The 115343-nt window shown below is 36.0% G+C and carries 99 protein-coding genes and 1 tRNA gene (2 of these 100 only partly in view); 51 read left to right on the forward strand and 49 right to left on the reverse strand.

Features of this window, described 5'->3' with window-relative positions; translation table 11 throughout:
• The 4 genes from V7S79_RS04960 to V7S79_RS04975 form a co-directional block, all read left to right on the forward strand.
• Positions 1-734, forward strand: partial view of a hypothetical protein gene (locus V7S79_RS04960; RefSeq protein WP_459489452.1) — the 3' portion only. 325 nt of this gene lie to the left of the window's left edge; 734 of the gene's 1059 nt are visible here — the last part of the coding sequence; its start codon lies off the left edge, out of view; the stop codon is at positions 732-734.
• The gene (locus V7S79_RS04965; protein WP_459489453.1) at positions 731-3952 is read left to right on the forward strand and encodes a DUF1553 domain-containing protein; all 3222 of its coding nucleotides are present in this window, start codon (positions 731-733) and stop codon (positions 3950-3952) included. The genes V7S79_RS04960 and V7S79_RS04965 overlap by 4 nt, the downstream gene beginning before the upstream one ends.
• 2 nt (positions 3953-3954) lie before the next feature.
• Entirely contained in the window at positions 3955-5409 is a 1455-nt protein-coding gene (locus tag V7S79_RS04970; RefSeq protein WP_459489454.1) for a DUF1501 domain-containing protein, read from the forward strand.
• A gap of 278 nt (positions 5410-5687) precedes the next feature.
• Positions 5688-8255, forward strand: a complete 2568-nt coding sequence (locus tag V7S79_RS04975; RefSeq protein WP_459489455.1) for a TonB-dependent receptor — start codon at positions 5688-5690, stop codon at positions 8253-8255.
• Positions 8256-8409: 154 nt separating this feature from the next.
• Here the strand turns inward: V7S79_RS04975 and V7S79_RS04980 are convergent, their stop codons facing one another.
• The 4 genes from V7S79_RS04980 to V7S79_RS04995 form a co-directional block, all read right to left on the reverse strand.
• A complete protein-coding gene (locus V7S79_RS04980; protein WP_459489456.1) occupies positions 8410-8700 on the reverse strand; it encodes a helix-turn-helix domain-containing protein in 291 nt (96 codons plus the stop codon).
• Positions 8690-9043 carry a type II toxin-antitoxin system RelE/ParE family toxin gene (locus V7S79_RS04985; RefSeq protein WP_459489457.1) on the reverse strand — a complete coding sequence of 118 codons (354 nt, stop codon included), beginning with the start codon at positions 9041-9043 and terminating at the stop codon, positions 8690-8692. The genes V7S79_RS04980 and V7S79_RS04985 overlap by 11 nt, the downstream gene beginning before the upstream one ends.
• A gap of 426 nt (positions 9044-9469) precedes the next feature.
• Positions 9470-9835 (reverse strand): hypothetical protein, encoded by a 366-nt coding sequence (locus V7S79_RS04990; protein WP_459489458.1) that lies wholly within the window; start codon positions 9833-9835, stop codon positions 9470-9472.
• Positions 9828-10469, reverse strand: a complete 642-nt coding sequence (locus tag V7S79_RS04995; protein ID WP_459489459.1) for a SatD family protein — start codon at positions 10467-10469, stop codon at positions 9828-9830. Before V7S79_RS04995 ends, V7S79_RS04990 begins: the two co-directional genes overlap by 8 nt.
• Positions 10470-10785: 316 nt before the next feature.
• Here V7S79_RS04995 and V7S79_RS05000 point away from each other — a divergent pair, with 316 nt between their 5' ends.
• A complete protein-coding gene (locus V7S79_RS05000) occupies positions 10786-11604 on the forward strand; it encodes a phytanoyl-CoA dioxygenase family protein (protein ID WP_459489460.1) in 819 nt (272 codons plus the stop codon).
• Positions 11605-11607: 3 nt separating this feature from the next.
• Complete coding sequence (locus V7S79_RS05005; RefSeq protein WP_459489461.1) at positions 11608-12804, forward strand: Gfo/Idh/MocA family protein; 1197 nt, start codon at positions 11608-11610, stop codon at positions 12802-12804.
• 168 nt (positions 12805-12972) lie between these two features.
• On the opposite strand, the gene V7S79_RS05010 is transcribed toward V7S79_RS05005, so the two are convergent.
• Complete coding sequence (locus V7S79_RS05010) at positions 12973-15252, reverse strand: ATP-dependent helicase (RefSeq protein WP_459489462.1); 2280 nt, start codon at positions 15250-15252, stop codon at positions 12973-12975.
• A 352-nt stretch (positions 15253-15604) separates the two neighbouring features.
• Here V7S79_RS05010 and V7S79_RS05015 point away from each other — a divergent pair, with 352 nt between their 5' ends.
• The 7 genes from V7S79_RS05015 (at position 15605) to V7S79_RS05045 (ending at position 24790) form a co-directional block, all read left to right on the forward strand.
• Positions 15605-18256: a DUF7133 domain-containing protein gene (locus V7S79_RS05015; RefSeq protein WP_459489463.1), complete on the forward strand. Its 2652-nt coding sequence runs from the start codon at positions 15605-15607 to the stop codon at positions 18254-18256.
• Between the two features lie 5 nt (positions 18257-18261).
• Entirely contained in the window at positions 18262-19278 is a 1017-nt protein-coding gene (gene yiaK, locus V7S79_RS05020) for a 3-dehydro-L-gulonate 2-dehydrogenase (protein WP_459489464.1), read from the forward strand.
• 76 nt (positions 19279-19354) lie between these two features.
• Entirely contained in the window at positions 19355-20959 is a 1605-nt protein-coding gene (locus V7S79_RS05025; RefSeq protein ID WP_459489465.1) for a beta-N-acetylhexosaminidase, read from the forward strand.
• Positions 20960-21123: 164 nt separating this feature from the next.
• Positions 21124-22758, forward strand: coding sequence for a carboxylesterase/lipase family protein (locus V7S79_RS05030; protein ID WP_459489466.1), 1635 nt, complete (start codon positions 21124-21126; stop codon positions 22756-22758).
• A 40-nt stretch (positions 22759-22798) separates the two neighbouring features.
• Complete coding sequence (locus tag V7S79_RS05035; RefSeq protein ID WP_459489467.1) at positions 22799-23650, forward strand: ThuA domain-containing protein; 852 nt, start codon at positions 22799-22801, stop codon at positions 23648-23650.
• 6 nt (positions 23651-23656) lie between these two features.
• Positions 23657-23962 carry a Dabb family protein gene (locus V7S79_RS05040; RefSeq protein ID WP_459489468.1) on the forward strand — a complete coding sequence of 102 codons (306 nt, stop codon included), beginning with the start codon at positions 23657-23659 and terminating at the stop codon, positions 23960-23962.
• 84 nt (positions 23963-24046) lie between these two features.
• Positions 24047-24790: a dioxygenase family protein gene (locus V7S79_RS05045; protein ID WP_459489469.1), complete on the forward strand. Its 744-nt coding sequence runs from the start codon at positions 24047-24049 to the stop codon at positions 24788-24790.
• Positions 24791-25118: 328 nt separating this feature from the next.
• On the opposite strand, the gene V7S79_RS05050 is transcribed toward V7S79_RS05045, so the two are convergent.
• The 3 genes from V7S79_RS05050 to V7S79_RS05060 all read right to left on the reverse strand — a co-directional run bounded on the left by V7S79_RS05050 (position 25119) and on the right by V7S79_RS05060 (position 27502).
• Positions 25119-25253 (reverse strand): hypothetical protein, encoded by a 135-nt coding sequence (locus V7S79_RS05050; RefSeq protein ID WP_459489470.1) that lies wholly within the window; start codon positions 25251-25253, stop codon positions 25119-25121.
• A gap of 135 nt (positions 25254-25388) precedes the next feature.
• A complete protein-coding gene (locus tag V7S79_RS05055) occupies positions 25389-26651 on the reverse strand; it encodes an alpha/beta hydrolase family protein (RefSeq protein WP_459489471.1) in 1263 nt (420 codons plus the stop codon).
• A 17-nt stretch (positions 26652-26668) separates the two neighbouring features.
• Positions 26669-27502, reverse strand: coding sequence for a VOC family protein (locus V7S79_RS05060; protein WP_459489472.1), 834 nt, complete (start codon positions 27500-27502; stop codon positions 26669-26671).
• Positions 27503-27604: 102 nt separating this feature from the next.
• On the opposite strand from V7S79_RS05060, the gene V7S79_RS05065 reads away from it, so the two are divergent.
• From V7S79_RS05065 to V7S79_RS05080, 4 genes are all read left to right on the forward strand, one after another.
• Complete coding sequence (locus V7S79_RS05065; RefSeq protein WP_459489473.1) at positions 27605-29245, forward strand: sensor histidine kinase; 1641 nt, start codon at positions 27605-27607, stop codon at positions 29243-29245.
• A gap of 5 nt (positions 29246-29250) precedes the next feature.
• Positions 29251-30003 carry a helix-turn-helix domain-containing protein gene (locus V7S79_RS05070; RefSeq protein WP_459489474.1) on the forward strand — a complete coding sequence of 251 codons (753 nt, stop codon included), beginning with the start codon at positions 29251-29253 and terminating at the stop codon, positions 30001-30003.
• Positions 30004-30351: 348 nt separating this feature from the next.
• On the forward strand, positions 30352-32490 hold the full coding sequence (locus V7S79_RS05075; protein WP_459489475.1) for a metallophosphoesterase: 2139 nt from the start codon (positions 30352-30354) through the stop codon (positions 32488-32490).
• A gap of 93 nt (positions 32491-32583) precedes the next feature.
• Complete coding sequence (locus tag V7S79_RS05080; protein WP_459489476.1) at positions 32584-34986, forward strand: TonB-dependent receptor; 2403 nt, start codon at positions 32584-32586, stop codon at positions 34984-34986.
• A gap of 4 nt (positions 34987-34990) precedes the next feature.
• On the opposite strand, the gene V7S79_RS05085 is transcribed toward V7S79_RS05080, so the two are convergent.
• From V7S79_RS05085 to V7S79_RS05095, 3 genes are all read right to left on the reverse strand, one after another.
• Positions 34991-35218 (reverse strand): helix-turn-helix domain-containing protein, encoded by a 228-nt coding sequence (locus V7S79_RS05085; protein ID WP_459489477.1) that lies wholly within the window; start codon positions 35216-35218, stop codon positions 34991-34993.
• Positions 35219-35586: 368 nt separating this feature from the next.
• Complete coding sequence (locus V7S79_RS05090; protein WP_459489478.1) at positions 35587-35865, reverse strand: hypothetical protein; 279 nt, start codon at positions 35863-35865, stop codon at positions 35587-35589.
• Between the two features lie 612 nt (positions 35866-36477).
• A complete protein-coding gene (locus V7S79_RS05095) occupies positions 36478-36885 on the reverse strand; it encodes a GxxExxY protein (RefSeq protein WP_459489479.1) in 408 nt (135 codons plus the stop codon).
• Positions 36886-37102: 217 nt separating this feature from the next.
• On the opposite strand from V7S79_RS05095, the gene V7S79_RS05100 reads away from it, so the two are divergent.
• The 4 genes from V7S79_RS05100 to V7S79_RS05115 all read left to right on the forward strand — a co-directional run bounded on the left by V7S79_RS05100 (position 37103) and on the right by V7S79_RS05115 (position 43044).
• Positions 37103-37564, forward strand: a complete 462-nt coding sequence (locus tag V7S79_RS05100) for a DUF6174 domain-containing protein (protein WP_459489480.1) — start codon at positions 37103-37105, stop codon at positions 37562-37564.
• 248 nt (positions 37565-37812) lie between these two features.
• The gene (locus V7S79_RS05105; RefSeq protein WP_459489481.1) at positions 37813-40653 is read left to right on the forward strand and encodes a TonB-dependent receptor; all 2841 of its coding nucleotides are present in this window, start codon (positions 37813-37815) and stop codon (positions 40651-40653) included.
• Positions 40654-40690: 37 nt separating this feature from the next.
• The gene (locus V7S79_RS05110) at positions 40691-42460 is read left to right on the forward strand and encodes an Ig-like domain repeat protein (protein WP_459489482.1); all 1770 of its coding nucleotides are present in this window, start codon (positions 40691-40693) and stop codon (positions 42458-42460) included.
• 47 nt (positions 42461-42507) lie between these two features.
• Positions 42508-43044, forward strand: coding sequence for a hypothetical protein (locus V7S79_RS05115; RefSeq protein WP_459489483.1), 537 nt, complete (start codon positions 42508-42510; stop codon positions 43042-43044).
• A 379-nt stretch (positions 43045-43423) separates the two neighbouring features.
• Here the strand turns inward: V7S79_RS05115 and V7S79_RS05120 are convergent, their stop codons facing one another.
• The 5 genes from V7S79_RS05120 to V7S79_RS05140 form a co-directional block, all read right to left on the reverse strand.
• Positions 43424-44704 (reverse strand): DUF5690 family protein, encoded by a 1281-nt coding sequence (locus V7S79_RS05120; RefSeq protein WP_459489484.1) that lies wholly within the window; start codon positions 44702-44704, stop codon positions 43424-43426.
• The gene (locus tag V7S79_RS05125; protein ID WP_459489485.1) at positions 44701-45249 is read right to left on the reverse strand and encodes an HD domain-containing protein; all 549 of its coding nucleotides are present in this window, start codon (positions 45247-45249) and stop codon (positions 44701-44703) included. Before V7S79_RS05125 ends, V7S79_RS05120 begins: the two co-directional genes overlap by 4 nt.
• A 241-nt stretch (positions 45250-45490) precedes the next feature.
• The gene (locus V7S79_RS05130) at positions 45491-46540 is read right to left on the reverse strand and encodes an alkaline phosphatase (protein ID WP_459489486.1); all 1050 of its coding nucleotides are present in this window, start codon (positions 46538-46540) and stop codon (positions 45491-45493) included.
• A complete protein-coding gene (locus tag V7S79_RS05135) occupies positions 46537-47697 on the reverse strand; it encodes a TIGR03364 family FAD-dependent oxidoreductase (RefSeq protein WP_459489487.1) in 1161 nt (386 codons plus the stop codon). The genes V7S79_RS05130 and V7S79_RS05135 overlap by 4 nt, the downstream gene beginning before the upstream one ends.
• Positions 47684-48445, reverse strand: coding sequence for an HAD family hydrolase (locus V7S79_RS05140; RefSeq protein WP_459489488.1), 762 nt, complete (start codon positions 48443-48445; stop codon positions 47684-47686). The genes V7S79_RS05135 and V7S79_RS05140 overlap by 14 nt, the downstream gene beginning before the upstream one ends.
• A 216-nt stretch (positions 48446-48661) precedes the next feature.
• On the opposite strand from V7S79_RS05140, the gene V7S79_RS05145 reads away from it, so the two are divergent.
• Positions 48662-51883, forward strand: coding sequence for a SusC/RagA family TonB-linked outer membrane protein (locus tag V7S79_RS05145; RefSeq protein WP_459489489.1), 3222 nt, complete (start codon positions 48662-48664; stop codon positions 51881-51883).
• A gap of 28 nt (positions 51884-51911) precedes the next feature.
• Positions 51912-53498 (forward strand): SusD/RagB family nutrient-binding outer membrane lipoprotein, encoded by a 1587-nt coding sequence (locus V7S79_RS05150; protein ID WP_459489490.1) that lies wholly within the window; start codon positions 51912-51914, stop codon positions 53496-53498.
• Positions 53499-53577: 79 nt separating this feature from the next.
• On the opposite strand, the gene V7S79_RS05155 is transcribed toward V7S79_RS05150, so the two are convergent.
• Positions 53578-53955, reverse strand: a complete 378-nt coding sequence (locus V7S79_RS05155) for a DMT family transporter (RefSeq protein ID WP_459489491.1) — start codon at positions 53953-53955, stop codon at positions 53578-53580.
• A gap of 237 nt (positions 53956-54192) precedes the next feature.
• On the opposite strand from V7S79_RS05155, the gene V7S79_RS05160 reads away from it, so the two are divergent.
• Together V7S79_RS05160 and V7S79_RS05165 are read left to right on the forward strand one after the other, a co-directional pair.
• Complete coding sequence (locus V7S79_RS05160; RefSeq protein WP_459489492.1) at positions 54193-55650, forward strand: inorganic phosphate transporter; 1458 nt, start codon at positions 54193-54195, stop codon at positions 55648-55650.
• Positions 55651-56284: 634 nt separating this feature from the next.
• On the forward strand, positions 56285-59491 hold the full coding sequence (locus V7S79_RS05165) for a TonB-dependent receptor (RefSeq protein WP_459489493.1): 3207 nt from the start codon (positions 56285-56287) through the stop codon (positions 59489-59491).
• A 356-nt stretch (positions 59492-59847) separates the two neighbouring features.
• Here V7S79_RS05165 and V7S79_RS05170 read toward each other — a convergent pair whose 3' ends face one another.
• The 3 genes from V7S79_RS05170 to pdhA form a co-directional block, all read right to left on the reverse strand.
• Entirely contained in the window at positions 59848-61020 is a 1173-nt protein-coding gene (locus V7S79_RS05170; RefSeq protein WP_459489494.1) for a glycosyltransferase family protein, read from the reverse strand.
• A gap of 1 nt (position 61021) precedes the next feature.
• Complete coding sequence (locus V7S79_RS05175; protein ID WP_459489495.1) at positions 61022-61828, reverse strand: UDP-2,3-diacylglucosamine diphosphatase; 807 nt, start codon at positions 61826-61828, stop codon at positions 61022-61024.
• 212 nt (positions 61829-62040) lie between these two features.
• Positions 62041-63051, reverse strand: coding sequence for a pyruvate dehydrogenase (acetyl-transferring) E1 component subunit alpha (gene pdhA / locus V7S79_RS05180; RefSeq protein ID WP_459489496.1), 1011 nt, complete (start codon positions 63049-63051; stop codon positions 62041-62043).
• Positions 63052-63230: 179 nt separating this feature from the next.
• Between pdhA and recF the strand changes: the two genes are divergently transcribed.
• Positions 63231-64334, forward strand: coding sequence for a DNA replication/repair protein RecF (gene recF / locus V7S79_RS05185; protein ID WP_459489497.1), 1104 nt, complete (start codon positions 63231-63233; stop codon positions 64332-64334).
• A gap of 127 nt (positions 64335-64461) precedes the next feature.
• Here recF and V7S79_RS05190 read toward each other — a convergent pair whose 3' ends face one another.
• Positions 64462-65625, reverse strand: a complete 1164-nt coding sequence (locus tag V7S79_RS05190) for a glycosyltransferase family 4 protein (RefSeq protein WP_459489498.1) — start codon at positions 65623-65625, stop codon at positions 64462-64464.
• A gap of 38 nt (positions 65626-65663) precedes the next feature.
• Positions 65664-67046, reverse strand: a complete 1383-nt coding sequence (locus V7S79_RS05195; RefSeq protein ID WP_459489499.1) for a 3-oxoacid CoA-transferase subunit B — start codon at positions 67044-67046, stop codon at positions 65664-65666.
• A 118-nt stretch (positions 67047-67164) separates the two neighbouring features.
• On the opposite strand from V7S79_RS05195, the gene V7S79_RS05200 reads away from it, so the two are divergent.
• Positions 67165-68733 (forward strand): hypothetical protein, encoded by a 1569-nt coding sequence (locus V7S79_RS05200; protein ID WP_459489500.1) that lies wholly within the window; start codon positions 67165-67167, stop codon positions 68731-68733.
• 28 nt (positions 68734-68761) lie between these two features.
• Here the strand turns inward: V7S79_RS05200 and V7S79_RS05205 are convergent, their stop codons facing one another.
• Genes V7S79_RS05205 through V7S79_RS05220 form a run of 4 tightly spaced genes read right to left on the reverse strand, consistent with a single transcriptional unit; the run spans position 68762 to position 72099 of the window.
• Positions 68762-69397, reverse strand: coding sequence for an SCO family protein (locus tag V7S79_RS05205; protein ID WP_459489501.1), 636 nt, complete (start codon positions 69395-69397; stop codon positions 68762-68764).
• On the reverse strand, positions 69390-69809 hold the full coding sequence (locus tag V7S79_RS05210) for a toxin-antitoxin system YwqK family antitoxin (RefSeq protein ID WP_459489502.1): 420 nt from the start codon (positions 69807-69809) through the stop codon (positions 69390-69392). Before V7S79_RS05210 ends, V7S79_RS05205 begins: the two co-directional genes overlap by 8 nt.
• Positions 69806-71122: a YHYH protein gene (locus tag V7S79_RS05215; RefSeq protein ID WP_459489503.1), complete on the reverse strand. Its 1317-nt coding sequence runs from the start codon at positions 71120-71122 to the stop codon at positions 69806-69808. Before V7S79_RS05215 ends, V7S79_RS05210 begins: the two co-directional genes overlap by 4 nt.
• Complete coding sequence (locus V7S79_RS05220) at positions 71122-72099, reverse strand: YHYH protein (protein ID WP_459489504.1); 978 nt, start codon at positions 72097-72099, stop codon at positions 71122-71124. The genes V7S79_RS05215 and V7S79_RS05220 overlap by 1 nt, the downstream gene beginning before the upstream one ends.
• Before the next feature lie 119 nt (positions 72100-72218).
• On the opposite strand from V7S79_RS05220, the gene V7S79_RS05225 reads away from it, so the two are divergent.
• From V7S79_RS05225 to V7S79_RS05235, 3 genes are read left to right on the forward strand one after another with little or no spacing between them, the layout of a single operon-like run.
• Positions 72219-72761 (forward strand): RNA polymerase sigma factor, encoded by a 543-nt coding sequence (locus V7S79_RS05225; RefSeq protein ID WP_459489505.1) that lies wholly within the window; start codon positions 72219-72221, stop codon positions 72759-72761.
• Positions 72758-73036 carry a hypothetical protein gene (locus tag V7S79_RS05230; RefSeq protein ID WP_459489506.1) on the forward strand — a complete coding sequence of 93 codons (279 nt, stop codon included), beginning with the start codon at positions 72758-72760 and terminating at the stop codon, positions 73034-73036. The genes V7S79_RS05225 and V7S79_RS05230 overlap by 4 nt, the downstream gene beginning before the upstream one ends.
• Positions 73037-73039: 3 nt before the next feature.
• Positions 73040-73510, forward strand: coding sequence for a hypothetical protein (locus V7S79_RS05235; protein WP_459489507.1), 471 nt, complete (start codon positions 73040-73042; stop codon positions 73508-73510).
• A 24-nt stretch (positions 73511-73534) separates the two neighbouring features.
• On the opposite strand, the gene V7S79_RS05240 is transcribed toward V7S79_RS05235, so the two are convergent.
• From V7S79_RS05240 to V7S79_RS05250, 3 genes are all read right to left on the reverse strand, one after another.
• Entirely contained in the window at positions 73535-74332 is a 798-nt protein-coding gene (locus V7S79_RS05240; protein WP_459489508.1) for a hypothetical protein, read from the reverse strand.
• Positions 74333-74446: 114 nt separating this feature from the next.
• The gene (locus V7S79_RS05245; RefSeq protein WP_459489509.1) at positions 74447-74947 is read right to left on the reverse strand and encodes a heme-binding domain-containing protein; all 501 of its coding nucleotides are present in this window, start codon (positions 74945-74947) and stop codon (positions 74447-74449) included.
• A gap of 19 nt (positions 74948-74966) precedes the next feature.
• A complete protein-coding gene (locus tag V7S79_RS05250; protein WP_459489510.1) occupies positions 74967-75356 on the reverse strand; it encodes a DUF7793 family protein in 390 nt (129 codons plus the stop codon).
• A gap of 104 nt (positions 75357-75460) precedes the next feature.
• Between V7S79_RS05250 and V7S79_RS05255 the strand changes: the two genes are divergently transcribed.
• From V7S79_RS05255 to V7S79_RS05275, 5 genes are all read left to right on the forward strand, one after another.
• The gene (locus tag V7S79_RS05255; protein WP_459489511.1) at positions 75461-76849 is read left to right on the forward strand and encodes a peroxiredoxin family protein; all 1389 of its coding nucleotides are present in this window, start codon (positions 75461-75463) and stop codon (positions 76847-76849) included.
• 29 nt (positions 76850-76878) lie between these two features.
• Positions 76879-77451 (forward strand): pentapeptide repeat-containing protein, encoded by a 573-nt coding sequence (locus tag V7S79_RS05260; RefSeq protein ID WP_459489512.1) that lies wholly within the window; start codon positions 76879-76881, stop codon positions 77449-77451.
• Between the two features lie 117 nt (positions 77452-77568).
• Complete coding sequence (clpB, locus tag V7S79_RS05265) at positions 77569-80169, forward strand: ATP-dependent chaperone ClpB (protein WP_459489513.1); 2601 nt, start codon at positions 77569-77571, stop codon at positions 80167-80169.
• Between the two features lie 243 nt (positions 80170-80412).
• Positions 80413-80670 (forward strand): type II toxin-antitoxin system Phd/YefM family antitoxin, encoded by a 258-nt coding sequence (locus V7S79_RS05270; RefSeq protein WP_459489514.1) that lies wholly within the window; start codon positions 80413-80415, stop codon positions 80668-80670.
• Positions 80661-80915 (forward strand): Txe/YoeB family addiction module toxin, encoded by a 255-nt coding sequence (locus V7S79_RS05275; protein WP_459489515.1) that lies wholly within the window; start codon positions 80661-80663, stop codon positions 80913-80915. Before V7S79_RS05270 ends, V7S79_RS05275 begins: the two co-directional genes overlap by 10 nt.
• Before the next feature lie 181 nt (positions 80916-81096).
• Here V7S79_RS05275 and V7S79_RS05280 read toward each other — a convergent pair whose 3' ends face one another.
• From V7S79_RS05280 to V7S79_RS05295, 4 genes are all read right to left on the reverse strand, one after another.
• Positions 81097-82572 (reverse strand): aldehyde dehydrogenase (NADP(+)), encoded by a 1476-nt coding sequence (locus V7S79_RS05280; RefSeq protein WP_459489516.1) that lies wholly within the window; start codon positions 82570-82572, stop codon positions 81097-81099.
• A complete protein-coding gene (locus V7S79_RS05285; protein WP_459489518.1) occupies positions 82569-83411 on the reverse strand; it encodes a fumarylacetoacetate hydrolase family protein in 843 nt (280 codons plus the stop codon). The genes V7S79_RS05280 and V7S79_RS05285 overlap by 4 nt, the downstream gene beginning before the upstream one ends.
• A gap of 58 nt (positions 83412-83469) precedes the next feature.
• Positions 83470-84255 carry a Fic family protein gene (locus V7S79_RS05290; protein ID WP_459489519.1) on the reverse strand — a complete coding sequence of 262 codons (786 nt, stop codon included), beginning with the start codon at positions 84253-84255 and terminating at the stop codon, positions 83470-83472.
• Positions 84256-84539: 284 nt separating this feature from the next.
• On the reverse strand, positions 84540-85124 hold the full coding sequence (locus V7S79_RS05295; protein WP_459489520.1) for an IMPACT family protein: 585 nt from the start codon (positions 85122-85124) through the stop codon (positions 84540-84542).
• Positions 85125-85181: 57 nt separating this feature from the next.
• Between V7S79_RS05295 and V7S79_RS05300 the strand changes: the two genes are divergently transcribed.
• A complete protein-coding gene (locus V7S79_RS05300) occupies positions 85182-86741 on the forward strand; it encodes an NFACT RNA binding domain-containing protein (RefSeq protein ID WP_459489521.1) in 1560 nt (519 codons plus the stop codon).
• Positions 86742-86833: 92 nt separating this feature from the next.
• The gene (locus V7S79_RS05305; RefSeq protein WP_459489522.1) at positions 86834-88507 is read left to right on the forward strand and encodes a sodium/sugar symporter; all 1674 of its coding nucleotides are present in this window, start codon (positions 86834-86836) and stop codon (positions 88505-88507) included.
• Positions 88508-88595: 88 nt separating this feature from the next.
• Here the strand turns inward: V7S79_RS05305 and acs are convergent, their stop codons facing one another.
• Genes acs through V7S79_RS05320 form a run of 3 tightly spaced genes read right to left on the reverse strand, consistent with a single transcriptional unit; the run spans position 88596 to position 92294 of the window.
• Positions 88596-90485: an acetate--CoA ligase gene (acs, locus tag V7S79_RS05310; RefSeq protein ID WP_459489523.1), complete on the reverse strand. Its 1890-nt coding sequence runs from the start codon at positions 90483-90485 to the stop codon at positions 88596-88598.
• A 13-nt stretch (positions 90486-90498) separates the two neighbouring features.
• Complete coding sequence (locus V7S79_RS05315) at positions 90499-90717, reverse strand: DUF6814 family protein (RefSeq protein ID WP_459489524.1); 219 nt, start codon at positions 90715-90717, stop codon at positions 90499-90501.
• Between the two features lie 17 nt (positions 90718-90734).
• Positions 90735-92294: an MFS transporter gene (locus V7S79_RS05320; protein ID WP_459489525.1), complete on the reverse strand. Its 1560-nt coding sequence runs from the start codon at positions 92292-92294 to the stop codon at positions 90735-90737.
• A 195-nt stretch (positions 92295-92489) separates the two neighbouring features.
• Here V7S79_RS05320 and V7S79_RS05325 point away from each other — a divergent pair, with 195 nt between their 5' ends.
• Positions 92490-92702 carry a hypothetical protein gene (locus V7S79_RS05325; RefSeq protein ID WP_459489526.1) on the forward strand — a complete coding sequence of 71 codons (213 nt, stop codon included), beginning with the start codon at positions 92490-92492 and terminating at the stop codon, positions 92700-92702.
• Positions 92703-93572, forward strand: coding sequence for a tRNA (adenosine(37)-N6)-dimethylallyltransferase MiaA (miaA, locus tag V7S79_RS05330; RefSeq protein WP_459489527.1), 870 nt, complete (start codon positions 92703-92705; stop codon positions 93570-93572).
• Between the two features lie 29 nt (positions 93573-93601).
• Here the strand turns inward: miaA and V7S79_RS05335 are convergent, their stop codons facing one another.
• Positions 93602-93880 carry a rhodanese-like domain-containing protein gene (locus tag V7S79_RS05335; protein WP_459489528.1) on the reverse strand — a complete coding sequence of 93 codons (279 nt, stop codon included), beginning with the start codon at positions 93878-93880 and terminating at the stop codon, positions 93602-93604.
• Between the two features lie 269 nt (positions 93881-94149).
• Complete coding sequence (locus tag V7S79_RS05340; RefSeq protein ID WP_459489529.1) at positions 94150-95193, reverse strand: acyl transferase; 1044 nt, start codon at positions 95191-95193, stop codon at positions 94150-94152.
• A gap of 75 nt (positions 95194-95268) precedes the next feature.
• On the opposite strand from V7S79_RS05340, the gene V7S79_RS05345 reads away from it, so the two are divergent.
• From V7S79_RS05345 to V7S79_RS05355, 3 genes are all read left to right on the forward strand, one after another.
• Positions 95269-95823 (forward strand): hypothetical protein, encoded by a 555-nt coding sequence (locus V7S79_RS05345; RefSeq protein WP_459489530.1) that lies wholly within the window; start codon positions 95269-95271, stop codon positions 95821-95823.
• A gap of 10 nt (positions 95824-95833) precedes the next feature.
• A complete protein-coding gene (locus V7S79_RS05350; protein WP_459489531.1) occupies positions 95834-98020 on the forward strand; it encodes a S9 family peptidase in 2187 nt (728 codons plus the stop codon).
• A gap of 114 nt (positions 98021-98134) precedes the next feature.
• Positions 98135-98794, forward strand: coding sequence for a phosphatidylserine decarboxylase family protein (locus V7S79_RS05355; protein WP_459489532.1), 660 nt, complete (start codon positions 98135-98137; stop codon positions 98792-98794).
• A gap of 124 nt (positions 98795-98918) precedes the next feature.
• Here the strand turns inward: V7S79_RS05355 and V7S79_RS05360 are convergent, their stop codons facing one another.
• The 6 genes from V7S79_RS05360 to V7S79_RS05385 are packed head-to-tail and all read right to left on the reverse strand — an operon-like array spanning position 98919 to position 103898.
• The gene (locus tag V7S79_RS05360; protein WP_459489533.1) at positions 98919-99413 is read right to left on the reverse strand and encodes a GAF domain-containing protein; all 495 of its coding nucleotides are present in this window, start codon (positions 99411-99413) and stop codon (positions 98919-98921) included.
• Positions 99414-99914 carry a hypothetical protein gene (locus V7S79_RS05365; RefSeq protein ID WP_459489534.1) on the reverse strand — a complete coding sequence of 167 codons (501 nt, stop codon included), beginning with the start codon at positions 99912-99914 and terminating at the stop codon, positions 99414-99416.
• 2 nt (positions 99915-99916) lie between these two features.
• Entirely contained in the window at positions 99917-100696 is a 780-nt protein-coding gene (locus tag V7S79_RS05370) for a (Fe-S)-binding protein (RefSeq protein WP_459489535.1), read from the reverse strand.
• Positions 100696-101577 carry a sterol desaturase family protein gene (locus V7S79_RS05375; protein WP_459489536.1) on the reverse strand — a complete coding sequence of 294 codons (882 nt, stop codon included), beginning with the start codon at positions 101575-101577 and terminating at the stop codon, positions 100696-100698. The genes V7S79_RS05370 and V7S79_RS05375 overlap by 1 nt, the downstream gene beginning before the upstream one ends.
• A gap of 1 nt (position 101578) precedes the next feature.
• On the reverse strand, positions 101579-102571 hold the full coding sequence (locus tag V7S79_RS05380) for an alpha/beta hydrolase (RefSeq protein ID WP_459489537.1): 993 nt from the start codon (positions 102569-102571) through the stop codon (positions 101579-101581).
• Position 102572: 1 nt separating this feature from the next.
• Positions 102573-103898, reverse strand: coding sequence for a 4Fe-4S dicluster domain-containing protein (locus tag V7S79_RS05385; RefSeq protein WP_459489538.1), 1326 nt, complete (start codon positions 103896-103898; stop codon positions 102573-102575).
• 282 nt (positions 103899-104180) lie between these two features.
• On the opposite strand from V7S79_RS05385, the gene V7S79_RS05390 reads away from it, so the two are divergent.
• From V7S79_RS05390 to V7S79_RS05420, 7 genes are all read left to right on the forward strand, one after another.
• Positions 104181-104321 carry a hypothetical protein gene (locus tag V7S79_RS05390; protein WP_459489539.1) on the forward strand — a complete coding sequence of 47 codons (141 nt, stop codon included), beginning with the start codon at positions 104181-104183 and terminating at the stop codon, positions 104319-104321.
• Between the two features lie 331 nt (positions 104322-104652).
• Positions 104653-104859, forward strand: coding sequence for a response regulator transcription factor (locus V7S79_RS05395; protein ID WP_459489540.1), 207 nt, complete (start codon positions 104653-104655; stop codon positions 104857-104859).
• A 147-nt stretch (positions 104860-105006) separates the two neighbouring features.
• Positions 105007-105225 (forward strand): hypothetical protein, encoded by a 219-nt coding sequence (locus tag V7S79_RS05400; protein WP_459489541.1) that lies wholly within the window; start codon positions 105007-105009, stop codon positions 105223-105225.
• A 31-nt stretch (positions 105226-105256) separates the two neighbouring features.
• Entirely contained in the window at positions 105257-105412 is a 156-nt protein-coding gene (locus V7S79_RS05405; protein WP_459489542.1) for a hypothetical protein, read from the forward strand.
• A gap of 54 nt (positions 105413-105466) precedes the next feature.
• A complete protein-coding gene (locus V7S79_RS05410; RefSeq protein ID WP_459489543.1) occupies positions 105467-106138 on the forward strand; it encodes a hypothetical protein in 672 nt (223 codons plus the stop codon).
• Positions 106139-106252: 114 nt separating this feature from the next.
• Positions 106253-107395: an HlyD family secretion protein gene (locus V7S79_RS05415; RefSeq protein ID WP_459489544.1), complete on the forward strand. Its 1143-nt coding sequence runs from the start codon at positions 106253-106255 to the stop codon at positions 107393-107395.
• 1 nt (position 107396) lies between these two features.
• Positions 107397-109544, forward strand: coding sequence for a peptidase domain-containing ABC transporter (locus tag V7S79_RS05420; RefSeq protein ID WP_459489545.1), 2148 nt, complete (start codon positions 107397-107399; stop codon positions 109542-109544).
• Between the two features lie 47 nt (positions 109545-109591).
• Here V7S79_RS05420 and V7S79_RS05425 read toward each other — a convergent pair whose 3' ends face one another.
• From V7S79_RS05425 to era, 3 genes are all read right to left on the reverse strand, one after another.
• The gene (locus tag V7S79_RS05425; RefSeq protein WP_459489546.1) at positions 109592-110956 is read right to left on the reverse strand and encodes a TrpB-like pyridoxal phosphate-dependent enzyme; all 1365 of its coding nucleotides are present in this window, start codon (positions 110954-110956) and stop codon (positions 109592-109594) included.
• Between the two features lie 137 nt (positions 110957-111093).
• Positions 111094-112419 (reverse strand): ribosome biogenesis GTPase Der, encoded by a 1326-nt coding sequence (gene der, locus V7S79_RS05430; protein WP_459489547.1) that lies wholly within the window; start codon positions 112417-112419, stop codon positions 111094-111096.
• Between the two features lie 10 nt (positions 112420-112429).
• Positions 112430-113332 (reverse strand): GTPase Era, encoded by a 903-nt coding sequence (gene era / locus V7S79_RS05435; protein WP_459489548.1) that lies wholly within the window; start codon positions 113330-113332, stop codon positions 112430-112432.
• A 98-nt stretch (positions 113333-113430) separates the two neighbouring features.
• Between era and V7S79_RS05440 the strand changes: the two genes are divergently transcribed.
• Positions 113431-113503 (forward strand) — tRNA-Met (locus V7S79_RS05440).
• Positions 113504-113796: 293 nt separating this feature from the next.
• Positions 113797-114063: a GIY-YIG nuclease family protein gene (locus tag V7S79_RS05445; RefSeq protein ID WP_459489549.1), complete on the forward strand. Its 267-nt coding sequence runs from the start codon at positions 113797-113799 to the stop codon at positions 114061-114063.
• A gap of 185 nt (positions 114064-114248) precedes the next feature.
• On the opposite strand, the gene V7S79_RS05450 is transcribed toward V7S79_RS05445, so the two are convergent.
• On the reverse strand, positions 114249-115274 hold the full coding sequence (locus V7S79_RS05450; protein ID WP_459489550.1) for a hypothetical protein: 1026 nt from the start codon (positions 115272-115274) through the stop codon (positions 114249-114251).
• Positions 115275-115324: 50 nt separating this feature from the next.
• Positions 115325-115343, reverse strand: the final stretch of a protein-coding gene (locus V7S79_RS05455) for a T9SS type A sorting domain-containing protein (protein ID WP_459489551.1). 3197 nt of this gene lie beyond the right edge of the window; 19 of the gene's 3216 nt are visible here — the last part of the coding sequence; its start codon lies beyond the right edge, outside the window — the gene reads right to left on this strand; the stop codon is at positions 115325-115327.

A 115343-nucleotide genomic window follows, 5' to 3' on the forward strand; every position in this document is an offset into this window, starting at 1 on the left:
ATTTTTCATTGCCCATTGCCACTATTTTTCTGCTTATTACTTTCTATCTTGGTACAATCCTTACCCACGGAAGTTTCAAATTATGGAAAGAAAATGTCATTCATTCTGTTCAAACACTTTTGGAAAAACCCAAGCCAAAATCCTTGGAAACCATTTCTGCAGAACCTGAAAAATCAATTCCATTTGAAAAAGAAGATATAATGGAGGAAGAAATTCTACCATTACCCATGAAGGAGGCTAATGTGGAGGCTATAAACGCTCTTAAAACGCAAGGAATTGTGGTGACAAAAATGGAGGAAAATAGTCAGGGACTAGCTTTGAATTTTGTCAACGTGTCCTCATTAGATCCTTCTATTTTGGCTCAAATGATGAGCCTCAAAGATCAAATTGTCTCTTTGCGCTTGAATAATATTCCGCTCACAAAACAAGATTTACAAAAAATTGCCTTGTTCAAAAATCTTCAAAATCTGCAATTGGCCAATACGCATTTAAGCGATGAATCCTTGTTGCAAATTACGCAGTTGCCTTTTTTGGAAGAATTGAATGTATATAATAATCCTTTGACTGATAAAGGAGTTTTAGCTTTGCAAAAATGTAAAGTGCTTAAAAAATTGTTTGTTTGGAAGACCAAAGTAAGTCAATCGGCTTTGGCAGAATTGCAAAAGAATTTGCCTGCCCTTCGCATAGAGGCCGGTTTTCAAGTATTGTCTAAACCTGATTCCATTAAGAAATGATAAAATACCTTTTATTGCTTTTTCCGGGATTACTTTTTGCTCATAAAAGCAAAGAAACGATGCTTAAAATTCCAGAGGAGATTATCTTTGAAATGGGACAATTGCCCAAAGAATTAGATTATAATATTCATGTAAAACCCATTTTGTCTGATAAATGCTTCGCTTGCCATGGTCCAGACAAAGCGAAACAAAAAGCGGGTTTGAGGCTCGATTTGCAAGATGCTGCCTATGCTGAACTACCCGAAAGTCCAGGGAAATTTGCCATTAAACCGGGTAAATTAAAACAAAGTGAATTATATCATCGGATTATTTCCAATGACCCTAAGTATAGGATGCCAACCCCTAAATCGCACCTAAGTTTAAGCACGAAAGAAAAGGCCATTTTGATTAAATGGATTCAAAATGGAGCGATTTACCAAGCACATTGGGCTTTTGTGAAACCACAGAAAAAAAATATTCAAGACAAATCGCTGGTTCAACCTTCTCAGATCATTGATTATTTTGTTCAAAAAAAACAACAAGAATTAGGCTTAAAGTCGAATCCCAAAGCCAGCAAAGAATTATTACTTCGGAGGTTGTACTTAGATGTTACAGGTTTGCCGCCAAGTTTAGCAGAATCAGATGATTTTTTACAAGATAAAAGTCCCAATGCCTTTGAGAAAAAAGTAGATAAACTACTTCATTCGCCCCATTTTGGCGAAAAAATGGCTACTGATTGGTTGGATATCGCACGATTTGCTGATTCGCATGGCTATACGGTAGATAGAATTCGGGATATGTCGCCTTATCGCGATTGGGTGATAAATGCTTTTAATCAAAATATGCCTTATGATAAATTTATCCATTATCAATTGGCCGGCGACCTGATGCCTAATCCAAGCAAGGAAATGTTGATTGCAACAGCCTTTAACCGCAATCATCAGCAAAATACAGAAGGGGGAATTGTTGAAGAAGAGTTCCAAACGGAATATGTGATGGATCGAACAAATACGTTTGGAGATGCTTTTATGGCACTTTCTGTGGGTTGCGCCCGTTGCCATGATCATAAATATGATCCAATTTCCCAGAAAAATTATTATGAGTTGTTTAGCTTTTTCAATAATGTAAGAGAGGCAGGTCAAATTTCCTACAATGACGATATGCCCACACCTACGATGTTACTGCCAAGCAAAGAAAAAGAGGCAATTCTGGCATTCATTCAGCAGAAAATTCACCATAAAGAAACGGAATTGTCTTCAATAAAAAGTCAAAATATACCTGCTTTTGAAACATGGTTAAACCAAGGGAATCATCAAAAATTGGGAGAAAATCGTGTTCCTATGGCTGGGTTGAAAGGATATTATAGGTTTGAAAAAGGTCTCCTCAATGAAATAGATTCTACCCAAAAAGCGGAAATGAAACATGAATCTGGACAAAAAGGGGATTTGCCAAATTTTCAAAATGATACTAAAGGTAATCATTTGAGTTTGGATGGTGACGTTTATTTAGATTTAAATACGGTAGGAGTTTTCCGAAAATCCAATCCTTTTACCGTAGCAATTGCTGCATATATTCCCAAAGAGTTGAATGAGGGAGTGATTTTGCACAAATCCAATGCGGAACGCTTGTACAATTTCAAAGGATTTCATTTGTACTTGCGAAATGGCAAATTTGAAATTACCATGGCGCATACCGCGCCTTCGAATGCCATAACGAAGTTGTCTGTTCAAGAAGCCCCACGAAACAAATGGGTTCATTTGGCTTTAAGCTATGATGGTTCATCTTCTGCCAAAGGCTTTAAATTATTTCTCGATGGGGAAGAATTAGAGATGGAAACGGAAATCGATCAATTGTATAAAGACATTATTTTTCATTCTAAATCCGAACCCGCTATTCAAGTCGGTGCATGGTGGCGTGGACTCGGTTTTAAAGGGGGAAAAGTGGATGATTTAATGGTGTATAACCGGGAATTATTGCCTTTGGAAGTAAAAATCATTGCCCAAAAAGCCGATTGGAATACGATTGTTTCAAAATCAATCAAGGATCTTTCTAGCCAGGAAAAAAATGTTTTGCATGATTATTTTACCCAAGTTTGTGACGAAAACTATCAAAAGGCATATAAAGAATTAACAGATTTGCGCACCGCCTTATCCGATTCTACGGAGCATATTTCTGAATTGATGATCATGCAAGAGCGTCCTAAACCTAAGCAAGCTTATTTGCTTGCTCGGGGTCAATACGATGCCCCCACTATTCCAGTTTATCCTTCCACTCCGAATAGTGTGTTGAATTTTCCAGCTCATTTACCTAAAAATAGATGGGGCTTGGCGCAATGGTTGACCAACGAAAACCATCCACTAACTGCCCGTGTCGCGGTGAATCGTTTGTGGCAAAATTTCTTTGGAACAGGTTTGGTCAAAACCTCGGAAGATTTTGGGAATCAAGGTGAAATGCCTAGTCACCCAGAATTGCTGGATTGGTTGGCGGTTGATTTGATGCAAAATAAATGGGATGTAAAATACCTCATTAAGCAAATATTGCTCTCTGAAACGTATCAGCAAGATTCTAAAACAAGCAAAGAAAACAGAGAGATAGATCCTGAAAATCGCTATTTGTCTAGAGGCCCCTCAACCCGATTAACCGCTGAAATGATGCGTGATAATGCATTGGCTGCCAGCGGTTTACTGAATGTTGAAATTGGAGGAAAGAGTGTGAAGCCCTATCAACCGTCTGGATTATGGGAAATCAATAGCTCCACTTATACCCAAGACACCACGGACGCCATTTATCGGAGAAGTTTGTATGTCATTGTTAAAAGAACCGTTCCTAATCCCACCTTGAGCACCTTTGATGCTTCAGCTCGAACATCTTGTCTGCCAAGACGACAAAAAACAAATACTCCCTTGCAAGCTTTGGTGGCATTAAATGACCCTACTTATGTGGAGGCGTCAAAGTTGATTGCCTCTGAAATGTGTCAAGAAAAAGATGTTAAAACTGCTATAAAAAATGCCTATCGGAAATTGACAGGGGTATCGCCTAATGAATCGCAAATGGGTTTATTGATGCAATTACAAACTAGTCAAGCAGCTAAATTCAAGCAATTTCCGGAAAAAACCTTGGGTTGGATTCAGGCAGGAAGACGAAAGGTTTCTGCAGGATTAGATAAAGCACAGTTAGCCGCCAACGCCGTTGTTGCAAGTACTATTTTAAATTCGGATGCAACCCTAATGAAGCGATAATCATGGATAAAAATAATGACTTGTTCGAATTACATCGTAAGCTAGATCGCCGAGATTTTCTTCAAAAAACGGCGATGGGTTTTGGTGCATTGGCATTGAATTCGGTTTTTGCTGGACAAGCCAAAGGCGAAAGCATGGAAGATCAAATCATGCGTGCTTTACCCAGTATTGCTCCCAAAGCCAAGCGTGTTGTGTATTTATTCATGGCAGGTGGACCTTCTCAATTTGAGACCTTTGACTATAAGCCAAATTTGAAGTCGTTTTATGGCAAAGATTTACCAGATTCGATTCGAAAAGGGCAAAGATTGACGGGCATGAGCGCCAATCAAGCCATTTTGCCGGTGGTTCCGCCCAATTTCAACTTTCAACGACATGGTAAATCAGGCACATGGGTGAGTGAATTGTTGCCATATACGGCCCAAGTAGTAGATGATTTGTGCATCATTAATTCCATGTTTACGGAACAAATTAACCATGATCCGGCTATTACTTTTTTCCAAACGGGACATCAATTGGCGGGCAGACCTTCGATTGGTTCTTGGTTGAGTTATGGTTTAGGTTCTGAAAATCAGAATTTACCAGCTTTTATTGTGTTGGTTTCTAAAGATGCCAGCAAAGATCAACCCTTGTATGCTCGACTTTGGGGAAATGGATTTTTGCCTTCAGAGCATCAGGGTGTACAATTTAGGTCGGGAAAAGACCCTGTTTTGTTTTTGAACAATCCAGAGGGCTATGATGGAGCAGATCGAAAAGAAATGTTGGATTATTTATCCAAATTAAATGCTTTGCAAAATGATACCTGGGGTGACCCTGAAATTGATGCCCGAATCGCTCAATATGAAATGGCCTTTAAAATGCAGACGTCTGTCCCAGAAGTGATGGATTTAAAGGATGAAAGTGAAGAAACCTTTGAACTATATGGGCAAGGAAGTAAGGACAAAGGAACATTTGCTGCCAATTGTTTATTGGCAAGAAAGTTATTAGAAAAAGATGTTCGCTTTGTTCAATTGTATCATCAAGGGTGGGATCATCATGGCGATTTGCCCAAAAATATGGTTAAGCAATGCAAGCAAACAGATCAAGCGACAGCCGCTTTATTAATTGATTTGAAACGCCGGGGCCTATTAGAAGATACGTTGGTTGTATGGGGTGGCGAATTTGGTCGGACGGTATATTCGCAAGGGAAATTATCTGCAACTTCTTATGGGCGCGACCATCATCCTCGTTGCTTTTCTATGTGGATGGCCGGGGCAGGAGTAAAGCCAGGTATCACTTATGGGCAAACCGATGATTTCTCTTATAATATTCTTAAAGACCCTGTTCATGTGCACGATTTTCAAGCTACCTTATTGCACCTAATGGGCATAGACCACGAACAATTAACCTTCAAATTCCAAGGGCGAAGATTCCGTTTAACGGATGTGCACGGAAAGGTGGTAAAGGGGGTCCTTTCTTAAACTCCGTGCCCTTCGTGTTAAAATTTTGTTTACCACAAAGATCACAAAGAGAGTTTAAAAATATCACTTTTTCATTTTTCCAAAAAATAAATTTACTAATTTTATATACTAATAAATGGCTTTATTTTTAATTTAAGGCACATTTTTTTCGTTTTTTCGAATTGCCCTAAAATTTTCTTCCAACATATTTTTGCATTTTAGTTATTTACCTTTTATGTTTGCATTATAATCTACTAAAATTATAGACTTAGTAGTGTAATTATAAATCAAAGATTAATATGAAAAAGGTAAGCAGTTTTATTTTCGGACTTGGAATTTTGTTTTTGTCGTTTGGGCTATCAGCACAGCAAGCAAAAACCGTGATCAATTCAACTTTAAGCGGTCAGGTATTTGATGCCAAAACCAAAGAGCCAATTCCCGGCGCTTCACTTTTCATCAAAGGCACTACCCACGGGGTAACGACGGATGCTGAAGGGCATTTCTATTTTCAAACAGGTCAAAAATTTCCTTATACCTTAATCGTAAGTTTTATAGGTTACCAAAAAACAGAATACATCGCCCAAGGAACGCCTGTCCAAATTTATTTGAATGAAGATATTCAGGAATTGAATGAAATTGTGGTTACTTCTAGACGCAGAAAAGAAGCGGTGCAAGATGTACCCATTCCAATAACTGTGGTAGGAGGGGTGAAAGTGGCGGAAACGGGTGCATTTAACGTTAACCGTTTAAAGGAATTGATTCCTTCTGTCCAACTTTACTCTTCTAATCCACGAAACACAGCTTTAAGTATCAGAGGTTTAGGGACAACTTTTGGACTAACGAATGATGGAATAGACCCAGGTGTTGGGTTTTATGTAGATGGTGTTTATTATGCTCGTCCAGCAGCCACCACCATGGATTTCATTGACGTAGAGCAAGTGGAAGTTTTGCGTGGACCACAAGGAACACTATTTGGTAAAAACACGACTGCCGGAAATTTCAATGTAACAACCAAAAAAGCCAGTTTTACTCCAGGAGCTCAATTTGAATTAGGTTATGGTAATTATGGTTTTATTCAAGCAAAAGCGTCCATCACAGGACCATTGAGTAAAAAATTCGCAGGAAGAATTTCTTTTTCGGGGACACAAAGAGACGGACTTTTATATAACGTAGTTTCACAACAAAAGGTGAATGACATGAATAATATTGGTTTGCGTGGGCAATTATTGTTCGTTCCATCGGAGCATGTAAAATTGACTTTGATTGCGGATGTAACCCAACAAAGACCCAATGGATATGCGCAAGTTTTGGCAGGAGTAGTTCCTACGCTTCGTGCAAATTACCGCCAATTTGAGCAAATTATCAAAGATTTAAATTATACTCCAGCCAGTAGAAATCCCTTTGATCGCTTGATTGATACCGATACTCCTTGGAGATCCAATCAAGATTTAGGAGGAATTTCATTAAATGCAGATATTCAAGTAGGTCCCGGAACTTTAACTGCTACTTCTGCTTGGAGATATTGGAATTGGGATCCGTCTAATGACCGCGATTTTACCGGATTACAAGCCTTGAAATTGTCGCAGGCAACTTCCAAGCATCAGCAATGGTCGCAAGAATTGCGTTGGGCAGGAACATTTTCCTCCAAATTAAGTGCAGTTTTTGGTGTATTTGCTTTTGGTCAAAACTTAAAATCCGATCCCGTTCAATTGGAAGAATCAGGGAAAGATACTTGGCGATTCTCGCAAAGCACTACCAGTGCTTTATGGAAAACTCCAGGATTATTGGACGGTTACGGTATCAAAACGGACCAAAATTTGAATACGCTAAGTGCGGCTGTGTTTGGACAATTGGACATCGCTTTGACCAATAAATTGAGTTTAATGCCAGGATTACGTTATAATTATGATAAAAAATCTATCACTTTCAAAAGAGAAACTTATGGCGGATTAGTTACCACAGACCCCGCTTTGATTGCCTTGAAAAATCTAGTGTATAGCAATCAAGCCTTTGACGCCAATGTAGACGATACCAATTTTTCAGGACAAATCTCTTTGGCCTACAAAGCGAATAAATCATTCAATTCCTTTGTGACCTATTCAACAGGTTATAAACCCGTAGGTATTAATTTAGGTGGATTACCCTCTTCAGGAGGAAAGCCTATGACGGAATTAGCGACCATTAAACCAGAGGCCGTGAAGCACGTAGAGTTGGGTGTAAAAACCAAACCAAGTGTAAACACCACTTTGAATTTGACTTTATACAATACAGACATCAAAGATTATCAGACCTTGGTACAAACCCCTGATTTAGCGGTAAACAGAGGTTATTTGGCGAATGCGGAGCAAGTGCAAGTCAGAGGATTGGAAGTAGATGGAACCTTGAGTTTAACCAAGCACTTTTCGTTTTATGGAAACGTATCTTATACTGAAGGAGTTTACGTGAAATTCACCAACGCACCAACACCTTTGGAAGAAACAGGCGGTGCGAGTTTCAAAGACATTTCTGGTGGCGCACTTCCAGGTATTTCAAAATGGGTAGGGTCCTTTGGCGGGGAATTTACGAGTGTGTCAAAATTATTGGGCCAAACTGGCGAATTTTATGTCGCTGTAGATGCATATACGAGATCCGGATTTTCATCTAGTCCATCGCCATCCAAATATTTGAACGTAGATGGGTATTCGCTATTAAACGCTCGTGTAGGATTTAGAGCAAGCAAAGGATTCAGTGTTGCTTTTTGGTCAAGAAATCTCTTGAACCAAGATTATTTCGAGCAATTACTACCTGGTGCAGGCAACGCTGGCCAATACGCCGCTGTCTTGGGAGATCCAAGAACTTTTGGAATTACATTGAGGAATGCGTTTTAATGAAGAGAGAAGAGAGGAAAGAGGAGAGAGGAAACGGGAAAAGAGGAGAGAGAAAATGGGAGGAGAGAAAACGGGAAAAGAGGAAAACTTTGTGTCCTCCGTGTTAAAAACAAATCAGCATTTTTAACACAGAGGGCACGGAGAAGATTAGCATTTAAACCTCAATGGAAATATGCACTTTCCCTCCAAAGCCTTTTTCAACTATATCATAGAGCGTTTTTAATGTTAAATTACTTCCATTATTTTCAATTCGAGAAATATATTCCCGTTTCTTATCCACAAGTTCTCCCAACTCAGATTGAGTTAATTTTTTTTCCTCACGGGCTTTTTTTAGTAACAAGCCAATTTTGAAGCCTTCTACCTCTCTTTCTAATTCATCACGTCTTTCCGTTCCTTGCGCTCCATAAACTTGATTCTTTATTTCTGTCCAGCTTTTAGTTTTCATTTTCCTTGGTTTTTTCGGTGAAATACATTTCCATTAATTGTAATGCTTTTTCTTTTTCTTTTTTTGGTGTTTTTTGTGTTTTCTTTTGAAATCCGTTATGCAGAATAACCAGTTTTTCTTCGTCCAAAAAGCAAAAAACCCTCCAAATGTTTGAGGCTATCTGAATTCTTGCTTCATAAAGTCCTTTCGTGCCTTCTATATGCTTTAAATAATTGCTTGGTACTCTTTCTAAGGTTTCTATGGCTTCGATTATCTTAAAGATTTTATCTTGTACCTTACCTGATTGGGATAATAAAAAATCCTCAAAATAATTTTTATAAGCTACGACTTCTCGTATTTTCATTTTTCAAAGGTAATTTTTAAGTTACATTTGGCCAAATATTTATTCTTACTTTTACCGTTTTAGATGTCTATTTTGGTCAATTTTTCAAATGTAATAAAATACCCTAACCGCTTGAAATCAGTGAATTATTTTATCAACTTGTTGATTTTTTGGAAGAGAGAAGAGAGAAAACGGGAAAAGAGAAAAACTTGGTGTCCTCTGTGTTAAAAACAAATGAGAATTTTCAACACAGAGGGCACAGAGATTTTTCAACCCATCCATTTGGCGAATTAGATTGTCACATCAAAAATAAAGCCACTGTCTTTTGTTGACTGTTCAATCTCAAAATAAGCCTTGGGAATGTCTTGGTTAATTTCGTGTGTCATTTTTTGGTTAGTGAAAAGGGTTTATTTATTTGTAATCTGAGTAGTTAGTGTTAAACGATTTTTAAGTTATTAACTTAATGAAAATGTAATAATATATGATTGAAATGAAGATCGAACTAAAGTTTCCAATTAAAAAGTAATCATTTTTAATTTTATCATTTTTGTCAAATCGAGTTCCTATTTTAATGGCGCCAAAAACAATTAATATTTGGGTCAAATTTATGGTTAAGGCAAAATATAAGAGGAATCTTTCTAATAATCCTTTGAATAAAGAAATGTCAAGTCCTAAAAACTTGTCGGCTGGTTCATCTTCGGAAATGGTTTTATCGACTTTAAAATATTTCCTCAAATAGGTAAAAAATGTTCGATTAACAATTATTTCTCCAATCAGGAAAATAAGAACGAAGCATAGGTATTTATCATTCATGGTTAGGATTTAAAATAAATAAAATAATATTTTTTATGTGGTTGTATTCGTGAATATTTAGGCTTTTTTTTCTCCTCCAAGCATTTGATGGATCGATGTTTACATTTTTAGCAACGGTTTTATAATCTTCATGTAATAAAAATTCTTTGACAATTTTTAAATCCTTCTCTTTCCAAGAATCAACAAAATTTTGATAGATGGAAAACGCTTTATTCAAATATGTTTCTTTATTAAGTTCATTTTTTGTTAACCGAATCTTAAATCTAACTTCCTTGTTTTTCAAAGAATTCAATTCTTTTCTTGCATTTGTAAGCCCTTCACCTAACATTTCATAGGCTATTTTATTATTTATTTCTGTTTCTATTTGACCAAAATATAAAACATATCTTAATTTCAAATTGTATTGTTTATGTACTATTTTTTCTTCGATATCAAAAATTGTATTGATTCCATTTTCCATCGAGTTTGATAATCCTTGAAATTCATCCCCTAAGGTTATTGTCAAAGGTGAAATTAAGTTTGCACCTTTTTCTTTATTGATTGTTGTTACAACGTCTTTAAGTTGCTGCATAAGTAATGCAGGATTTCTCCCACCACTATTTATTACATCAGCCATTAAAATTGGAAAGTCCATTATTGCGCTTTTTTTACAAATTTATACTTTTTGCGTAAAAAACGCAATTTTTGCATATTTGTAATATTTGCACAATATGTTTTCAATCTTTTCCCTTTTAGATTTTTATTTTGGTCAATTTTTCAAAAGTAACAAAATCCTCTATCTGCTTAAAAGCAGTTAATGATTTTATCAAGAAGTTGATTTTGTGGAAAAGTGAAGAGAGAAGAGAGGAAAATACGTAACCTCTTACCTCTTACCTCTTACCTCTTACCTCTTACCTCCTACATCAATCCTTCAATTTTTTTATTAAATTGCCTCTCTAAACCTATCAACAATGATTACCGAAAAAGAGAAGCAAGCCTATCATCAAGACGGTTTTTTGATTGCTAGAAATATGTTTTCTGCGGAAGAAATCGACTTGTTGTACCAAATCGCAACGGATGATTCCGTGGTGTCCAATGCTTTTGATCTCAATGACCTTTCTGGCAAAAAGACTAAATTAACCCTCTGGTTTACTGCTGGAGATGATTCTTTTGGTCTAATGTCCCGTTCAGAACGCCTGGTGAAAGGGGTCCAAGCACTTTTAGGTGAGGGTGAAGTTTGTCATTTTCATTCCAAAGTGATGCAAAAAGAACCACGTGTTGGGGGCTCTTGGGAGTGGCATCAGGATTATGGCTATTGGTATAAAAATGGTTTTCTATTTCCAGAAGCTATGATTTCAGTTATGGTTGCGCTCACCGACGCTACGATTGAAAATGGATGTTTACAGGTACTAAAAGGTACCCATAAAATGCAACGTTTTGAGCATCTTTTCGCTGGTGAACAACAAGGTGCAGATATGGATTTTGTCAACGAAGCGGCTAAGGTTTCTGAATTGGTCTATTGTGAATTAAAAGCAGGTGACGTCTTATTTTTTCACAGTAATCTTCTCCATCGTTCCGAGGCTAATTTGTCAGATAACGCACGCTGGTCTGTCATTTCAGCCTATAATTTGGCCTTTAATAAACCTTTTAGAGAAAAAAATCTTTCTTGCATAACTCCCATTCAAATGGTTCCTGATACCGCGATTTTGGAATCAGGTAAGAAAAAAGTGGTATCAGAGGATTTTCTCAAAAAAGATGCAGAAATAACTTTACAAGATTTAAAAAAATAAAAGATGGCAAAAGTATGTATTTTGGGCGGAGGCTTTATCGGTCGTTTTTACGCTGATTCCTTGTGTGGTAGAAGAGGTCGTGATTTCGTTACAGTGGTTTACGCTAGAAAAGAAGAAACCGCTATTCGGTTTGCAAAAGATTATGCTGTACCACACCATACCTCAAATATGGAGGAGGCTATCGCTCATCCTGAAACGGAATTCGTGGTGATTGCTTTGCCAAATTATTTGCACGAAGATGCCATTCATTTATGTGTCAAACACAAAAAAGCAGTGCTTTGTACCAAACCTTTGGGAAGAACCGCTGAAGAGGCTTTGCGCATGACTAAGGCTTGTGAAGAAGCAGGCGTTTTTGCAGGATATTTGGAAGACTTATGTTATACGCCTAAGTTTTTAAAATCGCTGAAAAGTGTTGAATCAGGGGCTATTGGCCGTATTTTATGGGCAAAGTCGAGAGAAACTCACCCGGGTCCACATTCCGACTGGTTTTGGGATATTCAAAAAGCGGGTGGTGGCGCTGTCTTGGATTTAGGTTGCCATTGCATTGAAATTGCCAGAAATTTTATCGGGAAAGATGTGAAACCTGTTGAAGTGATGTGCTGGGCAGATACTCAAGTGAAACCCATAGATGCAGAAGATCATGCCATTGGTTTGGTCAAATATGAAAATGGTGCCATTGGCCAATTTGAGGTTTCTTGGACCTTTCGTGGGGGGATGGATTTAAGAGATGAAGTGATGGGAACTGAGGGAACGATTTGGATCAATTCCTTTTTACGTACGGGTTTTGAAATGTTTACCAGCGGCGCTGGCGAAAATTACGTGGCCGAAAAGGCAGAAAGTGCATCCGGCTGGCAGTTCCCAGTAGGAGATGAAGCACACGAATTAGGCTATACGAATATGTTTACTGACATGTTTGATGCCTTTGAGAATGGACAAAATCCGAGAGAAACATTTTACGATGGTTATGTAGTAAACGCTATCATTGACGCTGCCTATAAATCGGCAAAAACCAAATTATGGGAACCTGTTCAATTGCCCGAATGGCGTGGAAAAACAGGATTAACAAAACCTTCAGTATACACGGAATTCGATGCGGATCACTGGTTCATCAAGGATGAAATTTTACCCAATGGCGATAAAAAAGTGATTTTGAAGCATAAATCAAGTGGGGAGATTATCGAAAGGGAGGAGTTTAGGTAGGAGAAGAGAGAAAACTGGGAAAGAGAAGAGAGAAAAGAGGAAAGAGAAAAGAGGAAAGAGAAAAGAAAAGATTTTTTATTGCTAAATATCGGAAGATTCGTGGCTTCGAGAGCCTCAGCCACCTATTCAACATTTTTCTCTCTTCTCTTTCCTCTTTTCTCTCTTCATCTATCTAACAATCATCAATTTCGCAAAATTCAACAAAAGCGTTTTGTCGCCAACACCTTTTTCAAAGGTGATGAAAGCCTTTCTTTCTGCACCATTGATTTCCAATTTATTGACAATCCCAAAGCCAAATTTTTGATGCTCGACCTTTTGTCCTGCTTCAATTTCCATCGCATCTGAAGCTTTGAAATCGCTACTTGATACGTGTTGGTAATTTGCATTGTTGGTGGGTTTTTGAATCAATTGTGCAGCAGATGGCGCTGGACTTGATTTCTGAGCAAAACCTGTTTTATTCACTGGGCGAAAGGCTTGTACTTCTTTTTTGCCTTGCAATTTGGCCATTTTTAAATAGGCAGGATCAATTTCGTCCAAAAAGCGACTCGGTTCGCAACTTTTTAATCTTCCAAATTGATACCTTGATTCAGCATAGGACATCATCAATTTCTTTTCCGCCCTGGTGATGGCCACATAAAACAAGCGACGTTCTTCTTCCAAATCGCTTTGGCTTTGTAACATCATTTGACTTGGAAATAAATCTTCCTCTAATCCAACCAAAAATACCTGTTTGAATTCTAGTCCTTTGGCCGAGTGAATGGTCATCAAAGTCACTTTATCCTTATCGGCTGGATCCTCTTCTGTGTCTGCATTCGTTAACAAAGAAACCGACTGTAAAAAAGTAGCCAGCGATTTATCTTCATTTTCTTCCGAATCCACAAATTGTTTGATCGCATTCAATAATTCTTGTAAGTTTTGATAGCGAGCCAATCCTTCCACGGTCTTGTCTTCATATAATTCCCGAAGAAGTCCTGAAGCTTTTGCCACGTGATTGGCTACATCATAAGCATCTTTTTTCTCTATTTCCACCATGATTTTGAACGATTTAATCAAATCGGCAAAGTTCTCAATGGCGGCCGTTCCTCGGGCTCCTTGGAATTGTTGAATATTAGAAACGACTTCCCAAATAGATACATTATTTTCAACGGCTGTTACGGCAATTTTAGCAATGGTCGTGTCGCCAATACCTCTTTTGGGCAAATTAATGATGCGCTTGAAAGCTTCTTCGTCGCTTTGGTTGACGACAAATCTCAAATAAGATAGAACATCTTTGATTTCTTTTCTTTGATAAAAAGACAATCCACCTACAATTCGATATTTGATGTTCAGCCTACGGAGGGATTCTTCAAACGATCTAGATTGGGCATTTGTTCTGTATAAAATCGCAAAATCTGACCAGTTTAAACCCTCTTTTTGTTTTGTTTCAAAAATGGTGGAAGCAATGATTCTTCCTTCTTCATTGTCGCTACCGGCGCGGATAATTTCTATTTCATCTCCTTTTTCATTGGAGGTGAACACATTTTTTTTCAATTGTTTTTTATTGCGTGCAATGACCGAATTGGCAACTGCCACAATACTCTGCGTAGAGCGATAGTTTTCTTCTAGTTTGATGGTCGTTAAATCGGCATAATCTCGCTCAAAATTTAAGATATTTTGAATATCTGCTCCACGAAAAGCATAAATACTTTGTGCATCATCTCCCACCACACAAATGTTCCGATTCACAGCTGCCAACTTCTTGGTAATTAAATATTGAGAAACGTTGGTATCTTGAAACTCGTCCACCATCACATGTTTAAATTTGTGTTGGTATTTGTTTAAAACATCTAAATGATCCCGAAAAAGAATATTTGTTTGATATAACAAATCATCAAAATCCATGGCATTTGCCTGAAAACAACGAGTTGTATACATCTTGTAAATTTCCGCCATTCTCGGAATTTTGGCATAACGATCTTCTTCGGTTAGCACGGCGCTATTGGAGTATTGCTCCGGACTAATTAATCGGTTTTTGGCATTGGAAATCCGATTTAACAGCAAATTAACCTTATAAATTTTGTCGTCAAGGTTCTGCTCTTTGATGATTGCGCGCAGTAAAGACTTGGAATCATCCGTATCATAAATGGAGAAATTAGAGGTGTATCCTAATTTTTCACCTTCAAAACGTAAGATTTTCGCAAAAACCGAGTGAAAAGTTCCCATCCAAATATTTCTCGCAGCTGTTCCAATCACAGATTCGATACGATGACGCATTTCCCCCGCAGCTTTGTTGGTAAAAGTGAGTAGTAATATTTGAAATGGATCAATACCATTGGCAATCAAATGGGCAGTTCGGTAGGTCAAAACCCTTGTTTTACCAGAGCCAGCACCCGCTATGATCATTAAGGGGCCATCGATGTGTTCAACTGCTTTTCTCTGAGGCTCATTTAGGCCAGCTAGGTAATCCATTTGTGTATTTTTAAGGGTAATTTAGTCGGGGTGTCAAAAGTACAAAAAGAAGAGGGAAGAGTGAAGAGGGAAAATGAAAAATTTAGTTATTGGTGATTAGTTATCAGTTATTAGATAGAGAAGAGAGAAAACGGGAAAAGAGAAAACCTCTTACCTCTTACCTATTACCTCATACCTCATACCTCATACCTCATACCTCATACCTCATACTTCATACTTCATACTTCATACTTCATACTTCATACTTCATACTTCATACTTCATACTTCTCTTTTTTTTATATAAACTAATTCGTAAATTACTGAATTGTTAATAACAATATTTTCTAAACCTATTTAAACGTTACTTACTTATGTTCAAATTAACATATAGCTTAATCTATGCTATAGTTTTATTTTGGGGAGCTTATCTTTTTCGTCAAAATAATCAACACCAGCAATCTACGATTTCTGTATTAGCAGATACACTTTCAAATGCCTCCGCATGGCCGAATGATGCCATCGAAGTGCGTAATTTTACCAGTGCAGATCTTACTCCAAGTCCTGCTTGTTTGGCAGTTGCAGCCACTGGAGAAGTATTTGTGGGAATTGACCAAATTGGTTCTTTGGGCAAAACCCCTCAAAAGGGCTACATTTTAAAGTTGGTTGATTCCAACAATGATGGAAAAGTGGATGTTCATACCAAATTTGCCATGGTGGACAACCCGAGAGGAATTATCTCTTTGGGAGATAAATTATATGTGCTTCATACCGTTTTTTCGAAAGAAACAGGGAAAGCCGATGGTATGGATCTGGTTGTTTTTGAAGATAAAAACAAGGATGGTGTTGCAGATGGACCTTCTTCGCCTTTGATCGAACATATAAGTTCCAAGAAATTTTTGCAGAGCAGAGGTACAGACCATTCAACCAATGGTATAAGAATGGGAATTGACGGTTGGATTTATATTGCTGCAGGCGATTTTGGTTTTCATAATGCGACAGATAGAACGGGTAAAAAAATTACGATGCTAGGTGGTGGTATCGTGCGTGTTCGTCCTGATGGCACTGAAATGGAGGTTTTTACACACGGAACCAGAAATATCTACGATGTAGCCATTGATCCCTACATGAATATTTTTACGCGCGATAATACCAATGATGGTGGTGGTTGGAACATTCGATTTAGCCATCATATTCAGTCGGGAGAATATGGATATCCTTTATTATTTAAGCATTTTACGGAAGAAATTTTACCTGCCTTAGTAGATGTGGGCGGTGGTTCAGGAACAGGTTCTCTGTTCATGGATGAACCTACTTGGCCAGCAAAATACAACCAAGTTCCAATGATGGCAGACTGGGGAAACAGTGTCTTATACATCCATCGAGTGAGTCCTGATGGAGCAAGTTATACACAAAAAGATGAACCATTCATTAAGCTAAAGCAAATCACCGATTTGGATGTTGATGGTTCGGGTCGTTTGTATTTAGCAGCTTGGGATGGTGCTGGATATTCAGGTAGTCCAAGTAAAGGTTTTGTGGTAAAAGCTGTCCCTAAAGGTTGGACTTATAAACCTTTTCCCGATGTAAAAACATTGAATAATAATCAATTGGCTGATTTATTGGCTTCCAATAGTGCAGTAGCTCGTTTAACTGCTCAGCAAGAATTATTGACAAGAAATAAGCAAGAGGTAAGCAACATTGCATGGAAATTGGCAAGTAATCTTCAAGCTCCACTTTATGCGCGTTCTGCTGGAATTTTTACTTTTGCTCAAGTCGCAGATGAAAAAGGAATTTTGAAATTATTGAATTTGGTCAAAGAAAAAGAAGTGAAAGAATTGGCTTTAAAAGCTTTGGCTGACCGTTTGACCAAAAATAAATTAGTGCCTATTCAACCTTTTATTTTGGCGCTAAATGACCCCTCTCCCCGTGTAAGGGTCGCTGCAACGATTGCTTTAGGTCGTTTGGGTAAAAAAGAAGCCATTGCTGCCTTATTGAAAGTGAAGGTTCCTGCCAGTTTTGTAGCACCTCCGAAAGACAAAGAAGGGCCGCATGCGACACCTAATTCTGCCATTATTCCAGCGCACGTAGCTGTTCGGGCTTTGGTTCGATTAAATGCGGTGAAAGAATGTGTTCAGGCCATTGGTGGACCCAATTCTACCATTGCTTTATGGGCTTTGCGTTATATGCACCAACCGGAAGCGGTAGCTGGGTTAATGAAAGCTTATGGTAAAACCACTAACAAATCGCTGAAAAAACAGATAATTGGGAATCTCGCTCGTATCTATAAAAAAGAAACGCCTTATGAGGGAGAATGGTGGTGGAGTACCAAACCCAATGGTCATGGTCCTTATTACAAAACGACCAATTGGGAGGAAAGCGAAGGCATTAAGAATTTCATCCTGAAAGAATTTGCCAAAGCTGGGGAAGAAGAAAAAGGCTTCTATGCTGATTTGAATGAAAAAAATCAAATGGAAATTGCAGAATTAGGAACTGTGGATAATGGAGTAGTCAAAGAAGAGCCTAAAGTAGATTTAGCCAATATACGTAATAAAAAAGGCCAAATTGGGAACTCTTCCATCGAAGATATTATGTTAGCCATGGCGCAAATGAAGGGTAATTCTACTGTGGGAAGATCATTATTTACCAAACAAGGTTGTGTGGTTTGCCATAGTTTAAAAAGTGGTGAAACTTTAAAGGGGCCATTCATGGGTCAAATTGGTGGAATTATGAGTAGAGAGCAAATTGCAGAATCTATTTTGAAACCGAACGCATCCATTTCACAAGGCTTTGCAACCGTTTTAATTACCACAAAAGACAAAAAAGAATACATGGGTTTTGTCACAGCGGAGTCGGCAGATCGAATTGTGATGCGTGATATTACGGGTCAAATCACAAGTATTCGCACGGCTGATATTCGTTCAAGAAAAGAAATGGAAACTTCCATGATGCCCGATGGCCTAACGAATGAATTATCTTACGAGGAATTTGCTTCATTAATCACATTTTTATCTGAACAGAAAAAATAAATTCCATGCGAATTTCTTTTGAAGAAATGGTGCAAACCATTCAAAAAGCCTTTGAATTGACGGGCTTAAGTCCCGAAAAAGCCCGCCAATGTGCTTATATTCATGCTGAATCGAGTCGAGATGGAGTTTATTCTCACGGCTTAAATCGAGTACCTCGATTCATCGATTATATCCAACAAGGCTGGATTCATTTAGACGCTGAACCTAGCTTGGAGATTAATTTGGGTGCCATTGAAGTATATAATGGGAATTTAGCACCGGGTGTTTTGAATGCTACTTTTTCCATGCAAAGGGCTACGGAAATAGCCAAACAATATGGCTTAGGATTAGTGGCTTTGAATAATACCAATCATTGGATGAGAGGGGGGAGTTATGGTTGGCAAGCCGCTGAAAAAGGCTTTATTGGTATTTGTTGGACGAATACGGAGTCTTGTATGCCATCTTGGGGAGCGATGAATAATAACATTGGCAATAACCCATTTGTGATTGCTATTCCAAGAAAAGAAGGTCATGTAGTTTTAGACATGGCTATGTCGCTGTATTCCTACGGAAAATTGGAAGTTACTCGGCAAAAAGGACAAAAATTACCTTTTCCAGGGGGCTTTGATGCCGAAGGAATATTGACAGATGATCCCGCTGCGATTGAATTAACAAGGCGGATTCTGCCTACGGGTTTTTGGAAAGGCTCAAGTTTAGCAATCGTTTTAGATTTATTGGCAGGAATACTTTCGAAAGGGAAAACGACTGCTGAAATTGACCAATTTGGAAAAGGAAACAGTGTGGGATTAAGTCAGGTTTTTTTGGCCATTGACCCTTTGAAAATCGTAGATCAGGATTTTATTGATCAGTCTTTGATGAAAACCATAGAACAATTGCGAACTTCCACTGCAGTCGATGAAAAGGGAGAAATTCTTTATCCAGGTGAGCGGTCTTTACGGACGCGTTTAGAAAACCTTCAAATGGGCATCCCTGTGGACGAGCAAGTGTGGCAAAATGTTCGAAAATTGGCTGGGGATGTATGACGTAAGATGTATGAAACAAGTAATGTCGACCCTTGTGGTCAACCATAAATAATTAAACAAAAATTAAATTATAACAATGATGAAATCTTTATTTACTTGCCTATTGGGCTTGATGTTAAGTTTTTCAGGACTTGCTCAAGATGCCTATCACATTATTCCGAAGCCTGAAAAATTGATTCCCGCCTCCGGAAAATTTGTTTTTCAAAAAAGCACTTCCATCAGTGTTTTGAGTTCAGATGCGGACATAAATTCTGTTGCTCAGATGTTAGCGGACCAATTAGCATCCACTTCTGGATTAAACATTCTTCCAAAAAAAGTAGCTTCTAGCTCTAAGGGAGTCATTTTTGTTCAAAATGCTAGTTTGGGAGAAGAAGCCTATCGTTTAAATGTGAGTGCCAAAAAAATTGAAATTCAATCGAAAACGGGTAAAGGAGCTTTTTATGCCTTGCAAACCTTGTTTCAATTAATGCCTCCTGCGATATTTTCAAAGGATAAATCAACGGTAGAAATGACTGCCTCTGCCTGCCAAATTGAGGATGCGCCCCGTTTTGGATACCGTGGAATGATGTTAGATGTGGGTCGTTATTATTTTCCAGTGAGTTTCATCAAACGCTTTTTAGATTTAATGGCGGTGTATAAATTGAACACTTTTCATTGGCACTTAACGGAGGATCAAGGTTGGAGAATTGAAATCAAAAAATATCCTTTGTTGACTCAAATTAGTTCCATACGTAAGGAAACAATGGTGGGACATTATCGAGATCAAAAATATGATAAAACGCCTTATGGTGGTTTTTATACGCAAGAGGAAATCAAAGAAGTGATTGCCTATGCATCCAAAAAATTCATTAATATCATACCAGAAATTGAAATGCCAGGCCATTCACAAGCGGTTTTGGCGGCATATCCTCAATTGGGCTGCAATCCAGATAAGATTTATCAAGTAGCTACCAAATGGGGTGTTTCAGAAGATGTCCTTTGTCCAAGAGAGGAAACATTTACTTTCATGGAAAATGTGTTAACGGAAGTAATGGACTTATTTCCAGGTCAATATATTCACATTGGAGGAGATGAGTGTCCCAAAAAACAATGGCAAGAAAGTCGCTTCTGCCAAGATTTAATCAAAAAATTAGGATTAAAAGATGAACATGAATTGCAAAGTTATTTCATCCGTCGCATCGATAAATTTGTTACATCAAAAGGTAAAAAATTGTTAGGATGGGATGAAATCTTAGAAGGAGGTTTATCGCCTAATGCGATGGTTATGTCGTGGAGAGGCACCAAAGGAGGGATTGAAGCAGCTAAACAAAGACATGATGTAGTGATGTCGCCCAATAGTTATTTTTATTTAGATTATTATCAAGCAGATCCTAAAACACAACCCTTGGCAATCGGTGGTTTATTGCCTTTATCGAAATGCTATTCATTTGAGCCTGATTTGCCAGAATTAACAGCTGAGGAGGCTAAGCATATTGTAGGTGTTCAGGCAAATATTTGGACTGAATATATCAGCAAACCTGATTATGCAGAATATATGACTTACCCAAGAGGCTTGGCATTAGCCGAGGTCAATTGGTCTAGTAAAGGCAACCGAAATTATGATGATTTCCTCAAACGCCTAAAAGCTCATCTTCCGGCGATGGATGCCTTGAAGATTAATTATTGCAAGGAGGGGTTTTAGGTAAAAGGTAAGAGGTAAAAGGTAAGAGGTAAAAGGTAATAGAGAAAAGAGAAAAGACAAAACTCTCTTGCCTTTTACCTCTTACCTTTTACCTCTTACCTTTTATCATTTGCTATTCCCTCAAAAATTATATATTATTGTGTAAAAATGATACAATAAGCACTATGAAAATTTTAACGTCTTTTCTGGCAATCGGTTTTGCCATCTCTACCATGTTTAATGCACAGGCTCAAGTAGCGAAAAACACTTATTCGATTGACGTACAAGTCAAAACGAAAAATGGAATTTTGGAGGGTGAGTTCGACACTCGTTCGAAAGTAGCAAGTTTTAAAGGGATTCCATTTGCCTTGCCTCCAGTCGGTGAATTGCGTTGGAAGGCACCTCAAGAACCTAAATCTTGGTCAGGAGTTTTACAAGCAAAACAATTTGGACCTAAAGCGGTACAAACACCTATTTTTGGAGATATGGGTTTTCGTAGCAATGGTATGAGTGAAGATTGTCTTTATTTAAATGTTTGGTCGCCTAATCCAAAAGAAGGTGCTAAACTACCTGTTTTGGTCTATTTTTATGGCGGAGGATTCATGGCTGGTGATGGTTCGGAACCTCGTTATGATGGAGAATCAATGGCTAAAAAGGGAATTGTTTCGGTTACGATCAATTATCGTTTGAATGTTTTTGGTTTCTTTTCTCACCCTGAATTAACACAGGAATCACCAAACAAAGCCTCTGGTAATTATGGATTAATGGATATGACAGCTGCCTTGAAATGGGTAAAAGCGAACATTGCGGCCTTTGGAGGCGATCCTAATCACGTGACTATTGCTGGGGAGTCGGCTGGTTCGATTGCTGTTAGTGCTCAAATGGCCACTCCATTATCTAAAGGATTATTTCATGCAGCCATCGGCGAGTCAGGTGGATGGTTTTCAGGCATTTTAGGTGGCAATACTTTAGCTTCTTCCGAGAAGGACGGAGTAGATTGGGCAACAAAAATTGGTATGAAATCCTTGAAAGAATTACGCGCATTATCAACTTATGAATTATACCAAAAAATGATTGAATCGAAGAAATTAGGTTTTTCGATGAACATCGATGGTTATTTTATGCCAAAGACCGCAAGAGAAATTTTCGAGGCAGGAGAGCAAGCGCAAGTGCCTTTATTGTTAGGGTGGAATTCTGAGGAATCTAATTATAAAGCAATTTCTAAAGGGCAGCCGATCACCAAAGAGTCTTATCCGAACATTATTAAGGAATTATACAAGGAGAAAGCGGATCAAGTTTTGCAATTATACCCAGGAAATACACAAGAAGAGGCAGAGCAATCGGCCACCGATTTAGCAGGAGACCGCTTCTTAGGCTATACTACATGGAAATGGTTTGATTTACACAGAAAACATAGTCAACAACCTATTTACAGATATTATTTTGCACGCCCGAGACCAGATATGTTGCAAAAAGACGTAGAAGCAGCCTTAGCAGGTGGTGTGGTAAAAAGAGATCCCAATGCTCCAAAAGCGCCTAAACCTAAAGGAGCTGTTCACTCGGCTGAAATCGAATATGCTTTGGGTAACTTATCTTCGAATTTAGTGTATGATTGGTCGGCAGATGATTACAAAGTGTCGAAAGAAATGCAAGAGTATTTTGCCAATTTCATCAAGAAATATGATCCCAATGGAGCTAATTTAATTCCTTGGGCTCCAGCTAAAAACGAAGCGCAACCTGATGTGATGATTTTAGATGTCAATTCGAAATTAATTAAATCTCAAACAGAAGCGAGATACGAATTCTTGGATAAAAACTAATCAAAAAAGGGAGCGGAAGCTCCCTTAAAATTGTATTCGAATGAAAAAAGTATTTAAAATTTTCGCTTGGACCGTTTTAGTTCTAGTCTTAGCTCTTTTCGCTTTGATGGCGACTTTTCTGTATAAAGTTAAAAATGGTTTTCCTGTCTCTTATGAAACAGACAAACCTGCTTTGGCAATTCCAGCGGACAAATCAGCGATCTTATTGTTTTCGAAAACAACCGGTTTTAGACATGCCGAATCCATTCAAGCATCTATTCCTGCCTTGAAAAATTTGGAAGAAAAAAACAATTGGTTCATTTATGGAACAGAAGATGGAGGTGTTTTTAATTCGGAGCAATTGAAGAAATTCAAATTGGTTGTGTTCAATAATTCTACAGGCCGAGTGTTGAATGAAGAGCAACAAAAGGCTTTGGAAGATTATGTGAATCAAGGCGGTGCTATTATGGGAATACATGGTGCCGGAGATGACTCACACCATGCTTGGAATTGGTACACGCATGAATTTTTAGGTGCAGAATTTTCGCACCATCCATTGGATCCTCAATTTCAAAAAGCGGAAGTGAAAATGGAGGCGGGAGTTGATTCTTTATTTGAAAAAAACTTATCTAAATCTTGGGTCAATACCGATGAATGGTATGTGTTTTTTGCTCAACCCAAAGGGGCAAAAGTCTTGTATACAATCAATGGAGATAAAATTATTCCGAATGGAAATATTCTTTGGACGAAGGATAAAAACTTCGGTATGGGAAAATCTCATCCAGTGGCATGGTATCGTCAAATGGGAAAAGGGAAAGGTTTTTATACCTCTATGGGGCATTCCAAAGATGTTTGGAATAATCCAGATTATGTAAAATTGATTGAAAATGGTATTAATTGGTGTATAAAATAATTAGAGATGAATTTACCAATCAGACACGCGGGTATTTTGAAGTTTAAATCGACAGTTTCTGAGCAAAAGAAAATGGATTTTCTTTTGGCATTGAAAAGCTTGGAATCCATTCCTGGAGTGCAAAATTTGGAAATATCCAAAGAAATAAGTCCGAAAAATCATTTCGAATATTTCTTTTCGATGGTCTTTGATTCCCAGGAAATTTATGATACCTATTCGAATCATCCAGAACATGATGCCTTTGTTCAACATTGGTGGATTCCTAATGTAGAAGATTTTATGGAAATTGACACAGTTACATTGAATATGTAATCGATAAATGGACTAATCTTGGAGATAACGGGAACTGTTTCTTACCTAAATCTTGAATAGTTTTGTGCTTACAATTTTAAATGCATGAATCGTAAATCTTTTTTGAAAAATGGATTAACCGCTATTAGTGCGGGGATTATCTTACCCATAAGTACTGCTTGTTCTAAATCAGAGGAATCTATTACACCTAGTGATAATTCTTCGTCCAATTCGGGTTCAACTGGTGGAACCACTACCAATGGTACCTGTACGGTTGCCCCCTCTGAAACGGCTGGTCCATTTCCGACCAAATCACCTTCTTCCTTGCTAATGAACAATATTACTAGCGATAGAAAGGGTATTCCTTTTACGATTAACATTACAATAAACAATAAAAATAGCAACTGTGCGGCATTGGCAAATGCGATTGTCGATATTTGGCATTGCGATGCAGATGGCTATTATTCCGAATATGGTGGCTCGGGAATGCAACAAGTTAATTTAACATCTGTGCATTTCTTAAGAGGTAGACAAGTAACTAATGCAAGTGGCCTTGTGACATTTACTAGTATTTTTCCAGGCTGGTATCCAGGAAGAGCTCCGCACATTCACGTTCAAATTTATGACGCGAATGGTAAATCCTTGCTGACAACCCAAATTGCCTTTCCAACGGATGTTTGTGATAAAGTTTATTCCACAGCGACAAGTGTCTATACCAAAGGTACTCAAGACACTGCTAATACTCGAGATAATGTTTTTTCCGATTCTTTAGCGAGTGAATTAGCCACCATTTCAGGCGATTTGACGAAAGGTTTTACCTTGACTCATTTGATTACAGTTTCAGCTTAGCATATTTGGGATAATCGTCAGCCTTAGTAAAGGATAATATGTGATGGATTTATAATCAAATCAATCAACGGATAAAAATATAAGTTTCCTGTTAGTGGATCTGAATTTCTTTTTTTAAGGGGTAATGCGTCCCCTTACCCCCTGCAATTTACGTGTTTTATTGTTCAGTTAATTGATAATTTGATTAGGTTAAAAGGATCATGTTCAATAGTTGTGGGGCTGCGAAATAATTTAAGACTTTTATGATATTATTAGTATCAATTTTCATTCTATCATATCATTTTTAAAACATTAATGCCTTAATGTTTAAAAAAATCCTATCTCAATTTTAATTGCTTAAAATATTTATCCCACATTTTTCGAACATGATCCAGTGAAAATGCCGCAAATCGCCCTTGCGCATTGTCAAAGCTCCGCCTACCGCTACGTTCAAATCTTTCGTTGGGATTAACCAAAAGTTCACTGATGAGTTTGAAAAAGAAGAAATAGCCTTGTCTGAGCACGGTTGCTGAGCCTGTCGATGCACGGTTGCTGAGCCTGTCGAAGCACTGATGCCAAAAGCAGTAATTAGAGAAGTGAAAAACAGATATTTTGACTCTTAATTCGCATTTGTATATAAAGTTTCTTTCGCAAAGCGAATATATTGAATCCAATCATAATCATTTATATCATGTTTGCCTTCACGAATATGGTATCGAATATGATTACCAATGGGTGTATTTAGTGGCGGGAATGCCAATTTTTTCAATCCTTCTTTATGATACAATTGATAAACTTCCTCTGTATTTTGGGCTCCCAAAAACTCTCCTAATGGATCCGACCATTGGTCACCAACAGCACTGGAAACGTACAAGGGGCGTGGAGCTAGTAAGCTCATCAAAACATGCGAATCAAACGGTAATTCATTTTCCTTGTAAGCATAATTTTTATAATCCTTGTAAAACCAGTGGGGAAAACTATTCGTGATTCGCCAAAGATTTTCTCCGTAATTTCTTCTTGAGATAGCCGCACCTCCCTCTCCAGATTCATTCGAAATGATAGCAGCAAAGCGTTGGTCGGTTGCCCCTGCCCATAATGCGGCTTTTCCTAATCGAGAATGGCCATGTAAAATTACTTTCTTGGCATCTACCATTTTTTGAGTTTCTAGGAAGTCCAAAACGCGACTTAATCCCCAAGCCCAAGCACCATTGGCGCTCCATTCTTCGGCATTCAGGCCTAATTCTTTGGCCAATAATGTTCTCACACCATTTTTATAGCCTTCTTCAAAATCTTCTTCAAAATCTGCACAAGAAACAGTAATACTCCCCAGTCCTGCATCAATCACTTTTTCAAATTGCCAACGACCTTCCCAATTTCCCCTGGATCCTTCTTCTCCTACGTGGTTTTTATAGCCATTCGTGCCATTGCAAACGACATATCGGCTAGAAATAGGAATATTTTTGTCAAATGAAGTTGTTTGATTACCACAGAAATTAAGTCCAAGAAAAACGGCTGATTTTTTGTCCGTATTCGGCAACACTCCCAACACTGATACTTTGTATTTCCCTGCAAACGTAAGTTCCCAAATATATTGAATAGCCTTGCCGTTCATGATTTCCGTTTTAGAAATCAATTGGCTCGTTTGTTTAATTTTATTCTGAGACATTTTACCAAACATGACTCTTTGGTAGGCTCCAAGCCAATATTTTCTTTGCTTCTCCCAGTCTTTTGAGTTCCTTACCAAAGATCCATCTGGACGTAATAATGGATTGGGTAACGTAAAATTGCCAACTTTGTTTTCGTCGTAATTCGCGACAAAAGGCTCTTGAGCTAATGCGAATGTGCTTACTAAGAGTAGGGTGAACAAAAGGAGCTTTTTCATATGGATTATGTCTTACATCAAATTTTCTCTAAATCAGCAATAATTAACTTGGACATCTGAAGAAAAGCATAGGTTGCTTTCGGTGCAGTTTCAGGATTCATCATTAGTTTACCTAACATAGAAGGGATAATTTGCCAAGAAACGCCAAATTGATCTTTCAACCAACCACATCGTCCAGGGCTGCCTCCTTCTACAAGTCGCTCCCAATACATATCGATTTCTTCTTGTGTGTCAACAATTAAGCGAAAAGAAACCCCTTCGTTAAAATTGAATCCATGGTTCATAGAGCTATCCATCGCACCAAAGGGTTTTCCATTGAGTAAAAATTGAGAATATTTGATATTTCCTTCGATATCAGGCTCGCCTTTTTCATATTGACTGATGAACAAGGTTTCTGATTTTGGGAAAATGGACGTGTAAAATTCAATTGCTTGGGCTGCTTTTCCGTTGTTATTACCATTGAACATTAATGCTGGCATGATGATTGAACTGCTTTCATGTGCCAAAATTAATTGCCAATTGACTCCGTATTTGTCAGAACACCAACCATATTTTGGACTCCATGGATAGGTATTTAATGGCATTAATATTTGGCCATCTTGACTCAGTTTTTCCCAAATTTGTTGCATCTCCTCTTCCGAATCTAAATTCACAAAAAATGAAATGGAAGGGTTGATGCTAAAACCTGGCCCTCCATTTAGATGCATAAATTTGCGGTCATAAAGTTGGTAATTGACCGCCATTTGGTTTTCAGATTGTGCTTTGAATCCAGAGAAGACGCTTTGGTAAAAATCTGCTGCCTGCTTTGAATCTTTATCAAACCAAAGGCAAAAACCTATTTCATGTAACATTGAATTATTTTTTTCGAATTTACAGCATTTTTTTTAAGATTCATTGTAAAGAGTTGAATCCAAAATAAAACAAATTAATTATTATATTTACTTTTTAAACACTTGAAATTGTTTCTGAAAAATTCCATTTTATTTTTTGTATTTTCTTTGATAAGTCGACCTTTTTTTGGTCAAACCGTAGAACAAATTCTGAAAGCGGAGCAAGACTTAAAGAAGCCCATGCCAGAAATTGTAAGACTAAAATATCTTTATAATTTGGCAGATTTATACAATGTTGTTGATTCAGCTAAAGCATCTAAATATCTGATGGAAGGTTTTCTATTATCTAAAAAAAATGCTCATTTTTCAGGTATGGGATATTATTATGATATTGTTTCTGTCGAACAACTCATGTATAGGAATTATTCTTTAGCTCAGTCTGAAAGCTTAAAATCTGCTTATTATTATTTAAAAGGGAAAGACACTAGCGGCTGCCTCAATGCAAAATATACCTATTTAAGGGCAAAATTTGAATCAGGCCAAAAAAATAATTTTGATACTTATGCTAAACAAGCCCTCAAATTAGCCGGGAATAAGTTCTCTGTAGAAAAGGGGAAAATTTATACCATTTTTGCTACTTTTTATAGAAATTCCAACTACAACCTATCGAAAATCTATTTTAAAAGTGCATTGAAAAACTTCTATCTTTCAAAAGACTTTAAATGGATGGTGAATCCATCATTGAATTTATCAAGAATATATCATGTGATTGGTAAAAAGGATTCTGCCATTTATTTTTCCAAACAAGCAGTCAAATATGCCAAATATTCAAATTCAATTTTTGGAATCGATTATTTGATTGCTGAAACGAGATTGTCGACTTTAATGGAAAATAAAAGTCCCAAAGATGCTATTCAAGGAATTGAAAATTTGACACGATATTCCATCATGTTTAATTCAAAATTGATTCGGGATCAAGGAAAAAACACACAAGTGCTTCTTTTAAAAATTAGAGAATCACAACAAAAATTTAATAATACTTTATTAGTGATTGGTTTAGGCTTAATATTTATTTTGAGTGTTTTTTTCTTGATTATTTATTTTCAGTCGAAAAAACGCCAAGAAGAACTTACATATATAAATCAGGAATTAGAGTTTAGTTCCTATCAAAATCAAATTCTATTAAAAGAAACTAATCATCGTGTTAAGAATAATTTTCAGATGATTTTGAGTCTTTTGAATTTACATGCCAACTCACCTGAAAGTAACAATAAAAATTTTATGCAATTGAGTATTGCTAGAATTACAGCCATGGCCAAGGTTCACGAGATTTTGTATCGTAAAGAAGTAGGTCAAATTGAAGTTTTACCTTATTTTCATGAAATCTTGAAGTTGACGTTGGATTCTTGTTTTGATAAAAGCTATTCTTTGAAGATAAATGTTGAACCCAAGGATCAGCAATTCAATATTCATACCATCCTACCTTTAGGCCTCATGGTGAATGAAATGGTTATTAATGCGATAAAACATGCATTTAAAGATCTGGACAAAGGATTGATTGAAATTAGTTTGACAAAATTGAATAATGAATATCAATTAACTTTTCAGGATAATGGCATAGGTATTGATGTTGAGACAATCGATGAACTTTCTTCAGGAGTGAAAATGATTAAATCGCTAGCACTTCAATTGAAAGGTAATGCTGAAATATTTTGTGATAATGGTACAAAGTATATCATTCATTTTTCTCAAATTGGAAAATAAAAACCATGTTTCGTAAAAAAATATTAGTCGTAGAGGACGAACCACTAATTGCCTTGAATATTCAAAGTGAATTGACAAAAGAAGGATATGAAGTCATCATCGATTGTTTTACGGTTGATCAGGCTTTACGACTTATTGAAAAAGAGCAGCCTAATTTGGTGTTGATTGATATTAATTTAAATGATGACAAAACGGGAATCGATTTAGGTGAGATACTTTTGGCAGAAAATAAAATCCCATTCTTATATCTAACCTCTTATTCGGATAAAATGACGCTTGAAAAAGTGAGAGAAACAAGGCCTTATGGGTATTTGGTTAAGCCGTTCAATACCGAAAATCTAATCACAACCATATTCATCATTTTAAGCAATTTTGAGCATCGAAAAGTAGATGTCGACCGTTCTATGGAACCCGTTGTTAATGAAATGCCTTATCATATTAAATCGGTATTGAATCAAATCAATAAATCAGTTACAGAGAAAATTAATATAAGCGATTTAGCGAAATTGACCCCTTGGGAATCAGAGCATTTTAGCCGAATATTTAAAGAATTTTTGGGACTAAGTCCTTACCAATATATTTTAAAACGTCGCGTTGAAATGTCTAAATCGATGTTATCCGAAACAGATGAATCCATCATCGCTATTTCTAATCAGGTCGGATTTAGTACCTACAGTAATTTTTACAAAGCTTTTAAGAAAATTACCAATATTACTCCAGAGCAATACAGAAGTGTTCAGAAAGCAAAGAAGTGGTGATTAGGTAAAAGGTAAGAGGTAAAAGGTAATAGGTAAGAATTTGTGCTCTTTGTGATAAAAATATAGATAAATAAAAAATGCCAGCTACATTGTAACAGGCATTTATTGTACTACATGTTCTAAATTAAATATTTTTGAGGAGCTAGGCTCTTAATCGTTCTATTTCAGACTTCAAAATTAAGATGGTTTGATAACTATTTGATTGTGAAAAAAGTGATGACATTTCAAAAAATGATATTATTTCAAAAAATGATAACATTCTTTATGAATATATTTACCTTATCTAGCTCAAACAATATATTACAAGGTATTTTCGCATAAATATTTCGAAACCACCACTCGATATTTATGCCAAGGTTATTACTTTTTACTCTTTTATCTTTTAGCGGCTTAGGTCAAAATATTATCCGTGGACCTTATTTGCAGTTGGCTGGTCCTACTCAAATGACTTTGCGTTTTAGAACTGATATCCCCTCTATGATGCACGTACGTGTTAGTGCGGGCATTTACTTCAATCGAATTTATTCCAATGATTTATCAATAATTGACCATACTTTTTTATTGGATTCGTTGAAGCCCAATATGAAGTATTATTATCAGATTGGAACCTCAAAGAATTTTTCGACCCAAGATTCCACGCAATTTTTTACCACTGCTCCCGTCATTGGAACAAATGAAAAGATGAAGTTTGGAGTTATAGGAGATATGTATCCCGGCTCAACTCAGTTGAAAGTCTTTGAAGCATTAAAAAAGCACAAAGGAAATAGCGATTACCAATTTATGTTGACATTGGGTGATAATGTCTATTCAGGTGCAACAGATGCAGATTATCAGCAGAATTTTTTTAATGTGTATTCTGTTGGCAATTTTTTAAAGCAAGTGCCAATTTATACTGCCTTGGGGAATCACGATTATGATTATACCAGTCGTGTACAGGATGATAAGACAATCGCCTATTTTACCAATTTTGATTTACCTTCAAAGGGTCAATTTGGAGGAATTCCATCCCATTCAGAGGCGTTTTATTCTTATGATTATGCCAACATTCATTTTATCAGTTTAGATACAGAAGGGATTGGAAAAGATGGTAAACGTTTAACCGATGATAATTCTGATCAAGTAAATTGGCTATTAAGAGATTTGGCATCGACCAAAATGCCTTGGAAAATTGTTTATTTTCATCATCCGCCTTTTACAAAAGGAACGTATGATTCAGATGTTGTTTCGTTGCTTACCTTAGTTCGACAAAAATTAGTGCCCATTTTTGAAAAATACAAAGTGGATTTGGTGTTGAACGGCCACAGTCATGTATACGAGCGCTCAAAACCTTTGACTAATTTTACAGGTATTTCCAATGGTTTTGATGCTAAAATAAATTGGACACAGGCTAGCTCTGGTAAATATGATAATAGCCTTCAATCTTGTCCATACATGTTTTCATCTGCCGATACAGCCAAGAATGGAGTAGTGTATGTAGTGAATGGTGTTGGCGGTGCCACGGGAAGAAAAAGAACTGATGCACCACACAAAGTGATGCAATATTCTGTCGATCAAATTGGTGGATTTATGTATTTTGAAATAGAAGACAACCGATTGGATGCCAAATTTATTACGGAAAATGGCGACAATTTAGATCGATTTACGATTTTTAAAGATGTGCCCAATCAAGTGTCAGTGACGAAATCTATTAATTACTTAGATAAAGTGATTTTGACAGCGCCCTGGAAAGGAGATTACCTTTGGACAAATGGTGAAAAAAATAAAAACATCGAAGTGTCACCCAAACAAAATACGTCATTTAGCGTCGTTGATGCCAATAAATGCTTGTCGTATACCTATCAAATTAATGTTATTTTCCCCGATACGGATTCAGATGGTGTTACGGACAATATTGATCAATGTTTAAACACACCCAAGGGCCAAAAGGTGGATGCCAATGGCTGTGCAGATTCACAAAAAGATACAGATGGAGACGGCATCATGGATGATAAGGACGATTGCCCCAACATTGTCAACCCCAAAGCACCTGTCATTTCTACTAGCAATGGATTCGATTTGACTACTTTGGGAGGTGCTAATTATCAATGGTTTTACAATGGTCAAGCAATTTCATCTGCCACTCAAAGCAATTTTAAGGCGCTTAATTCAGGACAATATACGGTTCAACTAAAGTCGCAACAAGGATGTATTAGTCCAATATCTGCAGCTGTTTCTGTTATCATTACCGCCACCAAAGAAGAAAAAGTATTTTTAATTTATCCAAATCCATTTGAATCAAATTTAACCATTTCGTTACCTGAAAATATGGACAAAAAAGCGAATCTTTCGCTGTATAATTTGCTTGGCGTAGAGGTTTATTCAAAGGATTCAATCCCCAATCAGTACAATGTAAATTTGGAGCATTTACCTGCAGGAATATATATCTTAAAAATCCAATTTTTGGGTAATCCAGATTTTTGGGTACAAAAAATGCTAAAATCCAAATAGGAAATTCACACTGGTTCTAATCAATTTTGCCTTTCGTCGATTTTTTTCGAATGTTTATAGTTATTGTAATAAATTTGAAGAAATCCGCATATCTTGAAAAAATATCATCTCATCTTCATTTTACTGTTTTTTGCTCAATGGTGTTTAGGCCAAAATAGTAAAATTACCCTATCAGGAACTGTCGTTTCTAAAGTGAATTCTCCTATTGAGTTTGCTACTGTGATTTTAAAAAAATCCGTTGATTCGTCTTTTGTTTCTGGAACAATTACTTCTTCCAATGGTCTGTTTAAACTTACGGACATTTCAAGCGGAAACTATATCATATACATCAGTTCCATTGGTTATGAATCTGTTCGCCGTCCTGTTTATATTGGATCTATTTCTGCTTTTATCGATTTAGCTAAAATTGAATTAAACGATTCACAAACTGAATTGACGGAAGTCATTGTAGCCGACCGTAAAGACGAAGTGGGTCAACAAATGGATCGGAAAACCTATAAGTTAGAAAATTCAGTTGCACAAGCGGGCTCTTCTGTGTTGCAAGTGATGCAAACTCTACCTGGGATCACCATCCAAGAAGGGAAATTGAATTTAAGGGGAAGTTCACAAGTAACAGTTTTAGTTGATGGGAAGCAAACGGCACTGACAGGCTTTGGGGCACAAACAAGTCTAGACAATATTCCAGCTTCTGCGATCGATAAAATTGAAATTATCAATAATCCATCTGCCAAATTTGACGCGAATGGAAATGCAGGGATTATCAATATTATTTTCAAAAAGAATAATCAAGAAGGTATTAATGGGAAGCTTACTTTATTAGGGGGGCTTGGTGCTTTATGGGTTAAAAAGGAGAATTTGCCAGGAATTAGAGAGCAGTTTACTCAAACACCCAAATTCAACCCCTCCATTTCTTTCAATTATAGAAAAAGAAAGACTAATTTCTTTTTTCAAGGAGATTTTAATTTCACCCCCACTTTGAACAAAAATGAATTTGTGACTAGAAGTTATTCGGATGGGACAGTCATTCAACAACAGACCAAAAGGAATCGTCGAACAACGATTGGAACCATCATGACAGGCTTAGATTGGCAAATCAATGATCAAAATTTGTTTAATCATTCCATTTTATTCAGTAGCGAAAAGATTTTGGATGATGGTGATGAGCCATTTTACAATCAGGATTTTACGCAAAGAAAACGTCTTTGGCAATTTTTGGAGGATGAAGTTAAGACGACAGTCACTGCGATTAATTCATATCAATATAAATTCCTTCAGCCTGGTCATGTCTTGAATGTAGGAGCAAATTACACTTGGCACCAAGAGGATGAGAAATATTTTTTTACGAATATTTACCCGAGTTACACGGGCTATGACAGCTTTAAGTTGATGTCTGATGAAAATGTGTTGGATTTTAGCTTAGATTATGTTCGACCTTTGAGATGGGGTAAAATTGAATCTGGATTGAAATTTAGGTATCGATTTATACCGACAAGTATGTTGTTTATTCCAGGATTAAATTCCCCGCTTGATGTGACCGCTGGAGGTTGGGCAGATTATAAAGAAAGCATTCCTGCGATATATTCAAATTATGTATTTGAGAATGAGCATCTTGAATTTGAGGCAGGACTACGGATGGAATATGTAAAGGTTAATTATGATGTTGATCCTAAACATAACACTTATTCATCTAACGGTTATGTGTATACGCAACCCTTTCCTAGTTTTCGATTTGCCTATAAGTTGACTGAAAATAATAGACTTAGTTTCTTTTTTAATCGTCGAGTAGATCGTCCTGCAGAATTAGATATACGAGTTTTTCCGAAGTATGATGATGCTGAGATTGTAAAAGTAGGTAATCCGGCTTTGAAGCCCCAATTTACCAACTCATTTGAGTTGGGATTTAAAACAAATTTTAAACAAGGATATCTATTTTCATCTCTATATTATAAAGCAGCCGATGCGACAATCAATAGAATTGCTGTCACTTTGCCTGAGAGTACTTTAATCTATAATATCATGCAAAATGCAGGGAAAAGTGCTTTGATTGGAACAGAATGGGTATTTGCTCAAACAGTGAATGCAATTTTTAGATATAATTTTAATTTTAATTTATACCAAAATACCATAGATGCCTTTTCGGTGATAAATCAATATCCCAAGCCAACATTTTATCAATCGGAGGTACAGCAAATGATTTCATGGAATTTGAAGGCAAATGCATTTTTAAAATTGAATAATGGCTTAGAAGCACAAATATCTTCGGTCTATTTAGCGCCAGACATCATTCCACAAGGCAAGATTGGGCAAAGGTTTTCTGTGGATTTTGGGATGAAAAAAGTCCTCAAAAAGTCCAATGCTGAAATTTTTCTAAATTTGAGTGATGTATTAAATACCTTGAATATCTATAAAGAAATTCAAGGTAGTAATTTCAAAATGACTTCTAAAGATTTCTATGAAACGCAAGTTATGAGGCTTGGTTATTCTAAAAAGTTTTAAATTCTCAATAATGATGAAAAAGTTCTCTCATTGAAATTTCTAATCCAGAGGAGATCGCCAACAAAGTAGTAAATGTAGGATTTACTTTGCCTTTTTCGATGCGATAAATTTGACTAATTTCCACATTAGCATCACATGCTAATTGTTCCAAAGTCATTTTTTTTGATTTTCTAACGGTTCTTAAGTGGTAGCCTAATTGAATTAACAAGTCTTCTTTTTTAGAATTATTCATTTGATGGTATTAAATTTTTTCAATTCCACCGAATGTTGCATTTTCTTAAAAAAAATCTTTAGGCATATATGCTCAAATCATTTTTTTTATTATATTTATGCCACAATTTTATTTAATTCAAAAGTAAAATTTCCTTTACTGCTCAAAAGCAATTAAATTGCTTTTATGAATCCTCCTTTTATCCGGTGTTTTTTGGATAATGTTTCATCATTTGATTTAGAATATTAAGATTTTTTTAGAACATATAATTCAATAAAGCCCTTGAATATTATTCTTGGGCTTTTTCGTTCTTTTTAAAGATAAAAAAAATAGTGAGACGAAGATCTCACTATTTGATATGAATAAAAAACTATTTTCAATATTTGATTTTAGTCTTCTTTTGTTGCCACTTTTTTTGTTGCCAAAGGTTTATTGGTTAATAGCAAATCTAATTTCTTTTGAACAGCATCTCTTCTAGCTATTTTTTCGTTTTTTTTTGCTAGTTTTTCGGTTGCTTTTTTTTCCTTTTTAAGATCTTTTTCCTTTTGCTCTTTCTCCTTTTCCGCTTGATCCTTTAATAAATGGTGGTATTTTTTTGCGATTTGTCCAAGAGCTTTTTCGCTAACCTCCATTATTTTTTTTGCGTTTTTTTCAGATAATCCTTTCAATTTAGGAAGGACAACTGTAGACAAAATTTCTACCATTACTTTGTTTTTCTCACTCATGGTTCATTAGAATTTATTGGAACTTTAAAGCTATAAAAAGAAATGATTATTAAAAATTAAAGTGTGTTAAGTTTTTCGGTGGAATGAAAAATTTAACATTGGGATTAACTTCTTCATCTTATCGTATTCTGCTTTTTTCTCTGCTCTTTTCTTTTAACATTAAGTCATTAAGTGTCATTAAGTTTTTCTTGATTCTCTTAATCTCTTAATTTCTTAATGGTTAATCATTTTTTAAACATTAAGTCATTAAGAATCATTAAGGTTTTTCTTATTTTTCTTAATCTCTTAATTTCTTAATGGTTAATCATTTTTTAAACATTAAGTCATTAAGAATCACTAGGTTTTTCTTATTTCTCTTAATTCCTTAATTTCTTAATGGTTATTTTTTTAAACGTTAAGTCATTAAGAATCATTACGTTTTTCTTATTTCTCTTAATCCCTTAATTTCTTAATGGTTAATCATTTTTTAAACATTAAGTCATTAAGGTTTACTTATTTTTCTTAATCTCTTAATTTCTTAATGGTTAATCATTTTTTAAACATTATTTTTTCTATCTAATCGGGTAATTGATTATAAAATTCATTGACAAATGGTTTTAAAGACCTAGTTATGTTTTTGGTAAAAAAATTAATTAAGAGACCTTGAGGTTTTTCGAGTAGTTTCATATATGTTAGCAATTGTGCTTCATATACAGGATGCAATGTCTCTACGGTTTTTAGTTCTATAATGATTAGGTCGTTTACTAAAAGATCTAATCGTAAATCAGATTCTAGATTTAAGCCGAAATAATTAATGGGAACTGTAACTTGTTGTTTTACATGCAATCCATTCATTTCTAATTCGTGTCTCAGACATTTTTCATAAACACTTTCTAATAGGCCTGGGCCAATTTCTTTATGTACTTTTATAGCACAACCAACAATCTCATAGGAAAGTTGGGTAAGCGCTTTTTTTGTAATCATGATTTTTAGTGTTAAAATTTATTAATGGTTGAATCTTCGACATTCGTTTTCAACAAACGTTATAATTGGAGTAAATAATACCTAAGAACCTGATAATCGCAAGGAAAGTCCAAGCTAGTAAACTAGCTTATAAGTAATAATATAAGCTTCATGCTTTGCTTTATTAAATATTCTTTTTTTGATTTGTATTACTTTTGTGATCTTAACTATTAAAAACATGACCACTAAAAACCTTTGTTTCCTAGTAATTTCCCTTTTTGTATTTTCTTGTTCCAAAAAAGAGGATGTCGTTCCCCAAGAGAGCCCTGAATTAATAGAAATGCGTAAGCAAAAAGCTATTTGGGAGGCTAGAAAAATCAAATCCTACACGGTAGATCACATTAAACTTTGTTATTGTCCGGGAACGGGTAGATATAATTTTGTCGTGAAGGATAATGTTTTACAATCTGCTTACAATATCGATACTCAACAGTATGCAGAACCCGCTACTTTGAAAGATTTTAAGACCATTGATCAATTGTATGTTTTTATGGAAACAACCTTAAAGGCAAAACCTTTTTTTACCTATATCGAATATGATAAGGAAGGAGTTCCAACCAGAGTATCATTTGATATCAATGAACTTGTTCATGATGAAGAAATTGAATATTTCAATGGAGGCTTAAAAGAGACCAAGTAGAATAGTAGAGAGAAAAGAGAAGAGAGAAGAGAGAAAAACTTTGTGTCCTCCGTGTTCAAAATAGGTAATAGGTAATAGGTAAAAGTCTCTCCTCTTTTCTCTCTTCTCTTTCCTTCAAGTATTACCAAATTGTTAATCAATTACCTAAAATCTTTACAATTCCATAATCCAAAGGCAATGATGGCTTAACAAGTGCCTTGTCGGAGTATAATAATTTTGTGACATCAAAATCACCAGTATTATACCCCATGAAATTAATTGCCATTTACACCAATTTAGTACTTACCACGCTTCTATGTTCATTTGCCACTTTGGCGCAAGACGCTGGAATTCTGCGTGGAACCATCAAGGATGTAAAGTCAAAAGAAGATATCATCGGCGCAACCATTTTAGTGCAAGGCATTAATAAAGGAGCCGCCACAGATATCAATGGCTTTTTCTCTTTTAGTAAATTACCCGTTGGAACCTACTCTTTAAAAATTTCTTTTGTTGGTTATCAAACCAAAATTTACGAAAACGTAAAGGTTACAGCCAATCAAGTAACCGAGTTAAATTTAACTTTAGCAGAGGAGTCAACAAATTTAGCCGAAGTGAAAGTCGTTGCTCAACGCTTGACAAACACGGAAGTTTCTGTTATTTCTGAAATTAAGGCTGCTCAATTAGTTGTCAGCGGAATTTCTGCCGCTCAAATTACCAAGACGCTAGACCGTACTGCTGCAGAAGTAGTAAAACGTGTTCCAGGTGTAACCATTTTTGGTGATCGTTTCATCAATATCAGAGGATTAAATGAGCGTTACAATTCGGTTCAATTAAACAATACTTTTGCGCCATCGATGGAAACAGATGTGCGTTCGTTTTCTTTCGATATCATTCCAGCGGGTCAAATAGATCGTATTTTGGTATTTAAAAGTCCATCTGCTGAATTGCCCGGTGAATTTGCCGGTGGAACTGTGAAGATTTTTACCAAAAGTATTCCTGAGCAAAATTTCTTGACCTTCGATTATTCGAATTCTTTTAGAGAAGGTACTACGAGCAAAGATTTCTATACTCCTCAGCATGGAACAAATTATTGGACAGGATTTAATAATGGCTATTTTGATCTGCCAAAAGGTTTTCCTGCTAATAAATCTGAATTATTGAGTTCAGGTGCTGCTCGTTTAACACAGGTTGGACAATCACTAAAAAATAACTGGGTTCCTTTAAAAGAAAGTGCCATGCCAGATATGCGTTTGTCTATGTCTGGAGGCTTAAAATTGAATTGGGGCGATGTGAAGATTGGCAATATTAGTTCAATGAATTATTCGAATTCAAGAACGAGCTTTTTAATGGATCGGAATGATTATGGATATAGTCAAATTGGATCTACAGGTAAGCCAGATTTCGTATTCAATTTTGCAGATAAGCAGTATTCAAGTGCCATTCGTTTTGGAGCTATGCACAATTGGACTTTCCGTTTCAATGATGGATTCACGTTGGAATTCAAGAATTTATTTAATCAGTTGAGTAATTCACAATATGTAGATCGTACAGGTATTGATAATGGAGCTAATTGGAATATTAAGTCCTTTGATCAAGTGTATCGTGGAATTTATACCGGTCAATTGGTTGGTAAGCATGAGTGGAATGATGGTTTAACCAAAATGGATTGGGTTGTTGGTTATAATTCTTCTTTCAGAGACCAACCGGATTACAAGCGTTTTAGATATAGTTTAGATGGAGCGAATGCTACTTTATTGGTGCCAATCGGATCTGCACAAACCTTTAATTTAGGTCGTACAAATATCATTTTGAATGAAAATGCGAAAACAGCAGCCTTGAATTTTGCTCATAAATTTCAATGGGGAAAAGATGCGAATGGAGACTTTTCAAAAGAACTTGAGCTGAAAAGTGGTTTGTATTTTGAAACAAAAAATAGAAGCTTCTCTGCCAGAAACCTAGGTTATGTGCAGTCGAATAGTGCGATGTTTAATATTGGTACTTTGCCAATTGATCAAATTTTTGCTGATCAAAACATTAATACAACCAATGGTGTGAAAATTGATGAGCAGACTAATCCAAACGATTCATATACTGCTTCAAATGTCTTATCAGCCTTTTATTTATCAGCCAATTTTGCTTTAGGTTCTAAATTCAATGTGGTAGCTGGTGCAAGAGCTGAAAATAATAGTCAAAAGTTGGATTCATATGATTTAATTGGACATCCTTTGAAATACGACAATAATGTATTGAATATTTTACCGTCCATTAATTTAAGCTACAATTTTACGGAGAAGTCCTTGTTGCGTTTAGCTTACGGTCAAACGGTGAATCGCCCAGAGTTTCGTGAAGTAGCACCTTTCTCTTTTTATGATTTTGTGAACAATCGTAATATCTCAGGAAATTCTAATTTGAAAAATGCGACGATTCAAAACTTTGATTTACGTTTTGAGAAATACCCTACACCTTCTGAGGTAATGAGTTTGGCTTTGTTTTACAAACATTTTACCAATCCAATCGAGGTTGTTTTTGCTTCCGGATCTAATCCCAATTTAAGTTTCGAAAATGCGGAAAGTGCTTATTCTGCAGGTATTGAAGCTGAAATTAGGAAAACATTGAGTCCTGAAACCCCAAATAGCTTCTTAGGTCGATCGAGTTTGGTTTTTAATGCTGCTTATATTTTGAGTAAGGTTAAATTAAACCAGAGCACCTCTTCTAACCAGTCGGATAATAGACCTTTGCAAGGACAAAGTCCTTATATCTTGAATGCTTCATGGAATTACAATGATGCGCAAAAAGGTCTTCAGGTGAATTTGTCCTTTAATGTGATAGGAAAGAGAATATATGCAGTAGGTAATAATTACGGATATAATTATCCAGATTGGTACGAAATGCCACGCAGTATCTTGGATTTAACTTTCTCAAAGAAAATAGCCAAAAATGTATTGATCAAAGGAGGTATTAGTGATTTATTAAATCAACAAAACTATGTGCTTCAAGATGGAAATCAAGACGGCAAATTTGATCGTGTGGAAGATCAAGTGATTCAGTCGTACTATCCAGGCCGCGTGTATTCTTTGGGATTAATCTTTACGCCATTTGGCTATAAATAAGCAGTATTTAAAATTTAACACATAACATAACACAAAAATGAAAAGAGTAAGAACAAATTTCTTTAAAGCATTTATGATGATTTCATTAAGTGCGATGACATTTGTAGCTTGTCAGAAGGACGAGGAGATTTTTCCTGTTCCAACAGTAACAGCTTCTAGTACCATGGCGGGAACCATTGGTTCAACTGTTTCAGTAAAAGCAACGATCAATGCACCTGCTGGAATTAAATCAGTAATTGTATTGAAAAATGGTGTTTCATTTGATTCAAAGACGTATTCAGGTGAAAAAACGGCAGAATATGCGAAAGATTACGTAGTAGAGAATTTGGCTGCTGGCTCAGTAGTTAACTTTACTTTACAAGTAGTTGATACCAAAAATCAAGTTTCTACTTTAACTCCAATTGCTGTGACTGTTTCAGCTATTCCTCCAAAAACTATTGTGGAAGTAAAAGGAACCATTGAAGGTAATGTGACTTGGACTGCTGACAAAATTTACAAATTAGTAGGTTTTGTTCGTGTAGGTGATGAGACGGTTTTTGGTAATGTTACAAAAACGGGTGTTTTGACGATTCAACCAGGAACTACTATCATTGGAGAACGTGCGACAAAAGGAGCTTTAATCGTTCAAAGAGGGTCAAAATTAATCGCTGAAGGTACAGCAGAAAAGCCTATCGTTTTCACTTCTGAGAGAAACGTAGGTGAGAGAGAAGCTGGTGACTGGGGTGGATTGGTTATTTGTGGACAAGCTCCTAACAACTTGCCAAATGATGCTAAAAATAGAGAATTAGAAGGTGCTTATGGTGCTTATCATGGTGGAACAAATGCAACAGACAATTCTGGATCTTTGAAATATGTACGTTTAGAATATGCAGGTATTCCAATTAACCCAAATCAAGAAGTTAACTCATTGACTTTGGCATCTGTTGGTTCAGGTACTACAATTGATTTCGTTCAAGCTTCTTATGGCTTAGATGATTCATTTGAGTGGTTTGGTGGAACGGTTAACGCGAAACACTTAATTGCTTACAAAGGCTTGGATGATGATTTTGATACAGATAATGGTTATTCTGGATATGTACAATTTGGATTAGGTATCCGTGGTACTACACAAGCAGACCAATCTGGTTCAAATGGTTTTGAGTGTGATAATGATGCAAACGGTTCTGCGAATACACCATTCACATCTGCTGTTTTTGCTAACATGTCGATCATCGGTGCTAAAGGTGCTGCTTCTATTGCTATCTCTCCATTGTTCCAACATGGTGCTCAATTGAGAAGAAATAACAAGCAAAAATTATACAATGTATTGATCACAGGATATCCATTTGGTGTGTATATCGATAGCCAAAAAGGTTCAGCGAAAGTAAATGCTGCTAACGGAGATATCGATTTACAAAATGTAATTTTAGCTGGTGTTGATGGCTGGGGAACGAATAACTGGGGAACTGGTTTTTCTGCTAATCCAAAAGGTGTTGCAGTTCCAGGTTATGAAAACATGTCATCAGGTACAAATGGCGCAGCTATCATGATTGGAGATAAAACTCCAGAAGATTGGTTTAAATCATTAACAGGAAACAAGATTGTAACGAATACAGCTAATTTAGGAATTTCTTCTACATTATGGTCTTCAGGTCGTCCTACATTAGCCTTGACAACTGGTACTTCAGAGTCGTTAATCGGACCGAAGTTGAATAGCGCATTGCCTTCATTCTTTGAGTCGACAGATTATGTTGGTGCATTCAAGACAACTGATTGGACTTTAGGTTGGTCAGAGTTCAGCCCACAATCTGTGGTTTATATTAAGTAAAATCTTTCATTGGAGCCTATCTAGGTAGGCTCCAATTTTTTTTGACTATGCGAATATTCATTCCATTATTAGCCTTGGTGATTTTTGCTTCGTGCGAACCTAAGGATTCTCCCAAACATTATTTTTCTGATGCAGAACGCGACAGTTTATTGGTAAATATCATTACCAATGTGGCCGAAAATGCTACTTATGCGAATGATTCTACCCGATTTAATCCAGAGTTTCGAGCGTATTATGTGAATTTATTACCCAAATATACCTTGGAAAAATTGGAGAAAACGGGAGAGGGTCAGTATGTCTTTTTATTGAATAGACCGGTGGGTCATTTAACGCAATATCGTAGATCCGTAATTGGGAAATTTAACTTAAAAGAGGGAAGCTTATTGCCATTGAATTTTGAAGAAGTGGCAAATACGCCTCATTTGGAGCCAGAAACTGCCTTAAAACGAGGGAAGTTTTTGTTCAAAGAATTGGCATTGAATGGTAATTTAAAAGAATATATCCCATTAAAACATTATGTAGAATGGCCAGATAGCACATTGACTTACAATAAGAAATGGAAGCGTTGGCTTTATCATGAATAATTCTACTAGATTTTATATTGGTGTAATGCAGAAAATGTCGATGGGTTTCCTTTCGACATTTCTTTTGTAACTGTGTTCTCGTTGAGGATTTTGTAAATGGGAATAGTTTAAATTTAACTATCAACTTGGCAGAGTTTTATAGTAAATCAATTTGTAGATAAAATATATAAGTTATCTTTTGGTGAATCTGATTTCCTTTTTTTTAGGGGGAAATGGCTCCCCTTACCCCCTGCAATTTACGAGTTTTAACGTTCAGTTATTTGATAATCTGATTAGATCAAAAATTTCTTACCTTTTACCTCTTACTTCTTACCTCTTACCTTTTACCTCTTACCTCTTACCTTTTACCTTTTACCTATTACCTTTTACTTCTTACCTATTACCTATTACCTCTTACCTGAGACAGCCTCCTTTTCATATATCCCAAATTCAGGATTGAAATGGCAATCCCAGCGAGCCCAAACCACAAGATCCAAGAGAAAAAGATAGTAGGTAAATCAAGCGATGGAAAAATAAATCCAGCTGAAATTAAAAGTGTATTATAGCCTAAATATCCAATGGAGTCCACGATGTACATCAAAAAGCCAATATTCGCTCTGTGTTTAGTGATGGCTATTAATCGTTCAAACACGGAAGTAGTAATCGTTAAATAAGGTAAATAGATCCCAAAGCCTGTCATAACAATTAGCCAAAACGGATTGATTTGCTCTATGCCCCAAATGCCTGCAATGACCAGTAAAAGAAATCCAAAACTTGTGAAGGCTAGACTTAAGTAAAAGGCATTTCGATTATTTTTGATAACCACCAAGCTTCCATTGATTATTAAAATGCCAATTGTAACCCATATTTCAGTTTGTGAATAAAGGGATGGGACACTTTTATACCCTAAAAATTGCCAAATTTCTGGCGCAAAATCGGATCTAATTCCCCTTAATAATGAAGCGAACAAATACAACAGACTGATGCTTAAAATCCCAGGCCATAGTTGTTTTACTAGTAAAATCCTATCTGCTTGAGTCATCGGAATCCTTTCTGAACGATCCTGAGTTTCTTCTTTAGATGGTTTAGGTATTCTTGTTAGCATCCATACAAAGAATAAAAAGGGTAGAATGTAAATTAAGCCAGTTGCAAATGGCATCCAATTTTCAGCAATGCCCCAATTTAGGACAGATATACCCATCGACTTAGAAACTCCATCGGCTAGTATAAAGCTGGAACCTAATGCCGCGATAAATAATTCTGTATTTCTTTTACCCTCTAAATATCCTTGAATGTACCCAAATACCATTCCAAGTGGCAATCCATTGATCACTAAAAAGATGAGATTATAAGGTTTTGGAACAAATCCAAAACCCAATAAGGCCAGTTGAGCAATAAAAATGCTTGAGATAATAGCTTTTGATCTATTTTCCCAAGTGATGGAAGAAACAAAAAAAATGCCCATGCATTTGGAGAGCATATAACCTGCAATTTGCGCGGAAATCAATATGGCTTTCCAATGAATTCCTAGCCAATATTGGTTTTCATACAATCCTGCTGTAAATGGTTTTCTAAAACCATAAACGCAAAAATAGCATCCAAAAGCTGCCACCATCGTCCAAGCTGGATGTGTGGTCCAATCTTTTTGTGATTTTTGAGTTCCACTTAATGCTTGTATCATTTTAAATAGGATCTCAATAAAGGCACGTAACTTTCAATGGGATTTACTACCATGCTAGGCACTTTAGCCATATCATCGTATTTTCGAAGAATGACAGCATCTTTGTAGAAAGGGTTTTTCTCAAATGCTTGACATTCTTCTTCTGACATAATTCCTCCTTGAAGGTGTAGGCTAATGATGGAAGGTTCGCTTAGAAGATCGAAATAACCCGGTTCGCGGCCACATAAATATCTTTTGGCATCCACATGTAACAAAACGGGTTCTGCGACTGCAGAAATAAAATGTTGATTGACAAAATCAAAGCCTAAGCTTTCATGTAAATCGTCTATGCCTTTATCAGGAGCATCATTTGGTAAATTGTGCAACAAATGACCGATGTCGTGCAATAAACAGGCTACGACAATACTTTCCTTTTCTTTATTTTGATGTGCTAAATGAGCAGCCTGTAAGGCATGTTCCCCTTGGGTAACAGGTTCTCCTCCGTATTGAGAATCACCATGGTTTTTAAGTAGAAAAATGATTTCTTCTACGATATTGATTGACATGATTTTTGCTAATTATACATTAAATTAGCACGGCTGAATTCAGTAAAAAAGTGGCTTTGGTTGATTTAAAATAGATTTTACATTTGATTTATGATTTGGTAATAAAGGGAAGAGAGGTAAGAGGTAATAGGTAAGAGGTAAAAGGTATGATTAAGTTAAATATACATTCTTGATTCAGCATTTTCCCTGTTCCCTCTTACTTTTTACCTCTTACCTCTTACCTATTACCTCTTACCTAAAATTACCTAAGCTTCAATGCATTTTTGATCTTAGTGAAAATATCATAATTGTTATAAATCCCTTTGAAATTTTCAGCACCAGGGCCAAATGCAAAAACAGGAATCATTTGCCCAGAATGTCCTTTTGTGATAAAGGAAGCTTTTACTTCACCCGTTTTCATGTTCCCACCCAATAATGCCATTCCGCCCGTTTCGTGATCGGCAGTAATCACAATCAAAGTTTCTTTGTTTTTTTCTGCGAAATCTAAGGCATAACCAATCGTTTTATTAAAATCCAACATCTCATTCACCACATAGTCTGTTTCATTCGCGTGGCCACCCCAATCGATTTGTGATCCTTCTATCATTAAAAAGAATCCTTTGGGATTTTGATCAACAATTTCAATGGCCTTCTTTGCCGATTTGATTAAAGCATCCCCACGGCCTTCGCTCATTTTAATGGGATTTTCATCCGCATACAAATCGATGATTTTGCCGCTTTTGACTTTTTCTAATTCATCTATGGAAGATAAAACTTGATAACCCTTTTTCTGAAAAGTGTCGAACAAATTAACATTGTCAGTTCTTTTTGAAAAATATTTTCTACCTCCACCAATCACAACATCTACCTCTGTATTAAGGAAATCTTTCGCTATTTCTTCGTGCATACTTCTTTTTTTCTGATGCGCAATGAAGGAGGACGGAGTAGCATCTGTAATATCACAAGTCGTCACCAATCCTGTCGCTAAGCCTTTTAATTCTGCCAATTCCAACAAGGTAACAGATGATTTTCCTGTAGAATCCAAACCGATTGCCCCATTATAGGTCTGTTTACCTGTTGCGAAAGCTGTAGCCCCAGCAGCTGAATCTGTAACATAGTTGTCCGATGCTTGATTTTTATGGAATCCGATAAAAGAACATCTCTCTAATTCCAAATGACCTTTGTTTGCAGTTAAACCCGCATAAATTTGACTTACACCCATACCATCCCCAATCAGTAGAATAATATTTTTAGGTGCTTTTTGGGCAAATCCAACGAAACTCAAGCATAATAGAAAAATGATTTTTTTCATGATAGATATAAATTTTGAATATATTCAGCTGTAAATCCTGGTGAAGTTGTCATGCCTTTTCCCCCAATTCCGTTGATAATATGAATAACATTGTCAATGGTTTTGGTAAAAATATCCGACTTGTCAGATTGTAAATAAAATCCAGCCCAAGACGAATCAACTTGCCAACTTTCTAAATTAGTGATTTTTTTGGCCTCATTTAGCATCATTTCATTGATTTCACTTGAAATTTCAAATCCAAATTTCGCTTGTTCATTCGCAGGAACATATTCATGCGAATCGCCAAGAATGATAGATCCATCGTGTGCTTGTTTAAATAAAATATGGATTCCTTTTTCTTGTAGCAATTTTTGCTCGGGAGTCGCACTTAATTTTGAAAACGAAGGACAAGAATGAAAGCTCTCATATCTACGAATGGTTAAGCCTGTCAAAATATTAGACTTAAGTATGGGTTTTTGAGGAGCCAAACGCATCATTTGTAACTTGCTAATTTTTAAATCTTCTTTTGGATAATGCTCTGGTAGTAAAAATTGCGTATCTCTACCGTTTGCTATAATCACATGATCCCCCCAAAAAGTTTGCCTTTTGGAAGAAGTCAACATGGCAATTCCTCGCTTTTTTTCAACTCCAATGATAGAACATTGATTATGATAATGTAATCCCATGTACTTAATCATATATTCTCGAACCCGATGAACCATTACCAAGGGATTTAATGAGGCTTCTTCTGGGAAAAATAATCCTGCTTTAGCATATTCTTTTTTGAAATGCGGATTTATTTCCAAACATTCATGAGCAGTATATAGTCTATTGGTATAATTTCTTTCATTCATCAAGGCGCTCATTTCTTCTAGCAAAGTAGCTTCTTGATCATCGGAAGCTAAATACCAAGACCCATTTCCGACCAATGAAATGTCAACTTCTTGTTGTAATTCTTTGTAAATTTTAATGGATTTACGTCCATAGTCGAACCAAGAATCCAAGGCTTGGCCAGAAGGCACTCCTTGACCAAAATTTCGAAAACTAGCTTCGTATGGAAGCTCATCTTTTTCCAATAAAAGTACTGACTTCTTTTTCCTTAAGGCATGTAAGGCACAAAATGTTCCAATGATGCCACCACCCACAATGACTAAATCGTATTTTCTATTTTTCAACATTTTCAATCAATTCAATTAAGTCTGAAATTTTATTTAATAATCCATCGTTCGGGCATACTTCTAATTGTTCTCTGGTGTGAGTTCCATTGCATACTCCCAAAGCAAGTCGGACTTTAGCATTTTTACCAAAAGCTAAATCGACAGGCGTGTCGCCAATGTTGATGACTTCCATGGGGTCGCTGATTCCACAAACCGACATTGCATATTCGATCATTTTAGGAGAGGGGCGACCTTCGCCATTTACTTCGTCTGGAGTAATAGAAAGGTGTATGCCTTGCTGATTTTTTAGATTGATAAATTGTTCATCTAGGCTTTGTAACCAGCCTAATTTAGACAAAATGATATTGGCTACCTTCCGATAAAAACCTGTTGTTAAGGCGATGTAAATTCCTTTGGAATGTAAATAGTCGAAAAGCTCTAAGCATCCTTCTGTTGGAAATATATCCTCTGTTTGGTAGTGATTTTCTAATATCTCAGTAAAATCTTGGTAGGATTTCTGAGCCAAATTTTCAATGTCCGTATGACCTTCTCCTAATTGTTCCGCCCAAAGTAATCGAAACACATATAATTTGGCATATCCCTGTAAAGCCAAAATTCGCTCATCGCTCGCCTCCAAACCGTTTTTTCTTGCAGCTAAGCGAAAGCAATGTTCTACTTCGTGGTGATCTTTGACTGTTGTGCCAGCCATATCAAGTACGACTAATTTGATTTTCCCCATTTTTATTTCTTTTCTACGAATTAAAAACATAGGTATTAAGTATGCATTAACGCAGTGTGAAGAAATCATTAAACCGTAAATTATTGTATTTTTCTACTATTTTTTGTGGGGGTTTCTTTAAACAAAATGCTTCTTAACAATTCCGAAACAAAGGAAACATTCTCTTAACAATTTGTTTTTTTTCTCGTCATAATCGTCCATTTTAATCGGAATAGTTTTGTGAAAATTTTAACACAACATTTTACAATGAAAAACTTTTTACCAAATTTATTTGTAAAAAAAGCTCAAAAATCATCATTTTGGATGGTTTTCGCTATTTTACAACTCGTTGGAATGTATGCTTTCGGACAAGCACATTCTATTAATGGGCGTGTGACTGCATCTGAAGACAATGCAGCGATTCCAGGTGTTAGTATTCGTATTAAAGGAACTTCTAAAGGTACAACTGCCAATGCAGAAGGTAAGTTTACTTTAAGTGTTTCGGATAATACAATATTGCAAATTTCTATGATTGGCTATATTCAAAAAGAAGTGAATGTAGGTAGTCAAACTGAAATTAACGTACAATTATCAGCTGATGAAAAGCAATTGCAAGAAGTTGTTGTAACAGCTTTGGGTATCAAAAAAGAAATCAGAAAAATTGGTGTTGCCATTCAATCAGTCGACGGATCTAGTGTTATCAAAGCAAGAGAGCCCAATGCAATCAATGCTTTGTCAGGTCGTGTTGCTGGTTTGACGATTGGTTCTCAACCAGAATTATTGCGTAAGCCAAATATCTCTTTACGTGGAAGTTCAACTATTTTATACGTAGTAGATGGTGTGCCAATTAACTCTGATACTTGGAACATTTCTGCAGACGATATCGAAACTTATTCAGTATTAAAAGGAGCATCTGCTTCTGCATTATACGGTTTCCGTGGTAAAAACGGTGCTATTTTAATCACTACTAAACGTGGTTCTAAAGATAAAAGAGGATTTTCAGTAGAAGTTAATTCATCTACTCAAATGCAAAGTGGTTTTTATGCTATTCCAGAAGTTCAAGACGAATATGGTCCTGGTGATCACGGTTCTTATGCTTTCGGAGATGGTAAAGGTGGAGGATTGAATGATGGTGATTATGATGGAGGTTGGGGTCCACGTTTTAATGGACAATTAATTCCACAATACGATTCTCCAGTAGATCCTATTACTGGTGTACGTAAAGGAACACCTTGGATTGCAAGAGGAAAAGATAACTTAAAGCGTTTCTTGGAAACAGGTATTCTTTCCACGAATAACGTTTCAGTTTCTGCAACAGGAGAAAAATACAATTTACGTTTCTCTACTTCACATATTTATCAAAAAGGTATTGTTCCAAATACTCAATTGAATATGACGAATTTCAATATCACTGCTGATTATCAGTTTACGAAGAAATTGAAATTCGAATCGAATTTACAATACAACCGTCAATATACTCCTAACATTCCAGACGTGAATTATGGTCCTAACTCGATCATTTACAACATTGTGTATTGGGCAGGTGCTGACTGGGATATTGCTGATATGCGTAATTATTGGCAAAAAGGTAAGGAAGGTATTCAACAAATTTATGCAGAATATCAACGTTACAATAACCCATATTTTATGTCGTATGAGTGGTTACGTGGCCATTATAAAACGGATATTGTTGGCCAAGCGGCTTTGCGTTACACCTTTAATGAAAACTTGAATTTATTGGCTCGTACGCAAGTAACAACTTGGGATATGGTAAGAACAGAGAAGTTCCCTTATTCAGCTGGTACTTATGGTCGTGATGAGCGTCGTGGTGATTACCGTGAAGATCGTCGTAATTTATTTGAGAACAATACGGAATTGTTATTGACTTTTGATAAAGATCTTTTACCAGGTTTGAATACGAAAATTAATGCAGGAGCTTCTCAACGTGTATTTCAATACAAGTCGATTTTTGCATCTACGAATTATTTGAACGTTCCAGGTTTATACAATTTCTCAAACTCGGCTAATCCAGTTCAAGTAGCGAATTATGGTGCAGATATGAATGTACTTTCTGCTTATTATTCTGCTGACTTTTCTTACAAAAAATATCTAACTGTATTTGCTACAGGTCGTGCGGATAAATTATCTACGCTTCCTTCAGGTAAAAACTCTTTCTTCTACCCATCTGTAGGAGCAGTGACTGTTTTATCTGATTATTTGAAATTACCTGAAACGATTTCATTCTTGAAATTACGTGCTTCATATGCGAACGTAAAAGATGGTTTGACTTCTTCAACGATTGATAACCGTGCTGGTGTTTATTCAGGAGAAAATTATAACTCTCCTTATGATGGACCTTCTTACCAAAACAATACGGTTTATTCAACGGGTTTTTATTACAATAACCAAACAGGTGCTTCTTATGGAGATGGTTTGAGTAATCCAAATTTGAATCCTTCTGAAACTTCTCAAACGGAATTTGGTATGGATTTAAGATTATTGAAAAACCGTTTGACAATTGATGCGGCTTATTTTATTTCAAATGATGGTCCTTCTATCTTCTCATTGCCAATTTCTTCTACTTCTGGATATACTTCAGCTTTAGTAAATGGTATCAAAACGCAGAAAAAAGGATATGAAATTTCAGTAAGTGGAACACCGGTTCAAACAGGTGACTTTACTTGGGATGTGTTAGCGAATTATTCAACGTTTGAAGAAAGATTGACAGATATTTATCCAGGAATCAATAATTTGAATACGTTCTTAAAAGTAGGGGATCGTACTGATAAATTATATGGTTCTGCTTTTGTTCGTACACCAGATGGAAAAATCATCAATAACTCTTCTGGAGTTCCAGTAACTGTTTCAGGTACACAAGCGCAATATTTAGGAAACAAAAATCCTGATTTTGTATTCGGATTCAATAACAAGTTTACTTACAAAAATGTAAGTTTAAGTATGTTGTTTGATGGTCGTATTGGGGGTGTGATTGTGAATTATACACAACAACAAGCTTACCGTGGAGGTCGTCATATCGGAACTACACAAGGGATTTTTGCTGCTGCACGTCCACAAGATGCATTGGGAATCAAAGCATTTGTAGGAGAAGGTGTCGTTGTAAGCAATGGAGTTGCTATCAAGTATGATGCGAATGGAAATGTAACGAATTATGCTGATTTACAATTTGCTCCAAACACAACTAAAACTTACGTTCAAGATTACATCGGTCGTTTTTACAATACCAATGAAGGTAACTTGATGAGTCGTTCATTTGGCATGTTGAAAGAAGTAGTTATCGGTGTTAAACTTCCTAATAAGTGGTTTGGTAAGGCGGTATCTGCTGCTAATATCTCTTTTGTGGGTCGTAACTTATTGTATTTCGCAGAGAAAAAAGATGTTGACTTGTCTCAGTATTTGACAGATGGATCTTCAAGTCCACAAACTCCTTCAGTAAGAAGTTACGGAGTTAATTTAAACTTCACATTTTAATTTAAATATTTCTTAAAAGACAGATAAAATGAAAGTTAAACATATATTTTTAGGAATGATGAGCTTCGCTGTTCTTGCTTTGAGCAGTTGTGAGAAGACATTTGAACAGTTGGAAAAAGACTCCAACCGTGCCGTACAAGTACCTGCTTCTTTGGTACTTCAGTCAATTGAATACAATGTAATGGACGCAAATGGTCGTCCGTTTTCTGCCGAAATGCGTTGGAATCAGTTTTTCTGTTCCAACTATAATTACTATGCCAACAATGAGTATAATTTAGGCCAAATGCCAAATCAGTACACGACCTTGAAAAACGTGATCAAGATGGAAGAGGAGGCTAAAAGAGCTGGTTTGTCTGATGTGAATGGATATTCAGCCTTGGGAAAATTCTTTCGTGCTTATTTCTTTGATCAAATGTCTAAGCGTGTGGGTGATTTACCGATGACGGAGGCTTTGAAAGGTATTGAAAATACAGCTCCTAAATATGATTCACAAAAAGTGATTTATGTACAAATTTTGAAGTGGTTAGATGATGCAAATACAGATTTGACTTCTTTGATCGTAAAGGGAGAAACCATTTCAGGCGATTTCTATTTCAATGGAGATTTGAAAAAATGGCAAAAAGTGATCAATGCGTATCGTTTACGTGTTTTACTTACTTTGTCTAAGAAAGAGTCGGATTCTGATTTAAGTATCAAAACGAAATTTGCTGAGATGATTTCTAATCCAAGCAAATATCCTTTGATTGGTTCAAATGGCGAGTCATTACAATTCGTTTGGAATACATTTAATAAGTATCCATCTAATCCAGATAACTTCGGTTTTGATGCGACTCGTCAAAATATGGCTTCTACTTATGTAGGGTTTTTATCGAAAATCAATGATCCACGTGTGATGATCACTTGTGAGCCAGCAGGTTCAGATTTAAAGGCTGGTAAATTAGCTTCTGATTTCACCGCTTATAGAGGTGCAGATTCAGGACAAGGTTTGGATGATATGTCGAAAAACGCAGGTTTGTCGAATGGAGCAGGTTTTGCACCAGGAATTTATTCTTTCCAAAATCGTTCTCGTTATTATAAAAACTACACAGGCGAAAATACGTTTATCGTAGGTTATCCTGAATTATGTTTCAATATCGCAGAAGGTTTAGCCAGAGGATGGGCTTCAGGTTCGGCAGAAGATTGGTACAAAAAAGGAATCAAAGCTTCTCAGTCATTTTACGGAATTGTTGAAGGAGCGAATACTATGACGTATTCAAGAACTGGCTCAAAAGATCCAGCGGATTTCGTTACTTATACGGTTAATTTCAACTTTGATACTTATTATGCTCAACCATCCGTTCAATTAGATGCTAATTCAGCTATTGAGAAAATTGTTTCTCAAAAATATGCAGCATTTTTTATGAATTCAGGAATGGAGGCTTATTTCAACTGGAGAAGAACAGGTTTTCCAGCTTTCTCTTCAGGAGTTGGTAATGGTAATTCAAGCCGTATTGCTTTGCGTTGGATTTATCCAACGACAGAAAGAACAGCCAATGCAGCTAATTACACAGCAGCAATTACTAGCCAATTCGCTGGTAAAGATGATATCAATGATGTTATTTGGTTGAATAAATAGTTTTTAAGGTAAAAGGTAATAGGTAAAAGGTAATAGGTCAAAAGAAAAGAGAAAACACCTCTTACCTCTTACCTATTACCTAATTTGCTGCGCTAAATTTCAAACCAATAATACCCACTATAATTAAAGTAAGAAAAAAGATTTCATACATATTGGTGGAATTTTTTAAGAAGAATACATCTATCAGTTTGATCAAAATCAAGGATACAGAAGTCCAAGTAGCAATGGCTACTGTCATTGGAATGGATTTCATAGACAGCGATAGAAAAAAGATATTAGCCAATCCAAGGCCTAAATACGTCAATAAATAGCCTAATTCTATTCCAACGGCTTTACTAAAGAAAGGATTTTCAAGGATGGCTAATTTTAATTGTGCCATATCCAGTTTACGTAGTGAGTAGGTCCAAGCAGCTTCTAAAGTGGCTGCGAATAGTAAATAAATCCAGGGTTTCAACATTGTATTTTTAGAATATAAGGTATTAAAATTCGAAATTATCGGAAAAGTGGCTATTAAAAGAATCCAAATTTATTATTTAATCGAATGTTAATAGTTTGAAAATTTTTTTTCTACTTAGGAAGCCTAAATTCGTAACGAATTTTCAAATTCACAATTTTATTAACAATTCGATAACAATATATTTTAAGCAATATCCTATTTTTGCAAACTTAGATACAAAGTGTAAATCGTTTAGATATGTTTGGATTAGATCCTACCCTTTTGTTTTTGCTATTTTTCTGCCTATTTGCAGCATGTGCATTTGAATTCGTAAATGGTTTTCATGATACTGCAAACGCCGTAGCAACTGTTATTTATACCCACTCATTGCAGCCAACACAAGCTGTTATTTGGTCAGGTTTCATGAATTTTTTAGGGTTATTGACAGGGGGAGTAGGAGTTACCATGAGTATCATCGGCCTCTTGCCAACGGAGCTCCTCATGGATTCCAATGTGTATCATTCCATGGCTATGGCACTTTCATTGCTTTTTTCTGCCATTCTTTGGAACTTAGGTACTTGGTATTTTGGAATACCTGCAAGTAGTTCACATACCTTAATTGGATCTATCATTGGTGTCGGTGTAGGCCACGCATTATTGCCAGAAAATTCAAACATCGGTATTTCAGCAGTCAATTGGGATAAAGTATTAGAAGTTGGGCAAGCCTTATTGCTTTCTCCTCTTTTTGGATTTGCTTTGGCAATTATCCTAATGTACATCTTGCGTAAATTGGTTAAAAACAAAGAAATATTTAAAGAGCCTAAAAAGAAGTCACCTCCACCCATGTGGATTCGCGCCATCTTAATTACAACTTGTACCTTGGTTTCGTTTTTCCATGGAAGAAACGATGGACAAAAAGGAATAGGATTGGTTATGGTTATTTTAATCGCCTTTTTGCCAGGTTATTTTGCCATCAACACGACCTTAGATTTGACAAAAGTTCAAACTAGTTTAACAACTATTCAAGCAGTTGCCGCGAAAATTGATACCATTCCTTTGTCACGTAAAGAGAGAGAAAGCTTCCATAAATTGATGGAGTCTACAACTGCTTTGCAGCACATTATCTCTAGTGGAGCTACTACCAAAACATTAACTACTACTCAAAAATTTGATATTCGTAAGGCAGCTTTAACAATCAATAAAAATGCCAAAAAATTATTGGAGAGTGAGTCAGTCGATCTTTCTTCTAGCGATAAGAAATTGCTTAAATCAGCAACTGCTGGCGATAAAGGGCCATTTTTCACTTACGGAACGTCCTCTTCAAGCGGTATAGCTGGAGTAACTGATTTTGCACCTGTATGGGTCATGTGGGTTGTCGCACTTTCTTTGGGTTTAGGAACCATGGTAGGTTGGAAAAGAATTGTTGTGACAATCGGAGAGAAGATTGGTAAAAACCATTTGACTTACGCACAAGGGGCATCTGCTGAATTAATTGCATCGATTACAATCGGTTTGGCTACTGCCTATAAATGGCCAGTAAGTACTACGCACGTATTATCTTCGGGTATTGCAGGTACGATGGTAGCAAGTAAAGGAGTTAAAAACCTTCAAGGTGGAACTGTAAAAAGTATCGTAATTGCCTGGGTGCTAACTTTGCCTATCACCATTATTTTATCAACGGTATTATTCTTGTTCTTCCGCTGGATAGTAGGGTAGAGGATTTAGTTAAGAGGTAAAAGGTAAGAGGTAAGAGGTAATAGTTAAATACCCTTTTACTTCATATTACTTCTTACCTTTTTCATTCCTTGGCTTTGACTAACTTAGCTATCTGTCTCCCTTTTACCTATTACCTATTACCTATTACCTTTTACCTCTTACCTCTTACCTCTTGCCTCTTACTTCTTACCTTAATTTTTATCATTAAGAGAAACGGAATGAGAAAAAATCAAGTAATTGATAAAAGAATATAAGCGTACTATTAGTAAATCTAATTTTTGTTTTTTAAGGGGTAATGCGTCCCCTTACCCCCTGCAATTTAAAGGATAATAAGTTCAGTTGTTTGATAAAATTATTTCTGTTTGCCTCTTTCGTATTTTTTAGAGTTTAGTTGTCATGTGTTTGATAGGAAGCCTAATTTCTACCAACTTATCCTAACATATCCTTTGGTTTCGACTCCGCTCAGCCATCGGTCTCCCTCTTCCCTCTTCCCTCTTCCCTCTTCCCTCTTACCTCTTACCTCTTCCCTATTACCTATTACCTCACACATCCTTAACACTTTGTTAACAATTTCTTAACATTGGCTATTTTATTAGGTATTAATTTTGCCCTCGTTAAAAAACCAATATAAGAAATGTACAATTTTTTTAAATCAGCAGTTTTGCTGTTTGTTCTGATTTTATCTGTCGTTACTTTCGATTCTTTTGGACAGATTACTACATCAACATTATCAGGTAAAGTAAAAGACACCAAAGGGGAAGAAATTCCGGGTGCTACGGTTGTAATGATACATACTCCTACGGGAGCTCGTTACGGGGTGTCAACACAAATTGATGGAAATTTCGTTTTAGCGAATATGAATCCAGGAGGTCCTTATTCTTTAAGCGTTACTTTCGTCGGTTACAAAACATTTAAGGCGGATAATTTAAATTTAACTTTAGGTTCTAATCCTGCGGTAAATATTGTTATTTCTGAGGAAAATACAACTTTGACAGAAGTAGTTGTGAAAGCAGATAAGGGAGGCACTCGCTCTGGTGCGGTTACTACTTTGAGCGAAACAACTATCAAATCTGTTCCAACGTTGAATCGTAGTTTGACAGATATGACTCGTTTAACTCCACAAGGGAGCTCAAGCAATTCATTTGCTGGTACAAACTTTCGTTATAACAACGTAACCGTGGATGGAACGATTAATAACGATGCCATTGGTTTTAGCCCATCTTTAGGTGGACAAAGTGGAACTTCAGGTATGCCAGGTTCTAGTACTCGTACCAATCCTATTTCTTTGGACGCTATTCAAGATGTTCAAGTATATGTGGCTCCTTATGATGTTAAAATTGGAAACTTTACAGGTGGTTCAATTAATGCAGTAACACGTACTGGAACGAATCAAGTGAAAGGTTCTGTTTATGGATACGGTAGAAATGCCTTCTTGACAGGCCCTAATAATGCAGGTGATGGTGCTGCCATTCCAAGTGGTTATTGTGATTACCAAACTGGTTTTAGATTAGGTTTACCATTGATTAAAAACAAATTGTTCTGGTTTACCAATGAAGAAATTACGCAAAGAAATGAACCTCTTTTTTACCAAGCTGGTGCTCCAGGGACTATCATAGACGTGGCAACTGCCAATCAAATTTCATCTTTCCTAAAAACGAATTATGGTTTTGATCCAGGAGCCTTTGGTGAATATTCGATCTATTCAAAAAGTAATAAATTCTTTAATCGTATCGATTGGAATATTTCTGAAAAACACCAATTATCAATCAGAAATTCATACGTAGCTTCTGAAGCATCTAACTTAGAGCGTGATGTGGCCAACTTTCGTTTCGGATCAATGGACTTTACTCAATACAACAAGACCAACTCTACAGTTGCGGAATTAAAAAGTCACTTCGGAACCTACTCAAATAGTTTAATTTTAGGATATTCTGATATTCGCGATTACCGTACTCCTTCAAGTGCAAATTTCGCTTTCCCTCAAGTTGAAATTGCATCTAACGGAGGAACGATATTTTTAGGAAATGAGCGTGAGGCAACAGTCTTTAATATGAAACAAAAGACGTTTGAATTTACAGATAATTTTACTTGGTTTAAAGGTAATCATACCTTCTTAGTAGGAACGCACAATGAGCTTTATAACATCAATTATGGATTTGTTAATTCTTGGAATGGCCGTGTGGCATATAAGAGTTTAGCCGATTTTTACAATGGTAATGTGAATCGTGTACGTGGTTCTTATAGCTTTACAAACAATGATAGGGATGCTATTTACAATAATCCGTATGCTACTTTCAATGTAGGACTATACAGCCTTTATGCACAAGATGAAATTCAGGTTACTGATAATTTAAAATTATCTCCAGGTATTCGTTTTGATATAGCTAGCACAGACGCTCCTAATTTAAGTCCAAAATTGGCTTCAACAATAACTGATCCTAGTGCAGGGTCAACCTATGTAGCTGCTACTCCATTGAATAAAGTGACCAATTCAATTTTTGGACAAGTATTATTCTCTCCAAGATTAGGATTTAATTATGATGTAAATGGCGACCGTTCAACGATTATTCGTGGAGGAACGGGAATCTTTACTGGTAGAATTCCTTTCGCTTGGTTAGGTTATGCCTTCTATAATGATGGCGTTGGTTTTGGAGCCTTTGACGTAAATAACGTAGCAGGAAAGAATGTTGGAGATGTTTTGAAAGACGGTGCAAAAACGTTTGCTTTCAATAATGGACAAAAAAGTTTGACGCAAGTAGATGCGATGGCGAATAATTTCAAAATGCCACAAGTATGGAGAAGTTCTTTGGCCGTAGACAAAACCATCAATGGCTATAAAATTACTTTGGAAGGTATCTACACGAAAACAATTAGCGATTTGAAATTTCAAATGGTGAATTTGAAAGATTCCGTGAAATATTTCTCTTATGATACGCAACGCCAAATGCCTATTTATTTGTCGGGTGGAACTACGGGTCAAAAGTTGAATACTTCTTTTTCAAATGCCTATGAATTAGCGAATACTTCTGAAGGACATCGTTACAGTTTGACAGCTCAAGTTTCTAAAACTTATGCTTTCGGATTCAATTTTATGGCGGCTTACACCTATGGTCAAAGTTTCGACTTAACAAACGGTATTCGTAATTCAATGGAGTCAAACTGGCAATTGAATCAGTCATTGACACCTAACGATCCTAAATTATCGTATTCTAATTTTGATATTAGACATCGTATCATTGGTCAATTTGGTTATACTTTGGCTTGGAAAAAGGCGGGAGCAACAACTTTATCAGGTGTATTTAGTGCACAATCTGGTGCTCCATTCACGTGGGGATTTGTTAACTCAACCATCGCAAATACACCACAAGCTGCTGGTTTAGCTTATATCTTTAAAGATGAAGCAGAAGCAACGAAATATATGGTGGATGATGCCAAGTTAGGAACTGCAAGTGCACAAGCAAAAGCTTTTATGAATTATATCAATGCTGATGAATATTTAAGCACAAGAAAAGGTGATTTTACTGAAAGAAATGGCGGTAGAACTCCTTGGAATGTAACAGTTGATTTAAAGCTTTCTCATACAATCAAGGCATCGAATGGTCATGAAATTCAGTTTTCATTAGACATCATCAATGCAACGAATTTAATTAATAAAGATTGGGGTAGATTGTACTTCTCTCCGAATACATTCAATTCTACGGCAAGTGTTGGTTTATCTCGTGTAAACTCAGGTACATCTGCAGATCCGACCTATAAGTTTTCAGCACCTGCGACTCCGTACTCTGTTGATCAATTAGGTTCAAGATGGCAAATGCAAGCCGGAGCAAGATATACGTTCTAAATTATTGAATGATAAAAAAGCCATCTGTCAACCGACGGATGGCTTTTTTGGTTTAAGTGGGTCTGGGAAATAATTTAGACTTTTTTGATATTATTATTAGTCTCAATGTTCGCATCCTTTTGAATCTATCAAATCTTTTTTTTAAACATTAAGGTATTAAGAATCATTAAGTTTACCTATTTCTCTTAATCTCTTAATGCCTTAATGTTTAAAAAAAATCATATCTCTATCTTAATTGCTTAAAATATTTATCCGACAAGTTTCGGATATGATCCCTTTTTTGTTTTAGATAGATTTTAAACAAAAAAAATACCAAACATCATTCGGTATTTTTAAGTATTTATTCTTCATTTAAACTAACTCATGCTGTTGGGTAAAGGCATTCTTCCATTTCTGAAACGATTGAAACCTTTAATAATATTTTTGAAAGGATGATGTTTCTTTTCCTTCGCTAATAAGCCTCTCAAATGTTCTTGCATCTTGTTGGGAGATTGTCCTACCCAAGTTTGATATTGATCTTTTACCGAAACATATTGAGGTAAATAGTTTTTGAAAATATCTAAATTGAACTCTCTCGCTGCCACACCTGCTCCTGATAATTCTCCATCAAAGGCATTGATCATTTGCTCAATGTGATTAGGAACGGGTACCATCATAGCTGGTTTTCCTAAATACATGACCTCAGCCACGGATTCAAATCCTGCCGTTGAAATCAATCCTGCACATGATTTCATTTTCGACAAATACATTTCTGCATTAATAGGATGAAAGGTCAATGAATCAGAATGCTTATATGTGGTGGTATGGATTTTATGATCCCAAAAGCAATCCAATTGGATATGTGGATTTTTTTCTGACCATGCCATTATATCGTCTGCCAAACGGTAATGCGTTAAATAAGCCAACCAATTACCGCCTTCTTGGGTTTCTAAGGTTTTAACTTCTTGGCGTAACAAAGGCGGAACAACAGAAATTTTTTCATCATTTTCAATTTCACGAAAAGACAAACCCAATAATTTTTTAGATCCAATCGCTGTGATTTTAGTATTTAAATTCAATAAAAATTGATCTAGTTTTTTCTCAGGAAGTGAAACGAAGTTTTTATTTAACAATAAATATTGGTGACCAATCGACATACAAGGGATTTTAGAACCACTTTTTAGGTTGTATAATCCAGTGATGGATTCATAAAAATTGACAATGGCATCAGGTTGCAAATCGTCAATAAAATGGCCTAATTGAGTAGCACTCTTCCAATAAGTTCTAAATTTTGTAAAGGCTTGCGAAGCCGTTTTTCCTAATAATACAGACTTTCCAGTGCCATAGTTAATGGAGGGGCTTTCGTACTGAATCAAGGGCGTATCTCCAATAAAGTCAGTAAAAAAGCTCGGAATGATTCTTCCTTCAAAGGTGCCAACTGCATATCCAATGACTTCATGCCCAGCCTCTCTTGCTATTTGTGTCAAAGAAATCGCTTGTGTTAAATGCCCTCTTCCTTCTCCCTGAACTGTAAAAATAAATTTGCCCATGTTATGCGTATGTTTGGTTCGATTCTACTTGAATCCCTTCTAAATCTTTCATTAAATCAAAATCTGGATAATTTACGATTAACCATTCTCCAGCGTGTGTTTCCACCAAAGCAGTCAAGGATTCTACCCAGTCACCTGAGTTCATGTAACAAATTCCGTTGATTTCCTTGATTTCTGATTTGTGAATATGCCCACAAATGATGCCATCTGCATTTTTGGCAATGGCTAGCTCTGCCAATTTCTCTTCAAAATCAGAAATAAAATTGACCGCAGCTTTTACTTTTTGTTTGATGGTTTGCGACAAGGAGTAATAAGGCTTACCTCTCCAAGTGCGGTACTGATTGTACCATTTGTTGAGCCACAAAAGAAATGTGTAACCCACATCTCCTAAATAAGCTAACCATTTCATTTGACTCGTAATACTGTCAAAAATATCTCCATGAGTGATAAAATACTTTTTGCCAAAAGTATTCAACATGTAATCTTGACGAATGGAAAATTGCTTGCCTATTTTGATAGGTAGAACTTGATCCAAAAAATCATCATGATTACCTCTTAAATAAATGACTTCCGTGTCAAATTTGTCCATCATTTTAAGGACAGCTCTGAAAAATCCAGTATGCTTCTTTTTCCAAGAACCACCTTTCTTTAATTGCCAGCCGTCGATGATGTCGCCGTTAAGAATAAGTTGTTGACAAGAATTAACTCGAAGAAATTCGTTGACTTCTTTTGCTTTGGCGCCTTTGCTGCCTAAATGCAAGTCAGAAATAACAATGGTTTTGTAGGTAGTCTTATGTGATTGACCCATCAATGATTGATTTGTTGAGTCAAAATTACTTTACCTATTTTAGTGGCTTGTTAAGTGAGATTAAAGGAATTGTTAAATATGACGCTAATGAGGTGAGAGGTAAAAGGTAAGAGGTAATAGGTAATAGGTAAAAGATGTTATTGAATTTTTCTCTTTCCTCTTTTCTCTCTCCCTTTTACTTATTACCTCTTACCTTTTACCTCTCACCTCAATTATTCCTCCACAAACGGATAATCCTCCTGTACATACACATCTTTGTATGCTTCAGACTTGTCAGGGAAAGGAGAGTTTTCTGCGAAATCAACAGATTCTTGAACTTGAATCTTGATTTTTGCATCAATTTCGTCTAATTCTGCTTGACTAAGTAGATTGTGAGTTAAAATCGTATTTTTTACTTGTTCGATAGGGTCACGATCTTTGTACGCTTCAACTTCTTCCTTTGAACGGTATTTTTGAGGATCAGACATGGAATGTCCTCTGTAACGATACGTTCTAAATTCTAAGAAAGTTGGGCCTTCGCCAGCTCTTGCGCGAGCTGCTGCTCTTGATACTGCTTCATGAACCGCCTCAACGTCCATCGCGTCTACTGCCTCTGCTGGCATATCGTAGGCCTCACCAATGGTGTATAAGTCTGTAACGTTGGAAGTACGTGCAACAGAAGTTCCCATCGCATAACCATTGTTTTCTACCACAAAAATAGCAGGTAGTTTCCAAGTCATAGCCATGTTGAAAGTCTCATGCAAAGCTCCCTGACGAACCGCTCCATCACCAAAATAAGTGATAGAAACATTACCTGTTTTCTTGTATTTTTCTGCAAAAGCCAAACCTGCACCTAAAGGAATTTGTGCTCCTACAATTCCGTGGCCACCCACAAATCCAACACTTTTATCAAAAATGTGCATAGATCCACCTTTACCTTTGGAAGCTCCAGTAATCTTGCCATATAATTCGGCCATGATTGCATTAGGGGAAGTTCCTAATGCCAAAGGAATACCGTGATCACGGTATGCCGTAATGTATTTATCTCCTTCAATCAAAGCTGATTTTGAACCTGATGAACAAGCTTCTTGTCCAATATACAAGTGACAGAAACCTTTAATTTTTTGCATTCCATACAATTGTCCACATTTCTCCTCGAATTTGCGTTGTAATTGCATTGACTCATACCAAAAACGGTATGTTTCTTTAGAATACTTGGGTGCTTGAGCGTCTTTCTTTGCCATCGTTTTGATAGAAAATTTGTATTTAGTATTAAACAATTCAATTTGTCTAATAGAATCCGATGCGAAATTAAAACAAAAGCATTGAGAAGCCAAAATTTGAGTCGAAATACCCTCAATCAATCTCAAAAATCGTGTAATATTCCTTATTTTTACTTCTTAGAGTAAATTTCACCCTCCTTATGTACCTAAAATCTCTTCAGGTTAAGCAATTTAAATCCTATGATGAAGCGCAATTCGACTTTATTCCGGAGATTAATTGCATTGTAGGAGAGAATGGAATTGGGAAAACCAACTTACTGGACGCGATCCATTTTTTATCCATGACCAAAAGTGCACGCGGCATTGCAGATTTACTTTGTGTCAAACACGATGAAAGCTATTTCATGGTTCAGGGTACGTTTATTTATCAAAAACAAGTAAGTGCGAATTTACCAAAGAGCGAAACACAAATTACTTGCGCTTTTCAAAAAGGGAATAAGAAGAGCTTTTTGAAAGACCAAAAACCTTATACTCGATTGGCTGATCATATTGGGAATTTTCCTGTGGTTTTGATGGATCCACATGATACCGATTTGGTTAGAGAAAGTAGTGATACTCGCCGGCGATTTTTTGATGGTATGATGTCTCAAATGGACCGACAATTTTTAGATCAATTACTTAGATATAATCGCATTGTTCAACAAAGGAATACTCTACTCAAGCAATTTGCTGAACAAAACCGAGTAGATCAATTGCAATTAGATAGTTATCATCAGCCTCTTGTAGAATTGGGTGAAAGTCTCAATCTAGCACGAATGGAATTTTTAAAGATCTTTATTCCAAGTTTTCAAGAGCATTATGCGAAATTATCCGATGGGAGAGAGGACGTAATGATTAAATTGGAATCTAGTTTTGAGCCAGGGAAGTTAGATGAATCTTTGAGGAATGCTGAATTGGCAGATAGGATGTCTCAAAGAACGAGTGTGGGTATTCATCGAGATGATTTCTCGTTCGAAATCAATCAATATCCTTTGAAAAAATTTGGCTCTCAAGGGCAACAAAAAAGTTTTGTGGTTGCATTGAAATTAGCTCAATTTGACACATTAGCGAGTAGTAAACCTAGAAAACCGCTACTTTTATTGGATGATATTTTTGATAAATTGGATGATCGCCGAATTCAAAGATTAGTAGAAATGATGTCCGAAGAACATTTTGGGCAAGTTTTTATCACAGATGCCCGACCCGAAAGAACGAAAAATTTGTTGAAAAATCTGAAAAGCAATATTCAGTATTTGGAATTATGAAATCGAGGTAAGAGGTAATAGGTAAAAGGTAAGAGTTTTCTTCTTTTTTCTATTACCTATTACCTATTACCTATTACCTATTACCTATTACCTATTACCTATTACCTCTTACCTATTACCTATTACCTCAAATTGTTTCATTAACCGCATCTCCAAAGGCTTGAATTGAATTTTCATTCGCAAATTGTTGAATCGCTTTGTGATCTATTAAAACTCGATTTTCGATGATATCTGCTAGGTTTTTTGCTATTTCAATTGGATTGGATGCGTCAACGGCTAATCCTAATTTTTTGTTTCGGGTCAATTCTCCAATTTGTCCCAAATGAGTTCCTAAAACGGGTTTCCCAGATAAAGCGGCTCGCACCAAAACAGAACTTGATCCAAGATGATTTTGGTATAAGACAAGCGCCCAATCAGCTAAATTAAAAGCAATTTGAACCTCATTCGCTGGTAAATATCCCCAAATTGGATAGGTTGAAAGTTCTTTGTTTTTTTCAATAAGCTCCTCAATTTTAGCTTGATAATCGGGCTTAGTTGGTCCAATTAAGACTAAGGCTATGGCTTTTAAATGTTCTTTTTTTAGTAATTGGCAAGCCTCCAAGAAGACTTCAATACCTTTTCTCTCATCTAGGTATCCAAAATTTAAAAATATCAATTTCTCTTTGGGTAATTGATGCTTTTTCGAAAATTCGATGGTTTGATTTTCGCTGATTGGAAATAATTGAATGGGTTCGCAAATTGCCGAGACACGAGTTTTTGAACTTAATTTTTTTAATGCTGGAACAATTTTTTCTTCCAAAATGAATAGGTTTTTTATATTCCCTGAACTCATCGCTGCTTGAAAAATCAATCGTTTGAATTTGGCATAAAATCCTGTTGGACTTTTAATAAAATCAGGTCTAAAATAAATACCAGATATGTCAAGTCCCGACTTTCTGCCAAAAATAATTCCGAGTTGGAAATAATCCATATACATTAATAAGACCTTTTTGATGCCTAATTGATGGGCATATTTTTTCATTAAGCGCCATTCAAGAAAGGAACGCAAGTAAATGGATTTTTGGTGGATTTCTTGAAGCTCTTTGCTAGGAATTGTATGTATTTTGATATTTTTCCAAGGTAAAATTCCTTCTGAAAAATATTGTTTTAAATATTGGATGAATGCTTCTCCACTAACAATGTTTAATTCAACTCCGGGTTTTTCTGAATAATACAAAATTAAATTGTACAAATAATCTGGATGATGTCCATCTGTAATTGTATCAAATAAAAGGATTCGTTTTGAAAACATGCTGTGAATTAATCCAACAAAATTAGTTTTTTTACTGATTAAAACGTCGGAATTTCACCTTCAACAATTAAATTTCCTTCGGTGCAATTTTTTATATGCTCTACAGAAACACCTTTTGCTCGCTCCAATAATTTGAATCCTTCAGGGACAATTTCTATCACAGCTAGTTCTGTTACAATTTTATGAACACAGCCAATTCCTGTTAAAGGGAGTGTACAGCTTTTGAGTAATTTGGATTTGCCTTCTTTATTGGTATGCTGCATTGCAACAATAACATTGCTCGCAGAAGCCACTAAATCCATGGCTCCTCCCATTCCTTTGATCATTTTACCTGGAATTTTCCAATTAGCTAAATCGCCATTTTGGGCTACTTCCATGGCGCCTAAAACGGTAACATGTATATGTCCACCGCGAATCATGGCAAAACTATCTGCAGAACTAAATAAAGACGAGCCTTGATGGAAAGTTATGGTTTGTTTGCTTGCATTGATCAAATCCGGATCCACTTCATCCGGTTTAGGAAATTGACCAATCCCTAATAATCCATTTTCCGATTGGAACATGACAGGCCGGATTGGGTCAATGAAATTGGCAACCAATGTAGGAATCCCAATTCCTAAGTTTACATAATCACCATCTTTAATTTCTTGCGCGATTCTCTTGGCAATTTTGTTCCGATCTAGCTCTTCACCTGAAAATTGTTCAAGGCTTGGATTAAATACAGTCTCCTCGGTCCGAGTAGTTAGGTGTTCGATTCTTTTTTCATAGTTCGAACCTTGAAAAATTCGTTGAATATAAATGCCTGGAACATGGATTTCATTGGGATCTAATGTTCCAATTGGTACTAATTCTTCTACTTCTGCAATGGTAATTTTGCCAGCTGTGGCCATCATAGGATTGAAATTTCTAGCTGTTCCTTTGAAAACTAAATTACCAGCTGCATCGCCTTTCCAAGCTTTTATACAAGCAAAATCGGCAGAAAGGGCTGTTTCTAGCAAATAATCTTTGCCATTGAAGTTCTTTTTCTCTTTGAAATTTTCTACTTCTGTGCCTACTCCAGTCCGAGTGTAAAAACCAGGTATTCCAGCTCCTGCTGCTCGTATTCTTTCTGCGAATGTTCCTTGGGGAACTAATTCTACTTCGATGGATTTCTCGATGATTTGTTTTTCAAATTCTTCATTTTCACCGACATAGGAAGAAATCATTTTTTTGACTTGATGATTATTCAATAAAATTCCAACACCAAAATCTGCCACTCCTGCATTGCTTGAAATACAAGTCAGTTTTTTTAAATTTTTCTGATGTATAGCTGAAATTAAATTTTCAGGTATACCACACAGACCGAATCCACCAAACATGATAGACGCTCCATCTTGAATATCGGCTATTGCCTCTGTCGCAGATTGTAAAATTTTATTCATAGAGATTTATCAATAATTCAACTTTGAAATATAAAGAAAATATTTTCGATTGTTTAATTACATGAATTAATTAGCTAATCGATAAAATATACTAATTTTATTATTTAACCAGATTTACATGAAAATCGCTTTTAAAAAGGATTATGTTGTTTTGTTTTTCTTTGCTTTAATTCTTTTTGTTATAAGAATCATTTCTTTTCGAGAATTTTCTTTAGATCCAGATGAATTAGAGTGGTTATATGATATCAGAAAATGTTTCATAGATCCAAGGCCTTTTGTGGGATTTGACGCTCATACTTCAGGGCCATTTGCCATTTATTTATTGGCATTAATCAAACTATTAACTGGATTTTCAAAACTTTATCAACTCCGGTTGATTAGTTTTTTTCTGTTTATTTTACCCTCTTTGTTTTTAATTTATCAAATTTCTCAAAAGGGGGCGAAGCTTATCGGGGGATTGGCCTTTGTTGTCTTAATTTGTGCTAAAAATTTCCCGGATTTTGGTGTGTTTTACGATGGAATATATAGTTACAACACAGAATATCAAATTTTACTTTTCACTACTTTGTTGTTTTGGATTTTGCGACACAAAAACGGGGGTAATTTTTATGTAGTTTATGTTCTAATTCTTTTTTTACTACCATATATTAAATTTCAAGCAATCCCATATGTTCTTTTTTTTGGAGGTTATTTATCCATAAAATTATGGAAAGAAAAACAATGGAAAATGTTGATATTCCTATCAACCACCTATTTGATTTTTAATTTAATTTGGCTGGCATTTATGTATTTTGAAGGAATATTTCCAGATTTTTATCATGTGTATATTCTGAAAAACTTGAATTATATGAGCAACAGCTCTTTTGGAGAGAAGGGAATAAATCCAATGAATTTCTTACATCGAATCCAATATTATTATCAATTCATTTACATCTTTTTAGCCCTATTCTGTTATCAATTAATGCAGCGCTTCGGAGGAATACTTAAAACAAATCTATTCGAATTATTATTGGCACCTATCTCTCAAAGTTTTTTTTTACTCATTGTTGCAAGTGCTGTAATCATCATTTCTAAAAATGATTTTGGACATTATTATATTTTTTTATTTCTACCGTTAAGTATTTTTATTGCAGACTTGGCAAATTATTTGTCCAAGAATCAGTCCTTGGAACCTACTACAAAAATAGTTTACCCAATTTTTGTAATTATTCTTTTTTGTAATTTCAATTTTGACTATTTGGGAAAATCAATGGGTTTTATTTGGAATAAATCGACCCACCAAGCGGCAAATCAGTACAATTTCGGCAAGCCATTGCCGCTTTTAGCAGATGAAAATTTAATTCATTGGTTAAAAGAAAATAAAGGAGAAAATGAAGCATTATTAGTGCTAGGCTGGACGGAAGCCCAAGCCATTTATTACCTTTTACAAAATGATTTTAGATTACAAAGTAGATCTTCTCATTCATTTTATCTACAAGACTCCTTTCGGTCAAAAAATAAAGAATTTTTTGCCAAAGAAGAACAAAATTATTTAGATGACATGAAAGAGGAAAAACCTCAATTTATTGTGGATACTTGGAATTTGTTAACCGAACTAAAAGGAACTAAAATTTCGCAGTTTGTTTCTAAAAATTATGTTTTAAAAGAGTCTACAAAAAAGTACCAAATTTACGAGCGACTTGATTAGTTGTTTGTAGAAATCGAATTAATTGAACTCATATTTCTTTCAATAATATTTCAATATCTTCCACACATTGAATTGCCTCCAATGCTAGAGTTCCATTATAAATTCCTCGAATTCGTCCTTTTTGATCGACTAAAATAAAGTGCTCGGTATGAAGAAATTCGGAGGTGTCTTTATTAAATCCGAGTGATTCTTCAGCGAAAAACGATTTTCTCGCTAAACCATAAATGAGCTCTTTGTCCCCAGTTAATAATTGCCAGTTTTTTGAAGATATTTGGTGCTTTTGACCAAATTTTTGAAAGGTTTTTACATCATCAATCCATGGTGTTACTGTCATAGATACAAGTTGCACTTTTGGATTTAAATGAAAAGCTTTCTCAATTGTTTTCATATGAGAAGTCAATTCAGGACAAATCTTACCGCAGCGTGTGAAGATAAAATTGGTCACATAGATTTTTCCTTTTAAAGATAGATTTGAAAAAGACTTTCCCTCTTGATTGATTAATGTGAAATTAGCAATACGGTGAGTGATTTGTTTGTCTGTTTCTTTTTCGGTTAAAAAGAGTGGGGTGAAATCTGGATTATTATAATAGGGTATTTTTGATTTAACTTTCTCAATGCATGAACAAAGTAAAATAGGTAAAAGAAGAAGGATTAACTTATTCATTATTCAGTTTTAAAGTTGGATCTAGTTTGTTTCTGCAATTTTTCGTTCCTAATAAGCCATATCGTCGACCTTTAATGACGATATAATTAGCTCTGATTTTACCATTTTCATACCACATTTTTTGAGGGCCTTCCTCTTGTCCATTGACAAAATTGGCTAAATGAAAAAGGTGCCCATGAATATCCCATTCTCTTAATGTTCCTTCATAGGCATCGTTTTTGGCAATAAAGTCGAACCTCCTTTTCCCATTTTCCCAAAAGGCTGTTTGTCGGCCATTTTTTACGCCATTTACAAAATGACGGATTTCCATCAATTGGCCATTTGGGAAGTATTTTTTAACAACTTCCTGTTCTTGCTCTTTTTGACAAGCAAAAAATGTAAAAACAGTAAAAGACAAGATGAATTTTGTCATTGACTTACAGTTCCTGGTGTTCCGTAAAAGCCATTCCCGTTTAAATAAGGGGCTTCTTGTGTAAAATGATAATGATAAATGCCTTTGGGATAATCCAAGGTGGCATGGGTGTGACCATGGTATACATCCAACTTATCATTTGTTACAGCGTTTCCATTTTCTTCGTTTGGCCCATAAACGGGGAATCCATCCAATAAAAATCCCATTAAGCCAGATTTACTTGATTTTACGGTAGTTAAATAAAGTGGCTCTACGTGATAATGATAAACGCCTGATTGCTGTGGATGACCATAAAATTGATCAAAACTGGCCATTTCTCCTTTCAATTCTTGGTTGTTTGGACCCGCGTATTGGTTGAAAAATGGCACGCCATTCAGTGCAATTCCTATCGGGCCAAGAGGTGTTGCCGCATGGTTTGTAGCGACTTGTGGATTAAGAGGAATTTTTATCGTACCTGATTGCTCTATGATTGAATTGGGATTTTTTGTAAAATTTAATCCTCCAAAAGTAGTTCCACTATAACTTTGGTATAAACTATTTCCTGTGGCATAATATGGACTTTTATGATCGGGTAAGGCACGAGTTTTGATGGTAAGATACGTCCCGTCGCTTGTCATACTACTCGCTCCATACAATTTTTTGTACACCTCTGGAATTGCAGTATTATCGGTCGGAGTGACACTTGTTTCGTCTTTCGAACAAGAAAGTAATAGACAGGCAAAACAAAAAGTGCTTAATGCTTTCATCACATTTGTTTTTCTAAATAGGTATAACATGATTGGTAAGATTAAAAATAAGTAATAAAAACTGAAATTTGAAGGTGCTTGTATCATAATTGTTTGTTGATTTTTTTTAACGTTTGCGGTGAAATCATTACCTGAGTTTAAAATATATTGATTGGATTCTTTTTCTATATCGATTACTTTGAAAACCACATAATGGTTGTATAAATGTTCAAAAAAAAGAAGTTTGATGCTGATGGTTTCTAAATCATTGGGCATATTCATTAAGGAAAATCGAACATCTGTTTGATGACCTAAATGGCATTGACCATCTTTTAATTGAATCGAATTGAAAATACCATTTTTGATTTGAATGGATTTTTTCAAAGATTCAATTAACTCTTTTTGAAAGGCCATGTTTGTCATGTTACTTTTATTTCCTAAAGCATATTGAAAGGCACTCAAAGAAGCACTAATATGGAGCGTCCAATGCGCATCTTTGTCCTTGACAATCGCTAATGTTGAAATTTGTGGAGAATGACCTTCCATAAACAAAGGTATGAGCAAGAAGATACATAGATATTTTCTCATTAGTTGATGCTCACTTCTGTTGTTCCTTGAGCTCCATGAAAACAACCAATGAAACTATTGCTCCCTGCTTTTGCCACATGATAATGATAACCCCTCGTTGCATCATAGTGACCACGACAGGCATCTAAATCGCTAGGTTCTTTGCCTGTTTTGTCCATCAATTCATACATTCCAAAGCCATCCAGTGCATATCCAATCATGGCAGCATGACCATCTGCTTGTTCTAATTTTTTGCTTTTTCCAGTTGCGGCGTGATAATGATAGCCTGTGGCACCATTGACATGTCCACCTGCGTCATCCATTGGCGCCAGTGTATAGGCTCCTAAAATGGCTTGTGTAGGTGCAGGCGGGTCAAAATTTACACCATTAAAGGCGATTCCTATCACACTTCCGCCACCTGGTCCGGCCATTCCACCGATATTCGTGGTAGAATTTAGTTTAATCGGTTTCACAGGGATGTAATATGTCATCTTTATATTGGAGAAATAGGATGGCTGACATTCTACACAATAATTATTGTATTGTGGATCCACATCTGGTCGTGCAGCTGCTTGACATGCTTCTTTCGTATTAGTTACCTTAATGCTTCCATCACTGTTATAAAGTTTCCATTTTGCATCGTTGTAAAATGTAGCTAGATTTTTCACAAAGGCTCCATCTACATCATATAAATTTCCTTTTTCAAACCAAACTCCCCCCTTACTGGCATCATCTGAAAGGTTAGTTGGGCACCAAGGTCCCATGGCGTGATCACTTGGCATTTTTGTGGTTGTTATTTTATAACAAGTTGTTGTTGTTCCGTTGGAAAGTGTTTTCTCTACTTTTGTTATGCTTCCAACAAGACCAGCAGGAATAAATAAACTGGGATCCACCTCTTTAATGATGTCTGTTGCATTGGATGGACTTATATCTTCTGATTTAGAACATGCAGTTAGAATTAAACAAGCAATTAGTGATGGAATTAATCGTTTTTTCATGATAATATGTGTTATTTTCTACTTAGATGCATGAAAGTGAAATATCCTTCGATAGAAAAAAAATATTTATTCAAATCGAAGGATTTCGTTTATCTAAACATCTAAGGTTTTGTTAACAGATGAATAAGGAAATCCAAGGTTTAATTTTGAAGGACGAAGTGGCATTTCGAGATTTGGTAAAAAATCACCAAAATCGGATATTTCATCATGCCATGCAAATTCTACGAAATAGAGAAGAGGCAGAAGACGTTTGTCAAGAAACTTTCGTACAGGTTTTTGAGTCGATAAAATCTTTTAAAGGCGACTCTAGTTTGTCGACTTGGATCATTCGAATCGTCATTCATAAATCTTTGGAAAAAATTAGAAAACAAAAAAGAAGACAACGTTTATTAGAATTCCTTCCTTGGTGGATGCCCAATGAAACAAATAGTATGCACGCAACAGAGTTGAATCCAGGAATTCAATTAGAAAATAAAGAAAAGGCGATAGCATTGTATCAAGCAATTGATAAATTAAGTCCAAACCAACGAGTCGCATTTACCTTAATAAAAATAGATGAAATGCCTTATTCAGAAGCAAGTGATGTGATGAATTTAAGCATTAAGGCCGTGGAATCTTTGGTTAGCAGAGCAAAAGAAAATATTAAAAAACAGTTGAAATGAAAGCACAAAATTTATTAGATGATCATTTGAAAGCTATTCATGGGCTACCGAAATGGACGATTGAGCATGATTTGGGCGATAAGGTTCTAAGTCGGATGAGACAAAGGGAACAAGAACAAATTAACAGTATTCAATCGCTTGTGGCTGCTAGTATGCTTGTTTGCTTACTTTCTGGGTTATTATTTTTGGCTGGATTGAAAGAGCAACAAGAACTAACCAACAAGCAACTAAAACAGATTTCAAATATTTATGCGGTAAATAATTTAAATTATTAATGTATGTTAAAGGAAAGAAAAAAATGGTGGGTTTTCCTTTTTGCTTTGATCTTAATCATCAATTTGGGAACCTTGGTGTTTTTTTGGTTGGGACATTTACATGAACAACGAATGTTAGATGGGCCTCAACTGAAAGAAGTAATTGCTGATGAACTCAATTTTGATGAGCAACAAAGAAACAAGTTTGAGGTCTTTGTAAAAGAACATCAAGATAAATCCGCTCAAATTCGAAGGAAAATCGAAAAAGCAAAAATTACTTATTATCAATTAAACAGCCCGGAATCTATCAAAATTGCCCATTTAATGGATCTAACGAACGCTTATGGAGAATTAGATCAGTTGAATTTTAAACATTTTCAAGATATTCGATCTATCTGTTCAAAAGAGCAGTCTACAAAATTTGATGTATTGATGCAACGAATTATTTCAAGTGGAAGCTTTGGCTTTTCTGGGAAAAAACCAAGGCCGCACTGATAGACTTAATTTTTTACACGCAAATTACAATCTAATCTTTTTGAAGCGCTTTGAGAATACATAATGCAAACTCAAATTCCAGATAAAATCATCTCCAGGGATATCTGAGGAAAGTTTTTTGTTCAATACCGATGAAATGAAAAATGGGGAATTTTTATGGCTAAAGGTTAAAGTTTCCGTTATGTAAAAGCCGCTTTTTTCGTCCATTTTTAAGAAATAAACTTGTGGATATAAACGCAAAAAAACATTCTTAGCGATCTTAATGTTTGAAATAGTGCTGTTTAAAGTGATGAAATTGGTGTTATTTGTAGAGCCTTCACTAAATCCATGAGAATATAAATAATAAACCCCTAAACTGACGTTTTTGGAAAGAGTCCAATTAGGCGAAAATTCTGTTGCCCAATATTGATGATGTCCAAGAATGTTCACAGTAGACCCTTTAGAATCGTACATTTGAAAATTTCTAAAAGCAACGGATGGGTGCGTGCCAATCGAAAATTTAAAGTTTTTGGTATTGGCCACTTTGTATCTCCACCAAAAAATAAAAGACCATGGTTTACCTTCCAAGGAAAAACGAAATTGTGGTTCAAATGCGATTTTTTCATTCCCAACCGATAAGTCAAAAATAGCAGCAGGTTTGCCTAATGTAAATGTCGGTAATAGAGAAACTCCGTTATTCGTAACGTTGGCAGCTGCCGATATGTGATATATTTTAGCAGTGCTGTCTGCAAAATCTGCTCGTAGTTCTTGAGGAAATGCAAACAACATGAAAGTAGATAGAACTAATAAGAAACGGTTGAAATAGAATTTAGGTTTTTGCATTATTCAAACACTTGAATTTAGTTGGATGCAAATTTCTCCTTTTTTCTTGGATTTTTATAACAAACGACAAACAATAAAGGTGCCTTCCACTTGAAAGACACCCTATTGGCTTAATTAAGCTTTTTTTCTAGGTTTCATTTTTAAGCTATCTGCTGGATAAGCTGCTTTTAATTTTGCCATCTCGCCTTTCGCCCAATTGATGATCAGTGCTCTTTGTTCTTCACTCAATTTTGCATACGAGTGTAACCCAAAATAAGTATAAGAAGGCATAGGCATTTCCTTTTCCTCCGTTTGCTCAATCACTTCTTCTAATTTGTGGTTTTGAACGGCTATTGGCATTTTAGTAAAAGTAGAAAAATTCAAATGTCTTTTCCCGTCATTCACATGATGGTCTAACCAAAATCCAACCGGTTGTATGTTTGAATACCAAGGATAAGTAGTTGAATTACTATGGCAATCGTTACATGCATTTTTTAAAACAACATCCACATCTGCTGGAATGGTATATTTGGTTGATATGTCGTATTGCATATCATTCGAATCATTTTTCTCTGTCGGGACAAATTGGATGGCAATCAATACAACGACCAATCCTGCTAATAATTTTTTCTTCATTTTTGTTTTGTTTAAGGGTTTAATTCACATACTTTTTCAACCATTCTCTGGCCTCTATTTCATTGGTAAAAGACTTCATGGGGATGGGTGGATTCTGAAATTGAAACAAAAGTCGCATAATTAAGGCAGATAATCCTGGCTTTGAGACCATTGCCATGGCTTTATAGACGAAAGGTAATTGTTCACTTGAAAATTTCCTTGTTGCTTTGTCGGGTACTGGTGATTTGCTCAAAAATATCAATAATGGAGCAGGTTTATGATGGGTGATGGATTGAACCAAAGCAATATTGCGTGCAATATTCTCAACTGTTCTTCGGACTGGCTTTGAATAAGAAACCAGAATTCCGGAAGATTCTAATACATAATCAGCGATCTCTCCTTCAATTAAATTATCTGATTTCATATTCATTTCTGAACTACATTTTTCTCAAATATTATGATTATTTCCTTAATTTTACAAGCTGTCGCTACTAAATTTGAAAAACCATTATCAATTATATCATAACACTAAAAATGAAAAAAATCTTATTTATCTTCTCACTAATAGTTATTCCTTTTATCTCATTAGCCCAATATACGCTAAAAATTACGACCAAAGTTTCCAAATCTAATGATGTTGCTTATTTAAGATCAACGCTTTTTGACGATAAAAACTATATTCCGAAAGATACTATTCCTTTGAACGGCAAAACAAAATTTATCCGGAATAAAAACTCCATCGTGGGAGGTATTTACTATTTATATTTTCCCAAAACGAAAGAAAAAGTTTTTCTTAGTTTAGAGGATAATGATCTGTTTGACATCAACATTCCTGAAAGTGATTTTTTGAAAACCATTGAGATTACTTCTGCAAAAAATAATATTTTTTTGAATTATCAACGTTTAGAAAGTCAATTTGCAGACATTGATTCTTCTTATGAAGCGCAAATCAAATATGGCCGTAAATTTAATTTAGCTCAAAAAGCAGAATTTTTTAAGAAGAAAACAGACGCCTTAATTGAATTTAGATCATCTGCATTAAAATCCTTGAAACCTGCGGATGCACTTTATATCTATTTTAATACCTCCAATTTGTTGGATCAATCAGTCCCGAGTCGTCGTGACGTGGCTAAACGAAAAGCATTCGTTAAGCCTTTTGATTTCAATGCTCCAAAATTGTTATTTACACCGAAAATGAAGGATATTTTATACGAGTATCTTTCCTATTACCCTCTTCATTCAGATTCCATTCAAGTGGGTGTCGATCAGGTACTTTCTCAATTAAACTGTAAAACAAAAGCCTATCCTTATGTTTTCGACTATTTTAATACCATTTTGAAAAATCGAAATATTCAAAATAATGTGGATGGCTATAAAAACTTTATCACGAAACATGTTCAAAAGAGCAAATGCGATTTTTTGAAAAAGGATAAAAAAGAGGAACTTTTAAAAACCTTAACCTCTACGAGTTCAAAAGAATTAAAAACGGGATTATTAAGTCCTAAAATTAGTCTAAAAGACACAAATGATAAGGAACAAGATTTACATGAATTTGCCAAACTCTACGATTATACGGTTATCGTTTTTTATGCTCCTACCTGTGATCATTGTCAAGTTGAAGTACCTTTGATGGACAGTACCATTAAACAATTACAGAAATCATTCAAGTTGAAAATTGGACGTTATGCCGTTTGCAATGAACCAGGATTGCCCAAATCTGAATGGACGAATTTCATCCACAAATATAAATTAACGGAAAATTTTGCTCACGTTAATATGCCGGAAAACAATGAGGTTAGAACTACCTATGATGCTTTGGCAAATCCTACTTTTTATTTAATTAATCGTTTTGGACTTTTAGAAGATAAAAAAATCAGTCCATTGACCTTGCGGAAATTTTTTGTTAATACTAAATTAAAGTAGTTTTTATTCCCTTTTTTAGGGACATATATATGAGCAAACCTTATTTTGTCAATCAAATTTTTGAAAAACGTTCATTCCCGAACAATCCTTTAGAATTTGGGGAATATGAGCACTGTACCTTTAAAAACTGTGACCTAGGGAGTAATGACCTTTCTTCTTTTATTTTCACTGATTGCACTTTTATCAACAGTAATTTAAGTGTATCGAAAATCCATAAAACAGCTTTTCGAAAAGTCCATTTTAAAGATTGTAAGTTGCATGGTTTGCGTTTTGAGGAGGCCAATACTTTTTTATTTGAAGTAAGTTTTGATCATTGTAGTCTGAATTTGTCCTCGTTCTATAAAGTGAATTTGAAAAAGACACGATTTTTCCATTCTCAGTTACATGAAATTGATTTTTCAGAATCAGATATAAGTCAAAGCGTTTTTAACAATTGCGATTTACAAGGAGCAATTTTTGACCAATCTAATTTAGAAAAATCCGATTTTTCTGAAGCCTACAATTATTCGATTGACCCAAGAAGAAATAAATTAAAGCAAGCAAAATTTTCAAAAGAAGGGCTATCCGGTTTATTAGATGTGTTTGATATCAAAGTCGTTTAAGTATAAAATGCGACTTTTTGGCTGAAATTTATCTATTTTTTCAAATAAAAGATGTCATTTTTTCCGATTTCTTTCATTGGAAATTGAATTGCAATAGAGGGTTCAAATATTATTATTATGAACCCGAATAATTACACATCACAAGCAGGTTTGGTTATTCAGAATGCAATGGAGCTGGCTAGTTCAAATGGACAGCAGGCCATTGAAACAGGGCATTTATTGCAAGCCATTTTGCAAGATGATACCCAAACTTCCGCCTTTTTACTAAAAAAATTGGGTTTGACTATTGCTCAAATTCAAGAGAAATTGCAACCCATTTTAGCATCTTATCCCAAAGTTTCAGGAGCTCAACCTTATGCAAGTAATGCATTGCAGGCGGCTTTGACTCGTGCGGATAAATTAATGGCTGATTTTGGAGATACCTACGTAAGTGTAGAATTATTGTTTCTGTCGATTTTGGACGGGAATGATTCCGTAGCTGATTTATTTAAATCGCTTGGATTAACTGTGAAGAATTTTAAAAATGCTATTGTAGAACTTAGAGGAAATAGAAAAGTGAACGATCCACATGCAGAAGGTACTTACCAATCTTTAGAAAAATATGGTAAGAATTTGAATGAATTGGCTAAGGCAGGAAAAATTGATCCTGTGATTGGTCGTGATGAAGAAATTCGTCGTGTTTTGCAGATTTTATCTAGACGTACCAAAAATAATCCCATCTTATTAGGTGAACCAGGTGTGGGTAAAACCGCCATTGTTGAAGGTTTAGCTCAAAGAATTGTATCAGGGGATGTCCCTGAAAATTTGAAATCTAAAATCGTTATGTCGCTAGACATGGGACTTTTAGTGGCTGGGGCAAAATACAAAGGAGAATTTGAAGAGCGTTTAAAAGCGGTTATCAAAGAAGTGACGGACTCGGATGGAGAGATTGTTTTGTTCATTGACGAGATTCATACGTTGATTGGCGCAGGTGGCGGAGGCGAAGGTGCTATGGATGCGGCCAACCTTCTAAAGCCAGCTTTGGCAAGGGGCGAATTGCATGCGATTGGAGCTACCACTTTGAAAGAATATCAAAAGTACATCGAGAAAGACAAAGCTTTGGAACGTCGTTTTCAAGCAGTCATTGTCGATGAACCCGATGTAGCCGATGCGATTTCAATTTTGAGAGGTATCAAAGATAAATACGAGTTGCACCATGGAGTTCGTATTCAGGATGATGCAGTTATTGCAGCTGTTGAATTGTCGAATCGATATATTTCAGATCGTTTTTTACCCGATAAAGCCATTGACTTAATGGACGAAGCTGCAGCGAAAATGCGTTTGGAAATAGATTCAGTGCCGGAGGAAATTGATGATATTCAGCGAAAAATCATGCAATTGGAAATTGAACGTGAAGCGATTCGTAGAGAAAATAACAAGGAAAAGGAAACGATATTGAGTCGCGAGTTAGCGGATCTTTCTGAAAAACGCGATGCTTTAAAAGGCAGATGGCAGGCAGAAAAATCTGTTTTGGATAATATTCGTAAAGAAAAAGAGGCGATTGATAAATTAAAATTGGAAGCTGAACAAGCGGAACGCCAAGGTGATTACGGAAAAGTAGCTGAAATTAGATATGGGCGTTTGGTGGAATCAGAAGCAAAATTGAAACAATTGCAAACGCAGTCGGCTGGTGAAAATGGAATGTTGCAAGAGGAAGTAACGGCTGAAAATGTGGCGGAGGTAGTTGCCAAGTGGACAGGAATTCCTGTGAGCAAAATGCTTCAAACGGAGATTGACAAATTATTGCATTTGGAAGATGAACTGCATAAAAGAGTTGCTGGGCAAGATCAAGCGATTGAAGTGGTTTCTGATGCGGTTCGTCGTTCGAGAGCGGGTTTACAAGATCCCAAACGTCCGATTGGTTCCTTTATCTTTTTAGGTACAACGGGTGTGGGTAAAACGGAATTGGCTAAATCTTTGGCATCGTATTTATTCAATGATGAAAATGCGATTGTGCGAATCGATATGTCTGAGTACCAAGAAAGACACGCGGTTAGCCGTTTAATTGGAGCGCCTCCGGGATATGTAGGTTATGATGAGGGGGGACAATTGACCGAAGCTGTTCGAAGAAAACCTTATTCTGTGGTATTATTGGATGAGATTGAAAAAGCGCATCCAGATGTTTGGAATATCTTATTGCAAGTGTTGGATGAAGGCCGTTTGACGGATAATAAAGGAAGAACAGCCAATTTCAAAAATACCATCATCATCATGACTTCCAATATTGGGTCACATTTGATTCAAGAGAAGATGTCGCAAATGGAAGGTTGGAACAATGCGATTATTCTGGAAGAGACCAAAGAAGAAGTGATGGCCTTGTTGAAACAACAAGTTCGACCTGAGTTTTTGAATCGTGTGGATGAAGTTGTCTTGTTTGAACCTTTAACAGAAGATCATGCGAAACAGATTTTGAGTATTCAATTCAAAGAAATTCAAAAGCGTTTGGCAGAACAAAACATCACTTTGGATGCAACAGACGCTGCTTTGACGAAATTAGCTAAAGAAGGTTTTGACCCACAATATGGAGGTCGTCCGATGAAACGTGTGTTACAAAGAGCGGTTTTGAATGAATTGTCTAAAGCCATTTTATCAGGTAAAATCCAAAAAGATTCTGCCGTTTTAATGGATATTGACAAAGAAGGAAATTTGATTTTTGAAAATGTAATTGTTGAAATTTAATTTTTTTAAGCTATCCTCTTTATGGAGGGCTTTGTGATCTTTGTGTTAAAATGGTAAGATTGTTTTAACACAAAGTTTTCTTTCCTCTCTATTCCCTATTACAAATTATCCCCATCCATCATTTTATCAAGATTTTGATAATCCTCAGATGAGTTTTGCTTTCATTTTTGATTCTTATTATATTTGATCCATTAAATAATGAACATAAATAAGTACATTTGTATGTACTTAAATACGTTCATTATGGTAGTCACTAATATGACAGATTTTCGAAATAATATGAAAAAATATCTTGACCAAATAACCCAAGACCACGAGACGGTTATTATGAGTCGAAGTAATGATCAGGCAGTAGTTATGATTTCTTTGGAAGAATATAATTCCATTCAAGAGACACAATATTTGCTTTCAACAAAAGCTAATAGGGAACATTTATTGAGGTCGATTGAAGAATTAAGTGGTTCGACAATTACGAAAAATGTGGAAGATTTATGCGATTAATTTTCAGCAAACAAGCGTGGGAGGATTATCAATATTGGCTGGAGAAAGACAAGAAAGTTCTTAAAAAAATCAATGATTTATTGAAAGAACTTTCCAGAAATCCAGATTCTACCTTGGCTAAAGCTGAATCTTTGAGATACGAGTTAACGGGTTTTAAATCAATGCGAATTGATAAAGAACACCGTTTGGTATTCAATTATTTAAATCCTGACTTGTTTATTATTTCCTGTAGATTTCATTATTAAATCTTTGTGGGATAGCTCTTTTAATTCGTCATTTACAGCCTATGGCTTCGAGAGCCTCAGCCATCGGTTTACCTCTTACCTCTTACCTCTTACCTCTTCTTACCTCTTCTTACCTCTTCTTACCTCTTACCTTTTACCTCTTACCTTCTCATGTGCGTTCATGGTTAATTTGTATAATATGTTAGGTAAAATTCTGAAAACAAATGGGTCTTGTGAATCGATAAATGGCTTGTGTACCGACGGACGTGCTTCTTGTATCTGTTGTAGCAGGGAAGGGGCCTCCGTGAACCATGGCTGGAGAAACTTCCACTCCGGTAGGGAAGCCATTCAATAAAATTCGGCCAACTTTTAAACTTAATTCTTCCACTAATTCAGGAAATGCTTCGATTTCACGATAAGTTCCTTGAATAGTTCCTGTCAATTGACCAGGTAATTTTTCAATTAATTGTAACAATTCTGCACGGTCATCTGCCACAATTGCTAAGGTACTTGGGCCAAAAACTTCTTCCAATATTTCAGGATGTTTCATGGCATGTTTGGCTGTTGCAACAAATAAACTTGGCGAAGGAACATGGGCTTTTGTCAGTCTCTGAACCGCTTGGTGTTGATCTAAATGCAAACTTCCTTGTTCAAAAGCTTGGCCTATCCCTTGCGTTAAAAATGCTCCTAAACTCATTTGATCCAATTGATTGGCCAATAGTGTTAAAAATCCTGCATCTTCTTTTTGAATAAGAATCAAGCCTGGATTGGTACAAAATTGACCTTGTCCTAAACAAACGGATTGACTAAGTTGAGCCGCTAAGTTTTCGGCTTCATTTTTTAATTTTTCAGACAATAAAACCACCGGATTTATACTTCCCATTTCTGCATAAACAGGGATGGGTTGATCCCTTTTGACGGCTAAATCGAACAAGGCTTTGCCTCCTCGATAAGAACCTGTGAAAGCAACCGCTTGTATACCAGGGTGTTTCACCAAATATCCTCCGATTTCATGACTATTTGCATGAATCATAGAGAAAATGCCTTCAGGCATTTGGGTATTTTGAGCAGCTTTTTGAATGGCTCTACCAACCATTTCACAAGTATTGGGATGAGCAGGGTGTGCTTTGAAAATAACTGGACAACCAGCAGCTAAAGCAGAAAGGGTATCTCCGCCCGCTACAGAAAATGCCAAAGGGAAATTGCTCGCTCCAAATACAGCAACCGGACCCAAAGCGATTTGTTTCTGCACCAATCTCGGTTTAGGCAATGGCTGTCTATCGGGCATGGCTTCATCTATGATTTCTTTCCTCCATGATTCTTCTTTGATGAAATTAGCGAAGGCCTGAATTTGTCCCGTAGTTCTGCCTCTTTCTCCCGTAATTCGAGCATTTGGTAAGGCTGTTTCTAAACAAGCCATTTCTATTAAAGCATCTCCAATGGCAAGAATTTCGTTTGCTATTTGTTCCAAAAACAGTGCTCTTTGTGCATCTGAAATTTTCAACATTGCTCTAAAAGCTTTTTGTGCCAAAGCGATGGCTTCATCTACTTCTTCTACGGTTGCTTCATGGAACTGAGTCCCGAAAACAGCACCCCTAGCAGCTTCTATTCCTTGAAACGTTTTACTTCCTTTTTTGGAAAAATGATTCCCAATAATTTGTTCTCCTGTTAAATTCATTTTGCGACGATTTGTACCAATGTTCCAATGGGTTCAATTTGTATTTCTATTCGATCTCCTGCTTGAAGTGTGAAGGGTGGATCTGGAACAATACAGGTTCCTGTCATTAAAAAAGTGCCTTTAGGAAAGCTGCACTCTCGAGTTAAGTATTCCACTAATTCCAAATGGGTTCTTTTCATTTGAGAAATCTGGGTATCTCCTTGAAAAACGAGTTCTTTTTCTCTAAAAATGCGCATATCAATCACAGTTTCAGGCGCCAAAGGCTCTTCTGTAACCAATAAACAAGGCCCAATACCTGCGCTTCCATCATAGACTTTTGCCTGCGGTAAATACAAGGGATTTTCTCCCTCAATATCACGGCTACTCATATCGTTGCCAATGGTGTAACCAGCCAATTGTTTATGTGAATTGACAAATAAGGTTAATTCAGGTTCTGGAACGTTCCACGCAGAATCTTTTCTAATTCGAACTTCACCGCCATTTCCTACAGCACGGTGGGCATTTCCTTTATAAAAAATTTCGGGCCTTTCAGCGGAATAAACTTTGTCATAAAAAGTATCTCCACCCGATTCTTTCGATTCTTCCATTCTAGCCACCTTGCTGCGTAAATAGGTAACGCCTGCTGCCCAAATTTCTTGTTGATGAACAGGATGTAGAATTTCGTATTGATTGAAATCCACTTCTGTACCTCGATTAAATTCCGATTGGCAAGCTAGAAATAAGTCCTTTTGATTGATAAAATCGTCCCAAGCAAGGGTGTGATGAAAGACCGATTTTTCAGAAAAAGACGCCTGAATAATGTGCCCGTGTGGAGTACGGAATAATTTAAAATAATTCATTTTGATAGGTTTAAATTAAAATTTTACTCATCATCACGCTCAGCTGTGCTGAGCGCATTTATATTTTAATCGCATTCGGGAGCATATGGAGAAATGGCAAAGCTTTGCTGTAATCCAATTCAGTATACTCTAAACCCAGTGCGCGTATGTTCTTGTAATAAGTTTGATGTTGGTCATAATAGTTTCTTTCGCTGGGAACAAACCATGCTTTTTCCCCTAATTTTTGCCCCAAAAACCATTTCTCTAAAAGCCGTCCACTTCTCCCGTTGCCATCATTCCATGGATGAATTTTTACGAAAACCAAATGAATCATAGCAGCAAAATAGAAAACCTCCTGAATGTCTAGTTCTGTTTTCAATAGTATTTCTAGGTCATGGTAAAATTTTTCCATTTCGCTTTTCAATTCAATCGGAGAGGCTGCCACATATTCTATTCTTCCATCGGGTGTGCTTACATACATGTTTTGTGTTCTCAACTTACCTTGTTGGTTTTTCGCAACAAGGTGTTTGCTCAAAACCTGATGAGCTTCGCAAATGTTGACTTTGTTTAGGATATTTGTTTTTGCAAAAGTGTAGGCCGAGTATAAATCATCAATTTTTTGGGTGTAATCTGGTAAAAATTTTATTCCAAATTTTTTATGCTTGATGTAACTATCCAACTCAATATTCTCTCCTTCAATTTTGCTTGAAAAAACCGATGCTACAGACGTATAAAAACTGAAAATGTCCGTTGAAATTTCCGCATCAACCAATTTGTCAAAGTTGATTTTCAGTTCTTTATCAACTTGATCGCAATACTGCTCCAACAAATTATCCTGAACTATTTTTAAGTCTAATTTCTTCATTCCACTTTCGTAAGTATCAACCTTGGGTCTCTCATTCTCACGCTCGGCTTTGCCGAGTGTGGATTATTTTCAAACATTTTGTTTTAGTTCTCACGCTCAGCTGTGCTGAGTGTGTACTATTTTAAAAACATTCTGTTTTTTACAAAGTTGTAAAAACAACATGTTTTTTTCATAGTGTGCACTCAGCACAGCTGAGCGCAAGATAGTTTTTTATATATTTATAGTATGCACTTAGCACAGCTGAGCGCAAGTTAATTTATTTTCAATAAATTTTGTTTTAGGCATTAAATATAATCCTTTAAGGCTGAAAAAACGATATCTTCATCGCTTAATTTAAAGCTAAGTTCGAAGAGACAGGTATTGTTGATTTGTTGATTAATAATTTTAATGGGCTCTTTTTTACAAATTTTCATCACATCATTGAGCTGAAAATAGTTGAATTCGATTTGAATGATTTTTTCAGGTTCTTTCAGAAAGATATTTTCTTCTTTCAAAGCGTCCAAACTAGCTTCTTTATAAGCATGAATTAAACCGGGTACTCCCAAGAGCGTTCCTCCGAAATAGCGTACCACGGCAACCAATGAAAAGTATAAATTTTTGGAAATAAGTGTATTCAAAATAGGTTTTCCTGCACTTCCAGAGGGTTCTCCATCGTCATTAGAACGAGCTTCTTCGGGGGTATTTCCTAAACGATACGCATAACAGACATGCCTGGCTTTAGGATGTTCAATTTTTAACAATGAAATTATTTCCTTGATTTCTTCCAGATCTTTTACAGGAAAGCTATAAGCGATGAATTTACTTCCTTTATCTTTGTAGAGGCCTTCTGCGCTTTCTCGCAAAGTTAAATAGGAAGTCATGGTGTTCATTCGGAAATTGTTTGGCACAAATTTAGGCTTAAATTTCAAAAGTACTTTTCATAAAACATGCATAATAATTATTATTTCTTGAGGGTTTTGGCCAAAGATTTGAGGCAAAAGTTGCTCTATGCCCGATTGAAGCAATGTTTTTCGCAAGAAAAGGATGAATTGGTCTTAGGTTTTGAGCGACAAAATGGTGATGATTTTTGGATCAAATGTTGTTTGGGTGCCCAGTTCTCTATTTTACAATTTCCTGAATCTTTTCACCGGGCTGGTCGTAATTCGGTTGATTTATTTTCGGATCTATTGTTGGCAGAGGTTCAAGAAGTACAAATGTTTGAGAATGAAAGGGCTTTTGCTTTCCATTTTTTAGGTTCTTATGTGCTTCTATTTAAGTTATATGGGAATCGTGCGAATGTGGTTTTATATCAAGATCAAACCTATATTTCTCAGTTTCAAAAACGTTTAAAAAAGGATGAATCGATTTCCTTAAACGAATTAGATCGCCCTTTGGATCAAAGTTTTGACAATTTCATTGCGCATGAATCTGAAACGAATGCCTTGTTTCCCACTTTTGGCAAGGAATGTCAGGCATGGTTGAAAGAAAAAGGTTATGAGGATTTGAATTCAGAACATCGTTGGAAATTGATTCAGCAATTATTGCATGAATTGTCTTTGGCCAATTTTTATATTTATGAGCATGCCAAAGGGGTCAGTTTGACCTTGTTGGAAACGCATGAACATGTATTTTGTAAAACCAATGACCCCATTGAAGCGCTTAATCAATTGTATGCATTTCATTGGTCTGTCGGGGAATTTAAAAAAGAAAAAAACCTCATTCATTCCAATTTAGAGAAACTACATCTGCGTGCGATTTTATACCGGGAGGAATTGTTGAAACAGCAAACAATTAGAGAAGAGAATGTAGCATTGGATGAAATAGGACATATTTTAATGGCCAATTTACATGCCATTCCTGAAGGTGCGAAAAGTGTTGAATTGCTGGATTTTTATCGGAATAAGCCTTTGAAAATCAAATTAAATGCTAGTTTAAGTCCCGTTCAAAATGCAGAAAATTATTACCGCAAGTCGAAAAATGTGGCCAAAGAATTAGCCAATTGGCAAGCTAAGGTGGATGCTAAAAATGCCGAAATAGAAGCATTAGAAAAAGCAATCGTGGAGCTTGAACAATGCACCACCAAAAAAGCCTTAAAGCCATTTTTAAAGTGGATTCAACCTCAGAATACACAGAAATTAGATGCAGAGGAATTACCATTTAAGGAGTTTACTATTTCCGGTTGGACGGTTTGGGTAGGCAAAAATGCCAAGAACAACGATTTATTGACGTTAAAATATGCCAAAAAGAATGATTTGTGGTTACATGCACGGGATGTTTCAGGGTCCCATGTGGTGATACGTAATCCGCAAAATCAAACTGTTCCCAAATTTGTCATTGAGCAAGCAGCCAGTTTAGCCGCTTATTTTTCCAAACGCCAAACCGAGACCCTGTGTCCTGTCATTGTCACCCCTAAAAAATATGTCCGCAAAACCCGCGACCTGCTCCCTGGTCAAGTGATTGTAGATAGGGAAGAAGTGGTGATTGTTAGGCCGGGGCTTAATTATTAGGGAATTATTGAAAGAAGCACTTTGGCATATTTTTATTTTCTCACTAATAGTACTATTTTAGTGAAATTTATTACCCTAAACAGAACAACTCTATGCAGACACAAGGACTACAGACCTTAGATTACCTCGTTTTTCTATTTTATTTTGTTGTAGTAGCCTCTTATGGTTATTGGATTTACAAAAGAAAACAAAGCAAATTGGCTTCTTCCAATGATTTCTTTTTGGCAGAAGGTTCTTTGACTTGGTGGGCAATTGGAGCATCATTGATCGCCTCTAATATTTCCGCTGAACAATTTATCGGAATGTCAGGGAATGGTTTCCAAATTGGTTTAGCCATTGCTACGTATGAATGGATGGCAGCTGCTACTTTATTAATTGTAGCCATTTTCTTTATGCCGATTTATCTGAAGAATAAAATCTTCACCATGCCCCAATTTTTAACACAACGTTACAATGAAACCGTGAGCTTAATCATGGCTGTTTTCTGGTTGATGTTATATATCACCGTTAATTTAACCTCCATTTTGTATCTGGGAGCCTTGGCCGTTACTACCGTTTCAGGAATTGATTTCACCGTTTGTATGATTGGAATGGCCATCTTTGCCATCATCATTACCTTAGGTGGAATGAAAGTAATTGGTTATACGGATGTTATTCAAGTGTTTTTCTTAGTCTTGGGTGGTTTAGCTACTTCTTATTTGGCTTTAAATATGGTGAGCGACCATTTCGGTGGAGAAGGTGTGATCAATGGTTTATCACATTTGGTCAATAAAGCTCCAGATCATTTCCACATGATTTTGAATAAAGGGAATGCTAATTATCCTAGTTTGCCTGGATTAACGGTATTAATCGGTGGTATGTGGATCATCAACTTAAACTATTGGGGATGTAATCAGTATATCACACAACGTGCCCTAGGTGCTGATTTGCCTACAGCTAGAAATGGTTTGTTGTTCGCTGCAATGTTGAAAATGATGATGCCTATCATTGTTGTTCTTCCAGGTATCGCTGCTTATTTATTGCACCAAGATGGTATGTTCCAACAAGAAATGCTAAAAGATGGTGTGGTAAATCAAGATAATGCCTACCCAGTCTTATTAAATATTTTACCTGTGGGTTTAAGAGGTTTGTCATTTGCAGCATTAACAGCAGCGGTTGTAGCTTCTCTAGCGGGTAAAGCAAACTCTATTTCAACCATCTTTACCTTGGATATCTATAAAAAATACATCAATCCTTCTGCAGATGAGAAATCATTGGTGAATATGGGTCGTATTGCGGTTGTTGCTTCTATGATCATTGCCATTATCGTGGCTCCTATGATGGGGATTGATAAAAAAGGTGGTTTCCAATTCATTCAAGAATATACAGGATATGTTTCTCCAGGAGTTTTTGCCTTATTCATTTTAGGATTTTTCTGGAAAGGCGCTACCTCCAAAGGTGCTTTGGTTGCATTGATTGGCGGTTTGGCCTTCTCGTTGTTGAGTAAATATATTCCAACTTGGACAGGCGTGAATGATTGTATGTTTTACACAGCTGTTGCAGATGAATCAGGCGTTTATATGATCCCTTTCATGGATCGTATGGGTTGGGTATTTGTTTTCTGCGTGTTAGCCATGGTTATCATTGCCTTCTTTGATCCAGAAAGTAAAAATAATCCAAAAGGACTAGAAATTGATTCATCCATGTTCAGACCAAGCAATGGTTTCATCGTTGGTGCATCTATTGTAACGATGCTGATTATTGGATTGTATACGTATTTTTGGTAGGTAAATAATTATGAATTATGAGTTATGAATTATGAATGATTTTAAAAAACCGCTTTAAATTCATAACTCATAACTCATAATTCATAATTTACAATGCTCCCTCGATTATCTCCTCCACCACACTTGGATCCAATAAGGTTGAAGTGTCTCCCAAATTACTCATATCTCCCTCGGCAACTTTGCGCAGAATTCTTCGCATGATTTTTCCAGAACGAGTTTTTGGTAATCCACTTACAAATTGAATTTTATCGGGCTTTGCAATGGGTCCAATGATTTTGGCTACCGTTGCGGCAATATCTTTTCGCGCTAATTCATCATTGATGGTTGGGTGATCACAAATGACATAAGCATAAATACCTTGCCCTTTGATGTCATGTGGATACCCCACTACGGCAGATTCTACTACGCCAGTATGCATATTGATGGCATTTTCAACTTCTGCAGTGCCAATTCGATGGCCAGAAATGTTCATTACATCATCCACTCGGCCTGTAATTCGATAATATCCATCTTCATCGCGCATACAACCATCTCCTGTGAAATAAAGTCCAGGGTAGGTTGAGAAATAAGTCGATTTACATCTTTCATGATCTCCGTATGTCGTGCGAATGATGGATGGCCATGGATATTTGATGCACAAATTTCCGTTCACCCCATTTCCTACAATTTCTTTTCCATTTTCATCTACCAACATCGGTTGTACTCCCGGAAGGGGTAACGTTGCGTAAGCAGGCTTCAATGGAGTAATTCCCGCCAATGGTGAAATCATGATGCCTCCCGTTTCTGTTTGCCACCAGGTATCTACGATTGGGCATTCTTTCTTACCCACTTTTTCATTGTACCAATGCCAGGCTTCCTCGTTCAAAGGTTCTCCAACAGATCCCAATACTCTTAATGAGCTTAAATCTTTATTTTCGATGAATTCGTTGCCAAATCCCATCAAAGAGCGTATTGCTGTTGGTGCTGTATAGAATATGTTTACTTCGTGCCTTTTGATGATATCCCAAAATCTACCTGCATCTGGGTAAGTAGGTACTCCCTCAAACAAGACAGAAGTGGCTCCATTCAATAATGGGCCATAAACCAAATACGAATGTCCTGTTATCCAGCCGATATCTGCGGTACAGAAATAAACATCACCTGGATTGTACTGAAACACATTGGCAAACGTGTAAGCCGTGTAAACCATGTAACCCCCACACGTATGAACCACACCTTTCGGTTTTCCCGTAGATCCAGATGTATAAAGAATAAACAAAGGATCTTCGGCATTCATGACTTCAGCCTCGCATTGATCAGAAGCTTTCTCCTCTTCCTCTTCCCACCAAAGATCTCGGCCTTTGATCATGGAAACTGGAGTTTTGGTTCTTGTTTTTACAATAACTTTTTCAACGCTTGGGCAACTTACTAGGGCATCATCCACCGTATCTTTCATCGGGATGTTTTTGTTTCCTCGTACGGCTCCATCGGTAGTAATAACCACATTGCAAGCAGAATCATTGATTCTATCTGCGATGGATTGTGCAGAAAATCCACCAAATACCACGGAATGTATCGCGCCAATTCTTGCGGTAGCTAAAACGGCAATCGCTAATTCGGGAATCATGGGCATGTAAATACAAACTCGATCTCCTTTTTTGACACCCTGTGCTTTCAAGACATTCGCAAATTTACATACACGTTGATGTAATTCTTGGTAGGTCAAAGTAATAGCTGGGTCACCCGGTTCATTGGGTTCGTATATGATAGCTTTGGCATTTGGCTGTGTTTTTACATAGCGATCCAAGGCATTTGTCGTAATGTTTAATTGTCCATCCTCAAACCATTTGACAGAATAGTCGTCAAAATTCCAATCTAAAACTTTGGTAAATGGTTTGACCCAATCAAATTCTTGAGCTATTTCTGCCCAAAATTTTTCGGGTTGTTCGATACTTTTTTGATAAGCTTCTTGGTAGGCGTTTAGTGTTGTAATTCTCATTTTTTCAATCGTTTTATTTCAAATCAAATTCTCCTGTCAATGAATAATAACCAAAAATGGTCATACCTATGGAGATCAAAGGCGTTAAGACAAATGTATAAATAATGGCAGGAACAAGGTCATTTCCTCCTTTTGCCCAAAGAGGTAAAGCTTGGAAATAAAATAAATATACTCCCGCTCCAATACCTAAAATGATCCAAACAATTCCTAAAATTCTTTTTAATCCGTTCATTTCTTTCTTGTTTAGAATTAATCCGCCATATGGCGACCTGTTCCTTTGATATAGATAAGTCCGATTACGATACATACCGAAATCAGTGCAATTGGGTAGTTCAAACCTTCTAAATAAGGTTTTGCATAAACAGCCGATGCGCCAGCTTCTTCCGCTAACTTATTGGCATCTTTGGCTGTGGTTACTAAATATGTCGCTATCGCTGGCATTAATCCACCGAAGACCCCATTTCCAATGTGATAAGGGAGCGACATCGAAGTATAACGAATTTTGGTTGGAAACATTTCGACTAAAAATGCAGCAATTGGGCCATAAGCCATTGTAACAAATGAAATCAAGAAAAAGATCATGGCCACCAATGTCCATTTGTCCGAATTATTGATCGTAAGAGTAATTTTATCTTCTGCTTTGGGAGCGTCCTTCGACTTATCAGCCAACCAAGTCATTTTGCTTACTTTTTTATATTTTGTGCCATCGGAATACTCGCTAGTAATGGTTTTTGTGATCAATGAATCGGAGGTCCCTTGGATGATGACGCTGCTTCTTTCTGTTTTTTCAGAAGAGGTGATGAGTTCCTTATTTTTCAAATTGACTGTTTGATACATTTTTTCAAAGATCGGTCGATAACAAATTACTCCCAATATCATGCCTGCCATCATAATGCCTTTTCTTCCAATTTTGTCTGATAAACCTCCAAAAAACACAAACAATGGAGTTCCAATCAATAAGCCAATCACCATTATGGTGTTCGCTTGCGTATCGTCTATATTACAAATTTTGATCAAAAAAGTTTGGGCATAAAATTGACCTGTGTACCAAATTAAGCCTTGTCCCATGGTCGCTCCAAAAAGCGCTAGTAAAACAAATTTTAAATTTAATTTATTGCCAAATGATTCCTTCAAAGGATTCACTGCTATATTACCTTCTGATTTTGCCTTTTCAAAAAGAGGCGATTCCGACATATTTCTTCGGATCAAAAATGAAACACCAACCATGATGATGGACAATAAAAAAGGGATTCTCCAGCCGTATTCATCAAAATCTTCAGGACTCATAGATGCCTTGGTTAACATGATGATTCCCAAAGAAATGACCAGTCCAACAGTAGCTGTTGTTTGAATCCATGACGTGAAAAAACCTCGTTTTTCATCTGGCGAATGCTCTGCCACATAAGTAGCGGCTCCACCATATTCTCCACCCAAAGCCAAACCTTGGAGTAGGCGTAAGGTTAAAACTAGAATAGGAGCAAGCGCACCAATGGTGGAATAGGAGGGAATTAATCCAATGGCAAAAGTTGCGCCACCCATCAACATCAAAGTGACCATGAATGTGTATTTACGACCAATTAAGTCGCCCAAACGGCCAAAAAACAAGGCGCCAAAAGGTCTTACCACAAATCCAGCAGCGAAGGTTGCTAGGGTGTTTAAGAAAGCTGCTGTTGGATTATCTGTTGGAAAAAATTTGGTAGATAATACTGTAGCCAGACTTCCGAAAATATAAAAATCGTACCATTCAATCAATGTTCCGACGGAGGAGGCGCTAATGATATAAGCAAGGCTTTGCTTTTTTTGATTCATAATTTATGATAGGTTTTTAAGGGGTTCTAATTCTTTCTGGAAATCATTTTTTCATCAAAAATTAAAACGCTACAATTTAGAAAATTTAATTCTAAAGCGGGACAATCGGAATACTTATTTGTACAATTTTGTGAAAAAAATCTTCTTTTGATGCGCCCAAGAAAAATTCTACTTTTGTAGTGCAAAATTTCTTAAATGATGTCGAATACTCTCTTTTTTCTTTTTATCTTATTTCAATTTTTAAAATTAGAAACGCAGATAAATGAATGGGGTGGTCAAGGCTTGAGTTATACCGTTTCGGGAACTACTGGACTTCAATTACATTTAAAAATTGGCAAAAAAATCCTGATTGGCACCCAAAGAGGTGATGAATTAACCCATATTTTAACTCAATTAAACAAAATATAAATGTTGGATGCGACAAAAGTGTTATGGGTAGTTGCGGGGCCAACAGCTGTAGGTAAAACGGCTTATTGTGTTGAATTAGCCAAAAAATATCAAACTGAAATTATCTCTGCCGACTCAAGGCAATTTTACAAAGAGTTATCGATTGGCACGGCCAAACCCACTGAAGAGGAGCAAGGAGGAATCAAGCATCATTTTATCAATTCTCATTCTATTGATGAATATTTTTCGCCGGGTGATTTTGAGCGGGAAGCGTTAAAAATCATTGAAGAATTATTCAAAACCAAGGATAATGTCATAGTAACAGGCGGGTCAGGCTTGTATTTAAAAGCATTGATGCATGGACTAGATGAAATGCCTGAAGTCGATTTGGCATTGAGAGCTCAATTAGCAGATCGATTATCCAATGAAGGAATTGAAAAGCTATACCTCGAATTGAAAGATAGAGATCCTGAATATGCTGAAAAGGTCGATGCAAAAAATCCACAAAGGATCATGCGCGCCTTAGAGGTGTGTTTATCCACAAATTCCACCTACACCAGTTTTCGTAAGAAAAATCAAGTCGAAAGACCTTTTCAAATCAAGGCAATTTGCTTGGATCGACCACGGGAAGAGTTGTATCAGCGGATTGATGATCGTATGGATCAAATGTTGGCCAATGGCTTGGTAGAGGAGGCAAAAGCTTTTGAGGATAAACAACATTTATATGCGCTTAAAACCTTAGGCTATAAAGAAGTGTATGGATTTCTTCGAGGGGAATATGATGAGACAGAAATGGTCAGGTTATTGAAACGTAATTCAAGGCATTATGCTAAAAAACAATTAACATGGTTTAGGCACCAAGGGGAGTTTGAATTTGTGTCTTTGTGTTAATTTTTTAAACACCAAGACTCAAAGATTTGTCATAATTTCAAATAACCCTCTAATCCTTCTTCCAGATGTTGGCATTGAAATCCTTTGGAGCTTAATAATCGACAAGCGATAAAACTTTGTGTGCCGTTGTAGCAAATGATTGTATAAAAAGTGTTAGGATCTAATTCTGAAATTCTATCCAATAAATAGTCGAGTGGAATATGTATCCCACCCAAGTGAAAGTCGTCCCATTCTCTTGGAGTACGAATATCCAAAATATGCAAACGAGACAAATTTTTTTTGAATTCTATGGGACTTATTTTGTTCATTAATTATTAATTGTACACTCCTCTTATATTCCATTATCCACGGATTAAAATCCATGGCTACAATAATGATCATCCCTACGGGATGCTACATTTATTTTTCTCCTTTCCTCTCTTCATTATCCACGGATTAAAATCCATGGCTACAATAATGATCATCCCTACGGGATGCTGTATTTATTTTTCCACTCTTCTCTCTTCTCTTTTCTCTCTCCTCTTTTCTCTCTTCTATTTTCTCTCTTCTCTCTCCTCTCTTCTCTTTTCTCTCTTCCTCAAATCGCCATCAAATTGCAACCTCTAATTTCTGAATTATCAAATCTACCTAATACTTTAAAATGGCTTCCATCCACTTCCAATGATCCTAAATCTTTGGTTTCAATGAAAGAGCATGAATCGATGTTGGCCAAATCGATTACCTTAATTCCACCTACTTTGTGTTTCTGCGTAATATTACTGAATGGATCCGTCACTTCCCTCAGTAAAACCCGCATGCTAAAGCCAGGACTAAATATCCCATCCATTGTAGCATATGCTTGAGAAAATAATTCTGTCATTCCATATTCAGAAGCAATTTTGGTAGCCCCCATTTTTTCTTTCATAAAGTCATGGACTCGATCACGAATCCATTCCTCTCTTCGACCTTTCATTCCACCTGTTTCCATGATCATAATTCGATCATTTTCTATTGCCTCCTTCCAAAATGCAAAATCTTGTCCTGAATCTATCCAATCCAACAAGCCAAATGTCACCCCGATTAACCAAATTTTTCTCTCTGTTTCCAAGGCTTTTTTGATGTTCAAGGTTAATTCTTCATACTGATTTAGGTAAAAGCCTGAAAGTTCCGATTTCGATTCTTTGATGAAATGGTCCATCATAAATACCAAAGAAGAGGTGCTTCTCTCTAAATAAGAGGGCAAAAGGGCAAAAATGTGGAATTGTTGGAGTTCTCCGTACTTTTCCTCAAAAATTCGTTTGGAAATATGTTGATAAAAAATGGGGTCACAAACAGGATGCTTAGATGGAATTTGTCCCGTTGTGCCTGAACTTTCAAAATTGAATAAGATTTTAGCAAAACCTGTTTGTACTTGATAATTTTTAAACAATTCAATGGGCAAAAAAGGTATTTGATGAATTTCATTCACGTCTTCAATCGAAATATTCATCATTTTTACATAAGTCTGGTACAATGGATTGAATGCATATTGGTACTGAAAAACCTCCAATGCGATTGCCTCAAAATCATTTGCATGCAAGTTTAGCACTTTGCTTTTTAAAGTTAATTGGGTTTGTTCCCAAATCTCTGGATCCAATTGCATGCCTTTTATGTGAAATTTTATACAAAATTAAAGCAAATCATTAACTTTACAGACTTTAATTTACCGTAATTCAACATGTTGAAGCCAAGTAGTTTCTTTTTTGTGATTGTAATTGCATTGCTAGGCTTGTGGTCTTGTGTTCAAGAACCCAATTTTAGCGCAACGCCGGTAATTCAATTCAATTCCATTCGGAAGATTGTGAAAACATCCAGCGATGGCTTGGGAGGTAAAATTAAAATTGATTCTTTAATCATGTCCGTGGATTTTCAAGATGGAGATGGTGATTTAGGACTGACCGTAGCACAATTAAAGGCAAACCCTAAATACAAGGATTTTAGTAATTTCATCGTAGATGTTTTGATTCAAAAAAACGGAAAATTCGTGCCCATAACATTTAGTCCTAGGTTAGGTGGATTGGTAAATTTTCCATTTTTGCCCAACCAAAAACCAGGTCCCATAGAAGGAACCATCGATTATTCTACCCCCTTTGTTTATGCATTTTACAAAGGTTATTCACCTCTTTTTACAGAAAAAAACGATACACTTAAATTTCAAATAAAAATTGTGGACAATGCTTTTAACGTCAGTAATACCGTTGAGACTGCCCCAATCATCATCTTTCAAGACTAAAAATTAATCCATGAAATTATTACAAACAGCTTTCGTAGGAATTTGTCTGTATTTGGCAATTCTAAATCCCATTGTTGCACAAAAGGAAATTACTTTAGACGATATTTGGAAAAATTATACCTTTAGACAAAAATCCATTCAGAATTTTAATTGGACCAAAGATGGCCAATCTTACACTGAATTAAAGGAGGGCAAAATTTATAAATATAGCGTTGCTGATCCGAATAAGTCAGAAGTGCTTTTTGATCAAAGCAAAATCGCTACTTCAGAAGGAAAGAAAATTTCCATGCAAGAATTTTCTTTTTCAAAAGATGAACAAAAAATTCTGATATCTACTGAGGTTGAATCAATCTATCGCAGAAGTACCAAGGAAATCAATTATATTTTTGATATTAAAACCCAAAAGCTCAGTCTGTTGTCTAAGGGAGGGAAGCAAATGCATGCAACCTTTTCACCTGATGGCAACTTTGTTGCATTTTCTAGGGACAACAATATGTTTGTTGTCAATGTGGCAACTGGCGCAGAGAAAGCGATTACAAATACCGGTAAGATTAATGCTATCATTCATGGAGTTTGTGATTGGGTTTATGAGGAAGAATTTTCATTTTCTCAAGCATTTCAATGGTCTCCAGATAGCAAAAAAATTGCCTATTATACCTTTGATGAAACCAAAGTTCCAGAATATAATATGCAGATGTGGGGAGATTTATATCCCAAAGACTATCGTTTCAAATATCCCAAAGCAGGAGAAGCCAATTCCATTGTGAGTCTTTCCGTTTATCAATTAGATAATACCAAAACAAGTACCGTGGATGTGGGTAAAGAAAAGGATCAGTATATTCCAAGAATGAAATGGACTAATGATGCAAATGTGCTCTCATTTATGCGTTTGAATCGTTTGCAAAATCATTTAGACCTAATTCATTCAGATATTAAATCAGGAAAATCAAGCATAGTCTACACAGAAAAAAGCAGTACATCTTTGGAAATTGAAGCTGTTGGGAATGATTTGACCTATTTGAGCGATAACAAACGCATGATTTTGTCGTCTGAAAAATCGGGATTTAAACATTTGTATTTGGCTGAAATTGCAACGGGTCAATTGACTCCCATCACTCAGGGTAAATGGGAAGTGGATGATTTTTATGGTTTTGATGAAAAATCACAAACATTGTATTATAGTGCCGCAGAAATATCACCCATTAGTCGCCAAGTGTATCAAATTCAATTGGACGGTTCGGGCAAAAAACTGATTTCTAGCAATACTGGAACAAATTCAGCCAATTTTAGTCCAGATTATTCTTATGTGATTTTCAATAGAAGTTCTGCCAAAGAACCTTTGGAAATTACTTTGAAAACTAGTGGTGGGAAGGTGCTTCGTGTGTTGGAAGATAATAGCAAATTGAAACAACAATTAAAGGATTACCAAATAGCTACTCGCGAATTTTTTGAAATTCCACTGGCAAATGGGGAACATTTAAACGCCTATTGTATCAAACCTGCCAACTTTGATCCAAGCAAAAAATACCCTGTTTTAATGCACGTTTACGGTGGACCAGGTAGTCAACAAGTAGTAGATTCTTATCCCGGCTCAGATTTATATTGGTATCAATTGTTGTTGAATAAAGGCTATTTGATTTATTGTGTAGATAATCGCGGGACTGGTGCAAGAGGAATTGATTTCGAAAGAATCACTTACCGAAATTTGGGCAATATTGAAGTACAGGATCAAATTTATTCTGCGAAATATTTGGGGACATTGCCTTATGTGGACAAAAATAGAATTGGTATTTGGGGTTGGAGTTATGGTGGATTTATGGCGGCCAATTGTTTAATGCAAGGGGCGGAAGTGTTTAAAGCGGCCATTTCTGTGGCGCCAGTTACCAATTGGAGATTTTATGATTCCATTTATACCGAGCGTTACCAAGGATTGCCACAAGATAACGCTGCAGGATATGATGATAATTCGCCAGTTTCACATGTAAATAAATTAAAAGGTAATTTGCTTTTGGTACATGGAACGGGAGATGATAATGTCCATTTTCAAAATGCGGTTTCATTGCAAGATGCTTTGATTAAGGCCAATAAGCAATTCCAAAGCTTTTATTATCCAAATAGAAACCATGGAATTTCAGGAGGAAATACTCGTTTGCATTTGTATCAAATGATGACTGATTTCTTGTTGAAAAATTTATGATGATAAGGTAAAATTGCAATTTTGGGTTAGTTTTATCTAATTTTTAAACAAAATTGGCTATTTTTGCTCTTTCATATTACGCCCTACGAATTTCGATTCGATAAATATAATTTTATGACCCTACATAGAGAAGGAAAAACCATATTAATCAGTACGTTAGTAATTGTTTTATCTATCAATGCGTTAATCGCATATTTTTTCCCAGAAAATACTTATTTAAGAGAAGGAATTGTTGTTGTAACTTCTTTATTTTTCTTGATAATTTTACAGTTTTTTAGAGTTCCTAAAAGAGTAACGGAAATTAATCCCCATCATATTATTGCGCCAGCGGATGGGAAAGTGGTTGTGATTGAAGAGACAGTAGAAACGGAATATTTTAAAGGGCCGAGAAGACAAGTTTCCATATTCATGTCACCGATCAATGTTCACATCAATTTTAATCCTATTTCAGGAATTGTTTCTTATTTCAAATATCATCCGGGCAAATATTTGGTGGCTTGGCATCCGAAATCAAGCACCGAAAATGAGCGTACAACTTTTGTTGTAAAGCATGAAAATGGGACGGAAGTTCTTTTTCGTCAAATTGCTGGAGCACTAGCTAAACGTATTTGTTGGTATGCCAAAGAAGGAGATACCGTAACACAAGGAACAGAATTTGGCTTCATTAAATTTGGTAGTAGAATCGATATTTATCTTCCTTTGGATGCAAAAATTTGTGTAAATATCGGAGATAAACCCGTAGGTGGAGAGACCGTTATTGCTACTATTTCATAGAAGAGAGTTATTAATTATTAGTTATTAGTTATTGAAATTTTTAAATTAGGAACCTAATACCTAATACCTAATACCTAATACCTAATACCTAATACCTAATACCTAATACCTAATACCTTTTACATCACTCCCAGTTCGCCCAATTTTCTTCAATCAAACGAATGATCTTTTCCAGTCCAATTTGATCTATTTCAGAAAAATCGTTTAGTTGATCACTATCTAAATCAAAAACCAAAATCACATTTCCATCTGCACCTTTGGCAGGTAATACAATTTCTGATTTAGAGGCAGAAGCACAAGCAATATGTCCAGGGAATTCATCCACATTCGGTACAATGACAGTTTGTTGAATCGTAAAAGCATGGCCACAAACTCCTTTGTGAAAAGGGATTCTTGTACAAGCTACAGGTCCTTGAAAAGGGCCTAAGACCAATTCTTTGCCTTTGTTTAAATAAAAACCTACCCAAAAAAAGCCAAATGTCTCATGAATGGCTGCTGCAATATTGGCTAAATTGGCATATTTATCTGTTTCTCCGGCTAAAAGGTGCTCGATTTGAGGTAGGAGTATGTTGTACTTTTCGGCACGGGTTCCTTCTATTTTAACTAAATCTTCTGCCATTTAGGATGCACTTTCTTGTTGAACAAAATATCTTTTTAACCATGAATTAGCAGCTACTTCTGGCCAATTAGTTTGGTAACAATATAAATTAGGAATTAAGGGTGTCACTACTTTCGATTCAGCTGTTATGTGTCCTTCTTGAACTGCCTGTTTAATGGATGGAAGAGGATACATGTCTAGTTTTTCTCCGTTGACAATTGACAACGTTCTATCAAAAAAATCAATGGATAATTGTCTTCCTAATTCTTTGAACCATTGTGTAGAAGCATCAATGGAACAGCCTGAAGCTTGATTCGTCGATTCGTCTAGTCCAAGAATGACCACTTGCTTATATCTAATTTCAAATGACCCTTTTAGTCCAGCCCCATGTGCATTCCATGATTCAATAGCCTCGGGCAAAAATGCGTTTAATTGTTCAATTTCTATTTCAGAAAATGGCCTATTTGCCTGATATACCCAAATTCTTGCATTGGGAGGTAATTCATTAAATGGAGTGTACATATTTATAATTTTAATGATTGCTGAACTAATTCAGCTAAATCTACTACTTGAATGCTTTTATCGTGCCCTGTTTTATTTAATCCGTCTTGTAGCATAACCATGCAAAATGGACATGCAATGGCCACTTTAGTAGCACCCGATGCAATTATTTCTTCCGTCCTTCTAACTTGCATATCAATTTTACCTTCTTCGGGTTCTTTAAAGACTTGAGCGCCTCCCGCTCCGCAACATAAACCTTTTGTGCGACAACTTTTTAGCTCTTTTACTTCTTTTTCTAAACCTTCTATCACTGCTCTTGGAGCTTCAAAGATACCATTTCCTCGACCTAAATAGCAAGAATCATGAAATGCGATTTCTTCTTTTTGTGTGTTTTCTGCTTTGATTTTTCCACTTTGCAACAAATCTGCCAATAAAGTGCTGTGATGAATAACCTCGTAATTTCCACCTAAGGCGGGATATTCATTTTTTAAGGTATTAAAACAATGTGGACAAGCAGTTACGATTTTTTTTACGCCATACAGATTAAGCGTTTGTATATTCGTTGCAGCCTGCATCTGAAATAAAAACTCGTTACCAGCTCTCCTTGCCGGATCACCCGTACAGGATTCTTCCGTTCCTAGAACCGCGAAACTTACTTGGGCCTCATTTAAAATTTCACAAAAAGCCCTCGTCACCTTCTTCTGACGATCGTCAAATGAACCTGCACAGCCGACCCAAAATAAATATTCGGGACTTTCTCGTTTGGCCGCCCATTCAGCCATGGTGGTGATTTTCAACTCCATTATTTCTGCAATTTTTCTTTTTCTAATGCCCGCATTTCTGCAACTGTTAATTTACTTCCATCATGACTCCAACCAGGAGGGCCAAAAATGTAGAACCAAACACTTTTAAGCGAATTGGCTTTTAACAAATCCTTAGCTATTTGTACCCATTCAAAAAAGGCAATTTTTACCGGATTATAGCTTTCAATCTGGGTAGTTAATCCATAACTTGGATGCTGTTCTTCTTTTTGAAAAGAACCAAACATGCGGTCCCAAATAATTAAAACACCTCCATAATTTGTGTCCAAATAATTCAAATCCGTTCCATGGTGTACCCGATGATGGGAAGGTGTATTGAAAATATATTCAAACCACTTAGGCATTTTGTGAATGAATTCAGTATGAATCCAATATTGATATAACAAGCTAATTTGTTGGAAGGTAATTAAAATCAAAGGGTTAACTCCAAGCAAAGGAATCCATAAATAAAAAATAAACATTCCTGAAATATTGGACGTCCAAGTTTGTCTTAATGCAGCTGCCAAATTGTATTTGGGGGAGGAATGATGTACAATATGAGATGCCCAAAAATACCTGATTTCGTGAGATAATCGGTGCATCCAATAATAAGTAAAATCCTCTGCAAAAAAGGTGAATACCCAAATTGGCCACCAATCAAAGGCAAATTCTTGTAATTTAAAATTGTCGTAGACATACAATACACTACCAAATCCAACAGCTTTAGTAAGCATACCAATAATCAAATTGCCAATCCCTAAACTAATAGAGGTTAAGGAATCTTTAGCCTCAACAAATTTTCGCTTTTGCTTGTATGAAACATAAGATTCGATGATGACCGTCAATAAGAAAAAGGGAATTGCATATAAAATAATACTTCTCATATTAGTTTAATTTTACCGTTTCTTTCAAAAAATGAATACTTGCTTGCAAAGGTATTTCCACATGTTCTCCCAATATTGGGGAAGTCATTACGTGATACCTAGATAAAGGAAATGCTTGCTCTTTTTTCAAATAGGCTGGAGTTCCTAACAAAGGAAACATTTCTTTCATTGCTTTGACAGAAACTACATTGTCTTGATGTTGCTCATCTTTGTAATAATAGGTCAAAAATACGGGACATTTGACTGCTTGAAAGACTTCTTCTGTCATTTCGTGCGTCAAAAAATTTTGTAATGCGATGATTCCATCCACTTTATAATGCAAACTCCAATATTGCTCATGTAGTGCATTTTTGGCTGGAATATCTCGATATTCACTTCCTAAAATGGCTTTAGCAATTTGCTTACCCCAAGGGTTGTCTAATAATGTCGCATTAGGATCTGCTACCGCAATACATGGGCCATATAAAATCAAGGCCTTTATTTCAGGGTGTTTGCTTGCTAGCACCAAAGAAAGAGCTCCTCCAAATGATGTACCCAAAACGACCACCTCGTCTCCCAATTTTTTTGCGATGGCATAATAATTTTCCACGCTTTCATAAAAATCATCGGCCGTGATATTTTCAAAAACCTTATCTGATTTTTTTTCTCCATGTCCAGCCACTCGTGCTAAAACCAAATTTGCACCAAAAGCTTTGGCAACTTCCCTATGCACGGGATCTCCTTCCATTTGTGAAGCAGAAAATCCATGGACATACAGAAATACGATCTTCGTTTTCTTGGGATGTAAAGAGTCTGCCCACACGATTTTTCCCTTGTTGTTAGGTTTCAAATTCAGATTTTGAGCCTCTTTTTGTGCTAAGAATTGTTGGATTTTTAGCAAAGAATCAGGAATGTTTGTCCAAGTTACTCCACGATCCAGCGTTGGGCTTTCAGGACTTGGTCCTAGAAAATAAACCAAGGCTATGAATGCGATGGCGGTAAGTATTTTTTTCATATCAGTTTTTTGCCCAATTCATTCGATCATTTGGATCAAATTTCCATGGGGCTTGATTGGTTTCTATATTACTAAACATGGAATTCCAAGCCACAGGAGCATCAGATAATTCCATTATTTGAAATCTTCTTAATTCTAAAATGATATTTAATGGAGAAAGTTCCATCGGACAAGCTTCCACGCAAGCCATGCAGCTTGTGCAAGCGCGTAATTCTTCTGCCTGGATATAATCTCCTAAAAGGCTTTTCCCGTCATCCATCCAAGCTCCTTTGTTTGCCACTAAATTTTTACCCACCTCTTCTAATCTATCCCGCGTATCCATCATGATTTTTCTCGGTGAAAGTGCTCTTCCTGATTGATTCGCTGGACATTGTTCGGTGCATCTACCACATTCTGTACAGCTGTAAGCGTCTAAAGCATGCTTCCAATTCAAATCTTTGACATCTTTGGCTCCAAATTTCATGTTTTCGTTGGCTTGAAAATTCGGATCGACAGGTAAATTCAGCATGATATTCACTTCGTTTGTAATGGCAGGCATATTCGCCATTTCAGCAAAAGGCTTCAAACTAGAAAAGTAGGTTGCCGGGAATGCTAAGAAAATATGTAAATGTTTGGAATAAGTAACGTAAAGAGCAAAACTTAATATACCAGCAATATGAAACCACCATGCCATTCGTTCTATGATGATTAGATTAGTTGTTGAAATTGAGTTGAATAATGGAATAAAATTTTGGGAAACAATAAAAGACCCAACAGGACTATAATGGGGAATATTTCTAGTTTGTAACACGGCATCACTCGCATTCATTATCCATAAAGCCAACATTAGAATGACCTCAATCAACAGAATGGTATACGCATCTTGTACCGGAAACCCTTTGAGTTCTGTATGTTTATTAGCTTGTAAACGGGGCAAAGAAAGGAGGGCTCTTCTAGCGAAAAAAACCAGACAAGCGATGAACACTCCCAAAGATAAAAGTTCAAAAAAATCGAGCAATAAAGCATAGAAATCACCTAAAATAGGAGCAAAGATTCGATGTGTACCAGCGATTCCATCAATGATTATTTCTAAAATTTCCAGATTGATCAGAACAAAACCGATGTAAATAAGAAAATGAAAAAAGCCAACTAACGGTTTTTGAAACATTTTTTTTTGCCCAAAAGCTAATAAAAACACTCGCTTCCATCGTTCTGACGATCGATCTGTTAGGGCCACTTTTTGGGTGATATGAATACTGGCTGCAATTTGCTTAAATCGCTTAAAAATCAGGTAGGACATGCCTCCAAGCAATAAAATGAACGCTATTTGAGTAAAAATAATTGCCATAATGATCATGCTTTCTGGGAATCAGAATAGTATGCTAATCATACTATTTTACAAGACCCAAATCTAGAGATTTTTTTTGAGGTATAGATCAAGTAAACTGATAATTTCTTGGAAATAAATAGAATTTTATTTTAAATTGTTAGTGTATTATTTAAACCAACCACTAATTAAATGTATCCGCTCCATTCTCCTCCTCTTATTTCGAAATAATCAATCGCTTCATTGCTTTTAGTCGTTAACACAATGACATAATTTTTTAACAATCACTAAACACTTTCCATTATGAAAAACAATTTCAAAACGTATTTAAAGATTTTAGTAGCCATTGGCCTTGCCGTTTTTTTCTACAAAGTAATTTTTCCTGATTTCTATGTTGGCTTCCGAGAAGGATATAATCAGGCAAAAAAAGATCGAAGTAAGTAATGATTTTTTACGCATAGGCTTCGAGAGCTTCATTTACCTTGCAATGATAAGTTCAATCATTTTTCTTCGAGAGCCTAAGCTACTATTTATTTACCATACTTGTGCCTGAGGCTTTTGAAGTTACCCCTGAACAGCTAATTATTTTAATTTTTTCATATCTGCATTAACGTGAAGTAAACACATAACTTGATAATGTATAAGTATTGTTTTATGAGGTAAGAATTATAAAAAAAGTACATGATTTTTATTTTTAATTCTAATAAATAGCTTGGAACATTGAGGATATTTTCTTTATTTGGTTTACGAATTCATTTACCTTACCACTAATTATATGTATCCATCGGACCTACTTACTCGAAAAGAAAAAGAAGTTTTAGATCTTGCCCGTTTAGGTTATTCCAACAAAATCATTGCAGAAAAATTAGTGGTGGCCATCACCACTGTAAAAACGCATCGGAAAAATATCATGCAAAAGCTGGGTATCACTGGCAAAGTCGAAATGACTCGGTACTTGTTGAATTTACCACCCTTAACATAAAAAATTACAAAAACATCATACTTAAATCCTACCTAGGTAGGATGCGTACAATTAAATATCTTTTTAGTTTTGCCATGTACTTGCAAGTCCTGGTGAATACCGAAAAACCATTAACAGAGTAGGTAATAAATTTCTATTTTTAATAAAATGAAAAATTTAGAAAGCTTAGGTTTTAACGAACTTAGCATAACTGAACAGATAAATGAATCAGGAGGCTTTTTCTTAAAGCCAGCAGGTGGATTTGGTAATTCATCAATTGTTTCGATTGTCGCGTCTTATGGGCATGATGTTTTAGATTTCTTTCAAGGTATACACGATGGATTATCTAATGGAGTCAATGATTACAAAAAAGCTAAAAAATTTTAAAAAAAAAGTAAAATAAAAAAAATTAAATAACATGGAATTAAGAATAATGTCAGATTGTGAAATGATTGAAATTGTTGGTGGGCACAAAGGAAAAACCTATAATATTGGTTATGCAATAGGTCAAACCATGGCTTTTTTTGCTGCAGCGACTGATATTGTCAGTACAGCTTTTGGTTTTAAAAAGTAACTTTTTATTTTCCCAATGGGGTGACTAAGATTCCTCATTGGGAAATTTTATATTATGGATATGTTTTTATTAAAACCGGAGGTTTCCAAAGATGATGGCGTTTTTACTTGGAAACATTTGAAAATGATTTTCCTTGTTTATGTTCTGTTTTTTATTGCTCAGGGAATCTTTTTTGGAATTATTAAGCTGTTAGACGGGGCCCTTTTTGACAAGACAATGCATTTGTTTAAGTCGACTTTTTCTGGCGAAAATTATGTTCATCCAATGTATTTGGTAATCATCGCCCCAATTTTGGAAGAGATCCAGTTTCGTTTACCGATGGATTTGAAGAAGAATTCAATTTGCATGGGCTTAGCTATTTTTTTAGGAAATTTGCTTATGTCATCATTCCATATACCGCTTTTTTATGCCGAATTTCAAGTTTTACCACTTCTAGAATTTCTTTTTGTTTACTGGGTTTTGTTTGTTGTTTTTGCTTGGGTTTATCAAACTTTTTTAGATAAATGGCGATTGGACATTCCTAATTATGTTGTCTTTTACTTTTTATCGATACTTTTTGCTCTTATGCACTTGGTTAATTACCTACCTCTTGAATCTAATTTGAATTTTGAATACATAATTATTGTATTTAGTCATTTTATAAGTGCATGTTTATTTGGCTACTTAAGGTGTAAGTGTGGTTTTTGGAGTGGGGTTGTCATTCATGGATTCGTGAATTATTTTTGAAGCTATTCTAATCATATAATTTTACCAACAACCTGATAATCTACCATTCTCTATTTTTTATCTCAAAACACTCCTTTAAATTTACACTCAATACCTAACCAATCATAATAAACTATGTATCACATCGGCGACGATATTGAAAACTCGGTAGAGAATCTCATTGCTAAAAATCGAGAAAATGCCATTTCCCTTTATTTTGTTTTTATTTTGGCCATTGCAAGCCTATTATTTTCATTGCCTTATATCTGGGTAGATATCAGTTCACAAAGTAGGGGAATCATTCGTTCTGCAGATGAAAATGTACCGCTCATTTCATTGGTCAATGGCAAAATTACTTACCTCAATATTCATAATAACCAAAGCGTAAAAAAGGGGGAAATTCTCTTGAAAATTGATCCAGAAATTTTGGAATCGCAAGTAGGCTTAAATACTAATTTCAAAAGTCAAACCTTGCAATCCATCCAAGATTTGGAGCAAATCAATGGTTCAAACAATCCTCTAATTATACAAGAAAATTTAAAGGAGGATTATCAAAAGTTCTTAAAGCAAAAAACGGAACTAGAAAGTAAACTTGCATTGGCAGAAATTAACTTTCAAAGAAATAAAAAATTGTACGATGAGCGGGTGATTTCAACTTCTGAGTATGAGCGGTTTTTATACGAACTCACTTTTGTCAAAGACGCTTTGAATAGCTTTGTTCAACAACAAAAATTTGCTTGGGAAAAACAAAAAAAGGAACTGTTGGACGCTTTAAAAAATTATGAGAACTCCTTAGAGAAATTGAATTTAGAAAAAAAGAATTATGTATTGAAAGCACCCATGAGTGGCACAATTGTCAATTTTAAAGGTTTTCAAGTGAATTCTTTTATTGGTGGAGCTTCTACAATTGCTGAAATTTCACCTAACCATGGCCTGTTAGTAGAATGCCAAGTTCAACCCAAAGATATTGGATTGATTAGGCAAGGACAAAGGGTAAAGTTTGAATTAGATGCTTTTAATTATAACCAATGGGGATTCATCGATGGAGAAGTGATGGAAATGGATCAAAACGTAAGCATTCAAGATAAGGAAGTATTCTTTAAGGTCCGCTGCCTGTTGAATGAAACACATTTAAAGTTGAAAAATGGATATAAAGCGAAGGTTGGGAAAGGAATGACTCTCACGGGTCGTTTTATTCTCAATCGCAGAAATTTATATCAATTATTATTCGACAAAATTGACAATTGGTTGAATCCGAATAAGCAAGCAAATAATTAATATGCCATCCATAAAAATTAAACAGCACGATATCAAGGATTGTGGTGCTGCATGTTTGGCTTCCATTGGGAATCATTATCAAGTTAATTTGCCCATTGCAAAAATCCGATTGTTGGCTCAAACTGATTTAAGGGGAACCAATGTATTAGGAATTGTACAAGCTGCCGAGAAAATGGGTTTTTCTGCGAAAGGTGTTAAAGGTGGAATGGAGTCTATTCCTAAAATCCCGCTGCCTGCCATTGCTCATGTGGTTTTAAAAAATCAGTTGCACCATTTTATAGTGATTTATAAAGTCGGCAAAAAATATGTAGAAGTAATGGATCCTGCTGTGGGTAGGATGGATAAATACACTTGGGATGATTTCAAAGAAATATGGACCGGAGTACTGATTTTATTTGCTCCTAATGAAGAATTTAAAAAATATAATGCAACGGTTTCTCCATTCAAGCGTTTTTGGGATTTAATACAGCCTCACAAAAGCATTTTATTGCAATCTGTTTTTGGAGCAATGTTATTTACCGTATTAGGTCTCGCCATGTCTATTTATATTCAGAAAATCACGGATTATGTGTTGGTAGATGGCAATAAAAATTTGTTGAATTTAATGAGCGCTGGGATGCTGTTACTCGTTACGCTACAAGCATTTATAGGAAGCAAAAAAAGTATCATGATGATGAAAACGGGGCAACTGATGGATGCCCAACTGATACTAGGCTATTACAAACACCTGCTTCATTTGCCACAACGTTTCTTTGATACAATGCGAATTGGTGAAATTACTTCCAGAATCAATGACGCCATTAAAATCCGAAATTTTATCAACGATGTAGCCATCGAAATGGTTGTAAATGTATTTGTCGTGATATTTTCCTTCGCTTTGATGTTTACCTATTATTGGAAACTTGCTCTTGTTATGTTGATTTTGATTCCATTTTATGCAACAATCTATGCAATTATGAATCATTTGAACAAAAAAGTTGAGCGGACAATCATGGAAAATGCGGCTGATTTAGAAACTCAATTGGTAGAATCTGTTAATCATATTAGAACAATTAAAGAATTTGGAGTAGAGGATTTTTCTAATTTAAAGACAGAAAACCGCTTTGTTAAATTATTATTTTCAGCCATTAAATCAGGTTATAATTCTGTGTTTGCAGGGACTTCTAGTTCCTTTATATCTTCTGTTTTTACCATCATTCTCATGTGGTTAGGCGCTGGTTTTGTGTTAGATAGACATATTACGCCGGGGGAACTTTTTTCCTTTTATGCTTTAATAGGATATTTCACTTCTCCAGTAGCTTCCTTGATAGGAGCAAACAAGTCAATTCAAAGTGCCTTAATTGCCGCTGACCGATTGTTTGAAATCATGGATCTTGAAAGAGAGTCGATAGAGAATAAATTTAATATAACAAATAATGATCTTGGAGATATAAAGTTGGAAAATGTGTCGTTTTCTTATGGCAATCGAGTACAAGTTTTTAAGGATTTTAGTGCTTGTTTTAAGAAGAATGAAATGACGGCTATTGTTGGAGAGAGTGGAAGCGGGAAGACCTCTTTATTTGCCATTCTGCAAAATTTATATCCTGTGAATGAAGGCAAAATTCATTTTGGCGATTATACCTTAGAAAGTATTCAGTATCAAAGTTTACGTAATCTGATCGGAGTGGTCCCTCAACAAGTCAATTTGTTTTCTGGGAATGTCATCGAAAATATTGCCTTAGGGGATTCATTTCCGGATATCAAAAGAGTTTTGGCATTGTGTCAAGACTTGGGTATTGCGGAATTTATTGAAAAACTACCCGCCAATTACCAAACACCTTTGGGTGAAAATGGCGCTATGTTATCTGGTGGCCAAAAACAACGCATTGCCATCGCTCGGGCATTATATAAAAATCCAGAGATATTGTTGTTGGATGAAGCAACTTCTTCCTTAGATTCCAATGCAGAAGCATTGATTCATGAAGTGATACAAAATTTTAAACAGCAAAATAAAACTGTTATTACCATCGCTCATCGATTGTCAACCATTATGCTTGCGGATCATATTTTGGTGATGAAAGAAGGGCTTGTTCAAGAATCAGGGAATCACCAAGAATTACTCAATAGGAGGGGACTTTATTTCGAGATGTGGAACAAACAAGTAGCCTAAAAATTCGGGTGCCCAATGTTTTTAATCTATGGACACCCAAAAGGTATTTAAATAGATGGTGTATTTAATTCTGCTAATGAGGCATCAATTTGTTCTTGGGTCACTTCAAAATCAACCAATTTCCCATTCAAATATTGTTCATATGAACCTAAGTCGAAATTACCATGTCCACATAAATTGAATAATATGGTTTTTGAAACACCTTCTTTTTCAGCTTGTTTAACTTGACGGATCACCTCAGCGATAGCGTGTGTAGCCTCTGGTGCTGGGATAATTCCTTCTGTTCTGGAGAATAATATACCCGCTTCAAAACATTCATTTTGATTTATTGCATCCGCTTCAATTAAGCCATCTTTTAATAATTGACTTACAATGGCACCTGCACCGTGGTAACGTAACCCTCCCGCATGGATAGGAGATGGTACGAAATTATGCCCTAAGGTGTACATTGGAATTAATGGTGTCATACCTACAGTATCTCCAAAATCATAACGGAATACTCCTCGTGTTAATTTAGGGCAAGAAGTTGGCTCAACGGCGATGGCTCGTGTTTTTGGCCCGCCTGATAAATTATTTTGTAGGAAAGGAAATGCTATTCCTGCGAAGTTCGATCCACCTCCAAAAGGTGCGACAATAATGTCAGGATAATCGCCTGCCTTTTCCAATTGTTTCATTGCTTCCAATCCGATGATGGTTTGGTGCATCAAAACATGGTTTAATACGGAACCTAAGGCATATTTGGTATCTTCATTTTTTGCAGCAATTTCAACCGCTTCAGATATTGCAATACCTAAACTGCCTGGTGAGTTAGGATCTTGCGCTAATATTGATCTTCCTGAGTCTGTTAAATTGGTAGGAGAAGGGTGAACCTTAGAGCCCCAAGTATTCATCATGATTTTACGGTAAGGTTTTCCTTCGTAACTAACCTTTACCATAAATACTTCACATTCGATATTGAATAGTTTGCAGGCAAAACTCAACGCAGAGCCCCATTGGCCAGCACCTGTTTCAGTTGAAATTTTCTTAACACCTTCTTTGGCATTGTAGTAGGCTTGAGGAATAGCGGTGTTTGGTTTATGTGAACCAGCAGGGCTAACCCCTTCGTACTTATAATAAATTTTGCAATTTGTTTTTAATGCCTTCTCTAATTCCAAAGCACGAAACATAGGCGTCGGCCTCCAAATTGAATATAAATTCCTCACTTCATCAGGTATTTCTACCCAACGTTCTTGACTAACCTCTTGTTTGATTAATTCCATGGGAAACAAAGGGGCCAAAGCTTCTGGGCCAATGGGTTGCTGTGTGCCTGGATGTAATGGAGGAAGTGGTTTGTTGGGCATATCTGCCACGATATTATACCAATGAGTAGGGATTTCTGATTCAGATAAAAGGATTTTTCTCGACTGTGTCATAGTTTGGAAAGGATAAAAAAGGTTTGTTTAAGTTAAAATGATTCTATTATTAATTCGTAAAGTACTAAAATGTAAATTAAATTCAAAAAAAAAGACCCTCCGAAGAAGGTCTTAAAATGATTCTATTTTTTTAACTATTATTTTTTTCTGAAAAATAATGAAATTGGAGTACCGTCTAATTTAAACGCTTTTCGCATCTGATTTTCCAAATATCGTTCATAGCTCTCTTTGATGTATTGTGGTAAATTACAGAAAAAGATAAATGTCGGATACGGTGTAGAAACCTGTGTACAATATTTGATTTTAATGTATTTCCCTTTCCACGCTGGAGGCGGGTAGCTTTGGATGACATCCAACATCACATCATTTAATTTAGAGGTAGAAATTTTTTGTGATCTATTTTCATAAACCTCTAACATCAATTCAATTACTTGAAAAATTCGTTTTTTCTCCATTACTGAGGTGAATATAACGGGCATGTAATTCAAAGGCGCCATTCTATCTTTAATGGCTTTCTCCAACCTGATGGCTGTGTTGGTATCTTTCGCTACCAAATCCCATTTATTAATCATTAAAACGATACCTTTCTTAGCTTTATCAGCCATACTCACGATATTCATATCTTGAGCCTCTAAACCAGTGTTGAAATCGATCGTAGTTGCATCAATTAAAATAATAGCGACATCACATTCCTCCAAGGCTTTGATAGAACGTAAAACAGAATAATATTCGATATTATCATCAATTTTAGCTTTGCGGCGGATACCAGCTGTGTCGGTAATAATAAAATCTTTACCGTAAAGCGTATAATGGTTTTGAATAGCATCACGCGTTGTTCCAGCAATATCTGTTACAATGGATCGATCATTACCTAACAAGGCATTTAAAAATGACGATTTACCTACATTTGGACGTCCTAAGATAGCCACACGTGGAACGCCAGCCTCTGGATTTTCAATGCCTTCTTCTTTGAAATGAGAAACCATTTCATCCAACATATCCCCAGTACCACTTCCACTTTCTGCAGCAATAGGAAATGGGTCTCCTAAACCTAATTCGTAAAATTCAGCTGCGGCAAAAGCTTTCTCATGTGTATCAGCTTTATTGGCTACTAATAGTACAGGTTTTTTTGATCGTCTTAATACTTTAGCAAAATCTTTATCTAAATCTGTTAATCCTGTTGAACAATCTACTACGAACAATAAAACAGCAGCTTCTTCCATGGCCATTTCAACTTGTTCACGAATAGCTCCTTCAAATATGTCGTCGGAACCGTGCACATAACCTCCTGTATCAATTATAGTAAAAAACTTACCTGTCCACTGACCGTAACCATAATGGCGGTCTCTTGTTACGCCAGACATGTTGTCCATGATGGCTTTCTTTTGCTCAATAAGACGGTTAAACAAGGTAGATTTTCCTACATTGGGGCGACCGACAATGGCAATAATATTTGTTGACATGTTATAAAAATTAATCGAGTGTATACCCGAATGAACGCAATTTATCTGACTTTGCACGCCAATCTGGCTCTACTTTGACAAACTGCTCTAAAAATATTTTTTTGCAAAAGAATTTTTCTAAATCTTCTCTAGCTTGAATACCCACTTTTTTAAGGTTTTCTCCTTTATGTCCAATTAAGATGGCTCTTTGAGAAACTCGCTCCACATATATTTCAGATGCGATACGAATGATATCCGGACTCTCTTTAAAAGATGTAACTACAACCTCACAAGAATAGGGGATCTCCTTTTTGTAGTTTAAAAAAATCTTTTCTCGAATGATTTCTGCAGCAAAGAAACGTTCTGATTTATCTGTAAGTTCATCTTTATCAAAAAAGGGTGGGTGTACAGGTAAATATTCAATTAGATATTTGAAAATTTGATCTAAGTGAACTTGTTCAAGTGCTGAAATGGGTAGAATTGGTTTATTTGGGAATATTAATTCCCAATAGTTAACGCATTCTTGCAATTTTTCGGCAGAAACTAAATCGATTTTGTTTAATAAGACAATGATTGGAGTTTGAGTATGGTCTTTCCAATTTGTCAAAAATTCTAAATCTTCATACGTGTCAAAAATGTCTGTAACATACAAGACAACATCCGCGTCTTCTAATGAGTTTTTTACAAATTGCATCATGGATTTATGCAATTCATATTTAGGCAATAAGACTCCAGGTGTATCGGAATAAATGATCTGATAAGGGGTTCCCTCATGTTCTCCATTCAACATTCCCATAATTCTATGTCGTGTTGTTTGGGCTTTTGAGCTAACAATAGATAAGCGCTCTCCGACTAGGGCATTCATAAGAGTGCTCTTTCCTACATTGGGTTTCCCAATGATACTAATGAATCCTGATTTATGTTCTTGGGTCATATTTTCCTAATCCTTCAACACGTATTGTTTTTAGAATTATTTACAAAGATACTTGTTTTTCTCGAAACATTCCTGCATATTTGCACTCCGATTTATATCGCGGGGTGGAGCAGTTGGTAGCTCGTTGGGCTCATAACCCAAAGGTCGTCAGTTCGAGTCTGGCCCCCGCTACTAGAAAGACCTTTTTAAAGGTCTTTTTTTATTTATAAGATTTTTTAAAAGGTTTTTAGTTTGGATCTTGGGCTCATATCCGTCAGCTGACGGACGTCTTTTGAGTCTGGCCCCCGCTACTAGAAAGACCTTTTTAAAGGTCTTTTTTTATTTATAAAATTTTTTAAAAGGTTTTTAGTTTGGATCTTGGGCTCATATCCGTCAGCTGACGGACGTCTTTCGAGTCTGGCCCCCGCTACTAGAAAGACCTTTTTTAAAGGTCTTTTTTTGTTTATACCTAACCTATTTATAAAATGTTTGTTACTTACGTATTATATTCTATTAAGTTTGATGAGATTTATATTGGATATACCAGTAGTTTAATCGATCGTTTTCATTCTCACAATTATTTATCAAATAAAGGCTATACGGTTAAATTTCGACCATGGATAGTTGCCTATGTTGAGTTTTTTGAATCAAAATCTGAAGCTTTATCTCGAGAAAAAGAACTTAAATCAAGTGTTGGACGTCGATTTATCAGAGAATATATAAGTAATTGTGGGCTCATATCCGTCAGCTGACGGACGTCTTTCGAGTCTGGCCCCCGCTACTAGAAAGACCTTTTTTAAAGGTCTTTTTTTTTGTAAAAGGTTTTGTAAAACTTTGTGTCTTTTGTGTTTTAATTTTCAACACAAAGTCACGGTTCAACACAAAGTCACGGAGAGCGAAGTTGGTAAGGGATTCGAAAACTTTTTAGTCTAAATATTTAGAATTTTTCTAATTTCAATCTTCCTATCTCCCCTTTAGCTCCCACACCGATTAAATATCCATTTATTTCAATGATATTGTGGTATTTACTTTTACCTAAAGATCTCCATTTTTTTGTTTTTAGGTTGTAAATGGCTGTTTCGGTAGGGCCTGTAAATATCCAATTATGTTTTGACCAAATTACTTTTTCAATATAAAAATTGGGAGTTATTCCTAGTTGATTCCAATTTTCACCTGCATTTTTGCTATGCAGGAGTGGTATTTTATTTTCGTTCAACTTTAAATAATTTCCACCTGCTATCATTAATTTATTTTTACCGTCAGTGCCTATACTGAAGAATCCACTTGATGAATCTGCCTCTATTTCTTGATTTTTTATTTCCCACTTGCTTAAATCGCCTTTTTCGCTTTGAAATACCCGTGCTATTTTTGCACCTCCGGTAATTAGTGTCGCAATACCATTTTTGTAAAATAAGCTAGATCCACTTGCAGCAAATGCCGCCTCTTTTGGTAATAATTGAGGAAATTTGTTGATCCTTAAGGATTTGAAATTTTCACCTTGTTCATTGAATGTGAAAAATTGAAATTGGCCTTCTACAGGGTCGGACACTAATAGGCCTAGTTTTGTTTTGGAATCATATTGTATCGCATCAAAAAAATAGCCTATTTGGCTTTTCTCAAAAATTAGTTCCCAATTTTTTCCCCCATCCTTAGTTCTAAATATTTTGGCGGCTCCTTTTTCAGATAATCCTGCACTCATTAACAAGATATTATTTTGGTTAATGATGCAAATATCCCTGAAATCTAAATTTTCAGCATCTTTGATTTTTAAAATACTCCAGTTTTTGCCTTTATCATTTGAAAAAATCGCCGTTCCTTTCGTTCCTGATGCCCAAATGTTGTTTTTGTAGGATTTCAATCCTCTGAATGAAGCATCTGAATCAATGGAAATTTTTTCCCACTGACCAAATGCAAATATGGGTAATATCAATATCAGAAATATATGAGTTACATTTTTCATCATAAAAAAAGCCACTCTTTTGAAGGAGTGGCTTTGTATTTTTTTTGTTTTTTTTATTTGTTAACTAAAATC

The sequence above is a fragment of the Aquirufa sp. ROCK-SH2 genome (assembly GCF_054558315.1).

What these genes read in the sequence shown, in the direction of transcription:
- V7S79_RS05035 (WP_459489467.1), top strand. Translation starts at nt 22,799, where the DNA reads ATGAAAAAAGTATTTAAAATTTTCGCTTGGACCGTTTTAGTTCTAGTC.
- V7S79_RS05345 (WP_459489530.1), top strand. Translation starts at nt 95,269, where the DNA reads ATGTTGAAGCCAAGTAGTTTCTTTTTTGTGATTGTAATTGCATTGCTA.
- recF (WP_459489497.1), top strand. Translation starts at nt 63,231, where the DNA reads ATGTACCTAAAATCTCTTCAGGTTAAGCAATTTAAATCCTATGATGAA.
- V7S79_RS05225 (WP_459489505.1), top strand. Translation starts at nt 72,219, where the DNA reads ATGAATAAGGAAATCCAAGGTTTAATTTTGAAGGACGAAGTGGCATTT.
- V7S79_RS05195 (WP_459489499.1), bottom strand. Translation starts at nt 67,046, where the DNA reads ATGAATAAAATTTTACAATCTGCGACAGAGGCAATAGCCGATATTCAA.
- V7S79_RS05405 (WP_459489542.1), top strand. Translation starts at nt 105,257, where the DNA reads ATGGAATTAAGAATAATGTCAGATTGTGAAATGATTGAAATTGTTGGT.
- V7S79_RS05365 (WP_459489534.1), bottom strand. Translation starts at nt 99,914, where the DNA reads ATGTACACTCCATTTAATGAATTACCTCCCAATGCAAGAATTTGGGTA.
- V7S79_RS05205 (WP_459489501.1), bottom strand. Translation starts at nt 69,397, where the DNA reads ATGAATAAGTTAATCCTTCTTCTTTTACCTATTTTACTTTGTTCATGC.
- V7S79_RS05105 (WP_459489481.1), top strand. Translation starts at nt 37,813, where the DNA reads ATGAAATTAATTGCCATTTACACCAATTTAGTACTTACCACGCTTCTA.
- V7S79_RS05000 (WP_459489460.1), top strand. Translation starts at nt 10,786, where the DNA reads ATGATTACCGAAAAAGAGAAGCAAGCCTATCATCAAGACGGTTTTTTG.
- V7S79_RS05245 (WP_459489509.1), bottom strand. Translation starts at nt 74,947, where the DNA reads ATGAAGAAAAAATTATTAGCAGGATTGGTCGTTGTATTGATTGCCATC.
- V7S79_RS05305 (WP_459489522.1), top strand. Translation starts at nt 86,834, where the DNA reads ATGCAGACACAAGGACTACAGACCTTAGATTACCTCGTTTTTCTATTT.
- V7S79_RS05445 (WP_459489549.1), top strand. Translation starts at nt 113,797, where the DNA reads ATGTTTGTTACTTACGTATTATATTCTATTAAGTTTGATGAGATTTAT.
- V7S79_RS05320 (WP_459489525.1), bottom strand. Translation starts at nt 92,294, where the DNA reads ATGAATCAAAAAAAGCAAAGCCTTGCTTATATCATTAGCGCCTCCTCC.
- V7S79_RS05275 (WP_459489515.1), top strand. Translation starts at nt 80,661, where the DNA reads ATGCGATTAATTTTCAGCAAACAAGCGTGGGAGGATTATCAATATTGG.
- V7S79_RS05270 (WP_459489514.1), top strand. Translation starts at nt 80,413, where the DNA reads ATGGTAGTCACTAATATGACAGATTTTCGAAATAATATGAAAAAATAT.
- V7S79_RS05030 (WP_459489466.1), top strand. Translation starts at nt 21,124, where the DNA reads ATGAAAATTTTAACGTCTTTTCTGGCAATCGGTTTTGCCATCTCTACC.
- V7S79_RS05360 (WP_459489533.1), bottom strand. Translation starts at nt 99,413, where the DNA reads ATGGCAGAAGATTTAGTTAAAATAGAAGGAACCCGTGCCGAAAAGTAC.
- V7S79_RS05375 (WP_459489536.1), bottom strand. Translation starts at nt 101,577, where the DNA reads ATGAGAAGTATTATTTTATATGCAATTCCCTTTTTCTTATTGACGGTC.
- V7S79_RS05125 (WP_459489485.1), bottom strand. Translation starts at nt 45,249, where the DNA reads ATGTCAATCAATATCGTAGAAGAAATCATTTTTCTACTTAAAAACCAT.
- pdhA (WP_459489496.1), bottom strand. Translation starts at nt 63,051, where the DNA reads ATGGCAAAGAAAGACGCTCAAGCACCCAAGTATTCTAAAGAAACATAC.
- yiaK (WP_459489464.1), top strand. Translation starts at nt 18,262, where the DNA reads ATGCGAATTTCTTTTGAAGAAATGGTGCAAACCATTCAAAAAGCCTTT.
- V7S79_RS05235 (WP_459489507.1), top strand. Translation starts at nt 73,040, where the DNA reads ATGTTAAAGGAAAGAAAAAAATGGTGGGTTTTCCTTTTTGCTTTGATC.
- V7S79_RS05025 (WP_459489465.1), top strand. Translation starts at nt 19,355, where the DNA reads ATGATGAAATCTTTATTTACTTGCCTATTGGGCTTGATGTTAAGTTTT.
- V7S79_RS04995 (WP_459489459.1), bottom strand. Translation starts at nt 10,469, where the DNA reads ATGGACTTTCCAATTTTAATGGCTGATGTAATAAATAGTGGTGGGAGA.
- V7S79_RS05450 (WP_459489550.1), bottom strand. Translation starts at nt 115,274, where the DNA reads ATGATGAAAAATGTAACTCATATATTTCTGATATTGATATTACCCATA.
- V7S79_RS05170 (WP_459489494.1), bottom strand. Translation starts at nt 61,020, where the DNA reads ATGGGCAAATTTATTTTTACAGTTCAGGGAGAAGGAAGAGGGCATTTA.
- V7S79_RS05155 (WP_459489491.1), bottom strand. Translation starts at nt 53,955, where the DNA reads ATGTTGAAACCCTGGATTTATTTACTATTCGCAGCCACTTTAGAAGCT.
- V7S79_RS05095 (WP_459489479.1), bottom strand. Translation starts at nt 36,885, where the DNA reads ATGATTACAAAAAAAGCGCTTACCCAACTTTCCTATGAGATTGTTGGT.
- V7S79_RS05300 (WP_459489521.1), top strand. Translation starts at nt 85,182, where the DNA reads ATGCATAATAATTATTATTTCTTGAGGGTTTTGGCCAAAGATTTGAGG.
- V7S79_RS05075 (WP_459489475.1), top strand. Translation starts at nt 30,352, where the DNA reads ATGCCAAGGTTATTACTTTTTACTCTTTTATCTTTTAGCGGCTTAGGT.
- V7S79_RS05355 (WP_459489532.1), top strand. Translation starts at nt 98,135, where the DNA reads ATGACCCTACATAGAGAAGGAAAAACCATATTAATCAGTACGTTAGTA.
- V7S79_RS04990 (WP_459489458.1), bottom strand. Translation starts at nt 9,835, where the DNA reads ATGAATGATAAATACCTATGCTTCGTTCTTATTTTCCTGATTGGAGAA.
- V7S79_RS05060 (WP_459489472.1), bottom strand. Translation starts at nt 27,502, where the DNA reads ATGTTACATGAAATAGGTTTTTGCCTTTGGTTTGATAAAGATTCAAAG.
- V7S79_RS05415 (WP_459489544.1), top strand. Translation starts at nt 106,253, where the DNA reads ATGTATCACATCGGCGACGATATTGAAAACTCGGTAGAGAATCTCATT.
- V7S79_RS05070 (WP_459489474.1), top strand. Translation starts at nt 29,251, where the DNA reads ATGTTTCGTAAAAAAATATTAGTCGTAGAGGACGAACCACTAATTGCC.
- V7S79_RS05315 (WP_459489524.1), bottom strand. Translation starts at nt 90,717, where the DNA reads ATGAACGGATTAAAAAGAATTTTAGGAATTGTTTGGATCATTTTAGGT.
- V7S79_RS04985 (WP_459489457.1), bottom strand. Translation starts at nt 9,043, where the DNA reads ATGAAAATACGAGAAGTCGTAGCTTATAAAAATTATTTTGAGGATTTT.
- V7S79_RS05400 (WP_459489541.1), top strand. Translation starts at nt 105,007, where the DNA reads ATGAAAAATTTAGAAAGCTTAGGTTTTAACGAACTTAGCATAACTGAA.
- V7S79_RS05230 (WP_459489506.1), top strand. Translation starts at nt 72,758, where the DNA reads ATGAAAGCACAAAATTTATTAGATGATCATTTGAAAGCTATTCATGGG.
- V7S79_RS05010 (WP_459489462.1), bottom strand. Translation starts at nt 15,252, where the DNA reads ATGGATTACCTAGCTGGCCTAAATGAGCCTCAGAGAAAAGCAGTTGAA.
- V7S79_RS05280 (WP_459489516.1), bottom strand. Translation starts at nt 82,572, where the DNA reads ATGAATTTAACAGGAGAACAAATTATTGGGAATCATTTTTCCAAAAAA.
- miaA (WP_459489527.1), top strand. Translation starts at nt 92,703, where the DNA reads ATGTTGGATGCGACAAAAGTGTTATGGGTAGTTGCGGGGCCAACAGCT.
- V7S79_RS05380 (WP_459489537.1), bottom strand. Translation starts at nt 102,571, where the DNA reads ATGAAAAAAATACTTACCGCCATCGCATTCATAGCCTTGGTTTATTTT.
- V7S79_RS05110 (WP_459489482.1), top strand. Translation starts at nt 40,691, where the DNA reads ATGAAAAGAGTAAGAACAAATTTCTTTAAAGCATTTATGATGATTTCA.
- V7S79_RS05285 (WP_459489518.1), bottom strand. Translation starts at nt 83,411, where the DNA reads ATGAATTATTTTAAATTATTCCGTACTCCACACGGGCACATTATTCAG.
- V7S79_RS05325 (WP_459489526.1), top strand. Translation starts at nt 92,490, where the DNA reads ATGATGTCGAATACTCTCTTTTTTCTTTTTATCTTATTTCAATTTTTA.
- V7S79_RS05260 (WP_459489512.1), top strand. Translation starts at nt 76,879, where the DNA reads ATGAGCAAACCTTATTTTGTCAATCAAATTTTTGAAAAACGTTCATTC.
- V7S79_RS05290 (WP_459489519.1), bottom strand. Translation starts at nt 84,255, where the DNA reads ATGAAGAAATTAGACTTAAAAATAGTTCAGGATAATTTGTTGGAGCAG.
- V7S79_RS05350 (WP_459489531.1), top strand. Translation starts at nt 95,834, where the DNA reads ATGAAATTATTACAAACAGCTTTCGTAGGAATTTGTCTGTATTTGGCA.
- V7S79_RS05390 (WP_459489539.1), top strand. Translation starts at nt 104,181, where the DNA reads ATGAAAAACAATTTCAAAACGTATTTAAAGATTTTAGTAGCCATTGGC.
- V7S79_RS05335 (WP_459489528.1), bottom strand. Translation starts at nt 93,880, where the DNA reads ATGAACAAAATAAGTCCCATAGAATTCAAAAAAAATTTGTCTCGTTTG.
- V7S79_RS05165 (WP_459489493.1), top strand. Translation starts at nt 56,285, where the DNA reads ATGTACAATTTTTTTAAATCAGCAGTTTTGCTGTTTGTTCTGATTTTA.
- V7S79_RS05055 (WP_459489471.1), bottom strand. Translation starts at nt 26,651, where the DNA reads ATGAAAAAGCTCCTTTTGTTCACCCTACTCTTAGTAAGCACATTCGCA.
- V7S79_RS05085 (WP_459489477.1), bottom strand. Translation starts at nt 35,218, where the DNA reads ATGAATAATTCTAAAAAAGAAGACTTGTTAATTCAATTAGGCTACCAC.
- V7S79_RS05395 (WP_459489540.1), top strand. Translation starts at nt 104,653, where the DNA reads ATGTATCCATCGGACCTACTTACTCGAAAAGAAAAAGAAGTTTTAGAT.
- V7S79_RS05210 (WP_459489502.1), bottom strand. Translation starts at nt 69,809, where the DNA reads ATGACAAAATTCATCTTGTCTTTTACTGTTTTTACATTTTTTGCTTGT.
- V7S79_RS05015 (WP_459489463.1), top strand. Translation starts at nt 15,605, where the DNA reads ATGTTCAAATTAACATATAGCTTAATCTATGCTATAGTTTTATTTTGG.
- V7S79_RS05200 (WP_459489500.1), top strand. Translation starts at nt 67,165, where the DNA reads ATGAAAATCGCTTTTAAAAAGGATTATGTTGTTTTGTTTTTCTTTGCT.
- V7S79_RS05295 (WP_459489520.1), bottom strand. Translation starts at nt 85,124, where the DNA reads ATGAACACCATGACTTCCTATTTAACTTTGCGAGAAAGCGCAGAAGGC.
- V7S79_RS04970 (WP_459489454.1), top strand. Translation starts at nt 3,955, where the DNA reads ATGGATAAAAATAATGACTTGTTCGAATTACATCGTAAGCTAGATCGC.
- V7S79_RS05410 (WP_459489543.1), top strand. Translation starts at nt 105,467, where the DNA reads ATGGATATGTTTTTATTAAAACCGGAGGTTTCCAAAGATGATGGCGTT.
- V7S79_RS05215 (WP_459489503.1), bottom strand. Translation starts at nt 71,122, where the DNA reads ATGAGAAAATATCTATGTATCTTCTTGCTCATACCTTTGTTTATGGAA.
- V7S79_RS05340 (WP_459489529.1), bottom strand. Translation starts at nt 95,193, where the DNA reads ATGCAATTGGATCCAGAGATTTGGGAACAAACCCAATTAACTTTAAAA.
- V7S79_RS05190 (WP_459489498.1), bottom strand. Translation starts at nt 65,625, where the DNA reads ATGTTTTCAAAACGAATCCTTTTATTTGATACAATTACAGATGGACAT.
- V7S79_RS04975 (WP_459489455.1), top strand. Translation starts at nt 5,688, where the DNA reads ATGAAAAAGGTAAGCAGTTTTATTTTCGGACTTGGAATTTTGTTTTTG.
- V7S79_RS05100 (WP_459489480.1), top strand. Translation starts at nt 37,103, where the DNA reads ATGACCACTAAAAACCTTTGTTTCCTAGTAATTTCCCTTTTTGTATTT.
- V7S79_RS05040 (WP_459489468.1), top strand. Translation starts at nt 23,657, where the DNA reads ATGAATTTACCAATCAGACACGCGGGTATTTTGAAGTTTAAATCGACA.
- V7S79_RS05175 (WP_459489495.1), bottom strand. Translation starts at nt 61,828, where the DNA reads ATGGGTCAATCACATAAGACTACCTACAAAACCATTGTTATTTCTGAC.
- V7S79_RS05370 (WP_459489535.1), bottom strand. Translation starts at nt 100,696, where the DNA reads ATGGAGTTGAAAATCACCACCATGGCTGAATGGGCGGCCAAACGAGAA.
- V7S79_RS04965 (WP_459489453.1), top strand. Translation starts at nt 731, where the DNA reads ATGATAAAATACCTTTTATTGCTTTTTCCGGGATTACTTTTTGCTCAT.
- V7S79_RS05045 (WP_459489469.1), top strand. Translation starts at nt 24,047, where the DNA reads ATGAATCGTAAATCTTTTTTGAAAAATGGATTAACCGCTATTAGTGCG.
- V7S79_RS05130 (WP_459489486.1), bottom strand. Translation starts at nt 46,540, where the DNA reads ATGAAAAAAATCATTTTTCTATTATGCTTGAGTTTCGTTGGATTTGCC.
- V7S79_RS05115 (WP_459489483.1), top strand. Translation starts at nt 42,508, where the DNA reads ATGCGAATATTCATTCCATTATTAGCCTTGGTGATTTTTGCTTCGTGC.
- V7S79_RS05135 (WP_459489487.1), bottom strand. Translation starts at nt 47,697, where the DNA reads ATGTTGAAAAATAGAAAATACGATTTAGTCATTGTGGGTGGTGGCATC.
- V7S79_RS05420 (WP_459489545.1), top strand. Translation starts at nt 107,397, where the DNA reads ATGCCATCCATAAAAATTAAACAGCACGATATCAAGGATTGTGGTGCT.
- V7S79_RS05220 (WP_459489504.1), bottom strand. Translation starts at nt 72,099, where the DNA reads ATGAAAAAACGATTAATTCCATCACTAATTGCTTGTTTAATTCTAACT.
- V7S79_RS05240 (WP_459489508.1), bottom strand. Translation starts at nt 74,332, where the DNA reads ATGCAAAAACCTAAATTCTATTTCAACCGTTTCTTATTAGTTCTATCT.
- V7S79_RS04980 (WP_459489456.1), bottom strand. Translation starts at nt 8,700, where the DNA reads ATGAAAACTAAAAGCTGGACAGAAATAAAGAATCAAGTTTATGGAGCG.
- V7S79_RS05255 (WP_459489511.1), top strand. Translation starts at nt 75,461, where the DNA reads ATGAAAAAAATCTTATTTATCTTCTCACTAATAGTTATTCCTTTTATC.
- acs (WP_459489523.1), bottom strand. Translation starts at nt 90,485, where the DNA reads ATGAGAATTACAACACTAAACGCCTACCAAGAAGCTTATCAAAAAAGT.
- V7S79_RS05120 (WP_459489484.1), bottom strand. Translation starts at nt 44,704, where the DNA reads ATGATACAAGCATTAAGTGGAACTCAAAAATCACAAAAAGATTGGACC.
- V7S79_RS05145 (WP_459489489.1), top strand. Translation starts at nt 48,662, where the DNA reads ATGAAAAACTTTTTACCAAATTTATTTGTAAAAAAAGCTCAAAAATCA.
- V7S79_RS05425 (WP_459489546.1), bottom strand. Translation starts at nt 110,956, where the DNA reads ATGACACAGTCGAGAAAAATCCTTTTATCTGAATCAGAAATCCCTACT.
- V7S79_RS05140 (WP_459489488.1), bottom strand. Translation starts at nt 48,445, where the DNA reads ATGTTTTTAATTCGTAGAAAAGAAATAAAAATGGGGAAAATCAAATTA.
- V7S79_RS05005 (WP_459489461.1), top strand. Translation starts at nt 11,608, where the DNA reads ATGGCAAAAGTATGTATTTTGGGCGGAGGCTTTATCGGTCGTTTTTAC.
- clpB (WP_459489513.1), top strand. Translation starts at nt 77,569, where the DNA reads ATGAACCCGAATAATTACACATCACAAGCAGGTTTGGTTATTCAGAAT.
- V7S79_RS05160 (WP_459489492.1), top strand. Translation starts at nt 54,193, where the DNA reads ATGTTTGGATTAGATCCTACCCTTTTGTTTTTGCTATTTTTCTGCCTA.
- V7S79_RS05150 (WP_459489490.1), top strand. Translation starts at nt 51,912, where the DNA reads ATGAAAGTTAAACATATATTTTTAGGAATGATGAGCTTCGCTGTTCTT.
- V7S79_RS05250 (WP_459489510.1), bottom strand. Translation starts at nt 75,356, where the DNA reads ATGAATATGAAATCAGATAATTTAATTGAAGGAGAGATCGCTGATTAT.
- era (WP_459489548.1), bottom strand. Translation starts at nt 113,332, where the DNA reads ATGACCCAAGAACATAAATCAGGATTCATTAGTATCATTGGGAAACCC.
- V7S79_RS05385 (WP_459489538.1), bottom strand. Translation starts at nt 103,898, where the DNA reads ATGGCAATTATTTTTACTCAAATAGCGTTCATTTTATTGCTTGGAGGC.
- der (WP_459489547.1), bottom strand. Translation starts at nt 112,419, where the DNA reads ATGTCAACAAATATTATTGCCATTGTCGGTCGCCCCAATGTAGGAAAA.